Origin of the sequence: Oceanobacter sp. 5_MG-2023 (genome assembly GCF_030548165.1) — a bacterium.
In the GTDB taxonomy this organism is placed as follows: Bacteria; Pseudomonadota; Gammaproteobacteria; order Pseudomonadales; family Oceanobacteraceae; genus Oceanobacter.
Genome location: NZ_JAUORS010000001.1, coordinates 57,672 through 173,014 on the forward strand (window position 1 = coordinate 57,672; position 115,343 = coordinate 173,014).

Below are 115,343 nucleotides of genomic sequence, written 5' to 3' on the forward strand. Positions count from 1 at the left end.
CCAGCGCATTATTAAACTCGGTATCGAAAGTGCGATGGTCTTCGCTGATGTCTTGGTCGGTATTCACCCCACCGGCTTTATAACCACGCGCCAATGACGCATAAGCCAGCTGGTTGCTATTAAGCAGGTATTCCAGCGCCACTTTACCGCCCCACAAGCTTTCAGTGCGGTCATTGTTAATGGCGTTACTGTCGTCATAGTCGGTGTTCCACTGTTCACTGCGCACACCCGTCGTTACCACCAGGTCGTCGCTGGCTTGAACGGACAATTCACCATAGACCGCCGTGGAAGCGGTGTTGAGGTCACTGAAAAAGGTCTCCGTATTCCAGGTATAGAAGCGGGTCATATCTTCTGAGCGGGTCATACGATATACACCCACAACCCAGTCGGTCGAACCGGAGAACAATTGTCCTGCTTCGGTAGAGGTCAAGCGCACGTCCAGTTCACGGCGGCGGTGGTCGCGCAGATACTGGTCAGTAGAGCTATACCCTCCTTGATTGGCCAAACAAGTGCCCGGCGTTACACAGATGTTGTCGGTGGTGCCATCGTATTCGCCATAAGCCCAATCTTCGTCGTAGCTGTATTCGGTGTTGCCGTTGCTGCCAGAGGCATGCACGCGCAGATCAAACGCCTCGGCCATTTCCGATGTCCAGGTCAGGGCGGCGGCATGGGTATTCTGCCGATCAACACCCGGATTATCGGAATAGGTGGTGCGGTTATTATCGAGAGAAAAGGCATCAAAGCCGTTATCCACATCGATATACAACCAGGTCAGTGCCAGGGTATTACGCTCATCCAGCGCCAGATTGCCTTTCAGACGTACCAGCTGTTCATCGATATTGTTGGTGTCATCACGATCGAGGTAAGCGTTGTGAATATACCCATCCGAGCTGTTCTGATGCGCCGACAAGCGCATATTCAATCCCGGGCCGACTTCCCCTGACACCACGGCACCGAGGGCTTTGGTGTTGTAGTTACCCAGTTTGCCCGACACCATGCCTTCAAACTGTTCTGTTGGATCATTACTTTCGATATTGATCATACCGGCCAGGGCATTGGCACCAAAACGGGTGCCTTGTGGGCCGCGCAAGACCTCGACCTGCTGCACATCAAACAAACCTGCACCACCGCCCAGCCCGGTCATGTCGATGCCATCAACCCGCAAACCCACCGATGGGTTGACCGGGTCCACATACTGGCTGCGTTCACCAATACCGCGAATCTGGAAAAAACGCCCCCGGGAAGCACCGGAAGTAAAGTTGACGTTGGGAGCCAGCGCCAGCAGGCTTTCGAGATGATCCGCCGAGCGCTGTTCAATAGCAGCCGCACCAACAACGGTCGTTGCTTCCGGAATGGACTGGACATCGGTCTGGCGAAAATCCGCCGTCACGACCACTTCTTCCATGGCAGACTGGTCGGCATACGTTGACAGGGTGAATACAGCCGCGGATACGGCCAGGAATAAAGGTGTCTTGCGACATATCATTGGGTCTGTCCTCTTAAATAATTCAAAAAGGAGACCCGGTTTGGTGTACAGGATAACGCGTAGGTCGCTAATCCATTTAGCAACAAAAAGACTGTCGATATGCCAGGAATAACTCACAGCACTCGCCCATTCCTACGCCGGTACTAACCGGATCAGGTTCTAGGGGTTTATGCCATTTGGCAAGTCTCAGGCTGATCCAGCCACCCCCTGGGACGCGGCCATTATACGGATATTCCATCGGATACCAATCCTGCACCGGATTTCGTTCTTGCTGTCGCATTCTTTTACTTGAATTACGCCGTCATCGTCTCAATCTTGTGGTCATAATGAGAGTTCATATTTGCGCCTAATTCATTCCACAGGAGGAATATCATGTTGCGCATTATCCTGTTTTTGGCCACCAACCTGGCGGTGATTCTGGTCGCCAGTATTACCTTGTCGATTCTCGGCGTTGGCAGCTACTTTTCACAGCAAGGGCTGGATTTTGGCAACCTGCTGATATTCTGTCTGGTGTTTGGTATGGCGGGTTCTGCCGTGTCCTTGCTGCTGTCCAAGTGGATGGCCAAGCGCGGCATGAACGTCCAGGTAATCGAATCCCCCCATAACGCCAGCGAGCAATGGCTCGTCAGCACGGTGCAAGAGCTGGCCGACAAGGCTGGGATCGGCATGCCGGAAGTGGGGGTGTTCAACTCTCATCAACCCAATGCCTTTGCCACTGGCTGGAATCGTAACGATGCTCTGGTGGCGGTTTCAACCGGTCTGCTACAACGCATGAGCAAAGACGAAGTAAAAGCCGTGCTGGGCCATGAGATTGGTCACGTTGCCAACGGGGATATGGTGACGCTGGCCCTGATTCAGGGGGTAATCAACGCCTTTGTGATGTTCTTTGCCCGTATTATTGGTAATTTTGTCGACAAGGCTATTCTGAAAAACGAAAACGGTCCAGGCATCGGCTTTTTTATCGCCACATTTGTATCCGAAATTGTGCTTGGCATCCTGGCGTCGTTTATTGTCGCCTGGTTCAGTCGTCGTCGTGAGTATCGTGCCGATATTGCCGGAGCTGACCTGGTCAGCCCGGTCGCCATGATCAATGCGCTGGCACGGTTACAGGAAAGTTATGACCAACCCAGCGAGTTGAATGGCGAGCTGGTCGCCTTTGGTATTGCTGGTGAAGGCAAACTGGCAGCGCTGGCCGCGTCTCACCCGCCACTGACAGATCGTATCAACGCCTTGCGTCAGCGTTACAGCGTCTGATCACCAGATCACAACAATGGCTGGCCACAACGCCTGATAACCGTGTCATCAAAAACGCTGGCCACAAAAAAAACCGCCCCTCGCAAGAGGGGCGGTTTTTTTGTATCAAACAATCGCCAGATCAGATATCAGCAATCGTTTTTAACGGGTAGTTGGCAGGCATTGGGCCTGCTGCTACACCGGTTTCAATCGCAGCTTGTGCAACGGCAAAAGACACCGCGCCCAACAGACGGGAATCGACTGCTTTCGGAATGATGTATTCGCGACCAAAAGCCAGAGACTCCAGACCGTATGCATCCAGCACTTCCTGGCTCACTGGCTCTTTCGCCAGTCCCGCCAGCGCCTTGGCTGCTGCCAGTTTCATTTCTTCGTTGATGCGCTTGGCACGTACGTCCAGAGCACCACGGAAAATGAACGGGAAGCCCAGTACGTTGTTTACCTGGTTCGGATAGTCAGAACGACCGGTTGCCATGATGGCATCAGGACGCGCTTCCCATACGATTTCCGGCATGATTTCCGGTACCGGGTTGGCGCAAGCAAAGATAACCGGATCGGCTGCCATGGCCTTGATCTGTTCACCAGTCACCATATTAGGACCAGACAGACCAAGGAAGATGTCCGCGCCATCCAGTGCATCGTCAATGGTGCGTTTGTCGGTATCGACAGCAAACATGGCTTTGTACTGGTTCAGGTCATCACGACCGGAATGGATCACGCCCTTGCGGTCACACATAAAGATGTTTTCTGGTTTCATACCGGCCAGAATCATCAGCTTGGAGCATGAGATTGCTGCAGCACCGGCACCGACGACACACATTTTGGCGTCTTCGATTTTTTTACCAACAACTTCCAATGCGTTCATGGCACCGGCAACCGTAACGATTGCAGTACCGTGCTGGTCATCGTGGAATACCGGAATATCGCACTGTTCGATCAGGGTGCGTTCGATTTCAAAACACTCAGGTGCCTTGATGTCTTCCAGGTTGATGCCACCAAAAGTAATCGCTATGCGACGCACGGTATCGATAAAGGCTTGTGGGCTTTCGCTTTCCACTTCCAGATCGATAGAGTCAACGCCCGCAAAACGTTTGAATAGCAAAGATTTGCCTTCCATGACGGGTTTGGATGCCAGTGGCCCCAGATTTCCCAGCCCCAGAATGGCGGTACCGTCAGTAATCACGGCAACCAGATTCCCTTTGCCGGTATATTTGTAGGCATTTTCAGGGTCGGCAGCAATTTCCTTGACCGGCTCAGCCACACCTGGGCTGTACGCCAGCGACAAATCGCGTGAGGTGGCGGCAGGTTTGGTCAGTTCGACACTGATTTTGCCCGGTTTGGGAAATTGATGATAATCCAGAGCTGCTTGCTTGAGATCTTCTGACATAGTGCTCATCCAGTCGTTTTTTTTGTGGTGTTAATATCCCTGGGCTCGACGCATAACGCGTTGTCCAATTAGACAACAATTGCGAAAGGGGCACCCTTAATAGCAAAAAGCCCCGGGTATTTCCACTATATCCTTGAAATGTTCCAGGCGACTGCTGTTCTTTTGCGCTGATTTGAATTGCCCTGATCTACCGCAAGATTCGACCAGAGTATTCATACAAAAGTCGTAGGTACATTAACGACTGGTAGTTGTAGGGCAACACACAGACCAGGATGACGGTTTTCAGCGACCACTTTCCCGCCATGCAATTCCACCACTCGCCTGACCAATGCCAGGCCCAGACCATAGCCTATATCCCCGGCGCCGGGACTGCGGGCATGATCAACCTGGGTAAAGGGTGCAAAAATGGATTCCAGCATATCGTCGGGCACACCAGGCCCCTGATCCATGACCGAAATATCCACACGATCTCCCACTTCAGCCACTTCTACCAACAAACAGCCACCGTCCGGTGAATACCGAATGGCGTTACGCAGCAGGTTATCAACCGCCCGTTCAATCAGCACCCAATCCCAGGAACACTGGGCCGGTGCTTTGGAACAGTCGCAAGTTACCTTGATGTGCCGGGATTCCAGCTCCAGCTCAGCATCCTGCAACCAGCCATTCACTTGCTCACAAGGACTGCGTTCTTCCAGCTGCAGCTGGCCAGCCCGTAACTGGGACAAACGAGCCAGATCCAGAATCTGGCTGATAAGATTTTCCACCTGAAACGCGGCCCGTTCGATACGGTCATGTTCTGCCGCAACGAGCTGCTGCTGATCTTTTTTACGGGCGATACCCAGCGCAATTTGCAAGCGGGTTAACGGTGAGCGTAATTCGTGGGAGACATCACGTAATAATTGTTGATGGCTGGCCAATAACTGCTGGGTAGCGTCCGCCATGCTGGCCACTTCGGCCACCAATACGCCAATTTCATCCTTGCGACTGATATCAGCAGCCAGGTCGGTGACATCAAAATTGCCTTCGGCCATTTGCCGCACGACCCGTTGCAAACGGCGCATTGGCAGCGTCAGATTCCAGACCAGCAAGAAACACAGCAGCGTGACCACCACTACAATCACGACCGGCACCACCCAGCGGCGTTTATCGTCCAGAAAGTTCTGCCAAACCTGGCGGGAAACACCAATATAAAGATAGCCGTCACTCTGCACTGGCCCCAGCATCAACCAGCCATCGTTCTGGCCGTACAGAGACCGTCCAAGATAGCCGGCCCGATCGGCAAACTCTTCCAGGTCGTGGGGTAATTCCTCAACCCGGTCCACCGGTACCGATACCAGGTTCCAGCCCGGCCGCAGCTGCCGCCAGAGCATCCGGCCTTCTGCCACAATCGGCAATTGTTTCTCCATCAAATTCAGTAACAGGCGCGAGTCTGCCAGATCCGCAGGTCGCATAAAGTCATCATCAACCCAGTTCCTGGTAGCAACCGCCAGCCCCATGGCGAGAAAGATCACCAGCCAGAACCAGACAAACACCTTAAAAAACAGCGATCGGTACCAGCTGACCTTAACGCCCCTAAAGTGTCTGATCATCGGTCAGGACTTAACCAGCAAATAGCCGCGGCTACGCACCGTCTTGATCCAATCACTACCATCTTCACGGTGGCCGAGTTTTTTACGCAAGTTACTGACGTGCATATCAATCGAACGATCGTAAGCCATCAGTGAACGTCCCAATGCCGACATCGACAGGGTGTCTTTACTGACCAGCTCTCCGGCGTGCTCCATCATGCACTGCAAGACGCCAAACTCGGCACCGGTCAGCACCAGGTTCTCGCCATCCAGACACACTCCCCGATCACTGGGCGTCAGAACCAAAGACCCCACCTGTATCGCCCCTTCGGCTACCGGTGCGCTGGAATCACCCGTCATATCGATACGGCGAAACAGTGCCCGAATCCGCGCTACCAGTTCATGGTGGTGATACGGTTTGGCAATATAATCATCCGCGCCATGTTCCAGCCCTAATACCCGGTCGACACTCTCGCCTCGAGCAGTCAACATGATCACTGGCACCTGGGATTCAGCCCGAATGCGGCGTAACACCTCAAAGCCATGAATTTTAGGTAACATAACGTCCAGCAAGACCAGATCGTAATCCCCTTTTAATGCTTGCTCCAGGCCGCTTTCTCCATCGTGTACCGGAGTGAGTTCAAAGCCCTCCATCGCCAGGTATTCCTGCAATAATTCGCCCAGCTCGGTGTCGTCGTCGATCAGTAATATTGATTTCATTCGGTTCCTCCCAGCCCAAGTCTAATCAGGCGATGGACTGTTCTCTAACAGGTTTACGGTTTTTTGCAACTGACCGTGATTATTGACATAAACCGGTGTATCTAAAGACCGGGGTATTCCCAGCCGTTGCAAGACATCATCCAGCGACAGTCAATGGCCCGGCAGCAACTAATGACCAGCAACTAATGACCAGCAACTAATGACCAGCAACTAATGACCAGCAACTAATGACCAGCAACTAATGGTCCAGCAGCGTTGCCATCCAGCGAGTTGACTGGCGGGTTTCCAGCGCTATCTTGACCACCATGGTCAGCGGTATCGAAAGCAGCATACCCACCGGGCCAAGAATCCAGCCCCAAAAAATCAATGACAGGAACACCACCAGTGTCGACAACCCCAACGTACGCCCCATCATGCGGGGTTCCAGCACATTACCAAACGTCATATTGGCAACCACATAGGTGATAGCCGTTGCCAGTGCCGAACCTGGACCTAACTGGATCAAAGCAATCAGCACAGCCGGAACAGCCGCAATAATAGAGCCGATATTGGGAATATAATTCAGCAGAAAAGCAATCACCGCCCACACCGGCGCATAATCCACCCCAATTATCCACAATACCACGCCGATACAGACCCCGGTGCCAAGGCTCATCAAGGTCTTGATGGCCAGATAACGCTGTACCAAATTACTGAAACGCTCAAAATGCGCAAACGCACTGGTTTGCTCACCAAAAGCACGTTTCAGCTTCTCTGGCATGCCGGAGGCCTCCAGCAAGATAAACACCACGGTAAACAAAATCAGAAAAGCATTGGTCAAGACACCACCAAGGCCATTAAACACGCTGGTCACCATGTTCATGACCACACTCGGATCGACGTATTCCCGCAACAGGTTGGCAGGTACTTCGATACCCAGGTTATTCAGCCAGGCTACGATTCCCTGCATCAAATTCTGCAGCTTGGTTTCGTACAGCGGAATGTCTTTATAAAACGCATTCACGGTACCACCCAGAAATACGGTCAAACCGGTACCACTGACCAGAAAACCCAGCATCATCAGCAGTACCGCCAACACATCCGGCACACCACGACGCGACAGCCAATGCATCATTGGAGCACTGAGCACGGCAATAAAAACCGACAACAGAAAAGGCACCAGAATATCCGCCGCACTGCGCACACCGGCAATCACAATAATAGCGGCCGCCAACGTCACAAAGATGTTGCTGGTTACATGAGTATTAGTCGACATGATTTCTTCCCGAAACCCCTGAAGGCGAAAGGCTCAACTTACACCAGCCAGCGTTCGGACGCATCCAGTGAACAACCGCGATGATCATGGACTTGGCAGCAAGCAAAGAGTTCTGTATTATCCGCGCTCTGTTTGCGGAAGTGGCGAAATTGGTAGACGCACTGGATTTAGGTTCCAGCGCCGCAAGGTGTGAGAGTTCGAGTCTCTCCTTCCGCACCATCTTTTTTAGATCCTGGTCTTTCTCTCCTACATGGACACCCACTTAAGTCCATCCTAGTCCTTCTGGTCCCTTCTATATGGACACCCATCTGAATACGGCCTGGGTTCGCGGTCCTGCATAGACACCCACTTAAATCAGCACTTTTGCCTGATTCCATTGCATAACCCAAGCGCCATAATAATGCTTCGTTAACTTCAAGGACGGGGTACGATCATGCCAAAGCCACGGAAACAACAAGTCTCTGTTGAAGCAACACCCTTCTACCACTGCGTGTCCCGATGCGTTCGACGCGCCTTTTTGTGCGGCACCGATTCGGTGTCTGGCCAGTGCTATGAACATCGCCGCAGTTGGCTTGAAGAGCGGATTCTTGCCCTACCACAAATATTTGCTATTCAAGTTGCCGCCTATGCAGTGATGTCGAATCACTACCATGTCGTACTGTTTGTGGATATCAAGCAAGCACAAGCCTGGAGCGATATGGACGTTGTGCAGCGCTGGCACCAGCTCTTCAAAGGCAACGTATTATCACAACGTTTTGTTCAAGAAGAGCAGCTGGCCGAAGCCGAGCAGCAGCGGCTAAAAATACTGGTCGACGAGTGGCGTTCACGACTGTCAGATATCAGCTGGTTTATGCGGGTACTGAATGAAGCCATTGCCCGTGAGGCGAACAGTGAAGATGGTTGCTCGGGCCGCTTCTGGGAAGGTCGCTTTAAATCCCAGGCGCTGCTGGACGAAGCCGCGCTGCTCAGCTGCATGGCATATGTCGATTTAAACCCGGTTAGGGCTGGCATTGCCGAGACACCGGAAAAGGCCGATCACATCACACGTCGGTGAAACGTCGTATTAAGCAGGCTCAAACAACATCAACACCTGATCACATCACCCGGCAGTGCCCGCACTTGCTGCCATTCGTCGGAAACCCACGGCAAGATTCTCCAACAGGAATCCAGATGCCGTTAACCAGCTACCTGTCGTTAGTCGATGCAACCGGGCGCATACTTCGCTCCGATAAGCAGGGTGTAATCAGTGAAGGGTTATCGCCTGTTCTCCACCGTATAGGCCTGGACGAAAAACAATGGCTAGCCATGAGCCAGCAGTTCGAGCAGTGCTTTACGACCTTTGCAGGCAATGAAGCCAAGGTTCGATCAGCGTGTGAGCAACTGGGCTACAAACGACCGACAGGGATTGGTCGGGCCAGACTACTGGTGGCAAGCTAGATTCTGTGTCCAAACCAACAACAACAGCATTCTTCGGGTATATACCTGAAGCCCGATACGCTTGAGCCTGCGTATTTGCCAAACGACGATATTTTCAAGGCACTGTCATCGCCTACAGGCAAACCAGCTCGCTAAAATTGAAATTCATTGTGCAATGGCTGAGATACATCAGCCCTGATGGCTTCGCTCTGTTGCTGTTGATTGTCTGCACGCTTTTAAGAATGGGTGTCCTGTTTAAAAACGGGTGTCCTGTTTAAAAACGTTTAAGAATGGGTGTCCTATTTAAAAACGATCAAAAAAGCCGCCTGAATCAGGCGGCTTTTTTTGTCATGCCGTCACCGTCAGTCTTGCGTAATCGGCAGCAGCGTGATTTCAACACGACGGTTCAGTTCTTTGCCGGCTTCGGTACTGTTGCTGGCAATCGGCTGACTTTCACCAAAGCCAACCGGGTCCAGTCGTACGGAGTTGATGCCTTGGGTTTGCAGGTAGTTAGCCACGGATTTGGCACGCTGTTCCGACAATGCCTGGTTAAAGGTTTCAGAGCCGTCGCTGTCGGTATGGCCAGAAACCACCACCAATGTGGAGTCGTATTCTTCCAGTACCAGTACCACTGAGTTCAACACTTCATAAAAGCTGGAGGCGATCGCTGAACGACCCGAAGAGAAAGTAATATTACCTGGCATGATCAGGTTGATATTGTCGCCAACCCGCTCAACGCTGACGCCAGTGCCGCGCAGTTGTTTACGTAATTTGGCTTCTTGGGCATCCATGTAGTAGCCGATGCTGCCACCAACCAAACCACCACCTGCAGCCGCCGCCAGAATCCGGCGATTACGGGTGCCGCTGTCTTCATCCTTGTTGGTAGCATAAGCAACCACAGCCCCAACGCTGGCGCCAATGCCTGCGCCTATTGCAGTTTTGGATGTTTTTTCTTCACCGGTATAAGCGTCGAATGTGGTGCACCCACTGGCCAACATCACGATTGAAGCAACTGCTGCGATCCTTTTCATACTCTCTCCTGAATTTGTAGTTTTGTCATCAAGTTTAAAAACGGCTAGCGGACGGTATATTACTGTTTTTTACATGGAAGTTTCAGTCTTAATCTCGATTGACGACAGCAGGATTTATTTGTAGCTGATGCTGGCAACTCACCGATGGCACGGTATCTCTCGCAGTCTCAGCGGCGACCATTGGATGGACGCCGTGAAACAGGGGGCCGGACCAATAACTGGTAGATCTGCACCAAGACACTGCTGATTCCTACGGTAATCCCCAAAAACACCATGATCGCTAGCGGTGAGCTCAAATACTGCAATGAATACGTCTTGCCCTCATCGCACCCCGATATCAAACCAAGCCAGCGTCCGCCAGAATCCAGGCAGATGTCTTGAGCCGAAACATAAATAAAGCCAATCAGTCCGCAGACAGAGATCAGCATGGAGAGTGCGAGGCAAATCAGCCATATTTTCATAAGGATGTTGAACCTGGTTGACGATGTGGCCGAGAGTGTACACCAACCACCCTAGGAGACTGCTTGTGTGCTGTCTCAGGTAAACAGACTAGGCAAACACGGCAATGGCCTCAGCACATTCCCGTAATGCCAATATCCGTTCAAACAGCCCATTGGCATCCTCAAAGCGAGGGGTGGGGCCAACAATACCCAGCGCACCGATCAGAGCCGAGCCACGCATGACCGGTACTGCCAACGATGTCACCCCTTGTTCGAATTCGTTGGCCACCAGGGCGTAACCGTTGATTCGGGCCTTTTTCAGATCCAGACGAAGGTCTTCCAGGTCGATTTTGGTGTCTTCGGTATACGCTGTCCGAGGCGCATCCTGCAGTAGCTGCTCTTGCATCTCATCCGTGGAAAATGCCACCAGAACCCGACCGATCCCGGTGGCGTGCAGGGGTAGCCGGTAACCCACGGTAAACCCCTGGGTAATCATGCCCGGATCGCTGGGTGAATGGGCCACATAAATAGCTTCGGTGCCGTCCAGCATGGCGAAGGAAATCCCTTCTCCCAGCTTGAGTGAATACGACCGCAGAATCGGCGTGACATGCTTGCCAATGTCCCTGCCCTGCAGGAACTCCCCCGCCAGACCCAGTATTTTGGGCGTCAGTTTGTACACCCGGTTGCTGCATTCCAGATAACCCAGATATTGCAATGTCAGCACCAGTCTGCGAGCGACCGTTCGGTTCAGGCCGGTTTTCTCAGCTATATTGGGAATGGTCATGGATCGATCCGTGCCACTAAACGCCTCCAATACTTCCAGGCCTTTTGCAAAGGTCATGGATATATCTTTTTCATTATATTTTTCAAACACTTGGACTATTCCTTTCCGATTAATGAAGGCGCTTTCAACGGCGCTGTGCGCACGTTTGGTTTGTTGGCTTTGTAAAGCGATGGATTAAAAAAAATTTGACTCAGATCAAACTGACATTCTATAAGTAGTGATCGATATTGAAACATAAGTTCGATTATCGATCAAATTATTATAAGCCGCTGTGGAGCTATCGATGAAAGCCGTGAGAAAAAACCTGTCAACGCTTGCCTTTTCCAGCCTGCTGGCACTCAGTTCGGCCTCAACTCTGGCCGCCGAAGCCAACCTGCGTTTTGCTCATTTCATGCCGAAAAACAGCTGGCAGAGTGAACGCATGTTCGAGTCTTGGAAAAAAGCTGTCGAAGAACAATCCGAAGGTCGCCTCAAGGTGACGGTCTTCCCGGCCCAGACATTGGGCAAGGCCCCTGCCGGTTATGACAACGCCAAAAATGGCATTGCCGATATCGCCTGGACCGTACAGGGCTATACCGCCGGACGCTTCCCACTCAGTCAGATCATGGAACTGCCTGGCCTGTTCAAGACCGGTGCCGTTGGTTCCTGCGCCTTCCAGAAGCTGTATGACAGCGGCGTGCTCGACAAGGAATACGAAGAAACCAAGGTGCTTTACGTCCATACCCATAGCCCCGGTCACTTGCACACCAAGGATCAGGTCGTCACCTCTCTGGACGATCTGAAAGGCCTGAAAATCCGTCGCCCTACCGACCTGATTGGCGAACTGATCGGCGAACTGGGTGCCGAGCCAATTGGTATGCCCGCACCGTCTATTTACCAGAGCATGCAACGGGGCGTTATTGATGGCTACATGCTGCCATGGTCAGCGGTTAACAGCTTCCGTGCTTATGAAGTCTCTGATCAGCATCTCGACTTCGGCTTCTACTCGCTGGCCTTTGTGACCACCATGAACAAACGCGCTTACGACAAGCTGCCTGCCGATCTGAAAAAAGTCATCGACGACAACTCTGGCATGGACTGGGCCGTCAACGCCGGTCAGGGCTATGACGACGCCGATCTCGTCGGTATTGCCAAAATCAAGGAAGAAGGAGGCACCATCAATACCTTGTCTGCAGAAGAACGTGCGCAGTGGCAAACCATTGTTGACGGTGTAACGCAATCCTACATTACCCGCCTCGACGAGCAGGGTCTGCCCGGTACAACAACGTATAACAGCGTCAAAGGCTATGTCAGCGCCTGCGAAGCCGAACTGAACTGAGTGATCTGAGCAGGGAGAATCAAGGTGGAAACAATCATTCGATTTTTCGACAAAGTGGCCTTCGTGGCCCTGGTATGCATGTTGTTTGTGGTCGTTTCCAGCGTTCTGGGACGTCTGGTGTTCGACATCAGTGGCGGAGAACTGCAACTGGTCATGCCTGGCTCGGTCGAGCTGGCCAGTTATTCCCTGCTCATCATGGTGTTTGCCTCGCTGCCTCGGGCAGCCACCCATGGGCTGGTGAGTGTCGAGTTGTTACTCGATAAATTACCCGACCTTCTCAAGCGAGTGCTGGAGCGTATCTGGCATCTGTTGCTGGCCGCGTTTGCAGCCGTTATTGGCTGGCTGTTTTTCGGCACCATGGTTGAAATGATCGACCGTGGTGATCGTTCCCAGGACCTCGGCATTCCACTGTATCTGTTTTATGGCGCACTGACGGTGTGCTGCGTTGCCATTGTGCTGACGGGCCTGTGGCTGGCGCGGCATCCGCAACGCCCTGTTTCCCAAGACGACTAACCAAAAGGTAATACGATGGATCCTCTTGTAATTGGTCTGGGTGGCATGGTGGTCATTCTGATGTTGTTGGCACTGGGGTGCCCGGTTGGTCTGGCCATGATTCTGGTGGGTGCTTCAGGCTTTGCCCTGATCGTGGGCCCGGAGCCAGCACTCAACGTGCTGGAAACCGCGGCCTTCGAAACCGCATCCAACTACTCATTCACCCTGATTCCTTTATTTCTGTTAATGGGCAGTCTGGCCGCTCGGGCCGGATTCTCCAAAGACCTGTTTGAGTCTGCCCGTTATTTCACCAAGGGCTGGAATGGCAGTCTGGCACTGGCTGCGGTCAGTGGCAGCGCGGCATTTTCGGCCATTTCCGGTTCTTCCCTGGCAACAGCGTCGACCATGACCCGGGTGGCTTACCCGGAAATGATGAAACAGGGTTATCACCCTCGTCTGGCCGCTGGATCGCTGGCCGCCGGGGGCACCCTGGGCATCATGATTCCGCCGTCGGTCGCGCTGTTGCTGTACGCGCTGATTACCGAACAATCGGTCGGCGATATGTTTCTGGCCGGATTCCTGCCGGGCTTGCTAGCTTATGCGCTCTATCTGGCTACCGTCACCGTGATGGTGCGGAAGTGGAAACCCTCCGGTGAACAAGCACCCGACGAGAACAGTTCACTGCGCAAAGCCTTGCTGCAATTTGCTCCTGTAGGGCTGTTGTTTGGTCTGGTGATGGGCGGTTTGTACGGCGGTTTGTTTTCCCCCACCGAAGCCGGTGGCGTAGGCGCTGGACTGGCGCTGGTCTTTGCGCTGGTACGTGGCCTGGGCTGGGATGATTTCCGCGAGGCCGTTACCGAAGCCGTGGCCGTCACATCAACCATCTTTGTGATTCTGATTGGTGCCGAAGTCTTTGGCTTCTTGTTATCGGTCAGCCAGGTCTCGTTCGCCATGGTCGATATGATTGATGCCTATCAGCTCTCCCCCTGGATGGTGATGGCGCTGATTGTGGTGTTCTACATTGTGATGGGCTGCTTTCTCGAAAGTCTGGCCATGATTCTGCTTACCGTGCCGATTTTTTATCCGGTGATTGTTGCCAGCGGCTTTGATCCGATCTGGTTCGGCATTATTGCCGTGGTCACGGTCGAAACCGGGCTGATTTCGCCCCCCGTCGGCATGAATCTGTTTGTGGTACAGGGTGCCACCAAAAACCTCAAGATCAACGATGTCATGGTTGGAGTTATTCCCTTCGTCCTGGCCGACTTTTTACGGCTGGCCATCCTGATCGCTTTTCCTGCTATTTCACTGTTTTTACCAGAGCTTCTGGGCAACTGAACTGACACTCCGTTTTCAAGGGGATAATCATTATGAGCAACGCCACCATTCACATCGGATTCAAACTCCCGGACGGCAACATCCAGCATATTGACGCGCCGCTGGGACAGAACATCATGCAGGCGGCCATTGTCAATAACATCGACGGCATCGAAGCCGAATGTGGCGGCAGCTGTATGTGCGCTACCTGTCACCTTTACTTGCCCGACAGCCTGCTCGACAGCGTCACGCCCGCGAACGATGAAGAGCTGGAAATGCTCGAAGAAACCGCTGCCGAACGTCGACCGGGCAGCCGCTTGAGCTGCCAGCTGCTGGCCACCGAAGCCATGGCCGGTGTTATTTTTGAAGTACCGGAATGCCAGTCATGAGCCATGCAGCAGGCACCCTGATTATTGGTGCGTCTCATGCCGGTGTACAGGTCGCGGCTTCACTGCGGGATAACGGCTATCACTTGCCGATTACCCTGCTGGAAGCCGGTACCCATTTGCCGTACCAGCGGCCACCGCTGTCAAAGGCATACCTGAAAGAAGCCCTCGACAACCAGCGTCTGGCCTTGCGCGGGGAAGCCTTTTATCAACAAAAGGACATCACTCTGCTCCTGAATCACCGCGCCTTGCAGATTGATCGTCAGCACCAAAGCGTCAGTGCCTGGCACGATAACCGCGAAGTCACCTTTCACTACGACCAGCTGGTCATCGCCACCGGTGCCAGTGCCCGGACCTTACCGGCCGCCGCTGGTATGCCGGGGGTGCGGGTGTTACGGGATCTGGATGACGCCATTGCCCTCAAGGCGGATTTTGATGCGGCCCAGTCCATCGTGGTCATCGGTTCCGGCTTTATTGGTCTGGAAGTCGCGTCCACCGCTGTCAGCCTCGGCAAACAGGTGACGGTGGTCGAACACGGCAGCCGTATCCTGAGCCGCCTGTTTCCGGCACAGCTGTCGGCTTTTATGCAGCAGACCCATGAACAGAACGGCGTTGCATTCTGCTTTGACACCACCGTTGAGCGCCTGACCACACAGAACCGGACACAGAACCCGGACACCCACTCTTATCCACAAAACACGCAGAACCCGGACACCCATAAGAACAACACCAATAACCGCGCTCACCAGACCTGTTTGCAACTGAGCAATGGCCAGACACTCACCGCCGATCTGGTGGTGGTCGGTATTGGTGCCACCATCAATGACCAGCTCGCCCAGGACGCTGGACTAGCCTGTCAGAACGGCATTCTGGTCGACCCCGGCGGCTGCACCTCCGACCCGGCAGTGTACGCCTGTGGGGATTGCACCATCACGACCCGGGCCGATGGCCGCACCACGCATATTGAATCCATACAAAACGCTCTGGAACAGGCCAAAACGGTCGCCGCCAATATCACCGGCCAGCCAGCGCCGGAGCCAGTAGCACCCTGGTTCTGGTCTGACCAGAAAGACATCAAATTACAAATGGTGGGCGACGCCATGGATTACGACGACCTGATTGTTCGTGGCGACATCGCCAGCGGCAAATTCTCGCTGCTGTACTACCAGAATGAGCGGCTGATCCGCGTCGATTCCGTCAACGCCGCTGCCGACCACCTTGCCGCCCGCAAGCTGGTTAGCCAACGTTTCCCATTGCCCAAAGACGCCGCTGCCGATACCGCTGTGCGCCTGAAAAGCTTTACCTAATTCGCTGATGATTGCTTGATCGCAGGAGATACCCACTATGATGAGCCAGGAAAAAAACAACGAACTCAGCCTTGTAAAGGCATCCGATCCAGCCGGTAAACTGTTACGCCAATACTGGATGCCTGCCGCCCTGTCCGAAGAGCTGGACAGCGACCGCCCGGTCGTACCCGTCAACCTGCTGGGTGAAGAACTGGCCCTCTTCCGTAACGAAGACGATAAACTGGTGCTGATGGATCGTCATTGTCCGCACCGGGGTGCCGATATGTGTTTCGGCCGCAAGGAAGAAGGCGGTATCCGCTGCCCCTTCCATGGTTGGAAATTCGATGCCCAGGGTCAATGTGTTGACCAGCCCGCAGAGCCGGAAGGCTCAAAGATGCACGAAAAAATCCGCATCAACTCCTACCCGCTGCATGAAGTGAACGGCATTATTTTCGCCTTCCTGGGCACCGGCGAGCCACCCGCCTTCCCGGATTTCGACTGCTTCAAAGCCCCAGACACCCACGTCTTTGCTTTTAAAGGCCTGTGGGAATGCAATTGGCTGCAAGCACTGGAAGTCGGCATCGACCCGGCGCACGCCTCATTCCTGCACCGCTTCCTGCTCGATGAAGACCCGGAAGACAGCTACGGCAAGCAATTCCGCGACACCGCCGCCGATACCAATATTCCCATGACCCAGGTCTTGCGCGAGTTTGATCGCCCGGAAATCATCGTCAAGGACACCGATTACGGCATGCGCATCATCGCCCTGCGTGATCTGCAAAACGGCACCAGCCATGTGCGCCTGACCAACCAGGTATTCCCGTGCGCCATTACCATTCCGATGTCGAATGAAATGACCATCACCCAGTGGCATGTACCGATCGACGACGAAAACTGCTACTGGTTCTCGATGTTCACCAGTTTTGGCAACCCGGTCGACAAGGACACCATGCGTGCCCAGCGCCTGCAAGAACACACCCTGCCCGACTACGCCCCGATCCGGAACAAGCGCAACCACTATGGTTATAACAAGAAAGAACAGGAAACCCTGACCTGGACCGGTATGGGCATGGACATCAATGTCCACGACCAGTGGGCCTGTGAATCCATGGGCAATATCCAGGATCGTACCAACGAACACCTGGGCACCACCGACAAGGCCATCATCCAGCATCGCCGCAAACTGCGTAAAGCCATGAAGATCATCAGCGATGGCGGCGATTTAAGCGAACTGCCATTACAGCTTAGTGCCGCCCAGGCACGCGATATCAAAGGCCCTATCGCCATTGACGCCATCGCACCAACCCAGGACTGGGAAAGCGTTTGGCAGACCAGCGATCAGCAACGCCGTGCCGCCTGCGACTGGGACGCTGAACTGTAAGCCTAAACCAACATCAAGCGTCAGGGTGTGTTACTGCGGTAACAGGCCCTGCGAGGAGAAAACCATGACCGGTGTATTCGACGACGAAAACAGTTTTTCCGGTAAATACAATTTGTGGAGTCAGGAACAGATTTCTGCCTGCAAAACCCTGCTCGACACCATGCAAACCTGCAACCTCGAAGTCATTCGGGTGTCGTTTGTTGACCAGCACGGCGTACTGCGTGGCAAGACCATCGTTGCCAGCGGCCTGGCGTCTGCCTTGAACAAAGGCATCACCATGAGCTCGACCATGCTGCTGAAAGACACCTCGCATCGGACGGTGTTTTCAGTCTGGCAAGATGACGCAGGGTTTGGCGAAGGACAAATGACCGGCGCCAGCGACGTACTGATGCTGCCCGACCCAACCACATTTAAAATCCTGCCGTGGTCGCCCCATACCGGCTGGATACTGGCCGACCTGTATCAGACCGACGGTACGCCAGTTGAACTGTCGACCCGTGCCATGCTGAAAAAAGCCCAGCAACAACTGAATGATCAGGGTTATGAATTTATTGCCGGGCTGGAAGTGGAATTTCATGTTTTCCGCACCATCAACAAGCCTCGTGGCCTCGACGATGCCGGTCAACCAGGCCCACCGCCAACAACCGAGTTACTGAATCAGGGTTATCAGTACCTGACCGAAGACCGCTACGATGAGATGGAAGAGGTGTTCGACCTGATTCGCCGGAACGCCCAAGGTCTGGATTTGCCCGTACGCTCGTTAGAAGTGGAGTTTGGCCCCAGCCAGTTTGAAGTCACCTTTGACCCGGCTCCGGCGTTGCAACAAGCCGACAACATGATTCTGTTCCGTTCCATGGTCAAACAGGTGTGTCAGCGTAACGGCCTGCACGCCACCTTTATGTGTCGACCACGGTTTGAGGACTCCATGGCCAGCGGTTGGCATTTGCACCAGTCGATTGTATCGCTGGAGCACGGCAACAACTGTTTTGAACCGGCCGCTGGAGAACCGATTTCACGCCTCGGCCAGCACTGGATCGCCGGTATTCTGGCCCATGCCAAAGCCAGCTGTGTGCTGTCGACACCCACCATTAACGGCTACAAACGTTATCGTCCGTTTACGCTGGCCCCCGACCGGATCCAGTGGGGTAAAGACAACCGGGGTGCCATGGTGCGCTGTCTGGCCAACCCCGGTGACAACGCCAGCCGGATTGAAAACCGCGTCGGCGAACCCGCTGCCAACCCTTACCTGTATCTGGCCTCCCAGATCATTAGTGGTATGGATGGCGTCAACCGTGAACTGGAACCACCAGCACCGGTATCCAAACCCTACGATACCGGCGCAGAAACCCTGCCCCAGTGTCTGATGGACGCCGTACAGCTGTTCGAAAGCAGTGCGCTGTACCGCCAGCAGTTTGGCGACACCTTTGTCGACTATTATGCGCACTTGAAAAAAGCCGAGTGGAATCGTTACCTGACCACAGTTTCAGAGTGGGAAGAGCGGGAATACTTTAACCTGTTCTAGTACGGTGCCAGCCCAGAGCAGTGAGAGTCTGTGCATGCCCATGGTGTGCGCGGCTCTTTATCTTGTCTGCCGGCCCTTCAAGCGCACACACGACGGACCCTGATCCATAGCCGATTACCCAGTCGACCCAGCCATGCATCCCGTCATTTATCCGGATATCAGAGATTAATATGCCTCACCTGGTCATTGAATACGCTCGTGTGATCGAGCAAACAACCCCGTTGCGCCCCTTGATGCAACAGCTGTTCGAAGCCGCCTGCCAGGGCGGTATTATCCAACCGCAAGACATCAAGGTACGGGCCATGCCGTACGACCATTTTTTACTGCGCCGAGACGACGAAACCTTCCTTCATATTACCTTGTCGCTGCTCGAGGGTCGCACTGACCAGCAAAAAGAACAGCTGGCAATCAATCTGCGGCAGGTGCTGGCCGAGCAGTTACCCGATGTCGCCAGCCTCAGCATTGATATTCGGGATATGAACGCCACCGCCTACAAAAAGCGGCTGCTGCCCTTGGCGGATGCTGACTGATCGCCAGAGTCACAACGACCTCACACCGTTTCCTCACGCCGTTTATTGTGTCATGCGATATATCGAATCCAGCTCACTGATCCCCAAGCCGCTTTTTTTGATCACCTGCAGCTGGGTTGGAATCCGTTCTTTCATTGCCTCCACATGGCTGATAACGCCGATCATTTTGCCGGAGGCATTGAGGTTATCCAGCGCATCGAGGGCAATATCCAGTGTCTCGCTGTCCAGCGTGCCAAAACCCTCATCCAGAAACAGCGAGTCGATGCTGGTTTTGTGGCTGACCAGATCCGACAACGCCAGCGCCAGTGCCAGACTCACCAGAAAACTTTCACCTCCCGACAGAGTGGTGATATCCCGTTCGGCATCGCCCTGCCAGGTATCCAGCACACTAAGCTCCAGACCCGCATTCTGTTTGCGCTGCAACAAGTAACGGCCGTGTAATCGTTGCAGCTGCTGATTGGCCAGTACCACCAGATTGTCCAGCGTCAGGCCTTGGGCAAAGTTACGGAATTTGGCGCCGTCCCGTGAGCCAATCAGGCCATGCAGATAGCTGATATCGTCATAGTCTCGCTGGAACGCTGCGATTTGATCAAACAGCGCTTGCTGACTGTCGCGCCGGGTCTGGTCGGAGTGGAGCGCGTGACTGATTTCACCAGCCCGTTGGTTCAGTTGTTCCAGCCGGGTGGTTAACTCGGCTAACACCTGCTCTACGTCAGCCAGTGCCGTTTGTTGATAAATCGCCGCCTGCGGGTCTGCCAGGATCTGATGGCAGGCCTGTTCGGCCTGCTCCAGCAAGGCGCGACTGCGTTCCAGTTCGTTATCCAGCTGTTGTTTCTGTAGCTGCAGGCGTTGACGTTCGGCCTCCGGTAACAAGGCCTGCAGAAAATCGGCTTCGGTGGCGAAGGGGCTGGCCGCCAACTGTGACTGCCAGTCGGATTGCTGCTCATCCAGTCGGGCTTGCAAGCGGTCGAGGCCGTGCTGTTGTGTGGTTAACTCGGCCTGCAGAGCCTGATGCTGACTGGATACTGTGTGTTGCTGATGCTGGGCAGTCTGGTAGTCCGCTTCGGCCTGCCGCAGTGCGGTGATGCTGTTGTCCCGTTCTTGCCGCACACTTTTGTCGCCAAACAGCTGATAACGCTGGGCCTGCAGCGTCGTGACCGTCTGCTTCAGCCGGGTCTGTTTTTCGCGGGTATCGGTCAGCTGCTGCTTTACCTTATCCAGCTGTTGCTGGCAGTGCTGATAATCGGCATCCAGCCGGTTCAGGCTGGCCTTGAGCTGTTCTTGCTGACGGATATGGTCGTCCCACTTTTGGCTGTCTTGCTGTCGGGCGGCCAGCCATAAGGCCAATTCTGCCGGCGACGGCGCGGGATAACCTTGTTCGCTCAGTTGCGTGACAAAGGTTTGCCATAAGGTCTCGGCTTGTTGCGCCGTCAGGGCTTGTTGCTGCTGATGGTCGTCCAGCATCTGACGGCTGTTAGTGATGGCCTGATCGGCCAGGGCCAGCCCGGTCCGGGCGCTGGTCAGCTGCTGCAGCGCATGATCCCGTTGTTGCCGGGCCTGCTCACACTGTTTATTAAGAGCGTTGAGCTGCTGAATGGCCTCGCCATAACGCTGCTGCTCGGCCTGGTGCCGGGTTATCTGTCGCTCCAGCGCCAGGGTGTCGGCAATCGTCAGCAAAATGTCTTGCTCCGATTTGGCGATGCTGGACTGCCACTGTTGCTCCCATTGCTGTTGCCATTGTTGTTGCAAGTCGGCTTGCTCAACCTGGATATCCGTCAGACGCTGCGCCAGTTCTTGTTGATAACGTTGGCTGGATGCCAGTGTCTCTTTGGCTTCCTGCCCTTGTTCCCTGATGCGATCCAGTACCCGTTCGGCGTCCAGCTTCTCGGTAATATGTTGAGAGTCACGGCTCAAGCCGCCGTTGAGTGCCTCTTGATGTTTGTCGGCGTCCAGTTGCGGATGTTCCTGCGAACCACACAGTGGACACGGATCACCAGCCTGCAGGGCAGCCCGATAATGGGCCAGCTGTTCGTCCTGGGTCACCAGCTGGGTTAACGCCTGTACCAGTTGCTGCTGTTGCTGGTATTGGCCTTTCAACTGGCTGAGTGTCTGTTCGACGTGGGTGCATTGGCGCTGCCTATCCTCGGCTATGGCTTGTTTATCCCGTTGTTCTGCCGCCAGGGATTGCCATTGCTTGCTGATGGATAGCAAGCTCAGTAATACGGAATACTGCTCCAGCTGCCCGGTACGCTGCTGCTCCAATTGATCCAGAGTGCCCAGTTCACGGCTGGCACCAGCCAGCGCCTGAACCGCCTGTTGCCAGGCTTGCTCTTTGGTCGTCGCGGCGCTGTCAGCCTCTTGGTATTGCTGTTGAGCCTGTTGCTGCTGACCTTGCTGCCGGGTCAGTTGCTGTTGTAGCTCGACCTCTTTTTCACGCTGCTGTGCCAACTGCTGCTTGGCCGCCTGAATCTGCTGGGCCTGTTGCTGCCATTGCCCCAGATACCGCTTGAGTGACTGGTCGGCCGCCTGTTGCGCCAGGTAATGCTCAACCTTGGCTTGTTGTTGTGTCTGGCTCTGCCGCTGCTCGCTCAGATGTTCCAGGTGCTGCTGATGTCCGGTTTGTTGCCGCAGCTCATCATCGATGGCCTGCTGCAATTCTCTGAGTTTGTCTTGCTGGGCAAGCAGCTGTTGATCCAGTGGTACCACCTGGTCGTTCAGCAATTGCTCTTGCTGCTGGTGCCGGGTTTTGGCCGTTGCCAGTGCCTGGTTCTGCCCGGTCAAACGGGTCGTTGCACTGGCCAGCTCAGCGGCCAGCTGGTGTTGCTGTGCCTGTTTTTGCCGACAGTCCTGCTGATGCTGTTCGATTTCGCTGCGTATCGCCTGTAACAAGCGGTATGGGGTCTGCAGTTGCACCGCCGGTTCGCTGCGCTGCAAGCGTTGTATATCGGACCGGGCGCTGGCCAGATGATCTTCGGCCGCCTGCAGGCGTTCGGCCTGGGTGATCCGCTGCTTTCGGGCCAGGTCATATTGTTGCCACCAGTCACGATGGGCACTGGTGGTGGCTATCTCATGTTTGATCGCTGTTTGTTGCTGCTGTAATTGCCCGGCTTCCTCTTGCAGCTGTTGTTTTTGGGCATCATCCAGCAGTTGCACCCCTTGGGCCCGGGCGTGCAGTTCAGCCAGTTGTTGCTTGGCGCTGGCATGATGCTCATGCACCCGCATTGATATCTGGCCGTAGATTTCAGTGCCGGTCAGTTCCTCCAGTAACTCCGAACGGGCGGATGCATTGGCATTCAGAAAGGCGGCAAATTCTCCCTGCGACAGGAGAATGGACTTGGTAAAACGGGAGAAATCCAGTCCGGTGATGGCCTCGATCATTTCACTCTTGGCGCGTAACTGGGTCGCCAGAACCTTGCCGCTGGCGACTTCGGCCAGCTCGACACAGGCAGGCTGCAAATTGCCATCGACCTTGCCTCGGGAGCGACGCATGCTCCAGTGTGCCCGATAGGCCATGCCTTTAACGTCAAACTGCACTTCGGCGGCACAATCCGCGCAGCCGCGAGTCATGATCTGATTGGACGATGTGGTGATCTGACCCAGCCGGGGCGTCTGGTGATAAAGCGCCAGGCAGATGGCATCGAGCAAGGTGGTTTTGCCTGCCCCGGTCGGGCCGGTAATGGCAAACAGGCCGTTGTCGCTGAATGGCGCTTGGGTGAAGTCGATTTTCCACTCACCCTTGAGTGAGTTCAGGTTCTTGAACTGGAGGCTTAAAATCTTCATGCGTCGTGCTCCGGGTGCTCGATTTCTGCCAGAATCTGCTGGAACTGCACTTCAATCCGGGCCTGCCTGCCGGGCTGATCGTCAAGGTTTTCCAGCGCCAGACGTTTGCCAAAGACCTCCGCCGGGGTCAGCTCTGCCAATGTTTCCTGTGCTTGCCGGGTTAATACCTGACGGCCACGGAGCCGTGAACGGCGCAGTTGCAAGACCTCGACCGCCAGCCCTTCGGTCAGGGCCTGAATCCGTTGCGGCAAATCGGCCAGATAGTCTTGCTGTTCCACTTCGATACATAGCCAGACCGGTTGATCAGCAGGTATATGCTGATAGGCCAGCAACCCCTGTTCGATGGCTGCCAGATCTCCCTTGATAACGGCCATCGGTTGGAAAACCGGCACATCAACAGGGGTTATCGCAACGGTGTGTGAACCAGAAAATTCGACCATGACCACTTGTTTGGTCGTTTTTAATTCATCAAAGCTGAGTGGAATGGGCGATCCGCTGTAACGGATATGCTCGGATTTGGCCACCCGCTGTGGCCGATGAATATGCCCGAGAGCAATATAATCTGCCGGAGGGAAACCATCCGCAGCAAACCCGTCCAGCGAGCCGATATAGATGTCGCGAACGGAATCTGACTGGCTGACGCCCAGCGCCGTCAAATGTCCTGTCGCAATAATCGGTACGTCGAGTTGTTTGCTGGTCTTGAGTGCCAGTGCCGCCTGATAAACCCGCTGATAATGTTGTTGGATGGCCTCCCCCAGGGCCTGACGTTTTTCCAATCCCGACTCACCGGCCCGGCTTTGCAGCACGTCGCGCGGGCGGATAAAGGGAATAGCGCAGACGATGGCACCAACCGGGCCAGCCGCGTCACCATGCTCACGCTCGCTGCCATGGCGATATTCCAGCTCGATAAGCTGCTCATGGGGGTCCAGCGGGCTGATACTGGCCACTACTTGCGTATCCAGGCACGCCACCAGCTGCCTGGATTCATTCAGCGTCGAAACCGAATCGTGATTGCCCGCCAAAATAACCAGGCGGCAGTGGCACTGGCTGATCGCGACAATAAATCGATTGTACATTTCTCGTGCATAACTCGGAGGGGTACCGGTATCAAACACGTCCCCCGCTACGATCACGGCATCGATGTTATAACGTCGTACCTGCGTCAGCAGCCAATCAAGAAAAGCCTGATGTTCAGCCTTGCGGCTCTTGGTAAAAAAGCTCTGACCCAGATGCCAGTCAGACGTGTGCAGGATTTTCATAACCGTTATCCGTAAGGGGAGAATTTGAAAAGGACCCGTCATTTCGCTGCATTCGTCGCCTTGCCCTGAACAACGGCAACACTCGCGCAGAGCCGTGCAGGATTAAATAGATGTCCCCGTAAGTGATAGCTGAAAGGTTATCACAGCGACGGGGTTGGGTTGGCGGCAGAAACCAGCGGTGATTATATTCGATTAATGGGTGTCCCGGTGCCGTGGCAACAGGGATTTCCGTATTCTGGCGGCAGTGTTTAATGCGCTATTTTTTCTTTAACAAATCAATCGGTTAGATTGCCTTATCAACAAAATATAGCGTGCTTCTGGTGGTTAATGGTACTGTTTGCGCTCTGACATTATTGCCGAGAGCGTTATTTCTGCTCATGATTTTCTGCCTGATAATATCAATAAAAACCCGGTTTTTTATGCCGCTCCGTTCGGAAGACCGCTTATGACTGGACTGCTGATTCTGCTGGCCTTTTTAATGGCCGGGACGCTCGTTCAACACTGGACCTCGGCGCCTATTCCTCCTTCGATTATCGGTATGTTGCTGTTGCTGGTTTTTCTGATCAGCCAGCGCAAGGTGCCTGCAGCATTGACCAGCATTACCCAGTCACTTGCGCCGATTTTACCGTTGTTCCTGATTCCGGTGAGCGTGGGAGTGATCACCCATGAACAACTGGTGCGCGAGCATGGGCTGCTACTGCTGTTGATTCTGGCCATCAGTCTGATTCCCGGCACACTGGTATGTGGCTGGATTATGTCCAGAGGAAAACGTTCATGATGATATTGCTGCAAACCCCTCTGTTCTGGACGGCGCTGACCATCGGTGCTTTTTTGCTCGGTCAGCAGGTCTATCGGTTAACCGGTAATCTGGTACTGTTGCCACCGATTCTGACCGGTATCGGGCTGGTGGTGGTGACGCTGAAACTGACCGATACGCCGTACACAACGTATATGGAAGGCGGGCACTATCTGCACGATATGCTGCAACCGCTGATTGTGATGCTTGCAGTACCTCTGTTCCTGCAGTTAAGGGCATTACGTCAGGATGCCCTCCGTATTGCTCTGGCCGTCACACTGGGCAGTGCCACCACCGTCGCCTGCGCCTGGTGGCTGACCAGCTGGTGGATCGGTGATCCCATGCTGTCACAAACCATGCTGACCAAGTCCATTACCACACCGGTGGCGGTTGCCATTACTGGTCAACTCGGTGGTGATCCGTCACTGGCGGCGGCGTTTGTGATTTTGTCTGGCTTGTTGGGGGTCATCATGATTTTGCCGATTCTGACGCTGATGCGTATCCAGCGTCCAGAAACCGTTGGTATTACGCTGGGGGTCTGTGCTCATGCGATTGGTACCAGTCGGGCACTGGATCTGGGGGAGCGGGAAGCAGCCTATGCCATCACCGCAATGATACTGACGGCGACTCTGCATGCTGTGGTGTTACCCTTGCTCGTCAGTCTGTTTTAAGTGGTAGTCTATGTGCTTATCGCTACCGGCGGCGGGCAATAACTCCGTCATCAATGGACGCATAATGACCAACGTCATGATAACGACATCGGTGCACTATTCACTCTGTCAGCAAGGCCTGTCAGGATAGGAGATTACGCGGGCTGCTGAGGCAAATACGCCTATACTTGATACTCAGAGCCTCATCGATACAGTTAACCGCTTTTCACTGTTGTTGCTGTACCTGGTCGTATCACTTCAAGGAATCCAGATGTCGTTTAGTCCTGGCCAACAGTTACTACTGACCTCTACCGCTCTGGTAGCGGGCATCAGTGCCATTATGGGAGTAACGGCTTTTTTGCTCGCCCGAGGAGAGCCAGACGTCGTCACCCTGAAAATACTGGCAGGGGTGGCCATATTGGCCTTGCTTGTGGTGGGCTCGGGCATCGGCCTGATCAGTCATTATCTGACTCGCCCGGTGACCAATCATTATAAACAGCAGTTGCTGCAACAAGGGTTCACCTGGGAGCATGTCAGTGGCATCGTGCTGAGGGTGAATGCCCAACAGCTGATCCTGGATGCCAACCCGAACTTCCAGCAATTGTTTGACCTTTGCCCCGGCTCTTATCTGTCCAGTATCCAACGCCGTAATGAGCGCGAGTTGATTCAGCAAAAAATAGATCAGTCCTTGAGCACCCGCTCCATGGTCGATTTTGAAGCCAGTCTGCTCGACCGCTACGGCGAATGGGGCCGTTGGGCCATGCAAGTCCGCCTTTGGCAGCAGAATGATGGCGACCAGGTCTGGCTGCTGGTCACCGGAGACGACATTACCCAGCGCTATTTTATGGAAGCGCAGCTCCGCGAAGAGCAGCAGCGGTTATCGACGTATATCAATACCATGCAGACCCTGCTGATTATCTGTGATGAAAACGGCCATGTGACACGGGTTAACCTGCAGGCCCAGCAGCTGCTGCAAATACCGGAAGACCAGATCAACGGTTACCCGTTCAGCTATTTGATTCCGCAGCAGGCGACCTCCACCGTTGAGCGCGAATGGCAAAATCTGCTCAGTCGTCATAATGGCAACCTGTCGCTGGAATTTCCGGTGCTGTCATCGACCGGCAAAGAGCACATTATCAGCTGGCGCATGACACGACTGACCAGTGCCAATACCTCCCAGGGACAGGTGTTGCTGGCTGGACTGGATATCACCGAATCCGTAGCCAACCGGCAGGCACTCGAAACCGCCAACAGCCGCATCCGGGAAGCCTTGACCCAGGCGGAACAGGCCAACCATTCCAAATCCATATTCCTGGCCAATATGAGCCATGAGATCCGCACCCCCATGAACGGTATTCTGGGTGCCACGGAACTGATTCTGGATTCCAACCTGACAACCGAGCAGCGCCATTATCTCGATATTGTCCATACCTCATCGCAGTCACTGCTGGAGATCCTTAACGACATTCTGGACTTGTCGAAAATTGAATCCGGCAACCTGGAGCTGGAGCAGATCGATTTTGACCTCAACCAGCAACTCAGTGACCTCAAACGGCTGTTCGATGAACCGGTCAAACGCAAGGGTCTGACGTTTATTTATTATTACGACGGTGATATTCCACAATACTGGAATGGCGATCCCAAACGTATCCGTCAGATCATCACCAATCTGATCAGTAACGCCATCAAATTTACCGACTACGGCCAGATAGAAGTGCAGGTCACCGGCAAGCAGACCGAAGGGGCGCTGTACGATATCCGCATTGCCGTCACCGATACCGGCATTGGTATTTCCCAGAGCAAGAAAGAGCAGGTGTTCTCCGCCTTCCGCCAGGCTGATAGCAGCACCAGTCGTCGTTATGGCGGCACCGGTCTGGGCCTGACTATTTGTCGCCACCTGGCATCCGCCATGAATGGGGATGTGGAGCTGGAATCCAGCCCCGGGGTGGGCAGCACCTTCTCCCTGCAACTCCCCTTGCAGGCCGCCAAGCCACCGGCCGTGACCAAGCGGCCATCCCTGCAGCAATCACCCGCCTTGTCTGGCCGTATCCTGCTGGCGGAGGACAACGAGGTGAATCAGCGTGTTGCTTCGCGCATGCTGGAAAAACTCGGGCTTGAGTGTGTGGTGGTCAGTGATGGTCGCCAGGCGTTACAGGCACTGAAACAGGACGCCTTCGATCTGATTCTGATGGATATCAATATGCCGGTGCTGGATGGTATCCAGGCGACCCGGCATATACGCCAGCTCTCTGGCGATGAGAGCCAAATCCCTATTCTGGCACTCACCGCCAATGCCATGATGGAAGACCGCCAACGCTGCCTGAGCGCTGGCATGAACGGTTTTGTCAGTAAACCCATCCGCATGGCAACGTTACGTGCCGCGCTGGTGGAACTGCTGCCGGAACAGTTGGCCCCGGCAAGCACTCAGGCTGGCAGCACTTCGCCGTCGTAGTCACCGGCCAGGTAGGCTTGCGCCAGCGCCAGCGCTGCCACCGCCCGGCCTTCGGAAAAGTCGTCGCGCTGATACAACGACAGCAGGTCACTCAGTTTCCAGGGGATCAGCTCCAAAGGCTCCGGCTCGTCGCCTTCCAGCCGTGACGGGTACAAATCCCGCACCAGCACCACATCGATGCCACCACTCATGTAGCTGGGTGACAGGCTCAATCGTTTAAGGAAGACAAACTCGCGCGCGCCATAACCAATTTCTTCCTGCAGCTCGCGGTGACAGGCTTCCCGTATTGTTTCACCCAGGTCGACCGCACCTTTTGGCAAGGTCAGCGTGTAATCTTCAATACCACCGCCATACTCCCGGATCAGTGCCACGGTGTCGTTATCCAGCAACGCCACCATCATCACCGCACCCGGGCCACCGGGCATCAACCGTTCATAAGTGCGCTCCACACCGTTGCTGAAACGCAACGCCATCGATTCAACCCGGAACAGCCGACTCTGGGCGACCAGCGAGCGATGCAGGATCTGAGGTTTTTTATCCATGTCAGGCCTGTTTAAATAGCTGAAAATCTGTTGAGTATAACCCTATGCGCCCGATCGACTGGCAACAAATTGACACCGTACTACTGGATATGGACGGTACCCTGCTGGACTTGCACTTTGATAATTACTTCTGGCTGGAACATTTGCCCGAGCAGTATGCCCGCCACAAGGGCATCGACAAGGCCGCCGCTCTGACGGAACTGAGCAGCAGCTTTATCGGCCTGCGCGGTACCCTCAACTGGTATTGCCTCGATCACTGGAGCAATCTGACCGGATTACCGATCGCGGAGTTGAAAAAAGACGTCGCCAGCAAAATCGGCTTCCGGCCTTTTGTGCGCGAATTTCTCAACGCCCTGGCACAGCAAGGCAAACGCAAGGTCATTGTCACCAATGCTCACCGCGACAGTGTGGAACTCAAACTGCACCACACCGGGCTGGATCAATACGTTGACCGCATCATCAGCTCCCACGACTACCGGGAACCCAAAGAACAACAGGCCTTCTGGCAGCATTTGCAGCAAGACGAGCCGTTCGACCCGCAGCGTACCCTGCTGATTGATGACAGTATGGCTGTGCTAGAATCAGCCCAGCGTTGGGGCATTCATTATCTGTTGGCCATCCATCACCCTGACAGCCAGCGCGAGCCGGTGTTGCAAAACCGGTTTCCCGGCATTCTACATTTTGACGAACTGGTATTTGACGCACAGGACACTACCCACCGTGACTGACAACTCCACCAAAGTCCGCCTCGACAAATGGCTCTGGGCCGCCCGCTTTTTCAAAACACGGGCACTGGCCAAACACGCCATTGAAGGCGGCAAGGTTCACTACGACGGCCAACGCTGCAAGGTCAGCAAACTGGCCGATGCGGGTGCCAGGCTGACCATTCGCCAGGGCTTTGACGAAAAAGAGGTGATTATCACCACCTTGTCTGACCAGCGCCGGGGAGCCCCGGAAGCACGGCTGCTGTATGAAGAAACCCCGGCCAGCATCAAGCGACGTATGGACAACTCCGAACAACGCCGGGCGTTACGTGCCTCCATGCCCACCCCAGACCACAAACCCAACAAAAAAGAACGCCGCGACATGCGCCGTTTTGAGCAGGTCCATCAGGATCTTGGCTGAACGTTACAGGTACACCGATATGTCATACCCCAGTGCTGATCAATTGCAGCGATTTTCGTTTGATGCCGCCCCGATTCGTGGAGAGGTCGCCCATCTCAATGCCACTTACGAGGCAATCTTGAATCGCCACGACTACCCGCCCGTTATCCGGGTAGCCCTGGGCCAGTTACTCGCCGCCACCGCATTGATGAGTGCCAGCCTCAAGTTCAAAGGCCGGCTAACCCTGCAAATACGCCTGCCAGGGGCTATCTCCCTGTTGCAGGCAGAAACCAATGAACTGGGAGAGCTGCGGGCGATTGCCCGCTATGACAGCGATCAGCCAGAAGCAACCCTGACCTTTGCAACGGAAGGCCAGCTGGTTATCACCCTGGAGCCGGAGCAAGGCCAGCGTTATCAGGGTATTACCGCCATTCCCCAAGGCGATATAGCCACCGCACTGGAAGACTATTTCAGCCAGTCAGAACAACTGCCCACACGCTTCTGGCTCTGCAGTGATGGCACCCGGGCCGCTGGCTTTATGCTGCAAAAACTACCCGCCAGCCAGCAACACAGCGACGAGCAGCAAACCATTGACCAGGATGCCTGGGACCGGGTCTCTCACCTCGCCGCCACCATCAAGGATGAAGAACTCCTTGAGCTGGACAATGATCTGCTATTGCAACGCCTGTATCACGAAGAGGATGTCCGGGTGTATCCCGCCACGCCGCTGTCGTTTGCCTGTACCTGTTCCCGTGACCGGCTGGCCAACGCCCTGCATCAGGTTGGCTACCAGGCGTTAGCCGAAATGATGGAAGAATCCGGTAGCATTTCGGTCGACTGTGAATTTTGCCACCAACACTACGAATTCGGCCAACATGATATGGCAGAGCTGTTCCCTGAAAACAATTTGCATTAAATTACTGCCTGCCAGGTCGCTGTTACATTTGTTACAATGATCTGGAACCCCACAAATAATCCGAAGAATCAGCAAATATAGCCCCTGTTTATGCGGGTTATTAAGCTGACCCATAAAGAGGAGACTTAGCGCAAACGGCATTTTCTGGCATACTTGCGCAGTCTCATTGATCGAGTATCGTCTGCAGCACACACAGACGGGTGTACGAATTTTGGTAACGGCTACTATTGCCGACCACAACTGCGAGGACCCATCAGGGTATCGATATGACCACTGTATTCACGGATTTATCTACTCCATTTCTGGTAGAACAAGCCATTGCCCGCGGCGAAGGCCTATTGCAAGATAACGGCGCACTGGTAGTAGAAACCGGCGCTCGTACTGGCCGTTCTCCAATGGACAAATTCATTGTAGAAGAACCAAGCAGCAAGGATGCAATCGACTGGGGCAATATCAACCGCCCATTTGATGCCGATAAATTCGATGCCCTGTGGGACCGCGTAGAAGAATACCTGGCCCAGCAAGACAGCTTTGTTTCCCATGTTCATGTTGGTTCTGACCCGCAGCACTACCTGCCGGTCAAAATGTCGACCCAGACTGCCTGGCAGAACCTGTTTGGTCGCAACCTGTTTATCTTGCCGGAAAGCTACAACCCTTCAGACAAGGAAGAATGGCAAATCCTGAACGTTGCCAACTTCGAGTGCGTACCGGAACGTGATGGCACCAACTCCGATGGCTGCGTTATTGTCGACTTCTCCCAACGCAAAGTACTGATTGCAGGCATGCGTTACGCTGGCGAAATGAAAAAAGCCATGTTTGGTGTACAGAACTTCCTGTTGCCAGAAAAAGACGTGCTGCCAATGCACTGCTCTGCCAACGTTGGTGATGACGGCGATGTTTGCCTGTTCTTCGGCCTCTCCGGTACCGGTAAAACCACCCTGTCTGCTGACCCGGGTCGCTTCCTGATTGGTGATGACGAGCACGGTTGGGGCAAGGGCACTGTCTTCAATATCGAAGGTGGCTGCTACGCCAAGACCATTGACCTGTCACAGAAAAACGAACCCATTATCTGGGATGCCATCCGCTTTGGCGCCATCGTGGAAAACGTGGTGATCGACAAGCAAACCCGAGTGGCAGACTACAACGACACCAGCCTGACCGAAAACGGCCGCTGTGCTTACCCGCTGACCCACGTTGAGAAACGTGTTGTTGAGAACATGGCTGGCGAACCCAAAGCAGTTGTCTTCCTGACCTGTGATATGACCGGTGTATTGCCACCGGTATCTGTCCTGACCAAGGAACAAGCGGCTTACCACTTCCTGAGCGGTTACACAGCTCTGGTTGGTTCAACGGAAATGGGGGGCGTAAAAGGTCTGAAATCCACCTTTTCTACCTGTTTTGGTGCACCCTTCTTCCCACGTCCAGCAGGCGAATACGCGGAACTGCTGATGAAACGTGTGACGGAGTTCGACTCTCAGGTCTACCTGGTCAACACAGGTTGGACTGGCGGTTCAAACGGTGCCGGTGGTGAGCGCTTCAGCATTCCAACCACGCGTGCAGTGATCTCTGCTGTTCAGTCTGGTGTGCTGCGTGACGTTGAAACCGAAGAGCTGCCAGTCTTTGGCCTTCGTGTACCAACCGAACTGCCTGGTGTAGAAACCAAATTGCTGAATCCAACCAAAGCCTGGGCTGACCAGGACAAGTTTGATGCAGCGGCACGCCAGCTGGCGAGCCAGTTTATTGAAAACTTCAAGAAATACGATGTTTCCGACGCCATTCTGGCGGCGGGCCCTCAGCTGTAAGACTGCCTTGCTGCTGAATGCTCAATAACACAGTCCGATAAAATAAAAGGGGCGCTACCATTACTGGTAGCGCCCCTTTTTTATTTTATTGCTTATGGCGCCTGTTGCCGCTGCACTGTCAAACAACGCCAACGCCAACGTCCTCAGCCTATATCCAGAACGTCTCGCGCCAAAGGCTCTATTTCTTTCAGTCGGCTGGAGCGGTCACGGGCCATTCTGACACCACACGCTTGCAGGGTCGCCACGGGGTCGATGTCTTCCAGCCGATCAAAATCCAGCATTTGCCATTGCTCCCGCTGGATCAGCACGGACAAGACGTATTGATCCTCCACAACCCCGGTCGCAGGATTGGCTCGCTGGATATAACCAGAAATCAGACAGCGCTGAATACCCGGAAACAATGCAAACACTTCGCCAGTGACCCGAAACAGCGACCCGGCGCACAGTCGGATAAAATCACGCCGCCCCTGGGCATCGGTGCGTTTTTTGAATGATAACTTGCCGTTGCCCCGCGCCTCGGCCATCCGCTGGGGTACATCTCCTTCATCCGGCAAATCAACATCCAGGGCAATGCCGGTTACATCATGGTTAAATTCATACTCAATCAAGGTTTCTTTCGGCCAGGCAATGCCGCTGAGGACATAATCCAGCGCCGTTTCCATATGGGCACTGAATCCTTGGGCCGCCAGCCGAAAGGCTTTTTCAACTTCGGCACATTCCTGCTCATGATCATCACGCAGCTGCTGCCACTGCGCCAGTTCTTGCTGATAACTCGCCAGCGCCTGCTGATTACTCTGTTCAATGCTGTCTTGTCGAAATAACAGTTTATCCATCAAGCCCGGCTCTTCGATCACCGGCGGCAATGGTTCATCAATAGCAAAGGGGGCCGGTAAAGCTGGCGGAGTACCCGGTTTGGGCGTTAACAGATGTACCCCCAAACAAGCATTCAGCTCGGTATTGATACGTTCTGCGGCCTGCTCCAGTAATGTCTGGATGGTCTCGGCCTGGTAAGCCTTGACCTGTCTGGCTGCTTTGGCGGGCAAGGGTTGGTCATGCTCATCGGTCAGTCGTAACAAGCCATCACCATCAACCTGAATATTCACGGTATCAGGGTAGTCGACGGGGTTGGAACCAGCAGCGGCAGCGGAGGATTGTCTATTATCGATTCGGGTACGGTAATAGAGACCGGTACCCGGCAATCCGGCATTGATATAAGTACCTCGACGTCCCAGTGTCAGACTCAGCCCTCGAGGGCCAATGGATGTACTGACGCCGGAACCACTGAGATTCAGGCGCACGCCCGGCATGATGGTAATACGCTTTCTGAAACGGAGGCCCATACCTTTCCCTGGTTATATTCGATAGTTGATATGTCAAGCGGATGATCACGAATGGATCAAGCTCAGCCACCCGGCAGGGTGACTGAAGAAACAGAAGAAGGCCAGTAGCTGACCCGCTTCCAAACCTGGACAGGATGCTCCAGGCAACGGTCGATTAACCGATGTTAACGCCGTGTGCTTCCGCCAGAGGCTTCAGACCACCGGCAAAACCCTGACCAATGGCCTTGAACTTGAACTCGCTGCCATGGCGATACAGTTCGCCAAAGATCATGGCCGTTTCGGTAGATGCATCTTCAGACAGGTCGTAACGGGCAATTTCCTTGCCGTCGGCTTTGTTTACAACACGGATATACGCGTTGGAAACCTGACCGAAGTTTTGCTTGCGGCTTTCTGCTTCGTGAATTGTGACAGCAAACACCAGTTTTTTCACATCCGCCGCCAGAGAGGTCAGTTTAACGGTGACTTTTTCGTCGTCGCCATCACCTTCTCCTGAACGGTTGTCACCCATGTGTTCAACCGAACCATCCGTTGATACCTTGTTGTTGTAGAAAATAAAGCTGGTATCGCCCAGTACCTTGCCATTTTCACCGGTAATAAACACGGAGGCATCCAGATCGAATTCAGTACCGTCAGTAACACGAGGGTCCCAACCAAGACCAACCACCACCTCAGTCAGGCCTGGTGCTTCTTTTGACAGGGAAACGTTACCGCCTTTAGACAGACTTATAGCCATTTTTTTATTCCTTATTCAGTCAATTAACCAATCAAAATTTCATACCTGACCCTTGGCCAGGACATGCCGTCTTGCTGCATGCTCATGGCCAAGCGCATAAAATGTCCACTCGCCATTGTTACGATGCGATGCCGCAAAATTCATGGCAGTTTCCGTTAATGCATCGTTGGCCAGGTCATAACGCATACTTTCTGCGTCGCTGGTGTCATGGACAAGATGAATGAATAAATTACTCACTTGCCCATAATTTTTATTTACGGTTTATCAACCTCTCGGATGATACCGCACCACTCTTGCGTGATGGCAACAAAGACGGTGCCAGCAGGACTGTCTTCGTCGCAGCGCAGGTAAAGCCTAAAGCTCGAAATCAGCCGGATTCAGGCCCAGCTCCGAACAAATCAAACGACAAGCGGCTTTTTCCTGATCATCAAAACTGCCATCCGAGGCACCAATGGCACAGGCAACCCGCACCAGCAAACGTGCGGCACCATCGTCTTTCTTGATTTTGTTGATCGTTTTCAACGCTTCCGCCTGACCAATCTGATAGTCAAACTCAAACTTGCCACAAGCGTCGTTAAACACGTTGATAACGTCATTGAGATTGAAGGCCTTGAGCTCTGGCGAGTTGTTGATAAACCCGGTCATTTTCATTTTTTCAGCGGAAGAAATATCACCATCCGCGGCGGCAATCATGGCGCAGGCAGTGGCGGTTGCTTCCATAAAGTCCTTGTTCTTGAACTTCGAAACTTCGGTCGTCAGCTTGTCCCGTGCCATCGACACATTTGTTTTCAGCCATCCCAACATGTTGTATTCCTCATTGTGAAAAAACACAGCGTCGCTGCGATTATTTATTTTGATCCGGCCGACCAGCGCATTCCCCAGCCGTAGGCCTGATCCAGATCCCGGTGGCCTTTGTGAAAATCCACGCAACGGGTCACTTTGACCGCACCGTTATCGTTTTCCAGCATGGCAACAGCACACATGCCATGACGGCCGCCTTCTTCATTCATACGCACTTCAATATCCGGCTGGCCAGGGATATAGATGGTGATCACCCCGTCGGTTTTTTCCCAGTTGGGTGCGCCCTTGTAAATAAAGGCGAACACCAGAATACGCCGGATCAGGTGCCATTTCTGGCCGTTGATATGCAGCCATTCGCCACCATCCACCGAGCCAGTACGATCATCACCCATCAATTGGATATAGGGTTCACCCTGCAGATCTCCAAAGCCATTTCCCAGAGCCTGTACCGCACCCTTGAGGCCATCCTGAAGTTCAAACAGGCAACCCACATCCAGATCGATCGCTTTGCTGCTGGAGAAGAACCCCCCAGAGCTGCTTTTGTTCCAGTTCAGGTTGACCCGTATTTCGCCAAAACCCGCGGTGGATTTTTCCAGGCTGATACTGGAACGGGATTTATCCAGCGTCACCTTGCTCAGATTCACCGTGGATTTTGGTGCCGCTGGAGCCGGAGCCGGGGTTGGAGCCGGCTCAGGCTCTGGGGCCGCGACATCCACACCAAAGTGTTCTGCCAGCGGCTCCAGGCCACCGGCAAACCCCTGAGCCACGCAACGAAATTTCCAACTGCCCTGGCGACGGTAAAACTCCCCCAGAATCAGTGCTGTTTCCTGCATGCCGGATGTCGGAATATCGGAGCTGATACCACCACTGATTGCCAGCGTCAGTTGCGAGACGGCATCAAAACGCGCCTTGTTGGCGTGAATCGTGGCGGTAAAAGCCACTTTTTCAACTTCTGCCGGTAGCTGTCCCGGGTCCAGAAAAAACACGGCATGACCGGCATCAGCCTGGGTCATACGAACGGCCCCGGCCAGAATATCGGGCTGACCATAAAAGCACATATCGCCATCACCACGTACCTTGTGCGCGGCATTCAATACAAAGGCAGAAATATCAATGTCGGCTCCGGGTAATGGTGAATAGCGGATATCCACCCGTAACTCTCCCGTGGCGACTGGCGCATTGGCGCCTGGCACCAATACACTCATCCACGTACCGCCTGCATGGCCAGATTAACCAGATCGTCTGCAGTACGGCCATTGGTGACTTGTCCGATTGCCTTGAACTGCCAGCCACTGCTGTCGCGGCTCAGACACCCCATCACAATACCGGTGTGCTGACCTTTTTCGGAAAGGTTAAAACGGGCCAGCTCAGTGTTGTTGCTGCGATTCAGGATACGACAGTAGGCGTTTTCTACTTTTTCGAAGTTCTGGCCGGTAAAACTGTTAACGGTAAACACCAGGTGTTTGGCAGCCGCTGGCAGGCTCTTCAAATCAACAGAGATGCTTTCGTCGTCACCATCCCCTTCACCGGTACGGTTGTCGCCAGAATGCTGGATTGAGCCATCTTTTGATTTCAGCTGGCGGAACCACACCAGATCGATGGATTGCAACTGGTCATCCAGCACGATGCAGGAGGCATCCAGGTCAATGGCACCGCCGCCCATTAACTTGCCGAAGAAACCGGTTGCTTTGACCGGGTCCCATCCCAGCCCAAGCGAGATATTGCTCAGGCCACTCCCGGCTGTTTTTTCCAGGGAGATGCTTTGGTTTTTCGTTAGAGTCAGTGCCATTATTTTGCTCCTTGCTCATCATCTGAGTGGGTATCTGTGCCACCGGCATCCTGTTGGATGCTTGCTGTGGCAGTGGCCGACCATGCTGCCATACAAGATAGTGATAAGATAATTAATCTCATGTGTCATTTCTGGCACAGACATGTGATGTTGTTATTACCATTCAACCATACGGGTAGCAACAAAACTGTGACCGGTGAAAGCTACAACAGTTCTCAGCGCTCTCGACCCAATACTGAGGTTAACCACGCGACCTAAGCATGCGGCTAGCAGCGCGATTCGGTCAGACCGAGCGGCCCATCCTGACTGATGGTTTCCTGCGGTTTTACCCCATACCACTTGGCACGCTCCAGAATACCACGCGCCCATTTCTGGTGAGTGGCAGGCTCACACATGGCATCGTTATGGCGAAAGACCGCTGGCGCCTGGTCTTGCACTATCATCCTGGCGGCATTCAGATCTTCAAGATTGACCCGGAAACGGTCGTGAATCAAAGTGATCTGACAGGGGTGAATAGCGGTTTTACCGACCATGCCATGGGCGATATCCAGATCCAGTTCCTGCTGCAATAACTGCGGGGAAGCCAGCTGCTCGAATACGGGCGCGGAGAGAGAGAAACCCAATGAGCCCATCACGCCGGACACCATCGGGATCAGATAACTCATGGGCGTGCTGTACAGGGTTGTGGTCGAGTTGCGGCGCAGCCCCAAACAACCCATCAGGTCGTTGCCGCCGATACGCAGCACCACAATCCGCTCCCCCAGCCGGACTTTCAAGGCTTCACCCAGTTCCACCATGGCGGCAGGATTAAAGGTTTCTGGTGTTTCCAGTGTTGGCATCAGCAATAAATCCGGGTGAGCCAGTGCTTGCTCCCAAACCGGTAAATTATCAAGCGTCAGCTTCGGAATCACAAAACCGTCGATTTCGGATATCAATGGCCATTCACTCAAGCGTGCTGCCATCTCGGCATTACGCGGGCGCACAAACAGCAATGGCTGCCTGCTCGGCTGGCCCGGCGGATAAAACGGCTGCTTTTGTTGATGTAATTGCAGCAGCAACTGTTCCAGGTTTCGCAGCGCAATATCCACATCGCTGTCGGCCACAGCATCTTCCAGACAAATCACCAACGACCGCAGTTCAGGCACTTTGCAGTGGCAGATAACATCGGCGAGGTCCGCACGAGTGGCGGGCATATAAAGAGTCGCCCCCAGGGCATAGGGTGACACTCGTGTCATTGATTCACGCTCCGGATAATGGTTACAGCCCGATAGGGACCAAGGGCATCACCCACTTCCTCGACGGTGACACCGGCACGTTCGGTCAGATGCATTAACAAGCGGACGTCGCTGTCGTTCTTGTCCCGTACCAGTACATGTTCGGGCACGCGTCGCAGTACCGCCCGAGTGGCTTCGGCAATACCCGGTTTGATGCGGTTCATATTGGTGATGCCAAAGCGGTTAGCCAGTGTACTGACAACACCAGTGGCGGCAGTTTGCAGCTGTTGTCGTTGCGTATCACTCCAGGGAACTGCGGCCGTCACAGGCCCCAGTTGCTGACGCTCAGCCTCAATCCGGTCAACAAACGCACGGGTAACATCAAAGGCCTGTAAATGATCACAGCGCATACAACCGTGCAAGCCACCATCCGCCGGCCAGATGGAACGGGACACCAGACCCGACACAGTGGCACCCAGAATACCGGACGGGATCACCCAATCTTCCGCCGATGCCGCCAGCCAGGCATGACCGCAAGGGTCGGCCAATACCACCATACGTGGCCCACCAACAAAACGTGGATCATCCCCAAGGCTGCGCTGCAGCTCACCGGCGATGGCTCCTTTTCCTGTCCAGCCATCTACAAAGATCAGGTTGTCGGCACCGTGCGCGGTAATAATGGCTTCCAGCGCCACACGGTCTATATCACGATCACGCACAATGCTGATGCCGTAGTGATAAGCCTCGCGCCCCAGCGCCAGCAGTGCCCGACGTAATAACACGCCCAGCGGCAAACCGGCCCGAACAAACGATACCAGCACCACCGCGCCGCCTGGACAGCCGGTGTTCAAAGCCTCGGCCAATGCCTGAACATCGGCAGCCATACGGGCGCCATTCTGTTTCAGCGCTCGCTCATACAGGGTGATATGAATGTCGGTTGGTGCGTCTTCCCGACTGATCATTTCTGAATAATGCTTCTGATTGGTCTGAATCAGACGCTCTTTCTCAGCCACGTCGGTTGGCTCAATTTGACAGGGCTGCAATAAAAAATGCACATCGTCAGCGAGATAACTGCCACTGCCAACGGTGTGAAGTGCATTAAACACATCACTCATGAATCTGGTCCTCCACCACCCGTGCCAACTGCCCTCGGGCCGGGGTGGCCCACCAGTGGCATTCGCTCATAAAACCCAAATCGGTCAGGCTGTCACCAAACCCCAATACCGGACGGTCGCCGTTGATGGCCCGGTCCCGCTGCAGCCATTCCTGCACCGCCAGCTGTTTGGCCAGCCCCTGGGGCAAGAAAGCCAGATTATTGCCATTGGCATGTACGTGCATACCTTCCAGCAAACCGCGGCGCTGCACTTCGGCTAACACCTGCGCAAGTACCGCATCGTCCTGTTCGTTATGCTTGGTGACGACGTAATGTTGCAAGCCTTCTTCTTCGACCACCCAGCCTCTGAGTGAGAAACCCAGCGCCTCGCCAATAGACAATGTGGCGGCGCTCAGCTGCTGCAGCCGTGACTGAAAGGCTGACAGACGATCGGTCATCTGTGCCTGCCATTGTGGCTCCAGCTGATGATCCGGCGTCAGGATCACGCCGCCATGGGCACACACGGCACCATGGACAAACGGAATCTGCACCCGGCGGTAGGCCTCTACGCTGCGCGCCGTCACCGGCACGACGTCGGCGGTGGCCAGCAGCCATTGCACAAAAGTCTGCTGTACCGGCGTCATATAACCATTGGGCTGGCCGTGCACATCCAGGGTGGCAGGGTGGCGCGGGCTGTCGGGTGGCATTTTGCGAGCGGTTTGGAACAGGGTGTCATCAAGATCGACAAAAACCAGCGGACGCGTATTACTCATTGACCACTACCTCGGCTTGCAGAGTATCTATCAACAGAGCGGGAACAGCCTCTGCCGGAGTCTCGGTACAAATCAGCACCCGGTCAAACTGGCCCGGACGGACGTTATAGATAAAATTGGGAATACCCAGACCGTAGTTGTCCGGAAAGGATAACGCGTGTTCGATGGCATGACCGATAGCAATGGGCGAACGGGTAGTCGAGCCAAAATGCACATCGGCACCGGCTTGTTCCAGTCGTTCCGCCAGTAAAAACGGTTTCCAGACAAATTCTCCGGTGCCAACCACCAGCACCCGTTCTCCGGCCTTGATTTGCAGCCCAGGCGCCAGCGTGTCGTCGACATGGCGTACACCCAAACGGCCAAAGTCATGCTCCGGCGACAAGAGCCATTCTCCGGCCTCTACCGTTTCAACATCCGGCATCTCTGGCAACGGGGCAGTAATATCTTCAATAAAGCGGTAAGAGCCCTGCAACAGCGAGACCTGATCGGTCGGGGCTGCAATCCTGTTTTGCACGGCGCCTTCGGACCAATCCGTCAAGACACAGGTCACCACCCGCTCAATATGCGACAGCCCGGATGCCATCAGCGCTTCATAAAGGTTGATAAAGGTTTTGCCGGTTGAGGCTTCATCGTCGACCAATATCAGCGAACGGGCCTGCAACATGGCATCCCGAATATCAGCATCCACCGGCCGATGAATCAGATGGGCACTGGCATGGCTGTGCTCTTCTTCAAAGCGGGTAAAAATGTCATCCCCGACCGGATGGCGGGTCGTCACCAGATAAATTGCATCCGATCGTGTTGCGCTGTAGGCACGATGGACACCGGCTCCCAGACCAACGGCGGTTTCAGCCATGCCGATCACCAGCACCGGGCCGGGCAAGTCATCCGGAATCTGCGCCGCCAATTTGGTAAAAGCGGCTTCCATCTGCGCCGGACGTACCGGAATATGACGACCTAACACCCGAGAGACAAACAGAAATGCCCGCTTCGGGTTGCGCCGCTCGGCAAAACCGAATAACTCGTCGGGATCGATACGTGCATCGTCCACATTAACTTCGAGCAACCCGCGCATTAATTGGGCACTCAAAGCGTGTTTTACTGCGGTACTTTCCATGATTTTATTCCCAGAGTACCAACCACAGCACACACAACACGGTGGCCGGGGTCAGCAAGATGTATTTAGCTGCCGCGTGCTTCAATCTTCCATAAGGAAGGTTGTGTCACTCGTGCCATATCGGCCGTGGTCAGTGTGGTGGCGCTTGTCATGGTGGACACCTCGACCCGGCAAGCGTGCAAAAAGGCCTGTAACAAAGCGGCCTTGACGGCAAAATTCATATTTTGTGCATCACTGATACTTGAAGTCACCATACCCACGACGGCTCCGTTGCTATCGAATAACGGGCTGCCGCTGGAGCCTGGCTGAATCGGTGCGGTGAACTGCAGGATGCTGGCATCGTTATGGACACCAAACAGCGCCGAAATGCCCCCTTGTGTAACATGAACATCGCCACCAGCAAAACCGGCCAGAGGAAAACCCAGTGCGACAACCGTTTCACCAAGATGGCAGCGCACATCGTCACGGAAGCACACGGGCTGCAACCCGGGCTCCTGCTGGATACGTAATAACGCGATATCATTACGGCGATCGACCATCACTGGCTCAGCACGATAACGCCCGTCAAAGGACGTTATATGAATATCCTGGCGATCTTCAATCACATGAGCACAGGTCAGGATATGTCGGGAGGAAACCGCAAAACCAGTGCCTGTTGCCACACCGGCAGCGGCCCTGCCCGCTTCCGCCCCAGCGGCTTCATGCGACCGGTCCGGATGGCGATCATCAATGGTTAACCCGAGACGACGCCCGAACGCTGCGAGGCCATAAGCAGAACCTTCCGCCAGCGCCCGGAATTTCCACTGCGCACCACGGCGGTAACATTCGCCAATGACCATGGCAGCATCACCCGAATCCTGCAGCTCCAGTTTATAAGAGATGATATCCGCAATCCGCAAGTGTACACGCTCCAGCTCAGCCACTGGCCCCACTGCCGCAAAGGTGTACACCACCAGCAACAGCCGGTCACTTCGGGCAGGTAATTGCGCCAGATCGACCTCACACCGCAGTGAGTCACCCTCGTCGTGCCACTGCATCCAGGGCTGGGTGAGCCGGTACAAGGAAGGTGCACCGGTCGGCAGGTGTTTTGCGTCAAGCGGTAATAACGCCAACCCGGCGTTACGTCCCAGCGCGCCACCTTGTTTGCTGTCCAGGGTTAGCCGAATGTCTGTGACTGGCAGCCCTTCATTGGCACCAACGACCAATTCCCGCATCAATACTCACTCCCTGATCCTGTTTGCCGGATTGAAGCATGGAGACAAACCCCGGCCAATTGCAACCCCGGCGGTGATTCCAACTCAGCCTGCCGTCAATGGTAAAGCCACACTGACGACTTTTACCTTGAGATTCGGAAGCCAATCACTCACAGGCTCTGGCAAACCCAGGCGGCGACAGGCCCAGATACCGGGTAAATTGACCCCGGTGAGCCGGGTGTAACCGATACCACCGGAATAACGCGGGTTGATTTCCAGCAGATGCGGCTGGCCGTTGTCATCGTCACGAGTCTGCACATTCACCAGACCATCGCAGCCAAAATGAGCAGCGGCCTTGAGTGCCAGCTCAACCGCTGCCGACTCACGCTCAAAGGTCTGGTACAAGCCCTGTTTGCGACGGCCAACATAGGCTACCGCCACCCCTGCTTCACACACCATATCAACCGAACACTCGCTGCCCGCCATATACGGCATCACCAACATCGGGGCACGTTGGGTATCCAGACCATAGGCCTGTAAATAGGCCTCAAAATTGACTTCACGGGCATCCGGATTCGCAAAACAGCGAAAGGCATCCACACCTTCCCGAAAACGCCAGAAGCCCTGACCATAAATACCGATGGCAGGCTTGATACAGACTTCACCGTAAACCGACATGTCAGCATACGCCTGCGCCAATTCCTCTGCCGTCGTCACCGTCACCGCAGGCACACAGGCCAAACCGGCACGCTCAGCAGCAGCGGTAAACAGGCTTTTGTTATCGACCAGACGGAAGGTCTCCAACGACATGCCACCGGTAATCAGCTGCAAGCCATGTGCTTCAAAGCGATCGCGAGCCGTCTCAAACAGCTGCCAATTACGTCCGGCCAGCAATACCTGGACGCCATGCTCCAGAGCGGTGTCAATTACCCAATCAATTTTGTCTGGACTATCCTTCGGCTCACGTAACGACACATCCGCCAGACCGGTGATTTCCGGACGATCACCACGATGAGAAGCCAAGAGAGTGACATCCGCAGGCAAGGCGTCGCGAGCGCCGGTAATGATATCGCGCTGACTCGATTGACCTTCAAGAAACCAGATCAAGAACTTCACCTCGGTTATTCAATATTCAGACAACATGGCCCAGCGGCGTATCCGATACGACACCGGAACAGAGCAGAGAGCGCACAGATGGAATGGGACGGGTTTTACCTAACTCGTTGAATCTATCATCAAAAACCCGCCATCACTATGCAAGGCGGGTGATGGAATACGAGGCACAAAGCAGTCAGAGGTAAGAGGCATACCAGTCGCAGCGATAGACCGGCACTCGGGCTGGTTGATTGATCAGTAATTGATCAATTGTTTGGCTCTGATTTTTTTTGCCTTCTCCTGGCCATACTCTTTTGCTGAAAGGCAGGAGTCATGCCATTCCAAAACACCAGCCAAGTAACACACCTCCAGCAGACCAGGTTTCAAACCCAGCAATGGTCGACTGGTAATAGCGCGTTCCAATTCGGCTTCCGCTTTCTGCAAGTTCCCCTGTTGACGCCAGTATCCGGACTTCCAGGCAATCACTCTATAGGCTTTTTTTTCTATTCTTGGCTCAAGCCAATTTGCCAATTCGAATGCTTCAGCTTCTGAATAACGCTCTGTACGACTCAACAGTGTCCATACTCCCGACAACAAATAGGGGTGATTCTTGACCCAGTCCACCTCCTGATCCGTCACAGATGCAGATGACAAAACACGCTGATTAAACGCCACAACCCGAAGGTATTGCTGATTAACCCCAAGAGTAATCACCAGAAACACAACAATAACCGCGCTCAGTGTGAAGCGATAAGCATAGTCCTTAGCAATTAGGGGTCGAGAGGACAAAATCATCGCCAACGCAGCCACTAATAGCAACATACTGGGTGGTTCATGAAAGGTCGTAGAAACCAGTCCCTGCAGGAATAAAACACCATAAGCAATGGTCCAATAAACGGTTAGCGGTAACACAGGCTTTTTATCTGAATGACAGATATGTACCAGTCCGCGTATTCCCATCCAACATAACCAGGCCAAAGCAATCACGGCCGCAGGCCAGCCCCAGTTCAGGGCAAATTCCAGCAAGGTATTGTGTGGTGCCTGGCCAAAAGGAAACGGATTCATATAATGATAGGAATCGGGCCCACCACCCAACCAGGGCTGACCGGCCATCTGAGTGAGTACCGCTTCCCAGATGATGGTGCGGCCGCTGCTGAAACTTCTTTCCTCTACTCCCAGAGTGCCAAAAGCCCCTATCATTCGCCAGATACCGCTCCACCCGACATCAAGCCCGTGCTCCGGTGTCAATAATATCGCCGTGTATACAGCCAACCCACTGAACAGGGCCAGTACCGACAGAGCACCTCGTTGGCGACGGTGTAACCAGGCAATCATTACCACAGCCAACAAGGTTGCCGCACAAGCCGCACGCCCGGCAGAAAACAAGACCGCAACGGCTGACAGATAAAACGCCAGCGCCCCAAGCATCCTGTTCCATACGTTTCCACGTGTTAAAAAATAACAACTGAGTACAACACCAACCGCCGCCACATCCCCCCAATGACGAATATGAGCGTACGCAGGCCCACCCCAACCCCATGAATACTGAAAAGGATATTCCAGACTGAGAAACAAAGAGAGATTGATCAACCAGGTCAGGCAAACCGTCAGTAATACTACCGTCGTAACCCAGTAGCTCAATGAGTTGAACCGTTGCAAACAAAGCCCTAATAACCAGATATTCAGCAGCGACAGCATCAGTTCCAACTGCCGATAAGTCCCGATATGGATATGGTCCGACACTCCCGTCGCGGTCAAAGACAACACCAGCCAGACGCTACCGGCCCACAACCAGAACCTGCCTGTCACTACCAGCTTGCCCTGTAACATAATCAACAGAAGAGCAGCCAAGCTCACTTGTACCGTTAATAATGCCGAGCGATAGTCAGCAAAAGCGCCTCCTCCAGACAAATATTTCGCCAATAGGCCCACAGCAAACAACACGGCCACCAAAATGGGGAATAACCCCAATAAATCTTTCCAGGAGCCTACCCCAAAGATTGTGGCTGGCCTCTGATTATCTGTGGCCGATGTTGTTTCCAGCACTATACCTCTCCATATGAATAACAATCGGTGCAACGCCAGTATCTGACCAATGAGACCTGAGGTTACATGCTGGAGGATGATATTGTTTATACTGCTGCTCTGCTATCGGAAATCAATCATTCTCTTGTCCAACCTGACCGAGGTCCGACCACCACATGCTGCTCGAATCCATAGGCCAACGCCTTGCCGAAGAACTCAATATCCGTCCGCAACAGGTATCGGCTGCCGTTGCCTTGCTGGATGAAGGTGCCACCGTACCGTTTATTTCCCGCTACCGGAAAGAAGTCACCGGAGCACTGGATGACACCCAGCTGCGTAATCTGGAAGAGCGATTGCGTTATCTGCGCGAGATGGAAGATCGTCGCGACAGCATCCTGAAAAGCATTGGTGAGCAGGGCAAGCTGACCCCGGAACTACAGCGGGAGCTGCTGACTGCCGATACCAAAACCCGGCTCGAAGACCTGTACTTGCCCTACAAGAAAAAACGCCGCACCAAAGGCCAGATCGCCATCGAAGCCGGACTGGCACCACTGGCCGAACGTCTGTTGGATAATCCGAACCTGACCCCCGAGTCTGAAGCCACTGCGTTTGTCTCCGCCGACAAGGGCATCGCCGACACCAAGGCCGCACTGGATGGTGCCAGGTATATCCTGATGGAACGCTTCGCCGAAGATGCCGACCTGCTGGCCAAGCTCCGCCAGTTTCTGCAACAGGAAGCTATCCTGTCGGTCCGGGTGATTGCTGGTAAAGAAGCCGAAGGCAGCAAGTTCGCCGACTATTTTGAACACGATGAAGCGTTAAAAAACGTGCCGAGTCACCGTGCGCTGGCGATTCTGCGCGGCCGTAACGAAGGCATACTGGGTTTCTCGCTGGTCACCCAAGCAGAGCTGGAAGACAAGCTGGCTGGTAGCCCGTGTGAAGCCATGATTACCGGTCATTTCCAGCTCAAGAACGCAGGCCGGGCCGCCGATCGCTGGCTGGCCGAAGTCGTCAAGTGGACCTGGCGCATCAAGCTGTTGACCCACCTTGAAACCGAACTGGTCGGGCAATTGCGCGAAAAGGCCGAAGAAGGCGCCATCAAGGTCTTTGCCGACAACCTCAAGGATTTGCTGCTTTCTGCGCCCGCTGGTGCCAAAAACACCATGGGCCTCGACCCGGGTTTGCGCACCGGCGTGAAGGTTGCGGTGGTTGACGCCACAGGCAAGGTGGTCGATTACAGCACGATTTACTGCACGCCTCCGCAAAACAGATTTGCCGAATCTGAAGCCATCCTGATGGCCATGATTGCAAAACACGGCGTGCAGTTAATTGCGATTGGCAACGGTACAGGCAGCCGGGAAACCGACAAGTTTGTTGGCGATATGCTGAAAAAGATCAACCCGGCGCTGGATGCCAGCCAGAAAGTGCAAAAAATCATGGTCAACGAAGCCGGTGCCTCGGTGTACTCCGCCTCCGAGCTGGCTGCCAAGGAATTCCCGAACCTCGATGTCACCATTCGTGGCGCTGTCTCCATTGCCCGACGCTTGCAGGACCCTCTGGCCGAGCTGGTCAAAATCGAACCCAAATCCATCGGCGTTGGCCAGTACCAGCACGATGTTAACCAAAGTCATCTGGCCCGCTCGCTGGATGCCGTTGTGGAAGACTGTGTGAACTCGGTCGGCGTCGACCTGAACACAGCATCAGCACCACTGCTCAGCCGGATTTCCGGCCTGAACACCACCCTCGCCAATAATATCGTTGCCTTCCGGGACGAAAACGGTGCCTTTAACAGCCGTAAGGAATTGGCCAAGGTGCCGCGACTGGGAGCCAAAACCTTCGAACAGGCGGCAGGCTTTCTGCGCATCATGAACGGCAGCAACCCCCTCGATGCCTCGGCGGTTCACCCTGAGTCCTACCCGCTGGTGAACAATATCGCCAAGCACTTTGGCAAGGATATCGGCAGCCTGGTCGGAGACCACTCCTTCCTCAAATCGGTCAATGCCGAGCAGTTTGTCAGTGCTGACGCCGGGCTGCTGACGGTGAAAGATATTCTTGCAGAGCTGGAGAAACCGGGACGTGACCCGCGCCCGGAATTCCGCTTTGCCGAATTCCAGGAAGGTGTCGAAAAAATCTCCGACCTGAAACCCAATATGGTGCTCGAAGGTGTCATTACCAACGTTGCCGCCTTTGGTGCCTTTGTGGATATCGGCGTCCATCAGGATGGCCTGGTACATATCTCGGCACTGGCTGACCACTATGTCAAAGACCCTCGGGATGTCGTCAAGGCCGGGGACATCGTCAAGGTCAAGGTAATGGAAGTGGACCCTGAGCGTAAACGTATTGGCCTGTCGATGCGCCTGGGTGACGATGCCAATGAAAAAGCCGCTGAACAAGCCAATCGCGGTGGCCAACGCAACAACAGCCCCAAACGAGGCGGCCAAAACCGGACCTCGTTTGGCGACAAACAGCCGCAAGGCCAGGGCGCCATGGCCGGGGCACTGGCAGCGGCGCTGTCCAACGCGCGCAAGAAAAAATAACCGCCCGACTCACCCGAATGACCAATAGCCAGCAACAGACAGCCTCCTGTCGCTGGCTATTGTTGCGCTCCTGCACAGCTCTTTTACTTGTCAGTCCTGCGCCCGGACTTACTTACCCGACCAGCTTTCTTTTATACTCCGCCGACATTTGTTCTGAATCGAGACGACCTTGGCAACCACCACCCTTCCCCGCGCTTTCCAAGATACTGCCTATCGCGACGCATTGGCGCTACTGCAAAATCCGCAACATGCGGCTCTATTGACGCGGTTGCAGCGCGGTATCGAGAAGGAAGGTCTGCGTTGTAACAACGATGGCATTATCAGCCAGAAGCCCCACCCCACAGGGCTTGGCTCGACCCTGACCCACCCCAGCATCACCACGGATTATTCCGAAGCCTTGCTGGAATTTATCACGCCGGTCTACCGCAGCGGCCATGAAGCCATTGCCTGTCTCGATGTGGCTCACCGTTTTGCCTTCAGCCAAATGGACGCCGAACTGATCTGGCCCAGCTCCATGCCCTGTATTCTGGAAGGCGAGATGAGCATCCCGATTGCGACCTATGGCAGCTCCAATCTGGGCCAGCTCAAGCATGTTTATCGTCATGGTTTGTGGCACCGCTATGGTCGTACCATGCAATGTATTGCGGGTATTCATTATAATTTTTCACTGCCCGACGAACTGTGGCCAATACTCAAAGCCCTGGATAACCAGCCAGACGAATCCTTGCAGGACTTTATCTCACGTCGCTATTTTGGCCTGATCCGTAACTTCCGGCGCTATTCCTGGTTATTGCTGTACCTGTTCGGCGCCTCCCCGGCCGTTTGCAGCAGCTTTCTCGCCGGCCGTGAGCACAACCTTGATACCTTGCACAAACACACCCTGTATCTGCCATACGCCACATCACTGCGCATGAGTGACCTGGGCTATCAGAACAATGCCCAGTCCAGCCTGCGAGTGTGCTACAACAGCGTTGAGAATTACGTCGAGACTCTGGGGGATGCCATTAATGTCCAGGTCGACGATTACGAAAAACTGGGCGTCCAGGATCAGCACGGCGTTTACCAGCAGCTGAACACCCACCTGCTGCAAATCGAAAACGAGTTCTACAGCGACATCCGCCCCAAACGTATCGCCAAAAACGATGAAAAACCGCTGGAAGCCCTGAATACCTTTGGCGTCGAATACATCGAGGTCCGCAACACCGACCTGAACCCCTTTATGCCGGTTGGCATCGATGTACCACAAACGACGTTTATGGATCTGTTTTTGTGTTACTGCCTGCTGCAGTCCAGCGACACCATTGAAGATGATGAATATCTGCAGATACAGACCAATCAACAGCGCACGGTCATGCGCGGCCGGGAGCCGGGCCTGACGCTGCTCAGTCAAGGGCAAGAGCGCAACCTGCAGCAATGGGGCCTGGCCTTGCTGGATGACATGCAGGCACTGGCGCAACAAATGGACAGCGCCAACCAGCACAGCTTCCATATCGACAGCCTGGGCCAGCAACGCCTGAAACTGGCCGATGCGGCTCATACGCCATCCGCCAAAGTACTGGCGGCGCTGCAAGAGCAAAAGCTGGAGTTCAGCGAATTTACCCTGCAACAAGCCAGACAGCACCGCAAGGCCCTGTCACAACCACTGGCACCGGAGGTTCATCGCCACTGGCAAGCCCTGGCCCGCCAGTCACTGCAAGAGCAAGCCCAAATCGAAGCCAGCGATACACTGTCATTCGAAGACTTTCTTGCCGATTACCTGCAACGTTAACAAGACTCTCGTCCGGTCTGGCCAATATGGCAGAGAAAACGGGCGAGAATGCTTGCATCCGGCGGAACATTTTCGACTTCTGGCGGACTGACATCCGCCACCACAGCCACTTGGCACGTAAAGAACCATGACTCAAATCTGACGCCGCCATAACGGGTGTCAGATTTGCGCAATGACAACCCGGTTCCCGTACAAAGTGCTGTGATACACTCGCCCATCATCACGATTTCGCATAAGGCAACCCCATGAGCCCGAGATTATTGCGTTTTGGCTATCTGGCCGGATTTTTGATCTGTGCTGCCCTGCTTGGTGCAGCCTATTACTTCGAGATTGTGCTTTATATGGAGCCATGTCCGCTCTGTATTGTGCAACGCTTGGCGACCCTGCTGATCGGTATTGGCTGCCTGTTGGCCTTTATTTTTGACGGCTTTCGCTGGATGTCACGGCTGGCACTGGCCCTGACCACCGGCGCCTCTGTTTTTGGAGCCGTGGTAGCCAACCACCACATCTGGATTCAAGGCTTGCCGCCAGAAGAAGTCCCTGCCTGCGGTCCCAGCTTTGACTACCTGCTCGAAACCCTGCCCATGAATGAGCTGATCAACATCATGCTGCACGGCAACGGCAACTGCGCGGATATTTCCTGGATGTTCTGGGGCATGAGCATGCCGGAGTGGACGCGGCTGTTCTTTATTGTGTTTGCGATCATCAGCCTGATCACCCTGATCGCCAAATGGCGCAGTAATGGGCGGAAAGCCTGAGCGGCCTGAGCGATAAGCAGAACCATGGCGGATAGCAAGTGGCAATTGTTGAAAAAGCCACTTGCACAGAGCTTTTAACCTTGCCTATATTGGTCGCGCCAGAGCTGGCTTTTGATGCCAGCGGAGGCTGTTCCCTGTTCCGTTACAAGCACCGGGGACAGACTCACGATCACAGACAGGAGTGCCGTATGTTAGAACGAGTCAACACTGCCAAAGAACGCTGGGGTGGCGTCCACAAGATGATCGACAGCTGGCTGAACGGGAGACAGGCGTTAATTGTCAAATTTTGCCACCTTTCCAGTGTCAAACCGCTGTCTCACGAAGAAACCCCATTGGCCGAGCTGGTACAGAATTTTTGTCAGGCGATGATGGATTACTGCTCCGCTGGCCATTTTGAAATTTACGAGCGCCTGATGGTCGAAGCGCGGGAATATGCCGATGGCAGCCTCGAATTTGCCCAGCAACTGGTTCCTCGTCTCGACCAATTGACGACCCAGTGTGTGGACTTCAACGATCGTTATGATCATTCCTGCAATCTGGAGCAGCTGACCAAGCTGTCGGAAGATCTGTCTCACCTGGGAGAAATACTGGAAGAACGCTTTCAACTGGAAGATCAGCTGATCGAACGCCTGCACACTGCTCATCGCGAATCGGTTACTGAATAACAACATAGCGCGTCGAATCCACTGACCGGGTTCGACGCCCTGTCGCTTGTTTCTTGCAACCGTCAAGAGTCGGCCACCCGTCGTTACACTGTTCCAGGTTCCATCCCCGTACCACTTCCCATCCCACTTTTCGACCCACTTCGCAGGCTAACGCGTCATGCTTTCTATCTGGGCATTATGGGCATCCAGCAGTCCTTGCACAGCCTTGGCATCATTCAGGGCCTGTTCAGCGGCCTTGGGATTAAACAACGCCTCAAGCCCCGGCTGTACCCGATCAACGTCATCTGCAGCGGTCGACGCCCGTGCCTCGCTGTGGATCTCCGGCTCCGTCCCTATATCAAAATGTTGCAGAATATTGGCCGCCGTATCCACCGTCACCGGAATCACAGCCACTCCTTCGGGTACCTCGTCACCAAAATGCCAGATACCTTCGGCGTCTTGCCATTTATAGTAGGTTTTCCGAGTGGTCATCGTCGATAAGGTTGAATCAACACTCTCCCCCATCGATACCAAAGGCTTGCCGTCAGAACGGTTAAGAAAGTAAGGTGTCATAAACACGCTCACCAGTATGATCGCCAGTGGAATCAGTATTCTGGCTTTTAGCATTTGACCATCCTTTGATGTTCGTTTTGTCCGTTAACTATTGTAACCGATACTTGAATGTATAAGTGCCTTGCAGGGAAACTCCGAGTGACTGATATCCAGTCCCGGAAGCACTGGCACAACGATCAGCAGAAGGAGAACCAACTGTGTTACAGACCTCTCCCGCAACCGCTTCCTCCTCAAGTGACCGCACGGCATCAGGCCAGGGTAGCGATGTACGAATCACTCGTCATGAAAAACCCTTTCGCGTACTGATTGCCAATGCCAAAGGCGGCTGTGGCAAAACCACGCTCGCCACCAACCTCGCCAGTTTTTTTGCTGCCCGACAGCTTCACACCGCCCTGATCGACTATGACCCACAAGCCTCCGCCAGTGACTGGCTCAAGGCACGGGGTCATCACTTGCCCACGATTACCGGCGTCTGTGCCACCCGCCGCAGCCAGACGACCGCCACTCGCAGTTGGGAAATGCGGGTACCGAGCAATACCGCCATGATGATCATCGATACACCAGCCGGGCTGACCGGCCATGCCCTTGGCGATCGCATCCGCCAAAGTGACGCGGTGATTATTCCAGTCTTGCCGTCCGCCATTGATATTCGGGCGGCCACCACGTTTATTCGGGACGTTATGCTGTCACCGGTGTTCCGCCAATCCCCCCGGGCGATTGCCGTCGTCGCCAATCGCACCCGGCAAAATACCCTGATCTATACCAAGCTGAATCTGTTTCTGAAAAGCCTTGGCATTCCCTTTATCACCACCCTGCGGGACACCCAGCGTTATGTCAGAACCAGCGAACTGGGCCAAGGCATCATTGATGACCCGCTGGCGGATGCCAGAGACCTGGCTCACTGGGAAGTCCTGCTGCAATGGCTGGAAAGTACCCGCACCAAGTCTTCTCCCGGCAGCCATTACCAGGCTGACAAGCCATCGCCATGACACACACTCCCGGCATCATCACAGAAACCATGTCATGATTGCTGCTCAAGATAAGCCTCCAGAGCGTCGATCAAGGGTTCTGGCGAATCGTCATCCCGATCCGGTTGCGGCCAATCTGGCAGCAATGCCAGGTTTTCCATCACACAATCAACCAGGCTTTCTTCCTCAGGACACGCCCCGGCGAACTCCTCCAGCAACTGATACAAACCAGCCAGGCCAAACTGCTCGGCCTCCAGCTCCAGTGCCTTGACCCGTTGGCGGAACTCGCCAGCAAAGCGATCGTTTGTTGGCGCTGTGGATAACGAACCTTTGGGTAGCAGGGTCCGTATGCCCCGTAACGGCCGGATGACGCTGTCCCTCCACCCCAGATAACCGGCCAGACGCTGAGCAAACGGCTCATCCTCAGGCCAGGCACGCCACTCACTGGCCAGCCATAATGCCGCCAAAACCAGCAGTACATCTCCGCCATCTTCTTGTATCTCAAGCAATCGCTGCTCAACATTATTCATCTGGTAAAACCGCTGGGCGAATTGCCACAGTGGGTTGTCCAGAGATTCTGTGGCACACTGCGCCGCCATTGCCGCTACCTTTAGTCACTGTCGAATATGATTGAATTTAATCAGGTTTCCCTGCAAAGGGGTACGCAAACCCTGTTGAAAGATGCCAGCCTGCGCATCCATGATGGCCAGAAACTGGCCCTGATCGGTCCCAACGGCGCGGGAAAATCCACTCTGTTTGCACTGCTGAACGGCGAATTGACCGTCGATGGCGGTGATCTGGAAATTCCCGGCAAGTGGCGAATTTCCCATATGGCACAAGAAGTCGTCGCCAGCGAACGCAGCGCCCTCGACTACGCCATCGATGGTGACAAGCCCTATCGCACCATAGAAGCCGGCATTGCCAACGCCGCCGATGACCATCAGCTGACCCATTGGCTCGACCGCATGGACCAGCACAAGGGCTACGAAGTGCCCGTCAAGGCTGAGCAGTTGCTCCATGGTCTTGGTTTTAACCAGGCCGACCTGCAACGGGCAGTGAAAGATTTTTCCGGGGGCTGGCGTATCCGTCTGAATCTGGCTCAGGCACTGATGATGCCCTCCGACCTGCTGTTACTGGATGAACCAACCAACCACCTGGATCTCGAGGCTACCCTGTGGCTGGAAGGTTATCTGCGCAAATATCCCGGCACCCTGCTGTTTATCTCTCACGATCGCGATTTTATCGACGGCGTGGCCGATCATATTGTCCACTTGCATGAGCAGAAGCTGACGCTTTACCCTGGCAATTACAGCGCTTACGAACGGATCCGGGCAGAAAAGCTGGCCCAGCAGCAACTGCTGTTCGAAAAACAGCAAACCCGTGTTGAAGAAATCGAAAAGTTTGTTACCCGCTTTCGCGCCAAGGCATCCAAGGCCAAGCAGGCCCAGAGCCGCCTGAAAGAATTACAGCGCATGGAGCTGATCGCACCGGCCCATGTTGACTCGCCATTCCGGTTTGAATTTCCCTGTCATGAACAAATGTCCAGCCCGTTGCTGACGCTGAAACAGGCCGACCTCGGTTATCAGCAAGCCAATGACACCAAAACGCTGCTTCCTGGCGTCAACCTTTCCATTGTGCCCGGTGACCGCATCGGCTTGCTTGGCCCCAATGGCGCGGGCAAATCCACCCTGTTAAAAACCCTCTGTGAAGAGATTCCCTTACTCGCCGGTGAACGTACCCGGGGCGAGCATTTGCACATCGGTTATTTTGCCCAGCACCAGCTCGAATCCCTCGACACCTCAGCGTCGGGGATGTTGATCCTGCAACGGCTGAAACCCAAGGCCAGCGAGCAGTCAATTCGTAACTTCCTGGGTGGGTTCGGTTTTCATGGCGACCGTGCCCTGGAAGTGATTGAACCTTTCTCCGGCGGTGAAAAAGCCCGTATGGCGCTGGCCTGCGTCGCCTGGATGAAACCCAACCTGCTGATTCTCGACGAACCGACCAACCACCTGGATATCGAGATGCGCGAGGCACTGACGCTGGCGCTGCAGAACTTCCCCGGTGCCATTCTGATCGTCAGCCACGATCGTCATTTGCTCAAAGCCAGTGTCGATGAATATTGGCTGGTTGATCACGGCAAGGTGCAGGAGTTTGATGGCGATCTCGACGACTACCACCAGTACCTCAACACCCGGGGACAGTGGGACACCAGCAGTCCGGCCACCGCACCGGACAGTGCCAGCCCGGCCACAACGGTTGATCGCAAGGAGCAGAAACGTCTGGATGCCGCCCGCCGCCAGCGTCTGGCACCACTACGCAAACAGCAGCAAGCCGCAGAAAAACAGATGGAAAAACTGCAGCAACAGCTCACCGCAATCGAAACAACGCTGGCAGACAGCAGCCTGTACGAAGATGCTCGCAAACAGGAACTCAAACAGCGATTGGCCGAACAGGCAGAGACCAAAAGCAAGCTGGAAGATGTCGAAATGGAATGGATGGATTTGACGGAGCAGCTGGAAAACAGCGACTGACCCGGGTCAGCCGCTTATATCCGTCAGACACTGCGTATTTAATGCGCATTGTCTGACAGCAACGTTGCGACATTCGCAACAAGCCGGGCTACCGCTCCCTGATTCTGTTGCACCTGGTTGTACCCCGCCAGGCCCATTTGTTGGCGCTGCTCCGGGTGATCGAGCAGCAACGCAACATCGCCAGCCAGGGTGACAGCGGTCGTCAGCTGTACCGCCCCAATATCCACCAGCTCATCCACCACCGTCTGAAAATTGAAATAATGCGGCCCCATCAGTACCGGCTTGCCCAGCACCGCCGGTTCGATCGGGTTATGGCCGCCGCGCGGCACCAGACTGCCACCCATGACCACCACATCGGCGGCCGCCAGCAACAGCAGCATTTCGCCCATACTGTCAGCCAGATAAACCTGTGCATCGTTGCCAGGAGCCTGGGTGCTGCGCTGCGCCAGCGTAAAACCCTGCTCCAGACACGCTTGCGCCACCGGCCCAAAGCGCTCCGGATGGCGCGGCACCAGCACCAACAACAGTTCTGGCCAGCGCCGCAACCAGGATGTCATGGCAGCCAACATCAGGCTTTCTTCACCATCGTGGCTGGACGCCAGCAACACCACTGGCCGTTGCTTGCCCCAGCCCTGCTTCAAGGCCGCGGCCTGCTCATCCAGCCCGGCCGGCACCACCACATCGTATTTGATACTGCCGCAGACACTCAGCCGGGATGGCGGCAAACCGAGATCCAGCAACCGCTGGCCATCTACCTGATGCTGCACCGCTACGTGTGTCAGGCGCTGCAACATCGGCCGGGTCAGTGCAGACAAGCGGGCATATCCGCGGGCCGAGCGCTCAGACAGACGGGCGTTGGCCAGCAGCACCGGTACGCCCCGTTGCTGACAACAGGCCAACAGGTTGGGCCATAATTCAGTTTCCATCACCACCAGACAGTCAGGCTTTGTCCGTCGCAAAAACAGCCACCAGCACAACGGCAAGTCGTACGGCATAAAACTGCGCCGGACCCGATCACCGAACAGACGTTCGACCTGCGCTGCCCCGGTTGGGGTGGTACTGGTGATCCAGATCGTGCGCTGCGGATACTGCCGCAACAGTTGTTCGATCAGCGGGGCAGCAGCCAGCGTCTCCCCCACCGATACCGCATGCACCCAAATGGCTCCACGGTGAGGCAAGGGAGTGACGGCGCCAAAACGTTCAACAATACGCTGGCGATAACCTGGATTCTTGCGGCCACGCCACCAGAGGCGGGCCAGCAAAATCGGCGTTATCAGGGTCAGAAAAACAGTATAGCCAAGCCGTGCCACAAGTGAGTTCTCTAGCGGGAACAGGGGCAGGAATGGTAGCACAACAAGCCATTGTGCTAGACTCAGCGCTCTTTTTTTAGTGCGCAAATTACAATGAATACCAACGTTCCGGACTACCATCAAGCCCAGGTGCTTGTCTTTGGTGACGTCATGCTGGACCGCTACTGGCAAGGTCCAACTTCCCGTATTTCTCCGGAAGCGCCGGTGCCTGTGGTTAAAATCCAGGACATCGAAAACCGTGCCGGTGGTGCCGGTAACGTAGCCCTCAATATCGCCACCCTGGGTGCCAATGCCGTGCTGCTGGGCGTTACCGGCAACGATGAGAATGGCCGTCAGCTGTCGGGCCTGCTGCAACAGTCCGGGGTCGCCTGTCACTTTCTCGAGCACCCCTGCCACCCCACCATTACCAAGCTGCGCATTATCAGTCGCCAGCAACAGTTGATCCGGCTCGATTTTGAAGAGGCTTTTCACAGCACCGATATGTCGACGCTGTGTGCAACCTACGACCAGCAGCTCAGCCAGGCGCAAGTCGTGATACTGTCAGATTACGGCAAAGGCGCCTTGAGCAACCCGCAACGACTGATTCGTGCCGCTCGCCAGGCCAATGTCCCGGTGCTGGTCGACCCCAAAGGCACTGATTTTGAACGTTATCGCGGCGCCAGCCTGATCACCCCCAACCTGAGTGAATTTGAAGCGGTGGTCGGCCCCTGCCCGGACGACGACACACTGGTCGCCAAAGGGCGAGCGCTGATCGAGGCCCATGACCTCGATGCCATCCTGATCACCCGTAGTGAAAAAGGCATGACCCTGATTGTCAAACATCAGGAGCCGTTCCATTTACCCACCCGGGCCAGAGAAGTATTTGATGTTACCGGAGCCGGGGACACGGTGATTTCGGTGCTGGCCTCCTCTCTGGCCGCAGGCTGTGACCTGCGCCAGGCAACACTGATGGCCAACACCGCCGCCGGTATTGTCGTCGGCAAACTCGGCACCGCGACCGCAACCACCGAAGAACTGCGTATCGAATTGCGCAGCGAAAATCATCAGGGTGCCGGGATGTTCGACGAAGACAGCCTCGCCATTCAGGTAGAAGAAGCGCGCTCACGGGGTGAAACCCTGGTGATGACCAATGGCTGCTTCGATATCCTGCATCCGGGTCACGTACAATACCTGAAAGAAGCCAAGGCCCTGGGAGACCGGCTGCTGGTCGCCGTCAATGCCGATGAATCCGTCAGCCGCCTGAAAGGCCCGACCCGGCCGATCAATCCAATCGATCACCGCATGGCGGTGTTGGCTGGCCTGGAAAGCGTTGACTGGGTAGTGCCGTTCAGCGAAGACACACCAGAGCGTCTGATTTGCCGCTTGCTACCGGATATTCTGGTCAAGGGTGGCGATTACACCGTTGATCAGATTGCTGGCGGTCGCTGTGTGCAGGACAACGGCGGTGACGTCATTATTCTTAGCTTCAAAGACAACTGTTCCACCAGTGCCATTGTCAAACGTATTCAGAATTCTGAGGAGAGCAAGTCATGATCATTGTTACCGGCGCGGCTGGTTTTATCGGTGCCAACATTGTCAAAACCCTGAACGCACAGGGCCGCAGCGACATTATCGTGGTCGACGACCTGACCGACGGCAAGAAATTCTACAACCTCGCTGACTGCGATATTGCTGATTACCTCGACAAGGATGACTTTATCCAGCGGGTACAGCTGGATGACGGCCTGCTCGACGACGTTGACGTGATTTTCCACGAGGGCGCCTGCTCCGAAACCACCGAGTGGAACGGCAAGTTCATGATGGAGAACAACTACGAATACTCCAAAATCCTGTTACACGCCTGCCTCGAACAACGTATTCCTTTTCTGTATGCCTCCAGTGCGGCAGTCTATGGTGGCAGTGCCGTTTTCAAGGAAGAGCGCAGCTTCGAGCAGCCACTGAACGTGTATGGCTATTCCAAGTGGCAATTCGACCAGTATGTCCGTCAGCTACGGGCAACATCGCCGGAACAGTTCCAAAGTCAGGTGGTGGGTTTCCGTTACTTCAATGTTTATGGCCCCCGTGAACATCACAAAGGCAGCATGGCATCGGTCGCCTTTCACTTTAATAACCAGATTCAAGCCAATGGCGTGTGCAAACTGTTTGCCGGTTGTGACGGTTATGCCGATGGTGAACAACGCCGTGATTTTGTGTTTGTCGAAGACGTCGTCAAGGTTAACCTGTGGTTCTGGGCCAACCCGGATCAAAGCGGTATTTTCAACCTCGGTACCGGCCAGTGCCAGAGCTTTAATGACGTCGCTGATGCCGTGATCGACTGGCACCAGGAACAAGGCAACCCGGCCCGTAAAGAATACATGGCGTTTCCAGATCACCTTAAAGGCGCTTACCAAAGCTTTACCGAGGCTGATATCAGTGCCTTGCGGGCAGCCGGGTATGACCTGGCCTTCGCCGATGTCAAAACCGGTGTCCATGCGTATATGAACTGGCTCAACCAGCGCTGATACAGCGTCTACACTGATCCTTGGGTCCGGCAGCCCTTGCCGGACTTTCCGTACGTCGAAAGAGAATATCCATGCCTCCCAAGCACCTGTTACATCCTCGCTACTGGCCAGTCTGGTGTGGCGTTGGCCTGCTGGTCGCCATGACTTATCTGCCCTACCGTCTCCAGCTGATGATTGGTAAAACGCTGGGGCTGTTACTGTACAAGGTGGGCAAAAGTCGCCGCCACATCACCAGGGTCAATATCGGTCTCTGCTTTCCGGAGAAAACCCCACAGCAACAGGCGCAACTGGTGCGACAGGTGTTTATCGACAACGGCATTGGCTTGATGGAAACCCTGATCGGTTGGTTTCGGCGGCCGGACTATTTGCTGAGCCGAACCCACTTTCATGGCTTTGATCAGCTCAAGGCAGAACTGGCCGCCGGGAAAGGGGTGTTATTGCTGGGAGCGCACTACTCCATGCTCGACCTTGCCGGGGCTCTGTTTGTCACCCAGGTACCGGTCAATGTCAGTTACCGGCCCCAAGACAATCCAGTGATGAACTGGTTGATGGAACAGCGCCGCCAGAAACTCTACAGCGGCTGCTACACCCGCAAGGATATCCGCGCCTTTATTCGTTGCCTCAAACAAGGTGAGGCGCTGTGGTACGCGCAAGACCAGGACTTTGGCCGCAAGAACAGTGTTTTTGTGGATTTTTTCGGGATTCCGACGGCCACGATTACCGCCACTTCCCGCATTGCCAGAGCCGGCAAGGCGACCGTGATGCCAGTCACCTACTTTCGCCGCCATGACAACTCCGGCTACGATATCACCGTACACCCGCCACTGCCGATTCCCAGCGGGGATGATATCGAAGACGCACGGGTTGCCAATGCCTTTATCGAGCAGCAACTGCGTCAACATCCGTCGCAGTATCTGTGGTTGCACAAACGCTTTAAAACCCGACCAGACAAGGCGGTAAAAAAAGGCGAAGTCTACCGCTGAAAACAGCGCCAGACCTCTTTGGGGAAATGCCAGCCAGTACGACTGGTTCAGGCTGGTTAGCCCGTTAATTCAAACAGCAAGAATAACGGCACTGGCCTTGAAGAAAGCACAGACAGGGGTACCGACCTGGATGCCCAGCTTGTTGATACTGCCTTCGGTAACAATGGCAACGAGTTCACCACCGCCCTGCAACGTCACGTCCACTTCACAGTTCACCGCCCCATGACGCACTGCCGATACTTCGCCCTTGAGCAAGTTACGGGCACTGATGGATAAATCCAGATCGGTACTGAGCATCACATGGCTGGATTTGATCAAGGCCGTTACTTCCTTGCCCGCCGTTAATCCAAGCTTGTTGGTGCTTTCACTGGTGACGATCGCCACCACCACATCCTGATCATTCAGGGCGATATCCACTTCATCATTAACGGCTCCACCACGAACCTGGAGGACTTTCCCAACTAATTGATTTCTGGCACTGGTCAACATAAGAGTTGTCTCCTACAACAATGGTATTGTCTGGTTTTCATGCGTTCTGACCATAAAAAGGAACAGCAACCTGCAGTGATGATCTCCAACACGGGCACTGGCGGTTATCCTGAATCCACGGAACAGGACTACCCGGCATATCCAGATGTATTGGAAACTGAAACGGCGTGATGCCGCGACCAGGCACCTGCCTGTATGGCAACGACATGCAGATCAAACAGCATACATACAGCGGATATGGATAAGAGGAGGCAGAACCTGATCAGTAAGACCGGCCAATGATTATTACAAAACCATGTCAAACACAACGTGAGACAGATCAGGTTATTCGACGACCACAGAGGGTTGAACCTGATGTAATGCCGTTGCGGCATAAGGCTCGGAAAGGGATTCCAGCCAAGGTTGCATCATAACGGACAGTTCAGCCAACTCCTGGCTGAGAGCCGTATAGCGGCGCTCGAAAGTGGTGGCTTCCAGCTGATTACGCTGCAGGTTGTTCAGCACGGCAGCGGCCACACTGCCATTCTCGCCCAAGTCATCCAGCTGCTGGCGTTGCAGCTGCAAGGAGTGATTAAGATCGGTCAGTATGGTCATCTCCGCATCGATAATTTCCCGCTGTCGGAGCTGCTGCTCGCGTACCAGGTTCAGTAGCGTCAGCTGCTGTTGTTGCTGTGCCGACAGCGGTTCCAGCATCTGATCAGCCTTGCGCTGGATATTAAGCATCGCTGCCACCGCTTTCTTGAGCGTCGCCACTTCCTTGCTCATTTCATTAAAATGCGCACTTGTGCTACTCAGCATACGCTGGGAAGAATCACTCAATTTGAGCAAGGCCTTATCCTGTGCTGCAAATGCTTGCTGAACATCGGAGTGCGTCTGCGCGCTGGCATTACGGAATGCGTTAATGGATGTCCGGGCCATCTCTTCAGCCAGTTTTTTCTGATTGCGAAGATTGGCGGACAACAGGTCCTTGATATGCGCATGGCCACCGGATATCTCGCTGAACACCAGCTCCTGTAACTCCAGGGCGCGCTGGCTCTGCTCGCCATTGACTCTCAGGCTGTGATTGATATCACCGGTATCTCGTAGCAGATTGTTCAGACTGATCTCAAAATGATCCTTGATTTCATTAACGACACTGTCCAGGGTTTCCGCACTGAACTGATGGTGCTCGGACTGCTCGGCAGTCTGTGCAGCCAGGTTGGTCTCAATACGATCAAGGCGTTTTTTTAGCGGGGCAACGACCAGAAACAGAGCAATCAGAATCACAAGTTGCGCTGCCAGAGGGAGTAACTGGCTGATATCCATTTTTATTCTCCAGTGCTCTTCGGAGCCTGTCAGGGTCCAATGAGGGTATGCCGGGAAACATACCGGATCTGCCGGGCAAGCTCCAGCATTGAGCCATATTGCATATAGACGGCACGGCCGAGGGTACAGATCATCGGCGCATAAGGATAAACCCCGGCTCAATGGGGTCAAGATAATCGAACAATCCGCCGGTCTCAGACCCGGCCAGTGACCCGTAAAAACGTTTCCTGTAACACGCGAACATCATTGGCAGCGCGATGGCGCTCGATCTTCAGCTCATCCCACAGGCTGTTCTTGGTGTCATGCCAGGCTTCCATCTGCTCCTGGCTCAGCAGGCGGTTGATCGTATCAATACGAAAGCGCTGCACCAGATCAGCTTCATCGAACAGCCGTCCAAGCCATGAGCTGTCGTAACTCCAGGCATCCGAGTACAGGGTTTTCCCTCGCAAGGCGTCGTTCATACGTAATGCCACTTCACGCGGGCCAAGGCCGTCGGACTCAAGCATCGAACGGGAGATACCGTGAATCTTTTCTGCTTCTTCACTCCAGTGACACCATGATGGAGCCGGACGTATCAGGCAGCAAGTCACCATGCGATCCTCCAGCGCGTACCCGACCTCGATGGGATAGCTGCCGGAACCGAAACCGGAGGCTTCGAGATCGATAATGGGAGGAACGAGTTTTTGCACCGGGATATCCTGTTGCCTGGGTGAGCTTTGACGCATTGTAACGTTTGAAGCCCAGACTCTCCATGACGATTCGTGTTACTGGGCGTCCGTCAACAATATCAACTTGAATGTCGTGCCAGCGGTGCGACACGCATCACTTCTTCCATTGTTGTCAAACCAGCCGCCACTTTGTGGGCACCACTGAGTCGCAAGCTGTGCATGCCTTCTTTCATCGCCGCCTGACGCAGTTTTTGCTGATCCGTCTGTTCGTTAATCAAAAGCTCCAGGGTTTCGGTCATGGGCATGACTTCATAAATACCCAGACGCCCCATATAACCGGTACCCCGACACTCAAGACACCCGACAGCGCTGTACACATGTTCGGGAGTTTTGACCAACCAGGGAGCCGTCAGCTGCTTCCATGCGGCTTCGTCGGTCGGCTGTTTTTGTTTGCAATGCGGACACAGCGACCGGATCAACCGCTGCGCCATCACCCCCAGCACACTGGAACGAATCAGATAGGCAGGCAGCCCCAGTTCCTGCAATCGGGTAAACGCTGAAGGTGCATCGTTGGTATGCAGGGTCGATAACACCAAATGCCCGGTAAGCGCCGCCTGTACGGCAATTTCTGCGGTTTCCAGATCACGTACCTCCCCGACCATAATGATGTCCGGGTCCTGACGCAGCAGCGCCCGCACACCGCTGGCGAACGTCAGCTCGATGCCCGGATGTACCTGCATCTGGTTAAAGGCTGGTTCGACCATCTCGATCGGGTCTTCGATACTGCAGACATTTACGTCCTCGGTCGCCAGCTGTTTCAGGGTCGAGTACAGCGTGGTGGTTTTACCCGATCCGGTCGGCCCGGTGACAAACACGATTCCGTGGTTGTTGCTGACCATTTTCTGCCAGCGGCGCTGATCTTCCTTGCCAAAACCCATCTCGACAAAACTGCGAACCAGCACCTGCGGATCAAAAATCCGCATCACCAGTTTTTCGCCAAACGCCGTGGGCAGGGTCGACAACCGCAACTCAACTTCCTGTCCAGAGGGGGTCTTGGACTTCAGACGGCTGTCTTGAGGTTTGCGTTTTTCCGCAATATTCATACGGCCAAGGGATTTAAGCCGTGCCACCACCGCCATACCCACCTGGGCAGGCAGCTCGTAGACATTGTGCAACACGCCATCAATCCGGAAGCGCACATGAGCCACCTCCCGCCGTGGCTCCAGATGAATATCACTGGCGCGCTGGTCAAACGCATACTGGAGCAGCCAGTCAACAATATTGACGATGTGCTCATCATTGGCGTCCGGCGCTCTGGCCTTGCCCAGTTCCAGCATGGTTTCCAGATTCTGTACCGCACCACTGCTGGAATGATCGCCACGCGCCCGGCTGACCGAGTTGGCCAGCTGGTAAAACTCTACCCGGTAACGCTCAATGGCCGACGGCGACGCCAATACACGCTGAATCCGCCGCCGGGATACATGTTCGAGATCGACCACCCAGCTGGTGACATCCGGCTCTGCCGTCGCCACCACCACTTCCTCGGCGCTCACCCGCACCGCCAGAATACAATGACGCTCCGCAAACGCGTACGACATCACCTCCGTCACAGAAGGCACATCAATTTCCAGCGGATCGATCTGGCAGGTGGTCATATTTACCCGCTGCGCCAACCACTCGCAGAGCACATCTTCGGTCAGGGTTTTGCCATGGGGGCGAGCATCCTGAAAGTTCTGCCGCGCCAGCAAGGTCAGCGGATGCAAACTCGCCTCTCCCGCCTGGCGACGTATACCCAGAGCCTGTTCGTAATCGCTGGAACTGAGCAACCTGTCTCTGCGCATATCCTCCAGCAGACCAGTAAGACTCAGTTGACGATCAGCACTAGACTGCATGGAAAAACTCCAGAGAAGAAAAAGAATACGATAGAAACAAGGCGACGACTGGCGTCAGTGCATCCACTGCGCCACTAATCCAGACAACCGCCGGGAATGCTGCTGCACTGCCATGTCCCGGCTGTCAGAACCCAACGCTACCTGGTGCAACTGCAGACCCAGCAACTCATGGGCCAGACGAGCAATTTCCGCCCGGTTCGCCGATGTGAGCGACCCGTTATCCCTTGCCAGTAACATCAGCGCCACCAGCTGCGATGGCGACCAGTCGGCCCCTCGTGACGGGGCATTGACGGACCGCGACAACAGATACCGGGACAGTGACGAGACGGCCTCCGGCGACGAAACACCACTGGGCTGCCATTGCCATAAACCGTGGCCCAGTTGCAACAAGGCACCCGCCAGCGAAGGCTGCTCACGCCATTGGTTAATCTCAGCCTCGGCTTGCCCAAAGCATGATGACTGCTCATCACATCCGGTCTGCACCAGACAGGCATAAGTCAACGCCAGCGCCGAGTCTACCAGAGTCCCGGCGGGCAAATATTGCTGCAGCGCCGGTTCCTGCCGTGCCAGCTCAAAAAAAGCTAACAGCTGTGCGGCAAAATCGATCGCCAGATCGGCGCTACGCGGAGGCTCCCAAAGTAATGCTTCCAGCGCCCGTTTGATCCACTCAAGGCTTTCATTCAGTTGCGTTGGCAAGAGGGCCGGATCGACATCACAGGCAAACAGATTACCCCGCTGACGCCAGTCCCGACCCATGCCCAGGAGGCGGTAACCGCGCTCGGCTTTACTGATGTCGCTCATCCACAGCGGCACCTCGGCACCCAGTGTCTCGGCCATCCACCAGATATCGGCGGGGTCCCCTTGCAGCAGCTCCAGCTCCAGTTCACACAGGGGCACCTCCGTACCTCCGCCCCGGATCAGGCCACGATCCAGTACCACCTCGACCTGGCTTGGCCCTCGCTGCCAGACCCAGCGCTGGCGCGCAAAGTTGGTGCTGAACAAGGGCAGCAGTGAGTCAGCACACACGACGTCAGGCCAGTGCGCCCGTACCACATCGCTGGCCAGCAAGGTGGTATCCAGCTGGTGATGATCGAGAGACCAGTTCCATTCATGACGAACACTCAGCCCCCCTTGATTGCTACCCCGGGTTTTCAGGGTTTGCTCAAACGATGACTCACCGTTTTGACGAATACGCAGGGCACACGCCTGGCGCGACAAGTCCCCTTGCTCAGTGTCAAAGTAGGTGTTGTTCAGCGTAGAATGTCCGCCACGCGTTGCCCGCACATCCAGCGCCTGCTGCAAGGCAATGGCGTGCTCCGGGGCAAAACGCAGTTTAAGCTCAATTTCATAGGTCATGGCGCTATTGTCATGACGCTCGTCAGGTTGCGCAAGCACAAGGTCATTGCTTTATGTCTGTTTCTGCCCGGAAAGTCCCTACGCTCATCGAAAGCCTGAGCACCTTGATCAGCCATAACAGCATCAGCTCGGTGTTACCCCAGTACGACCAGAGCAACCTGGCGGTGATTCACTGCCTTGCCCATTGGCTTGAGGCGCTGGGGTTTGCCTGCGAGATCCTGCCCGTCACGAATCACCCCGACAAAGCGAACCTGATCGCAACACTGGGCAGTGGCGATGGCGGTCTGGTGCTCAGTGGTCACACCGACACCGTGCCCTGCAACCCGCAGCTGTGGCAGTCCGATCCTTTCACCCTCACCGAACGTGACGGCCGCCTGTACGGTCTCGGCAGCTGTGATATGAAAGGCTTTTTTGCACTGATACTGGAAGCCGTACAGGTGTTTCAGGCCAGCGATTTCCAGCAGCCACTGATTGTTCTGGCCACCGCCGATGAAGAAAGCGCCATGACCGGCGCTCGCGATCTCGCTCACCAGGGTCGCCTCAAGGGCCGTTATGCCGTGATTGGTGAACCCACCAGCCTGCGTCCTATCCGCATGCACAAGGGCATTATTATGGAAAGCGTGCGCCTCACCGGCCGCGCCGGGCATTCATCCAACCCGGAGCTGGGCGTCAACAGCATCGATGCCATGCACGATGTCATCGGCGAACTCAGAACCCTGCGCCGCGAGCTGGCGACGCAATATAACAATGCCCATTTTGCCGTCACGGTACCAACGCTGAACCTCGGTTGTATCCACGGTGGCGACAACCCCAACCGCATCTGTGGCAGCTGCGAGCTGGCCTTTGATCTGCGCGCCTTGCCGGGCATGAGTAATGACGATTTGCGTAACGAGATTCGCCAGCGACTCAGCCCCATCGCCGCCCAGAACCAGGTAACGTTCGAGCTGGAAAGCCACTTTCCCGGTGTCGAGCCGTTTGAAACCCCCGCCAGCAGTGCTCTGGTACAGGCTGCCGAGCGACTGACCGGCCACCCAAGCGAAGCCGTCGCTTTCGCCACCGAAGCGCCCTTCCTGCAAGCGCTTGGGTTTGAAACCATTGTAATGGGGCCGGGCAGTATTGATCAGGCCCATCAGGTGGATGAATTCCTCGCCATCGACCAGATCGCACCGGGCGTCAAACTGCTGCAATCCCTGATCCAGCAATTTTGCCTCACTTCCCAAAGCTGATCGGCACCCTGAATATCAGCCCGACACGATTGGCCTGACAGGCATTTCCGCTGCCGGCAGTAGTGCCCAGCGGATGAGCATGGTTAAATCGTCCGACTACCTTCTACTTGCATGAATGAGACACTGCAGTGACCCCTGATACCACCGCTTATGTGCACTGGTTTCGTCAGTCTTCCCCCTACATCAATGCGCACCGGGGCAAAACCTTTGTGCTGATGTTCGAAGGCGACGCCATCGCCGACGCCAACTTTACCCATATTGTCCAGGATATCGCCCTGCTGACCAGCCTGGGCGTACGCCTGGTACTGGTCCATGGCGCACGACCGCAGATCGATACCGCACTGGAACGTCTGGGCGTACAAAGTACTTTTTACAAAGACTTCCGCATCACCGACCGCCAGGCGTTAACCGCGGTCAAAGCCGCGGTTGGTTACGTCAAGGCAGACATTGAATCCCGCATGTCCGTCGGCTTGCCCAATTCCCCCATGCACGGTGCCCGCATGCGAGTAGTCAGCGGCAATTTTGTCACCGCCCGCCCAATGGGCGTGATTGATGGCATTGATTTCCAGCACACCGGCGAAGTACGCCGGATCGACCATAGCGCCATTACCGACCTGCTCGCGGCGGGCAATATTGTGCTGTTGTCCTGCCTTGGTTACTCGCCCTCTGGCGAAGTGTTCAACCTGGCCGTCGAAGATGTTGCCCGTCAGGCGGCCATCAGCCTGCGCGCCGACAAACTGATTCTGATGGGACAGGATGACGGCTTGCTCGAAGACAACGGCGAGACCTTGCAGCAACTGACCTGCCGCAGCCTCGAAGAACGCCTGACCCACTTTCACGGCGAAGCCCGCCATCACGCCGAAGCGGCCCTCAAAGCCGTCAGCCAGGGAGTGCCACGGGCACATCTGATCAGCTTTCAGCACGATGGCGCCCTGCTGCAGGAGCTGTTCACCCGCGAGGGCAAGGGCACCATGATCAGCCAGGACCCGTACGACCAGCTGCGACCGGCCAGAATCGATGACGTTGGCGGCATCCTCTCCTTGCTGAAACCGCTGGAAGACGCCGGCATTCTGGTACGCCGCTCACGGGAGTTGCTGGAAACCGAGCTGAACCGTTTTTATGTTATCGAACGGGACGGCATGATCACCGCCTGCGCCGCGCTTTACCCCTACTCTGACGACCGCGCCGAGCTCGGCTGTGTGGCGGTTCACCCCGACTATCGTGGCGGCCACCGCGGCCAGCTGCTGCTGGATCAAATTGAACAGGAAGCCCGCAAGCGCCAGTTCCAGCAGCTGTTTGTACTGACCACCCGGACTGCCCACTGGTTTATTGAACAGGGGTTTGTGCCTGGCCAGGTCTCCGACCTGCCCGAAGAACGCCAGAAGCTTTATAACTTCCAGCGTAACTCCAAGGTCTTCCTGAAAACCCTCTGAGCACAGGCATCAAGACAATGAGTGAGTGGTTTATTGCCGCCAATGAAATACACCGCCGCTACGACGACCATGGCGTCATACAGGTGTTCGATGACGGCAACAAACGCTACCTCAGTTTTGGTACTGCCGATGAACAGAGCTGCCTGCTCAAGCACCAGCCCAGACAGCTGCAGCACGAATACAGCCGCGCCATGCTGGCCTCGCTGTTATTGTTTGCCGAGCAAGCACCACAACGCATCTGTTTGTTGGGTCTGGGAGGAGGGCTGCTGGCCAATACGATTCATAGCCTGCTGCCCGAGTCCCAGATTAATGTAGTGGAACTGCGAGCAGCGGTATTACAGGTGGCGCGGCAATATTTTGCCCTGCCCCGTGACAGCCATCTGAACGTCCAGATTGCCGATGCCGGAGCCTGGCTGGCCGAGGCGCCCCCCAACGCCGCAGACTGGTTACTCAGCGACCTGTTTCTGGCCGACGGTCTGGATCAGCAACAGTTGCAAGAAAGCTTTCTCGACCACTGCCATCAGCACCTGTCTCCCGGTGGCTGGCTGGTACTCAACCTGTGGCGCGAACACCGCGACCAGGCACTCTGGTTGTGGAAACTCAAACAACGTTTTCCCATTACCCAGCACGCTACCACCAAGGATGGCAACTGGATTCTGTGGGCGCAAAAACCGCCACTCACTCCCACGCCGATACCGGATGCCAAGCAGGCACAACGACAAGCCAAGCACTGGTCGGCAGCATTGGGCTTCAACTTGTGGCGTGCCGGTCGGCCTTTCTTTCGCGACAAAGGCGGCTGCCACCTGCTGCTGGGCAATCTGATTCCCGGCAATCATTAATGGTTTAACTGTCAACCATCCACTTATTCGGCCTGCTCCCCGCTCATACTCAACCCGCGCCCACACCATTCGCATCAAATTCACATTGATTGCCTCTTTCTGCTGCTTTTTATACGGCTTTGTTACGTTTTGTTAACCCGCTCTTAACTTCCTCCCGGCGACAATGGCGGCAACTCCCAATACCTGATGTTTTCCTGGCACTACGGTCGCGCAACAAACCGGGGTTTGCGCCTGGTTTCTGAACAATCCGGGAAGCTAATCATTCATGTTTCACCAGAGGACTCTCCGCGATGAAATCCTTCATCCATTTATTCACAAGCCTGACCTTGATCGCTCTGCTGTCTGGTTGTTTGTCCGACTCCAGCGAGGCGCCACCGGCGCCACCGACCCCGGAAGTCAGCTATATTGAAGTGCAGCCACAGACCGTCAGCCTCACCAGTGAATTAAAAGGCCGCACAGTGGCATCACAAAGCTCGGATATCCGCCCCCAGGTAGGCGGCATTATCCAGCAACGCCTGTTTGAAGAAGGCTCACAGGTGAATGCCGGAGATGTGCTCTACCAGATAGATCCAGCCAGTTACCAGGCGGCGCTGCAACAGGCCAAAGCCAATCTCAAAAGTACCAAAGCGGCATTGGAATCAGCCCGATTGACCGACAAGCGCTACGCTGGTCTGGTCACCATTCAGGGCATCTCCCAACAGGATGCTGACGATGCCCATACCACCTGGCTGGAAGCCGAAGCCGCCCTCGCCAGCGCCAGGGCCGCGCTGGTCACCGCCAACATCAACCTCGGCTATACCAGAATCACCGCCCCGATCAGTGGCCGTATCGGCTTGTCCAGTGTGACCCCCGGAGCGCTGGTGGATGCCTCACAAAGTACCGCGCTGGCCAGCATCAATACCCTCGACCCGATGTATGTGGATATGACCCAGTCGTCCAAGGATCAGTTACTGCTGCGTAAACTGCTGCAACAGTCCGGCATCAAAACCGGCAATACCAGAGTCAGCCTGATTCTGGAAGACGGCTCTCGCTATGAGCACCAAGGCACCCTGAAAGTCCGCGAAGTCGCGGTGAACGAAGATACCGGCTCAGTCACCCTGCGGGCCGAATTTGCCAACCCCGATGGCCTCCTGTTGCCCGGCATGTTTGTCCGCGCCGTGGTCGAAGATGCCGTTAACCACAACGCCATCCTGCTGCCACAACAAGGGATATCCCACGACAGCCAGGGTCATGCCGTGGCCTTGCTGCTCAATGACAAGAATCAGGTTGAAAAACGCATCGTCACAACAGAACGCGCCATCGGCAATCAGTGGCTGGTATCTGCAGGTGTGGAGCCCGGTGACAAACTGATAGTGGAAGGAACCAGCAAGATACAGGCAGGTAATGACGTCATTGCCGTCAAGGCGCAGGTCAACGACGACGGCTCGATCAAATTGAGCCGTACCGATACCAACCCCGATGACCACACACCGCAGCTTGCCAGCGAATAACCCGGAGTCTTTCCTGCCATGATCGCCAAGTTTTTTATCAATCGCCCGGTATTTGCCTGGGTGATTTCCATCATCATCATGCTATTCGGGCTGCAATCGATCTTGTCGTTACCCGTAGCCCAATACCCCAGCGTGTCGCCACCGACCGTTAAAATCGATGCCACCTATACCGGCGCATCGGCCGAAACCGTCGAAAACAGCGTGACCCAGATTATCGAACAGCAACTGACCGGGCTGGATGGCTTGCTGTATTTCAGCTCCTCCAGCTCCTCCGATGGTGATGCCAGTATCGACGTGACCTTTGAGCAGGGGACCGACCCGGACATGGCCCAGGTTCAGGTACAAAACAAGGTATCCCAGATCACCAGCAGCTTGCCGGATGCGGTGCAAGACAATGGCGTTACGGTAAAATCCTCACAGTCTTCCTTTTTGCTGATTGCCTCGGTATACGACACCACCGACAGCGTCTCGGGCTACGATATTTCCGACTACATAGCCTCGAACATGCAGGATTCCATTGCCCGTATCGAAGGGGTCGGCAGCACCCGGGTATTTGGTGCCCAATACGCCATGCGGATCTGGCTCGACCCGATCAAACTGGCCAACTATGAGTTGATGACCTCTGATGTTACCAGTGCCATCAGTGCCCAGAATGTACAGATTGCCGCCGGTAATATCGGTGCCCAACCCGCACCGGCCGGGCAGGAATTAAACGCCACCGTCACCGCCCAATCGATGCTGCAGACCGCCGAGCAGTTCCGCAATATCATTATCAAAAGTGATAGCTCAGGTGCCCTGGTCACGCTTGGCGATGTCGCCAGGGTAGAACGCGGCAGTGAAAGCTACAGCTACGAAGGCCGCCTGGACCGTCACCCATCATCCGGCATGGCGGTACTGTTATCCCCCGGTGCCAACGCACTCGATACCGCCGTCGCCGTCAAGGAAGCCCTGGCGAAGCTGGCAACCAACTTCCCAACCGGCTGGGATATCGCCTACCCGAAAGACTCAACCGACTTCATCACGGTTTCCATCGCCGAAGTTGAACACACCCTGTTCGAAGCCATTATCCTGGTTATCGCCGTTATCTATCTGTTTTTGGGCAGCTGGCGCGCCACCCTGATTCCTGCGGTAGCCGTGCCCGTCGTATTGCTGGGTACTTTTGGTGTGATGGCCGTGTTTGGTTATTCCATCAATACCCTGACCATGCTGGCACTGGTGTTATCGATTGGCTTGCTGGTGGACGATGCCATTGTCGTGGTCGAAAACGTCGAACGCCTGATGGCCGAAAAAGGCCTGTCGCCGCGCCAGGCGACCATCGAATCCATGAAAGAAATCAGCACCGCCCTGATCGGTATTGCCGTGGTGTTGTCGGCGGTCTTCCTGCCCATGGCATTTTTTGGCGGCTCCACCGGAGTGATTTACCGGCAGTTCTCCGTCACCATTGTCTCCTCGATGATCCTGTCGGTGATTGTGGCACTGACACTGACGCCAACCCTGTGCGCCACCTTGCTGAAACCCACCGACCACGGCGCCAGCCAGCGCGGTTTTTTTGGCTGGTTCAATCGCAAGTTCGACGCCATGAACCAACGCTACCGGGGCAACGTTGCCGGTGTTATACGCCGACCCCTGCGCTGGATGCTGGGCTACTGTGCCATTATTGCGGTGCTGGCCTTCTCGCTGATGCGCTTGCCAACCGGCTTTTTGCCATCGGAAGACCAGGCCGAAATCATGGTGATGTTCAACCTGCCCACCGGCGCATCCTTGCCGCGCACGGCCGCAGTCGCCCGCGAGATCGAGGATTATTTCCTCGACAATGAAGCCAACAACGTCAAACACATCTTCGCCATTTCCGGCTTCAGCTTCGCCGGCTCCGGGCAGAATACCGGCATGGCCTTTGTGGCGTTGAAACACTGGGATGAACGCACCAGCGCAGACACCTCCGCCAACGCCATTATCCAACGTGCCCGAGCGAGCCTGTCGACCATTCGTGACGCCAACTTCTTTATCTTGTCCCCTCCATCCATTCGAGGCCTGGGGCAGAGCAACGGCTTTACCTACGAATTACTCGCCGCTCCCGGCACCAGCCGAGAAGAGCTGATCACGCTCAAGGACCAGCTGATACAAGCCGCCAGCGCCAGCGACCAGATTACCGGGATACGGCTGAGCGCCCTGAGCGATACGCCGCAACTGCAACTCGAGATTGACCAGGCCAAAGCGGTATCCCTGGGGGTCTCGCTGTCGGACGTTTCTTCCACCCTGTCGACGGCCTGGGCCGGTTCCTACGTCAACGACTTTATTGATAACGGCCGGGTGAAAAAAGTCTACGTCCAGGGAGACAGTGAATACCGCGCCAAACCCGATGACCTGCAATACTGGTTTGTCCGTGGCAGCGACAACGAAATGACGCCATTTTCTGCCTTTACCAGCAGCTACTGGTCATCCGGGCCGCAGACATTGAGCCGCTATAACGGCTTTGCCTCCTACGAAATCGAAGGGGCCGCCGCCAGCGGTGCCAGCTCCGGTGATGCCATGGACGAAATGGAAGCCCTGACCAGCGCCCTCGGTGGCGGTGCCAACGGCTCCTGGAGCGGCTTGTCCTATCAGGAACGGCTGTCCAGTGGCCAGTCCACCATGCTGTATGCCATCTCGATTCTGGTGGTCTTTCTGGCGCTGGCCGCCTTGTATGAAAGCTGGTCGGTCCCCATCGCCGTGATTATGGTTGTGCCATTGGGGGTTCTGGGTTCAGTGCTGGCGGCAACATTCCGGGGCCTGGAAAACGACATTTATTTTCAGGTCGCCTTGCTGACAACCATTGGTCTGGCATCCAAAAACGCCATTCTAATCGTCGAGTTTGCCGAAGACGCCTATATGAAAGGCAAGGGGCTGGTTGAGTCTGCCGTCGAAGGGGCATTCCTGCGCTTGCGCCCCATTCTGATGACCTCGCTGGCGTTTATCTTCGGCACCTTACCACTGGCCTTGTCCAGCGGTGCCGGTGGCAACAGTCGTAACTCCATCGGTACCGGCATTGTTGGGGGTACTTTCAGTGCCACCGTACTGGCGTTGTTTTTTGTACCGCTGTTCTTTGTGCTGGTGCGCGGCCTGTTTCCGGGCCGCAAACGTTACGATGATGATGACGATGACGCCGCCATGACCACCACCAGCCTGGATAAAAAACCGTCACCAAACCACACAGGAGCCTCCGTATGAAGCCGATCATTCACTGCTGTCGCCCGCTGTTGTGGCCCATCACCGCCGTTGTACTGATGTCCGGCTGTGCCAGCATGGCCCCGGACTACCAGCGCCCGGATGCTCCCATCCCGGCACAGCTGCCGGATGCTGACAGCCAGAGCCAGAATAACCTCAGTGCCGCCCAGCAGCTGCCGTGGCAGGATTTTATCCAGGACCAACGCCTCGAACAGGTGATCGAACAGGCACTGGCCAATAACCGTGACCTGCGTGCCACCATCGCCGATGTCGCCGCTGCCCGGGCCACTTATCGCGGCCAAAGTGCCGACCAATACCCGGCACTCGACGCCAGCATCGAAGGCTCCCGCGTCAACACCGACGGCAGCGTCAGCAGTGACTGGCAAGCCACCGGCGGTTTAAGCGCCTACGAGATCGATCTGTTTGGCAAAAACAGCAGCCTTACCGACGCCGAGCGGGAAAGCTATTACGCCAGTGCCGAAACCGCCCGCGCCGCCCATATCAGCCTGATAGCGGAAACCGCCAACGCCTGGCTGACGCTGGCCTCGGATCAGAACCGGCTGGCACTGGCCCGGCAGACTGCCGACAGTGCCCAGAAAGCCATGGAAATTACCGCCAAACGGCTGGAGCTGGGAGTCGACTCACGGATTGATCTGGTCTCGGCAGAAACCACCTACCACAGCGCCCGAGCCGATATCGCCAGCTATCGCAACCAGGTCGCACAAGACCAAAACGCCCTGCAACTGCTGGTCGGCTCCGACCTGGATAATGCCCTGCTGCCAACCAGCTTGCCCACCACGCAACAGCTGGTGACCGACATTCCCGTCGGGCTGTCGTCGGCGGTACTCTTGCAAAGACCGGATGTGCTGGCGGCCGAACACACGCTGAAATCCGCCAACGCCAACATTGGCGCAGCCCGGGCGGCGTATTTTCCATCCTTGAGCCTGACCGCAACCGGTGGTGTCGCCAGCGCGGCGTTATCGAGCCTGTTCAGCGGAGGTGCTTCCACGATCTGGACGCTGGCCCCCAGCCTGAGCATGAATATCTTCGACTGGGGCAGCAAGGAAGCCGATCTGGAAGCCGCCAAGGCCGAGCAACAGAAGTATCTGGCCGACTACGAATACACCATTCAGAGCGCCTTTGCGGAAGTTGCTAACGCCCTTGCCCGCCGTGCCACCATTCAGGATCAGTTGGATGCAGAAAGCGCCTATGTCGATGCCGCCGGACGCAGCCATGAACTGGCCATGAAGCGTTACCAGGCCGGTGTTGACAGTTTTCAGGACACTCTGCTCAGTGAGCGCACCTACTACTCAGCCCAGCAGGAACTGATCAGCTCGCAGCTGGAAGAGCTGTCCAACCGTATCACGCTGTATCGGGTGTTAGGGGGAGGGTTGGCAGAGCCAGAACCGGCAACCACGGCAGCGCCAGTCGCCGAGATAACTCCGGCCACTGCAACAGAGTCCTGACGTCTTCCCACTCACATAGCATCACAAACAACAAACAGTCCAACCGAGGCCGGGATTACCCGGCCTCTTGTTCGGTTATCAAAAACCCAGCACCCAACCACCCAACGCCCCTACGATCACCACCAGCCAGGACGGTGCTTTCCAGCTGGTCAGCAAAACAAAACACAGCAACGCCAAAGCCATTTCCGCCGATGAATGAATGGCACTGGTAAACACCGGTTGATACAAGGCCGCCGCCAGAATCCCGACCACCGCCGCATTGGCTCCCGCCATCAGCGCCCGTAATCCGGCCCATTGCCCCGCCAGCTGCCAGAACGGCAAGACCGCCACCAGCAACAAAAAACCGGGCAGAAACACCGCCACCAGCGCCAGCCCGGCCAGACTCCAGGTCATCAGCCCGGAAGCCCCCAGACCTTGCGCCCACTCGGCCCCCAGAAATCCACTGAAAGTAAACAACGGCCCTGGCACCGCCTGAGTTGCGCCGTAACCGGCCAGAAAAGCCTCAGCCCCAACACGCCCGGCCTGCACGGTTTCTGCCTCCAGCAGTGGCAACACCACATGACCGCCACCAAACACCAGTGCCCCGGCCCGATAAAAGCTGTCGAACAGCTGCCAGCCCGGCTCCGCCGTTGCCAGCGCCAGCCAGGGTAATCCCCCCAGCAACACCACAAACAGCCCCAGAGCCACCAGACCAGCACGACGGGACACACCAAACAAGGGAACCTCCGGCACAGCCCCAGCCAAATGACGACAGCAGATCATGCCGCCCAGCATGCCCACTGCGATCGCCCATAACTGACCACTCAAACCACCCAGTAACAGTACCAGGGCCGCCGCCAGCAACGCCATCGATGCCCTGGCCCGATCGGGGCACAAGGTACGCGCCATGCCCAGCACCGCGTGAGCAACAATGGCCACCGCCACAATTTTCAGCCCCTGTAACAGCGGCGCCAACGCTGCCACCGTAGTCGCCATGGTGGCCAACGCCACCAGCGCCAGTGCTGACGGCAACGTAAACGCCAGCCAGGCCGCCAAGGCTCCGCCCCAGCCCGCCCGCATCAACCCCAGACCAAAACCAACCTGAGAGCTGGCCGGGCCAGGCAAAAACTGACACAGGGCCACCAGATCGGCATACGCGGCATCGCTCAACCAGCCACGCTTTTCTACCAGCTCGCTACGGAAATACCCCAAATGGGCAACCGGGCCACCAAAAGACGTTAACCCCAGCCATAAAAAAACCCGGAATACTTCAATCACTCGTGCCATATACCGTCGCCCTGTATTGATTCAAAAACCCCTCGTACACACTCGGCCCGAGCCGGGCGATCTACCAGGGTAAAGGCTCGGCAATCTCCGCCCAGCGCTGCTGACTGTGAATATGATCCAGCGCATCCGCCAGCCCTTCGCAAGCCGCCAGTACCTGCTCCCAGCGCAGCCGCCGCTGTGAGTAATCAAAATCGTAAAAATCATCCAGATCCGGGATGCGGCCGCCCGGCAAGGTCGCCGCAAACTCCCACGACGGCGCAATAATGATGGTGCGACGGTAATACTCCCGTGATGCGGTACGCCAGCGTAACTTCTTGTCGAACCAGCCACCCTTGGGAGCCTGGGCAAAATAATGGGGATACAGCACAAACCCTTTGTTCGGCAACACCGGCAAATCAAACTGGTAGTCGGTAATACCGCCATCCCGGTACGTGCCTTTTGGCGCTCCGGCAATATCACGCACCCCGTCGATCACCAACGGAATCGCCCCCGTCGCCAAAATAGCCGGGCGCAGATTATCGGCAGTTAATGTGACATGTTGTGCGGGCAAATGAGGAAAATGGTCGATGGGTGGCTTGTCGGGATGATGGAACAGCACCCGGTCAACCCAGGGGCGCATCCCCTTGCGTGACAACAGGTTGGCCCCAATCGCCCCGAGCCAGCCCGCCGTTTGTAGCCAGTGGGTATCACTGGCGGTCAAGCCACGACAGCGCGTCACCAGAGTGTGATAACGCATAAAAGGATGGGCCAGAATCTCCGCCAACCCCTGCTCACCCAGGGTGAGATCAAGAATATGACGACACTCGGTTGCCACTTCCTGCGGCGTTGGCTTGGCCGAATAACGCTGACTGACATACGCCTCAAGAAAACGCTGATGCGCCGCCAGGGCATCCTGCTGGGCAAAACAACTGAGCCGCCAGGCACCGGCCGACGTTCCCAACAAATGCAATGGCTGGCTGCGCTGGGCAAACCACTCCCGGAGCAAATAACGATCCATGGCCGCCAATACCAGCCACTTCGGCCCACCGGAAGCCCCCAGCACCACCTCAATATCATCCGCGTGCAAACCATGCTCACGAATATGCTGTAACGCCTCCGCGCCAGCGAACACCTTTAACGGCAAATGGGACACAGCCAGAATCCTGCTCAATACGATGAGCCGCTATGATGAGAGGATTAGGGGTCGGACTCAAGCCAGACAGCCTGAGCCGTTATAGTGCGTCGCAACCGTTGCCGATTGGCGGCCCGGCTGCCAGCAAAACTACTCGCCGCACACGATACGGTCGTACACCACAAAGCGATAAGGATAGGGATTGGTATCACTGGGGCCGTAGGCTTCGCTGCTCAACTCATGCCACTCGGAACGGTCAAAATCCGGGAAAAACGCATCGCCCTCGATATCGGCATCCACTTCCGTCAGATACATACGCTCAACCAGCGGTAACACCTGACGATAGATTTCCGCGCCCCCCATGATCATGGCTTCATCGGCATCGGTCTGTAACGCCAACCGCGCCGCCAGCTCGATGGCACACTCCAGACTGTCGACCACCGCCACACCATCCGCCTGATAATCCGGCTGACGACTGATCACAATATTGGCGCGACCAGGCAAGGCCCGGCCAATACTTTCATGGGTTTTACGCCCCATCACCACCGGCTTGCCCATGGTACTGTCGCGGAAATACTTCAAATCACCCGGCAAATGCCAGGGCAATTGATTATCGAGACCAATCGTATGGTTACGTGACAGAGCAACAATCAGAGACAGCTTCATGGGCAAGAACCGCGTCAAACCGGGAGAACATCACCGCTGTTACCAGCAAATGACACCAAACGACCGATGATAACGCCCGTATTGCAGCAGAACCAGCCCCCAAACGTGCCGGATGGACGCCACTGGTGTCCGCCCGACTCCGCACCTGATCAATTCCATGCAGGGGCCAGCTCTCCGTGTCTGATAAATTCCATCCGTATCCTTACCGGGGGTTTGCTACGATACAAACACTTGGATTGTTTCAGAACAGCAGCCCTGCATTCGCCAGGATGCCCTTGTAAACGATATTCTGGATGTAATTAGTAGAGGGAATGAGCAAGGAGAGCGACATGGACAACAGCATTGAAATTTACCAGTCACATGATGCCAAGTGCAGATTGAGATCAAACTGGAACAGGAAACGCTGTGGCTAACACAAGCGCAAATGGCGGAGCTTTTTGATACTAAGCGGCCCGCTATTACCAAGCATTTAAGCAATATTTTTAAAGTAGGCGAACTGGATGAAAAGAGCACGTGTTCCATTTTGGAACATGTGGCCGCGCATGGTCAGACCTACAAAACCAAACACTATAACCTTGACGCCATAATCTCGGGGGTAAGCGTCCGGTAATCCCATCTTGAGCCTGTCTCTGCCTGCCCGCCTATTTCAGCTGCACCTTGAATTACGGCCCTTTAAATCGCTACCGGTGCCTTGATATGCGGGTGGTGCTGATAGCCTTCGATTTCAAAATCTTCAAAGCAGTAGTCAAACAAGGATGCCGGTTTGCGTTTGATATTCAGGCGCGGCAGCACTTTTGGCTCTCGTGACAATTGCTCATCGGTTTGTTCCAGATGGTTGGCGTAGAGGTGCACATCGCCACCGGTCCAGACGAAGTCGCCCACTGCCAGATCGCACTGCTGCGCCACCATATGCACCAACAGGGCATAACTGGCAATGTTGAAGGGGACGCCCAGGAAGATGTCTGCGCTGCGCTGGTAGAGCTGGCAGGAGAGCTTGCCTTCGGCAACGTAGAACTGGAAAAACGCATGACACGGCGGCAAGGCCATGTTGTGAATTTCCCCTACGTTCCAGGCACTGACAATCAGCCGACGGGAATCCGGGTTATTGCGAATCTGTTCAACCAGCTGGCTGAGCTGGTCGATCTGCTCACCACTGGCGGTGGGCCAGGAGCGCCACTGGGCACCGTAAACCGGCCCGAGGTTGCCTTCGGCATCGGCCCATTCATCCCAGATGGTTACCTTGTTGTCTTGCAGGTAACGGATGTTGGTATCGCCACTGAGAAACCATAACAGCTCATGAATGATCGAGCGCAGATGCAGTTTTTTGGTGGTCACCAGCGGGAAACCATCCTGGAGATCAAATCGCATCTGATAACCAAAACAGCTGTAGGTGCCGGTGCCGGTACGGTCTTGCTTGAACACACCCTGTTCACGTACGTGTTTCATCAGTTGCAGATACGCTTTCATACATTACCTTTTATTATCAAACAAACGCTCAACTGACCGGCGCAAAACGATTACGCCGATAAGCCACCAGCAACAGAACCAGCCCAGCCAGAATCATCGGCATGCTGAGTAATTGTCCGCGGCTCATCCAGCCAAACAGGTCGAAGCCGATATGGGCATCCGGCTCGCGGTAAAACTCGGCGATGCTGCGGAATACCCCATAACCAAACAGGAACGCAGCCCCTACCGCCATGCGCGGACGCGGGCGGTTGGAATACCACAACAACAGAATAAACAGCAAGAAGCCTTCCAGCCCGGCCTGATACAGCTGTGACGGGTGACGAGGCAGGTTATCGGCGCGGGGGAATACCATGGCCCAGTGCACTACCGCAGGGTCAGCAACGCGGCCCCAGAGTTCGCCACCAATAAAGTTGCCAATACGTCCGAACATCAAACCGATCGGAACCAGTGGTGCTACAAAGTCACCGACATCAAAGTAGTTCTTTTTGTACTTGAAGCTGAACCAGCCCAGCGCGACCAGCACTCCGAGCAAGCCACCATGAAAGGACATGCCGCCTTCCCAGACCCGGAACAGCCACAGCGGATCTTCCAGAAACTGATCGAAGTTATAGAACAAAACGTAGCCAAAGCGGCCGCCGAGAATAACGCCCATGGCCCCAAAAAACACCAGATCAGACACCTGCTGATCGTTCCAGCCAGACTGGGGACGACGGGCACGCCAGATTGCCAGGCTGTAGGCGGCACCAAAGGCCAGCAGGTACATCAGGCCATACCAGTGAATTTTTAATGGCCCGATCGCCAGGGCAATCGGGTCGATCTCGGGATAAGTCATCATGGTGACGTCCTTACAATAAGTGTTACCCCGACCAGACGCGAGGACAAGACAGGCTGTGACAAGAGCCTAACGCCGGCGTTCGACACCATCATGACAGCGTCAGGAATTTGATGGATACGCCGATCAGCAAGACCGCAAATGCCTTTTTCAACTTGCGCTGATCCAGTCGATGCGCCAAATGGGCACCCAGGCGGGCAAAGGGCACGCTGGTGATGACAATACCGGCCACCGCAGGCCAATAAACAAAGCCGGTGCTCCAGGCGGGCAAGGCCGGGTTGCCCCAGCCGGACCAGATATTGGTTAATGCACCGGTCAAGGCAATCGGCAAGCCACACGCGGCGGAGGTTGCCACTGCCTGACGCATTTCGATCTGACGCCAGCTCAGGTATGGCACGGAAAACGTGCCGCCGCCAATACCAAACCAGGAAGAGCCAAAACCGATAACGGCTCCGGCCAATCCCAGCTCCTTGTGCCCCGGGGCACTTTTACCCGGACGGGGTTGCAGCCCAAAAAACATCTGGATACCCAGCAAGGCAGCAAACACGCCGATGATTTTCAGCAGCAGCGGCCCGGGGACTTCGGCAATCAGTACCACGCCCAGACTGGTGCCAACGATAATGCCCATCGTCATCAGCGACACCATTTGCCAATTGATGGCACCTTTCAGGTGGTGGGCGCGGATCGAACTGAGTGAGGTGAAAACAATGGTTGCCAGCGACGTGGCGACGGCCATATGGGTCATCACATCCACGCCAACGCCTTCTGCCGCCAAGGCAAACAGCACGGCCGGTACAATGATCATGCCGCCACCAATGCCAAACAACCCGGCCAGCGTTCCGGCAAAGGCACCTACCGCGAGATACATCAACAGAGTGGTCACAGACCACCTCCCGTGCAGAAGAGAAGAAAAGGCGCGCATTATACCCGGCATGGCCTGAATCGCGAGCGCAGCGGCAGGATGCGTACCAGCCAGCAACACTCGGCAACCGCCCAGGTCGCCAAGCCACAGGCATCAGGGTAACCTTGAAGACACCGGTATCCGAGACTTTTACCATGTGCCTGATTGTATTTGACTGGCAGCCAGATGCGACCGATTGGCTGACGCTGACTGCCAATCGTGACGAATTTCATCAACGCCCCACCGCGCCGTTACACCGCTGGCCCGAGTCTCCCGACCTGGTTGCCGGGCAGGATTTGCAGCAAGGCGGCAGCTGGCTGGGAGTAACCAATGACCTGCGTTTTGCGGCAGTCACCAATATTCGTTTACCTGAGCCGCCAGAGCATGTGCGCTCTCGTGGTGAACTGGTGACCCGTTATCTGCGCAGCACACAAACACCCGCGGACTTTGCCGATGCCTTGTTGCCGGAGGCAGGCCGTTATGGCCGCTTTAATTTGCTGTGTGGTACAGCGCATCAGCTTTGGTACATCACCAATACACCGGAACCCGCGGCGGTGGCGGTCTCTCCCGGCATACATGCGCTCAGTAATGCCTGGCTCGACAGTGACTGGCCCAAAGCACAGCTGGCGAAAGAGCAACTGCTGCAAGCCCAACGACGCCAGCAGCACCGGCCCACCTGGCAGCAGGATCAGTCCGAATTAACCCGCTTATTGAAGCGCCGTCAGCCCTGGCCGGACGACAGGCTGCCCGACACAGGCGTTGCGCTGGAAACAGAGCGTTTGTTATCGGCGCAGTTTATTATCTCTGCCCGTTATGGCACCCGCAGTAGCAGCAGCCTGCTGGGCCGGGGGCAACGGCTCAGCATTGAAGAACAGCGCTGGCAAGAGAATGGCGCTGCAGGCGCCCGGTGCCGGTTTCAGCTACCCTTGATATAAAACAATCAGCAAGCGCCCCGCGCAATCAGAGCAGCCGGGGCAATGAGTCGTTCCAACCCTGGTTAGCCGCGACCGGAAGCCGGGCCGATAATCCGGCCAAAGCCTTCTTTCTCCAGTGCCAGCTGTACCATGGCGGCAATCACATGGGCACTTTCGATCTGCATCACCTGATCGAGCAAGCGTTCTGCCCACTCCAGGCTGACACCACGGATAACCGATTTTACTTTTGGCAGGTTGGTAGCGTTCATCGACAGCATCTCGTAACCCATGGCCATCAGCAGCACACTGCCAAGTGGATTACCCGCCAGCTCACCACAGACACTGACCGGCTTGCCTACTTCACGAGCGGTCTCGGCAATGATTTTAAGGGCCGACAAGACCGCCGGATGAAACGCCTGATAGAGGTCAGCCACCCGCGGGTTGTTACGATCCACCGCCAACAGATACTGGGTCAGGTCGTTACTGCCGACCGACAGGAAATCAACTCGCAAGCCCAGATCACGGATCTGGAACACGGCGGAAGGTACCTCGATCATGACCCCGACTTTGGGCATGTCGATATCACAGCCTTCTTCGATCACTTCGGCATGGGCACGGTAAATCAAGTGCAGCGCTTCGTCGACTTCATGGACGCTGCTGATCATCGGCAGCATGATACGCAGGTTGTTCAGGCCTTCGCTGGCTTTCAGCATGGCCCGCACTTGCACCAGAAAAATCTCGGGATGATCCAGCGTTACCCGGATACCACGCCAGCCCAGAAAAGGATTGGCTTCGTTGATGGGGAAATAAGTCAGCGACTTGTCGCCACCGATATCCAGCGTTCTCATGGTCACCGGTGCCGGAGCAAACATCTCCAGCTGCTGGCGATAGATTTTTTGCTGCTCACTTTCACTGGGGAAACGATCCCGCATCATAAAGGGCACTTCGGTGCGGTATAAACCCACGCCTTCAGCACCCCGATCGAGACTGCGCAAGGCATCCGTCAGCAGGCCAGTATTGACCCATAAGGGAATACGATGGCCATCCAGGGTTTCGGCTGGTTCATCCCGCAGTACTTCCAGGTCTTCCTGCAGGGCCAGCTCTTCTTCGTAGATTTCCTGATACTCCGCGCGGATATCCTCATTCGGGTTGGACACCAAGACGCCACGATATCCATCCACCACCAGATCCTTGCCGTGCAACTGGGCGTAGGGTAAATCCACCACCCCCATTACGGTTGGAATCCCCATCGCCCGGGCCAGAATCGCCACGTGGGAGTTGGAGGAGCCTTTTACCGATACCAGTCCGCGTAACTTGCTGGTCGGTACTTCGCCCAGCATGGCAGGGGTCAGTTCTTCACTGACCAGAATGCAGTCGTCCGGAAATATTTTTTCCTCCGGCGCTTTATCCGCCGTGCCCTGCAGGTGGGCCAGAATACGGGTACCCAGATCCAGAATGTCCGTCGCCCGCTCACGCAGGTAAACGTCTTCCATCAGTTGGAAATGACCCACATACTGCATCACGACCTGGCGCAAGGCCCCTTGTGCCCACTGGCCTTCACGAATGCGGCTGGTGACTTCTGCCCCCAGGGCATTGTCGTCGAGCATATTGATATAAACATCAAACAGCGCCATTTCTTCCGGGCGCAGATCATGGCTGAGCTGGGCACCCAGATGACGGATTTCACTGCGGGCAGCAATCAGCGCCTTGTCAAAATTCTCCAGCTCCTGCTCAATGTCTTCGACCGTTTGGTCGACCACCACAATCAGGTCTGCCGCCGGGGTAATCACGTAACCGGTGCCCAGGCCGACACCCGCCGCCCCCGGTGCACCGTTAAAACGGGTACTTTTACGTTCGGTGCTGGCAGGTGACAGCTCCAGAATATTTCCGGTCGCTTCAGCGTGGGCAATCACTCCGGCCAACTGGGCCGACATGGTGCCCAGAAAGGCTTCTTCACTTTCATCAAATTGCCGGCTGTCACGCTGCTGTACAACCAGCACCCCCATCAGGCGCTTGTTATGAATAATCGGTACGCCAAGGAACGACAGAAACGGATCTTCTCCGGTCTCGGACAGGAAATGGAATTTGGGGTGTGACGGAGCATTGTCGATGTTGATCGGTTCGGCGCGGGCACCGACCAGACCAACCAGACCCTGGGATGATGACAGGCTGACCCGCCCAACGGCTTCTTGCTTCAGGCCTTCGGTCGCCATCAGTACATAACGCTTGCTGTCTGCATCAAACAGGTACACAGAACATACCTCGGTGTGCATAGCCTCGCGGATACGCACGACCACCACTTTTAATGCATCCTTAAGATCGCTGGCGCTGCTGACCTCCTGGACAATTCGGCGAAGTATGTCGAGCATAAGACCTCAACTGGTGCTTTTACGTTGCAAGCGAGCGATTTTCGGCGCCAGCTCAGTCATTGCGCGACGATAGACATCGCGCTTGAAAGCGACTACTTCACCCAACGGAAACCAGTAACTAACCCAGTCCCAGCCATCAAACTCCGGCTTGGGTGATGCAGCCACATCGATTCGTGCTTCTTCGGTGGTCAACTTTAACAGATACCACTTTTGCTTTTGGCCAACGCACACCGGTTGACGCCCCTGACGGATCATACGTTTTGGCAGGCGATAACGCAGCCAGCCACGAGTACAGCCCAGAATCTGGACATCGTTCGCTGTCAGGCCAACTTCTTCGGTCAACTCCCGATAAAGCGCATTTTCCGGGGACTCCCCCTGTTTGATCCCACCCTGAGGAAACTGCCAGGCATCCTGTCCTATGCGTCTGGCCCAGAGCACCTGGCCCTGGTCATTACACAGAATGATACCGACATTCGGGCGGTAACCCTGATCATCAATCACAATGCCATCCGAGAATTATTACAGAGTTGCAAAACTTGCCCATTTCAACGCAAAGGTCAAGCAACATGCATCGACTCGCAGGTATTGATTGTTATTCTTTATCTTCTCCCGAACCACAGGATCTGACAAGCGGCGGAACAGGACGTTTATGCCAATGAGTGTCAGTCCGTGCCTGTTTTTAACGTGTGACCCGGGCTGCCCATTCATCATAGAATATGGCTCTTTGTGCAATTTTCGGCAATCCGTTCGGGAGAATCGTTTGGCTCTGGCAATTTTTGACCTCGACCACACCCTGTTATCCGATGACAGTGACCACGCATGGGGCCAGTATCTGGCCGACCGGGAACTCGTCGACCCGGCGGTGCATCAGCATCGCAACGACCACTTCTATGAACAATACAAAGCCGGCACGCTGGATATTCACGCTTACCTGCGTTTTGCCTTACAGCCGTTACTCGATTATCCACTGCAACATATGCTGGCCGAACGCGAGCGTTTTCTGGCTGAACGTATTGAACCACTGATCAGCCAAAAAAGCCGTGACCTGATCCAGAAGCATCGGGACCAGGGGGATCATTTACTGATCATTACCGCCACCAACGGTTTCATTACCTATCCGATTGCCGAGCGTCTGGGTATTGCCGACATTATTGCACCACACCCGGAAGTCATCGACGGCCAATACACTGGCGAAATAGTTGGCGTACCCAGCTTTCAGGATGGCAAGGTAACCCGGCTCAACGCCTGGCTGGAAGAGCATCAGCAGTCCATGGACGGTGCCTGGTTCTACAGCGACTCCCGCAACGATCTGCCACTGTTACGACTGGTCGATCATCCTGTGGCGGTCAACCCGGACAGCACCCTGGAAGCCGAGGCTCGCCAATATGGCTGGCCAATCATCTCACTGCGTGACGATTGATCCTGGCGCTGGCGCCAGTAACCATAGACCATCAGGAGGCAGGCACCAATGAAACGACTCATGATCGGACTGAGCAGTGCCCTGGCACTCGGCATGGTGGGCTGTGAACAATCGCAACCACCAGCGCAACCTCTCCCGACGGCGGCTGAGCTGAGCACCAGTCCGGGGGGATCTTTCCCGGCAACGATCAATGACCATTTGACTCATTCGGCCTTCGATAGCTACCTGCAGGCCTACGCCAGTAGCGAAGCGCTGCAAGGCGCTGTCTCGGCCCTGATCGGTCAACCCGATAGCGCCACGCTGGCCGCTGCCCGTAGCGCCTGGCGCGACAGCTACAGCGCGTTTTTACGTACTCGCCTGTATGGTTTTCTGCCGATATCGGACCCGGTTGAATGGCAGCGTCAGGGCGTTAATTTCCACCAGATAGTCAATCAGATTGACAGCTGGCCGATTGAAGGCGGCTACCTCGACTATCTGCCGGGCTACCCCTTTACCGGCATTGTGAACGATCTGGCCTTGCCGTTGACCCCGGAAGCACTCAGGCAGCAGCATGGGTTTTCTGACCCGGCCTCGGTCAGCCTGGGGTTTCATGCGATTGAATTCTTGCTGTGGGGCAGTGACGGGCAACGCGACGCCTCTGACTATGTGCTGCCAGCCAATAACAGTAGCAGTAGCAGTAGCTCCAGCGAACCGGCTCCTGATGCCGTCACCAACCAGAAACGCCGCCGCCAATACCTGCAACTGGTGACGGCGCAGTTACTGGATCACCAACACCTGTTACAAAGCCGCTGGCAGCAAGTTGACGGCTACTATGCCCAGCTGGTAACCAGCAGTACCCCGTCGGCAGCCCTGCAAGCCGGCATGAGTGCCTGTGCCTGGCTGATCCGAACGGAATTATTGGCAAAACGTCTGCCGGGTAACAGCAGTGAATTCAGCGATACCAGCCAGCAGGATATTCAGGCTCTGTTGCAAGGAATGCAGCTCTGGTTACTCGGTAACGAATCCCAGGAAGGGGCTTTAATATCGCTGCTAGGCGACAAGCATCCAGAATTATTGGCGCAATGGCAGGCGGCGCTGACCCAGGCTCTGACGCCTGTTAGTGAAACGGCCAGGGCCGAACCCACCGATACCTCAGCAACCCCGGCAGAAGCAGCGGCAGAGATACCGGCAGCCACCTCGCAGGTTGATCACATCAAGCAGCTGGATAGTCTGTTGCAACAAACCGCCAGCCTGTTGCGCCTGACCTTGCCCAATACATAACGGCCACGGACAAGGCCGGGCCGAACTTCTGCAACAACCGTGGTTAGCGGGTAGGTAATACGCGAGCGAACACGGCTTTGAGGTAACGGGTTTCCGGAATGGCCGGAACCACTGGATGGTCTGCGCCCTGGCTACCGACGTGTTGAATCAGCACATCACGATCCAGCTCCCGACCCAGTGTCCGGATAATGCTCGGCAAGCGGGTTTCGCCCAGGTGCATGGAGCAAGAACCAGCCACCAGCAGGCCATCACGATTCAGCAGACGCATCGCCAGCTGATTGAGACGATGATAAGCCTGCTCACCAGCCTTGATGTCTTTGCGGCGCGGAATCAGCGCTGGCGGATCAACCACCACCACATCAAAACGCTCGCCACTGTCTTTCAGCTGCCGCAGTGCTTCAAAGGCATCGCCTTCCCAGCAGGTCATCCGTTCTGCCACGCCGTTCAGCTCCGCATTCTGGGCAACCCAATCCAGGGCCTTGGCAGAGGAATCCACACAGTGAACTTCTGCAGCACCATGGCGGGCCGCCTGCACGCCCCAGCCGCCGATATAACTGAAAACATCCAGTACCCGTTTGCCCGTCACCAACCGGTTCAGCACCGCCCGGTTTTCACGGTGATCGTAGAACCAGCCGGTTTTTTGGCCATCGATCACAGGCACCATAAAGCGGGTACCGTTTTCGATCATGGGGGCGCAGTTGTCTTCCAGCTCGCCGTACACAACGTCGACGTATTCTGGCAAACCTTCAACGGCCCGCAGCTTGCCGGTATTTTTCAGTACCACGGCGTCCGGCTTGATCACCTTGACGATGGCATCCACGATTTCCTGCCGCAGGGTTTCCATCAGGACACTGGAAATTTGCACTACTGCGACATCACCAAAACGGTCAACAACCAGCCCCGGCAGGCCGTCACTGTCGCCATACACCCAGCGGTAGCAGCCATCCGGATACCAAAGTTCACGGCTACTCAGGGCAACCTTGAGGCGATGTACAATCAGCGAGCTGTCGAGAAACTGCTTGCTGTCACGGCTGATCAGACGCGCACAAATCAATTGATCCGGGCTGACCACCGCACTGCCCAGCGCCTTGCCGTTGGCCATTTCGATCACCACCTGGCTACCGGACTCCAGACCTTGAATCGGCGTTTTTTTGGTGTCCACCTCGTTACTGTAAACCCACAAATGACCGGATTTAAGACGGCGTTCCGCTTGTGGGTTCAAGCGCAGACAGGAAACAGCTTCAGACATGGAGACCTCAACAGGGTGGAGCAAAAAGAACCGGGCATTATATCGGTTTGCGGCACATGCAGCGAAACATTCCTGCTGTCATCACCGTTTATTCGCTGCGGTCTGTGCCAGCACTGATCATAAGCAACTTGCACTTGTACGTAATACATACTGACGTCGTGTTGAGCACGAACCGGCCAGCACACCAAATGGAGCTACAGGCCCATTGCCTGCATCATGGCGTGCTGCTTGACGGGTAACAGCCGGTCAAACCGGTTCATTCCGACGTTACGCAGTAATCGCACCAGTGGCGCATCAGCAGCAAACAGACGCTTGAAGCCCTCCATCGCCGCCATGGTCGCGAGGTTATCGGCCTGACGTCGACGCTGATAACGGGCCAGCACCTGATCGTGTCCGGGAGAGATGCCACGTGCAACAGCCGTCAGTACTTCAGCGGCCAGCACTTCCACGTCCTTGAAACCGAGGTTGACGCCCTGTCCGGCCAACGGATGAATGGTGTGTGCGGCATCCCCCGCCAGCACTACACCGTCTTGCCAGTAACGGCGGGCATGGCGCTGGCGCAAAGGAATCGCGGCCCGTTGAGAACACCCGGTAACGGTTCCCAACCGCTGCTCGAAGGCTTCGGCCAGGGCGTGACCAAAAGCCTCGTCCGACAGCGCCATCAGCGCATTGGCCTCATCATCACTGGTAGACCAGACGATCGAAGCCAGATGCGGATTGGTTGGCATAGGCAACAAGGCCAGTGGTCCCTGTGGCCGAAAGCGCTGCCAGGCGGTGGCCGCCAACGGTTTCTCCATGGCGACGGTCGCCACCAGCGCCTGATGCTGGTAATCCCATTCCCGCGTTGGTAATCCAACCCACTGTCGCACCCGGGAATGCGCGCCATCGGCTCCGACCACCAGTGCCGCCAGCAAGGTATCCCCCTGCGCCAGCACTACGGGCGTCAGGCCGTCGGACTGGCGGCTGTCGAGATATTGCACCGGCTGCGCGATCTGGGTCACCGCCGGGCACGAGGCCAGCTGCTGCCGCAACCCGGCCAGGGTTTCGCGATTTTCAACGATGTGGCCAAGGCAGGGAACGTGCAAATCGGCAGCATCAAAATTCACTTCACCGGTGCCTTCTGCATCCCACACCGTCATATGCGTGTAAGGCTGACACCGTTGTGAGCGAATCCATTGCCAGGCGCCAATATCGGTCAGAAAATTCTGGCTGCGCGCGGTCAAGGCACTCACCCGCAGGTCAAATCCATCCAGCCCCTCCGTGGGCAATACCGCCGGAAGCTCCGCTGCGGACGCCAACGCCGGATCAACCAGAGCAATAGCCAGCTGCGGATTACCCTGTGCCAAAGCGGCCGCCAGGGATTGTCCGACCAGCCCGGCACCAATAATTACCACGTCATAACGCATCAGCAGACTCCGACCGGGAAGATAAATTGTCAGGTTTTGGGGTTGGCGGCAAACCAAACCGGGGCGCAGGCTGGCCCAGCCCCATGGCGTGACGTGCCAATAACCGTCGCGGCACCGTCAGGCTGGCCAGCGCCAGCAGTCCGGCACCACGACCCAGCGCCGTCAAGGTGCCGGGGTGGGAAAACACTCTGGGCAACAGGTCACTGGCCAGAATGGTATTGGCTTGATCCTGCTGTTGCTGCTGGGCGTATTCCAGCAATACGGTGAGATCACCTAACGGTCGCTTCATTGACCAGCTTTCCAGCACACGGGCCGCCAGCGCGGCGGTATCTCTTAATGCCAGGTTAAAGCCTTGTCCGGCCACAGGATGCAGGCTGTGAGCAGCATTCCCCAGCAACACCAGGCCCCGGCGTACCTGTTCGCCACTGCGCACCAGTGCCAGCGGGTAACTGAAGCGTTCGCCAACCCGCAGAATACGGCCGCTGCGATAGCCGACCTGCTGTTGTAACTGCTCGGCAAACAAGGCATCTGGCAACGCCATAATACGTTCACAATCATCGGGGGGCAGAGTCCAGACCACCGCAAAGTGGCGCTGCTGTAACGGCAGCAAGGCCACCGGGCCATGGTCACTGAAGCGTTCATAAGCCCAGTGCTGATGCTCGCGATCCATTTCAACCTGGGTTACCAGTGCCATGCGGCCATAGTCTTCGCGCTGATGCCGAATTCCCAGCTGTTGCGCCAGACCGGAGCGGCCACCATCGGCCATGACCAAAAGCGCCGTGGTGAGGGTCTTGCCATCGGCCAGGGTCAGCTGGCTACCGGTGGCGGTCATGGTAACTTGCGTTACCTCGGTATCGGACAACAGGGTGACATTCGGGCAGGAATCCAGCCCTTGCAGCAGCGCCCGCCCCAATACCGCGTTTTCAACGATATAGCCCAATGCTTCGGTGCCCTGCTCGCTGGCGTGTAGATGGGTTTGCCCAAAGCGGCCACGGTCCGATGCCTGAATATGTTCAATCGCACAGGCCCGGTCCGCCACCGCCGACCAGCACCCCATACGTTCCAATAACTGCCGTGATCCCCAGGCCAGCGCCGTGGCACGACCATCAAAACTGGGCGGTCGCTCCAGTATGTCGGCAGTCCAGCGAATCTGCTGGCGATCGATCAACGCAATGCGCAGACCGTCATCCAGCGCAGGCTGCAGCAGGTGCACCAGGCTGGCGCCGGTCATGCCAGCACCGAGAATCACCAGGTCAAAGGCAGGGGAAGATAAGGCAGGTTCGGTCATGGATAACGCTCTTTGTTCAGCAGGTGACACTCTGACGGGTGGCTCGCGGCAGGGTCAAGAGCCTGTCACGATTAGCGCCCGCCAAGGCAAGAAAAACACACCGGGCATTGCCCTCAGTCAGTCAACCCGCCCTGAACCAGTGCTTCTATTTCCTCAACGGTTTTTGGCACTCCAGCCGTCAGTACATCACAGCCATCGGCACGTACAACCACGTCGTCCTCGATGCGGATACCGATGCCGCGCCAGCGCGCCTCGACGGTTTCATCGTCTGGTGCCACATACAATCCTGGCTCGACGGTCATCACCATGCCGTTTTCCAGTCGTCTTGGCTCGCCGTCGATGCGGTATTCCCCCACATCGTGTACGTCCATGCCGAGCCAGTGTCCGGTTTTGTGCATATAGAAACGGCGGTATTCACCAGAGGCCAGAATCTCATCCGGATCACCGGACAATAAGCCGAGTGCCAGCAATCCTTCGACCAGCACGGTTACTGCGGCATCGTGTGGATCATTCCAGCGATTGCCAGCCTTGATCCAGTCCATGGCGGCGTATTGGGAATCCAGCACCAGGTTATACAGGGCTTTTTGTTCTGCACTGAAATGGCCATTGGCCGGGAAGGTACGGGTAATATCGGAGGCGTAATAGTCCAGTTCACAACCGGCATCAATCAGAATCAGATCGCCGTCCTGAATCTGCGCATCGTTACGGGTGTAGTGCAGGATGCAGGCGTTTTCACCACTGCCGACAATCGAAGGATAGGCCGGCCAACGACTGCCAGCAGCCATAAAGGTACGCATGATTTCGGCATCCAGCTGATATTCATACATCCCCGGCTCAACCATTTGCATGGCCCGACAGTGGGCATTGGCGCTGATTGCTGCTGCTTGTCGCATCAGGTCGATTTCGGCCTCGGATTTGATCAGCCGCATTTCGTGCAGGATATGATCCAGGCCGCTGAATTCCCGTGGTGGCCGTGAGCCGTTACGCACCTGGGATTTGATATGGTTGACCCATCCCATTAGCTGGTTGTCGAAGTCCGGGCTGACGCCCAGGTTGGCGTAAATCTTGTCCCGGCCTTCAATCAGGCCAGGCAGGATGTCGTCGATATCGGTGATCGGAAAGGCATCATCGGCTCCCAGTCGCTCCAGCGCGGCTTCTGGCCCTACCCGGCGACCCGTCCAGATTTCCTGTTCCTTGATTTTTTCCTGGCAGAACAAAACGTATTCGCCATATTCCCGCCCCGGAATCAGCACCAGCACGGCGTGTTCTTCGTCAAAGCCGCTGAGGTAATAAAAATCGCTGTCCTGGCGAAACAGGTATTCCACGTCCCGGTTGCGCACATGCACCGGAGACGATGGAATAATCGCGATGCTGTTATCACTCATTTGCGCCATCAGTTGCTGACGACGACGAGCGTATTCGGATGCTTCCAGTTTCATATCACCTCCGGATCAATGCAGGGTTGTGGATGACGAACCGGCCGAGCGGTTCATGTTGTAAAACACCGTCAGGGCCGCCACCCGGGCGTGCTCGGACAGATCAAGGTACATGCCTTCGTTGGCGGCATCGTCCAGGTCGTCAACCTCGGCCTGGGAAAAGGCATCCAGATCACGCAAGACTTCCACGACATCTTCCGGTAACTGCCCGGCAGAGCGCTCGGAAGCCCCAAAGCCATCGAGGAAACCTTTGCTCCATTCCGCCAGACATTCGACCTGCTCGGCGACATCAGCATCTTCGTCACTGGGTAATAACGGGCTGTAGGCCATTTCTTCCGCACCAATCACAGCCAGCACCCAGTCATAGAATTCTGGCAACATATCGGACAGTGGCGGCTCTGGAGCCATTTCCAGTTCCAGGTAATCCATGGCTTCTGCCAGCCATTGTTTCGGTGTCAGGCGGGAACCACTGGCCAGATAACCACTCAACCAGCCGTGCAAAGCCGACGGGGATTGGTAACAACGGGCTTCAAGCCAGATATCCGCTGCACTGGCAAAGTCAAATTTCATAACAACCTCTATATAATCAATCTATTTATTCTAACATTGCCATCGTGCAGGTTGCCCGCTTTCACTGGAGTCGACAGTCGGATTGACCAGCCACTTGGACGGCTCTTATAGTAGTAGCCCCAGTCCAGCCCTGAACCAGAAGAATGTTATGCCAGCAAATGACTTGCACAGCCTGCAGCAGCGTATCCTGAAACTGCTCGACATCCATCAGGAACTGTACGAAGAAAACCAGCGCATGCGTGCTGAAGAAGCGAACTGGCAGTCTGAACGGACCAGACTGGTACAGCAAAACGAAGCGGCACGCCGCAAGGTTCATGAAATGATACAAAAATTGCAAGTGCTGGAGCGCAACTGTGGCCAATGACCCCAGAACCCTGAGTCTCACGATTCTGGACCGGGAATACCGGATCAACTGCCCTGCCGGGGCCGAACAGCAGCTGCGTGATGCCGCGCACCTGCTCGACCAGAAGATGGCTGAAATCAAGAATTCGACGTCGTCCTCCGGTACCTTGCCGGGTACCGACCGGATTGCGGTGATCGCGGCGCTGAACATTGCCCATCAGTTACTTGAAACACAACACGAGCTGCAGCAACAGGCGACTATTTTTGATGACCTGAATAATCGGCTGGACACTGCGCTGAATCTCTCCGCACAACGTGAAAACGAGCATTCTGCCGCAGACTTTTCGCAGAACTCCTGATCTCTGATATACTCGCCAGCTCCTGCCGCATTGGCCAGTCGACAAAGACCTCGAGCCGATGTCCACAACCCCGGAGGGTTCCAGTCGCTGTTGTGCGCATGTCCGGTTTCCGGAAAGCCTGATTCAGTGAAGAACCCACCACCTTGAACCATTGGGTTCAAGGCCTTTTTCCGACAGCGGTGCGGCGGGCCTCCTTTCTGATTTGCTTACATCCTGTATTCCTGTCCCTATGAACAAACCTCAAATTCGCAAGGCCATGCGCTTGCAGCGTCGCTCCCTGACAGCGCAACAGCAACGCCAGGCAGCACGAGGCCTGCAACGCTCGTTATTACAGCCGGGTGCCCTGCTGGCTGCCCGGAGAATCGCGCTGTATCTGGTGAATGATGGTGAAATCAACCCGGAGCAGATCATCAAACAGCTGATCCGAATGGGCAAGGAAGTCTATCTGCCCAGCTTGCACCCGCTACGTCGCGGCGAACTGGCGTTTATCCGTTATCAGCCAGGCACACGCATGAGCAACAACCGCTTTGGTATCGCAGAGCCGGATTTTCGCTACGGCAAACGCTGCCAGGCAAGATTCTTGTCTGTTATCTGCTTGCCATTGGTCGCGTTTGACCTGCTTGGCAATCGTATGGGGATGGGTGGCGGCTTTTACGACCGCTCGCTGGCCTTTACTCAGCGCGCAGGCAAGCACCCAAAGCTCATAGGCTGCGCCCATGAGTTTCAGTGTCTTGCTACGCTTCCTGCTGAAGCCTGGGATATTCCTTTATCTGCTATTGCTACCGATACCGCACTACGATGGGTGCCAGCCAGTTAGCGAATAGTATGTTCCGATGCCAGGACGGCAGACGGACGTTGATTCTCATCGATTGTCATGCCAGTAATGGCAGCACCCAAAATAACAACCAATCCTACAAAGACCAGTAAATCTGGCTTCTTCATTGAAAGTGACTCCAGCAAAAATCTACTTTTATACGTATGGCCTACCAAGATGACACCAGGCAGACATATAGCTACTTTGTCTGTCTTTGAGCAACATTTCTGCCACTTTAGTCACAAGTAGTGACCAAAGTATGAATTGCACCAGAATTGCCCTTCTGTTTTGAGCAATGACGCCAAAATCAGTGCGCTCATTTTCTGAAAGACCGACCCACCAGGCAAGAAAAGCTGTTATTGCACCATTTGAGGTCGAAAATCAGATCTATCATCCGTCAGATAATCTGCGTATGGCAGGCTGTTCCCCGATATATTTCGCCAGCCTGCTTCTTTTTATGGCACTGCTCTTAAAAAAGAGCAGCTCATTGCCCTGTTTTGGAAGCCGTCTCCTGAGCAGCCAACACAGCACTCAAATCTGACCGCATCACCTCGTATACGTTCCCCAATCGTTCCGGAGATTCATTCACCAGGTGGTGATGAGCACCGACGATGCGGCTCAACATTAACGCCGGGAACAACCGCTGATAGGCCGGAATATTGTAACGCCAGTCAACAGTCTGATCCGCCGTCCCCTGAATCATGCGTACCGGATAATCAAACGGTGATCGCCGCTCGATCCAGCCGAGCCAACGCTTGAGTGCTGTCACCCAATGGACACTCAAATAACGGGATTGCAGGGGGTCACTACTGGCGACAAATTCAGCAAATACCCGATTATTGCCGTTCAACACAAAACGTCTCGGCACCCGGGCGACAAAACGGTGTACCAGCGTATGTATCCATCGGCCGCTGCGCCATCCCGCTGGCCGTAACAACGGGGCCAGCAGCCAGACCAACAACGGCCCTGACTGACCGGCTACCGGGTGGCGCTTGAGCAGATAGCTGGCCAGAATCGCTCCCCCGGTACTCTGACCGGCAGCCAGCCAGGGCAACGCCGGCAGCTGCTGTTCAGCCTGCTGGAACACATCGGCAAACACGGTTTCATACTGATCAAAATCGTCGATTCTGGCTGCCTCACCACTCGACAAGCCATGCCCCGGCAAGTCGAATGCCACCAGGTTCAGGCGCTGGGCCCGGCAAAATCCAATCAGGCTGCCATACAGCCCGACATGGTCATAATAGCCGTGCACCAGAATAAGATTGGCCACCGCGTCAGGACAAACCCAGTACTGCAGCGCAATATCAAAACCGGCACTTTCCAGCTTGCCCATGCGGTGCTGTCCGGCTTCAACATCGGGTAACCGATAATACTGCCGATACGCCTGTGTCAATGCCTCAGGAGCCGACGGCTGCCAACGGATACGCCAGTCAGGCAGGGCATTCCGGAGCGGATATGAATTCCATAATTCTTTGGTTGTTTTCACCACGCCGATCCTCTTGCGTCTAACACCATAGTCCTCAGCAGCCATAGCGCCATGTCTTTATTTGGTGGCGGCTGCAAACAACAATAGTAAGCCACAAAAAAAGGCCGCCGAAGCGACCTTTCCTTATGACAACCCGTTCATCCGAAGATTAAACGGAGTAGTACATATCGAACTCAACCGGGTGAGTGGTATGTTCAACGCGGTAAACATCTTCCATTTTCAGGTCGACGTAAGCTTCGATCATATCTTCAGTGAATACACCACCAGCTGTCAGGAAGTCGCTGTCAGCTTTCAGGCTGTCCAGGGCTTCACGCAGGCTGCCACACACTTGTGGGATAGCTGCGGCTTCTTCAGCAGGCAGGTCGTACAGATCCTTGTCTGCTGCATCGCCAGGGTGCAGTTTGTTTTTGATGCCGTCCAGGCCAGCCATCAGCATGGCTGCGAATGCCAGGTATGGGTTGGCAGTCGGATCAGGGAAACGGGCTTCGATACGCTTGCCTTTAGGAGACGCAACGTAAGGAATACGGATAGAAGCAGAACGGTTACGGGCAGAGTATGCCAGCATGACCGGGGCTTCGAATCCAGGAATCAGACGCTTGTAGGAGTTGGTTGACGGGTTGGTGAACGCGTTCAACGCTTTGGCGTGCTTGATGATACCGCCAATGTAGTACAGAGCTGTTTCGCTCAGTCCTGCATAAACGTCACCGGCAAACTGGTTTTCACCATCTTTCCAGAAAGACTGGTGCACGTGCATACCGGAACCGTTGTCACCAACGATTGGCTTCGGCATGAAAGTAGCTGTTTTGCCATAAGCAGCGGCAACGTTGTGCACGATGTATTTCATCATTTGCACTTCGTCGGCTTTTTTCACCAGCGTGTTGAATTTAACACCGATTTCGTTCTGGCCGGCGTTTGCTACTTCGTGGTGATGTACTTCAACGTCCAGACCAATAGCCATCATGGTGTTACACATGGCAGCACGGATGTCGTGGTGGCTGTCGACTGGAGGAACAGGGAAGTAACCGCCCTTGACGCGTGGACGGTGACCCAGGTTGCCGCCTTCGGTAACGGCTTCAGTTGCCCAGGCACCTTCGTCAGAATTGATTTTGTAGAAGTTGCCGGTCATGTCCTGACCCCAGCGAACATCATCAAACATGAAGAATTCTGGCTCTGGACCAAAGAAGGCAGTATCGCCCAGACCAGTAGACTTCAGGTATTCTTCAGCGCGCTTGGCCACAGAACGGGGATCGCGCTCATAGCCTTGCATGGTGCTAGGCTCAATAATGTCGCAACGCAGAACCAGCGTTGCATCTTCAGTGAAGGGGTCCATGAAAGGCGTGGTGTCATCCGGCATCAGGATCATGTCGGATTCGTTGATGCCTTTCCAGCCGGAGATGGATGAGCCATCAAACATCTGGCCATTTTCGAAGAATTCTTCGTCGACATAGCTGGCAGGAATGGTTACATGCTGCTCTTTACCTTTGGAATCGGTAAAACGCAGGTCAACCCACTTAACGTCATTTTCTTTGATCAGATTCAGAGTGTTCTCTGACATTTACTTATCTCCAGATGCTGTTTCATATCCGATAATGGGGTCCAGCCCCTGCTACCATGCCCGAAAAAGGAGCAATTCGCGTGCCATTTAGAGGCATGCAGAAAACCTCACGGTATTCAGGGTATATCCGATCCCATAATCGTCTTTTTTGCACACTTCAGGTGCCTGACAAACAAAATAGATCCATATTGGTGCATTTTGCTTGATTTTATATGACCCCAGTCAGACTGCGTGCCCGTTAGAGGTTCATACAACCAGTTTCCAATATCCACGCCTACATTAATAGCGCTTTTCTTATAATGAAATTGACATCACGCATCGATCCGAAGTCAGGTATAATCGGCCGCCAATTTTGCACAAACTTTAACCAAGGCTTTTGTTGTGATCGACAATCTCAGAAACATCGCCATTATTGCTCACGTTGACCACGGTAAAACTACCCTGGTCGATAAACTGCTGGAGCAATCCGGCACCCTGGATCGTAAAGACCAAGGTGGCGAGCGAGTCATGGACTCGAATGATCAGGAAAAAGAACGCGGTATTACCATTCTGGCGAAAAACACTGCTATTCGCTGGAACGACTACCGAATCAACATCGTCGACACACCAGGACACGCCGACTTCGGTGGCGAGGTTGAGCGTGTGATGTCCATGGTAGATTCCGTCTGCCTGCTCGTCGATGCCGTCGACGGCCCGATGCCACAAACCCGTTTTGTTACCCAAAAAGCGTTTGAGCGTGGCCTGCGTCCTATCGTGGTGATCAACAAGATCGACCGCCCTGGCGCTCGCCCTGACTGGGTAATGGACGAGATCTTTGATCTGTTCGACCGTCTCGGTGCCACCGATGAACAGCTCGACTTCCCGGTTATCTACGCCTCCGCCCTGAACGGTATCGCCGGTACAGATCCGGATGATATGGCCGAAGACATGACGCCACTGTTCCAGATGATCGTCGACCATGTAACCCCGCCACCTGTCGATCTTGATGGCCCGTTCCAGATGCAAATCTCGGCACTGGACTACGACAGCTTCGTCGGTGTTATCGGTGTTGGCCGTATCTCCCGCGGCAAGCTCAAGCCAGGTACTGACATTCAGCTGATTTCTGCTGAAGGCAAGATCCGCAAGGGCCGCTTGCTGGAAGTAAAAGGTTTCCACGGTCTGAACCGGGTTGCCGTTGAAGAAGCCTCCGCTGGTGACATCGTCTGTGTTTCCGGTATTGAAGGCCTGAACATTTCCGATACCCTGTGTGCGGTCGGTCATGTTGAAGCCCTGCCTGCCCTGACCGTCGACGAACCAACAGTCAGCATGACCTTCCAGGTCAATGACTCACCGTTCGCCGGTAAAGAAGGCAAGTACGTTACTTCACGTAATATCAAGGACCGTCTCGACAAAGAGCTGATCCACAACGTGGCATTACGTGTTGAGCCAGGCGACAGCCCTGAGAAGTTCAAGGTTTCTGGTCGTGGCGAACTGCATTTGTCGGTACTGATTGAAACCATGCGTCGCGAAGGCTTCGAAATGGCCATCGGCAAGCCCGAAGTGGTCCAGAAAATCGTCGACGGCGAGCTGCAAGAACCATACGAACAAGTGGTTATCGACGTTGAAGACGAGCACCAGGGTTCCATCATGGAAGAGATGGGCAACCGTCGCGCCGAGATGACCAATATGGTACCGGATGGCAAGGGTCGCACCCGTCTTGAGTTCATCATGCCAGCACGGGGCCTGATCGGCTTCCGTTCGCAGTTCATGACCATGACCTCTGGCTCCGGCATCCTGACCAACGTGTTTGATCACTACGGTCCTGTGCTCAGCAGCCTGGGTTCTACTCGCCACAACGGCGTACTGGTCTCCATGGTACCGGGCAAGGTACTGGGCTATGCCCTGTTCACCCTGCAAGAGCGTGGTCGCCTGTTTGTAGCCCCAAGCCTGGAAGTCTACGAAGGCATGATCATTGGTCTGCACAGCCGCGACAACGACCTGGTGGTTAACCCGACCAAGGCCAAGCAGCTGACCAACGTCCGTGCTTCCGGTACTGATGAAGCCATTAACCTGACCCCTCCAGTCCGTCACACGCTGGAACAGGCTCTGGAATTCATCGAAGAAGATGAACTGGTCGAAGTGACTCCTACCAGCATTCGTCTGCGCAAGAAATTGCTGACTGAAAATGAACGCAAGCGCTCCAAGCCGAAAAAAACAGCCTGATCTCATAACCGGCCTTCAAATGCCGGTTTATGCGCCAGACTGAACGATAAAAAGCCCGTTTGAGGAAACTCAAACGGGCTTTTTTGTGGCTACTGTTCTATATCTATAACGTGCTGGCTTTCCTTTGCCGCTTGTTCTCGCCGTTAACGTCCGGCTTTGATATTGGCCCAGCTGCGGTTACGGATACGTGCCACTTTAGGGTCTTCTTCGTTACTGACAAACAGCTTCTCCAACACATCGGGAGTCGGATAAATTGCCGGATCAGCGGCAATCTCAGGGTCAATCAGTGTCGTTGCAGCGGTATTCGGATTGGCGTACCAGACATAATCGGTTACTTCCGCAATCACTTCCGGGCGCAACAGATAGTTGATGAATTTGTGGGCATTCTCGGCGTTTTTGGCATCCGCCGGAATCAACAGCATATCAAACCAGACTTCCGAGCCTTCTTTCGGAATGCTGTAGACCACTTCAACACCGTTGTCTGCTTCTTCAGCGTTATAGGCTGCCTGAAACACATCACCGGAGTAACCGACAGCGACACAGCTGTCACCATTTGCCAGATCGCTGATGTACTGGGATGACGTGAACTGTTTGACGTAGGGCCGTACCGCTTTCAGGGTTTGGGTCGCTCTGGCATCGTCGCTGAAGTATTTCTTGTCGGTGCTGTTTGGATCATCGCCGTTATACAACATCACAAACGGATACATTTCGTCGGAGGAATCCATAAAGGAAACGCCGCAGTCAGCCAGTTTTTCCATGTATTTGGGGTTGAATACCAGCTCCCAGCTATCGACGGGAGCCTCTTCGCCCAACACTTCAGCAACCATCGCCGGGTTGTAACCAATCCCGGTGGTACCCCATAAATACGGCACGCCATATTGGTTGCCCGGATCTTTTTTCTGCAATGACGTTAACAAGGAAGCATCCAGGTTTTTCAGATTCGGCAGCTGGCTTTTATCCAGTTTGCGAAAAATACCCGCCTTGATTTGCAATGCCATAAAGTTCGACGTCGGTACCACCAGGTCATAACCGGTATTACCCGCCAGCAACTTGCCCTCCAGGGTTTCGTTGCTGTCGTACACATCGTAGTTCACCTTGATACCGGTTTCCTGCTCAAAATTGGCGATGGTTTCTTCACCAATATAGTCAGACCAGTTATAAAAGTTCAGTACGCCTTCTGCCTGGGCAAGCGGTGTCAAACCAGAAAGCCCTATCAGCATAGTGGCTGACAATAGTGGCAGGCGTGACCGGGTTACGTACGTCATATCGTGATCTCCCTTGTATGAATAAGGGACAGAACCTGATGGCCCTGCCTTGGTTTACGGATACTTCATCCAGCGTTAATGCATCGAGAACTACATTTTCGAGCGTTACGTCGTCGCTCTATCTATTATCGAACAACACCGATGAAACGTTCGTTAGACCGTCATCAGCAGAAACTCTCTCTCCCAGGAGCTGATTACCTTGTTGAAGGTTTCAAATTCAGCACGCTTGACGCCGATATATCCCTTAACAAAGTGCTCTCCGATCACTTCTTGCAATTCTGGACATTCTTCCAGCAAGCGCAAGGCTTCTTCCAGTGTACGTGAGACCGCCACCAGATCCCCTTCATGAGCCGCCAGCGCCTCGACCGGAGCTTCCGCCTTGATACCCAGTTTCATCCCCAGATAACCACACGCCAGACTGGCCGCGATGGCCAGATACGGGTTGCAGTCTGACCCGGCAAAGCGGTTTTCAATTCGGGTGGCATCCTTGGGAGCCTTGGGGGCACGTAATCCTGCCGTGCGGTTATCGATTCCCCATTTGAAATTAACCGGCGCAGCGATTTCCGGCACAAAACGGCGGTAGGAATTCACATTAGGGGCATAAAAAGGAATCGCCGCCGGGGTAAATTTCTGCAAACCGCCAACATAGTGATAAAAGGTTGCTGAGAACAGCTCATCCCCTTCTCCGGCAAAGATATTCTTGCCCGTATTGGCGTCGAGCAGGCTTTGATGGATATGCATCGAGCTGCCTGGCTCACTTTGCATCGGCTTGGCCATAAAAGTGGCGTACATATCGTGTTTCAGGGCCGCTTCACGTAATGCACGTTTAAAGATATACACCTGGTCTGCCAGGCTCATGGCATCACCATGCAGGAAGTTGATTTCCATTTGTGCGGCCCCTGATTCATGAATCAGGGTATCCACATCCAGACCCAACTCGTCGCAGTAGGCGTACAGGGTGTCGATCACCGGGTTAAACTCGTTTACCGCATCAATACTGTAAGACTGGCGCGCGTTTTCACGACGGCCGGAACGGCCCATGGCTGGTTTCAGTTCGTAATCCGGATCACTGTTTTTCTGTACCAGGTAAAACTCGACCTCTGGCGCAATAATCGGTCGCAAGCCTTCTTTTTCATACAGTGCCAAGACCCGGCGCAGTACCGAGCGACTTGATAGCGGGTGGTGTTTACCATCGGAGGTATAACAGTCGTTAATCACCAGAGCGGTGGGTTCATCGGCCCAGGGCACAATACGCAACGTCGATGGGTCCGGCACCAGCAGCATGTCTTTATCCGCCGGATCGACCAGATCATAGTGATTGTCGGCCCACTCTCCGTTCACCGTTTGTACCAGTAAACATTCCGGAATATGACCGCCATTTTCGGTCAGGAATTTGCGCGTAGGATAAAACTTGCCTCTGGCATTACCCGTCATATCGGGAAAAGTAGACTCAACTTCAGTAATGCCATTTTCTTTCAGAAAGCGTTCGACGGCTTCCATAATTCACCTGTCCTGCAGTAGGTTCTGGTTGTGCTGGCCAATTAACCAGCGTCGGTAGGATAGCGATTCGTGTTTGATCTTCATCTTCAAACCGAACAATAATTCGGTTTAAGGCTATGTCAAAAAGCCCGCAAGAGCAACGCAACCTGCTCGATAATTGCTCAATTTGGCGATTTTGTCAGCACAATAAAAACCGAATTATCATTCGGATTTTATTGTGCTACGGTAGCGCCAGACAGATCATCCGACAGCTGGAGCAAGACCATGCACACACAATCAGATCGCGGCAGCTACTATCGCGCCAGTGCCAATCGTGTCAGCGCCTACCCCTCACTGAAAGGGGACATCAAGGCCGATGTGTGTGTCATTGGTGGTGGTTACACTGGCTTGTCGGCAGCACTGCAGCTGCGCGAACACGGCTTGTCGGTCGCCTTGCTGGAGGCGGAATCAATCGGCTGGGGTGCTTCTGGCCGCAACGGTGGCCAGGTTTGCCAAGGCCTGAATATGGCGCATGAGGATCTGGCCGCAAAAGTCGGCCGCCCCACAGCGGACGCCTTGTGGCAGATGTCGCTGGATTCGGTCGAGCTGGTCAGAACACTCATCAACAAGCATCAGATTGACTGTGATCTTAAACATGGCGTGTTACATGTCGCCGCCAAACCGGGTCACAGCGCCGACATTGAAGCCGCAGTAGCCTATAAACAGGAGGTCCTGGGTTATCAGGACGTGGCTTACATCAAGCCCGCCGATGTACAGGAGATGCTGGGTACCGAGCGTTATTACGGTGGAGAACATTTCACCAATGCCCTGCACCTGCACCCGCTGAATTACGCGCTGGGGCTGGCGACTGCCGCCGAGCAAGCCGGTGTCCAACTGTATGAACACAGCCGGGTAACAGACTATCAATCGGGCCGAACAACCCAGGTAAGTACCAGCGTGGGTAACGTCTCCTGCCAATATATATTGCTGGCGTGCAATGGCTATCTCGGGCCTCTGGAAAAACGCATTGCGGGCAAGATCATGCCCATCAACAATTTTATTCTCGCCACCGAGCCGCTCCCGGACCACCTCGTCCAACGGATTAATCGCGCCGATGTAGCGGTGGCAGACTCCCGCTTTGTCATCAATTATTTTCGTTTATCGGGTGACAACCGTTTGCTGTGGGGGGGTGGCGAAACCTATACCTCACGCTTCCCCAGCGATATTCGCGCCTTTGTGCAGCAGCATATGCTGGCCTTGTACCCTGAGCTGGCACAGTACCGTATCGACTACGGCTGGGGTGGTACCCTCGCCATTACCCTGAACCGTATGCCACACTTTGAGCGCGTGGATCAAAGTCTGTTTGTTGCCCATGGTTATTCCGGTCACGGCGTTGCTCTTGCCACCCTGGGTGGCAAGCTGATGGCCGATGCCCTCGCCGGGTCAGCCCAGGGTTTTGATCAGTTTGCCGCGGTGCCGACGCCAAGCTTTCCCGGTGGTACCCTGTTGCGCTGGCCCGGACTGGTGGCTGGAATGCTGTATTATTCCCTGCGCGACCGCTTTTTCTGATCCATATTGAGCCTGTTGCCCGGATCACTATCGACGAGGAACCCCTGCACCAATGAGTGATGAACCAGCCCCTGCCAACCCCCGTTCACAGCGTCAGCAAAACCTGCAACCTCGCAGCGAGCCGATGCAACGGCGCTCACGCAAACGCTCACGGGAGATCATTGATATCACGGCTGAACTGCTGGAAACAGTGGGACTGGATGACCTTAGCACCATTCTGATTGCCAAAGCGGTGGGGATTTCGGTAGGTTCGCTGTATCACTACTTTCCCAACAAGCACGCCATTCTGTATGCCATGGGCCAACGCTGGCTCGAAGATGTCGAGCAAGCCTTGCTCGGTATTGCCCAGCTACCGGTTGAAACCCTGCCGCTGGAACAGTTACTCAACAAGGTGCTGGAGCGCCATTTAAAAGTCTACAAACGCCAGAAGGCCGTACTGACACTGGTGCAAGCCATGTTTTCGGTCCCCGAATTACGCCAGTTGGATGAACAACACGACGACCTGGTGATCCATCATATGGCGGTGATATTCAAACGTATGGGAATCCAGAGCCATATTCGCGAACGTGAACGGCTGGGGCGGTTTTATCTGGAGGTCAGCCACAGCGTATTTCTGGTGGTCGTACACCAGAACCCACAGCGGGCGCGGCGGACACTGGATGATTTACACCTGTGTCTGCATGCCTTGTTACAGCATCACTTGCCCGTTGGGCACCCGACGTTGTAGCCGCAGGTGTTGGCATTGTTCCACGTGAAAACAAACAGGGTCGACTGGTAATGGCTGTCGAAACGGCAACAGCAGTGTATCGGTTGCTCCGCGGTTAAGCCGTTCAGGGGCGTCTTAATTATCAGCCTGGCCACTTTCGATCAGCCATCTACCATCAATCAGCCATCAGCCATCAGCCATCAGCCATCGCGGCAGGCTACCGACCAGACACAACGGGATCACAGGCAATAACCGCCATCCACCTGCAACTTCAGCCCTCTGACCGCACTACTGCCACCCAACGCCAGATATTCCAGTGCTGCCACCATATCGTCTGGCTGCAGGATGCGTCCGGCCAGTGTGGATTTCATATTTTCTGTCAGCTGTGCCAACGCTTCCTCATTCATCCCGGCCTTGGACTGGATTTCGGTTAATGTAATGCCCGGTCGCAAACAGTTAACCCGTATACCACGGCTGGCCAACTCCAGATTTAATGGGCCCATGGCCCCTTCCAGTGCAGCCTTGCTGGCGGCATAGGCCGTACAATTGGCAAAGGCCTTGTCCGCCACAATGCTCGAGACCAGCACCACACTCGCCGGGTTGTTCAATACCGGCAGCAATTCATACAAGGTCTGTAATGGCCCCAGCAGGTTGCTGTTTAATTGCTGCTGCAGGTTTGTTGTTGTAAAGGACTCAAAGGCTTGTGGCAAAAAGATACCGGCATTCAGGATCAGGGCATCCAGCTGGTACCGTTCTGCCAACAGCAATTCCGACAGTTGTGTGATCGCCGTTACGTCTGTCTGGTCACAGCAATAACCACGAGCCGCAGGTGTATCCTGCTGCTTGTGATCTTGATCTGTCCCGTTAAGAGCCGTCAGTGCAACCTCCAGACGCTCCGGCCTCCTGCCGGTGATCAGCACTCGATGGCCCTGCTGCCTGATGTGCTGTGCCGCAGCCAGTCCAATACCCGATGTGGCACCTGTTATCAGTATCGTTTTCATGCATTCACATCCGTTTTATGTCATCTATAGAGAGCATTAGTATCTACTGGAGACTCCGTGCTGAGAAGTATCCAAATGGCACCAATTACGCGTCTGTTTTGGGGGGTGTGGTGCTGCGACAGGTTCAATTATCTTTTACCTAACTTCACTACTTAACTACTACGCTACCTCGCTACCTCATCGGTACAGCCTGACCACTGAAGTTGAGCAAGCATGTACGGTATACAGCCATTAGTGCCGATAACGTCCGTTATCTGGACGGTCTGGTGCCGATGTAGTGACAAACAGAAAGCGAGAACAAGAGCGAGAGCAGACACCAGACAATCAACCGCGATATCCGGCGATAACAAGCACCCGGGGATGGGGGAAAATAACAGTGGGAACACTACCGACGACGCTGACATCCAGCTAACGGCCGATAGTTTAATACAATCCATTCAGACCTGAGTGACCGAACCCGCCGACAGCCAATCAGCCGCCAGCTGGCACATCGTTCACTCAGGTTGATCACCATGATCAGACAGCTCCGGCATCCTTCAGGATCTCGGCGTATTCTGCGCCTTGTTTATGCTGGCTGATGGTCGCCAGAATGGTTTCACCGGCAGCATTGGTGGCATTCAGGTCGTGACCTTTGGCCTTGAACAACTCGATATACTGGGCAAAGGTACCAGGCACCATGTAACGATAGGCGCGGATGGCACCGATATAATCGGCGCTGTCACCATCGTAGCTGGGAACGTCAAGAAAGGTGCTCAACTGGTCTTCGCTCCAGTCACCACCAAATACTTTTTCTTTATCTTTCTTTTGCATCGGTATGCTCCGTCGGACGTCGGCAATCAGCGGCCAGACGTTATCAAATAGTAAGTCGGGGGCGGCATTATTGGTGCCGCCGGATTATCGACCTGAGTGATGATCGTGGGCGATCAACGATCAGTCAATCTTGCGGTATTTCATATCCCAGACACCATGGCCTTTACCCTGACCGCGTTTTTCAAACCGCGTCAGTGGTCGGTCATCCGGGCGCTCAACACACTGGCCAGGGCCGGCGATATTGTCATAACCCGCCTGTGCATCCATCACCTCAATCATGTGCTCCATGTAGTTTTCCCAGTCGGTAGCCATATGGAAGATGCCACCGGGCTTGAGAATACGGCGCAGGGTCTGGGCAAATCCGGTTTGTACGATCCGGCGTTTGTGGTGTTTTTTCTTGTGCCAGGGATCAGGGAAAAACAGCTGCACCGTATCAATGCTGTTATCCGGAATCAGCTTCAGAACCTCGATGGCATCGTCCTTGTAACTGCGCACATTGGTGACACCGGCTTCTTCTGCCAGGTTGAGCAGCGAGCCGACACCGGGCAAATGCACTTCAACACCGATAAAGTTCTTCTCTGGTGCCGCAGCGGCCATAGCCACCAGTGACTGACCCATGCCGTAGCCGATTTCCAGCACGGTGTGGGCATCACGGCCAAACACATCCGCCGGAACAATCGGGCCATCGGCCAGTTCCAGCCCCCACTCGGCCCACTTGCGCTCCAGTGCCAGCTCTTGCCCTTTGGTCAGGCGGCCAGCGCGGATCACAAAGCTTTTGATACCCCGGCGATAAACGGGTTTGTCGTCCGCCGTTGCTTGTTCCGCCGCGACTTCATCCTCTTCAGGCAAGGCAGTGGCGGCATCGGCCGGAAGATGGTCGTTCAGGTTGTTGGACTCGTGTTCTGTCACTCAGGAATGCCTAACGTTAATCAATGGAAGTAGAAGTCGTCATCGAACGGGCCGCGATAAACAACAAGCCCCAGCCAATCAGCCAGCTAACGCCGCCAATCGGGGTAATCATGCCCAGCATGCGTAAATCCAGCAGCACCATGGCGTACAGGCTGCCGCAAAACAGCAGCAGTCCGGCCACCATAAACAGCGCCGCCCGATTGAGCCAGACCTGCGGCTGGTGCAGTTGCCAAACCCCCAGGCCCAGCAACACCGCGGCGTGCAGCAGATGGTAGTCAACGGCGGTCTGATACACCGTCATCATTGGTGCCGACAGCAGGGGTTTCAGGCCATGGGCACCAAAAGCACCGAGCGCTACGCCCAGGAATCCGGCAATAGCGGCCAGCATCAGGGTGGTTCGTGCCTGCATGGTTCGGCTCCGTCGGAAAAACAATGGCGCATTATAGAGGAGGCATGGCGTTACGTCACAGGGTAGCTTCCCGGGCTGGCAATGAGTTGGCCAGTTCAAAACGGAAGCAGGTGCCCGTTCCTGGTACCGATTCCACATCGATACGGCTTTGATGCAATTCCAGAATGCGTTTGACGATCGCCAGCCCGAGGCCACTGCCTTGTCGCTTGGCCTGCCCTGTGGGGGTTGAGGCCATGGTTTGCGAGCGGCTGGCCTGATAATAGCGCTCAAAAATATGTGGAATATCGTGCTGCTGGATGCCGATACCGGTATCGCGGATTTCAATCCGGGTGGCACCCTCAAGCGCCTGGATCTGCAACACCACCGAGCCGCCGGATGACGTGTGGCGCAAGGCATTGTCGATCAGGTTTTGCAGTACCCGTTGTATCATGGCGATATCCGCCACCACATAACTGTCGTGCTGCTGGCCTTGCAAATCCAGTTCGACGCCTTGCTGTTGCGCTTTCAGGCGAAATTCCTGCAAACAGTCATGGGCCAGCTCCAGCAAGGAAAACGGTTCGCTATTGGGCTCGGCGTTGTCGGCCTGTAACAGCGACAGTTCAAACAACTCGTTAATCAGTTGCGACAACCGCTGACTCTGCTGGCTGGCAATGTCCAGGTAGCCTCGCAACTCCGCTTGCTGCGGGCCGTCGTGCAACCTGAGCAAGGCCGTTTCGATATACCCCTGAATACTGGCCAGCGGGGTGCGTAAATCGTGGGACACATTGGCAATCAGTTCCCGCCGGTTGCTGTCGAGTGCCTGCACCCGGCTGAACTGCTGTTGAATATGTGCCGCCATCTGCTGGAAAGCGAGAGTCAACTGGCCAATTTCATCCGACGGCTGCGGTGTTTTTTGCAGCAATGGCTGCATCACCGACATATCCGGGTAGAGCAGGTTGTAACGCAAGACAGCTTGCCGCAAGCGGGTCAGCCGCCGGGTCAGCACAAAAAATATCCACAACCCCACCAGCACGGCGGTGACAATACTGCCGACCATCAGCCAGCTGCCCAGCGTAAAGGTGTAGCTGGAAAAAACCGACTCATGCAACTGCCGGTAGTGCTGGCCCCCAATAACGGCGTAAACATAACCGAGTGGTCTGGCTCCGCTGGCGTCAGCATCGCCGCTGCTGGCGGTCAGTATGGAGGCTGGAGATGCCGGAATAGCGGCCACGGAGAAGATGTTGCGCTGCTGCGGATTACTGGGGTCATCGCCCAGCACAGGGTAACGGGCGTTCGGTTGCAGATACTGTTGAATCGGAGCCAGCGCCACGCGCTGCAAATGCACCTGGTCAGGCGGCAGACGATGACCAAGGATCTGGCCGTTGGCGTCCAGCAAGTAGATTTCCAGGGCCGGGTTCAGCACCATGGCATGCCCGGCCAACTGGTCGAGGGCTTGCTCGTCCACCACGCCGGCTGCATCCAGCAGCGGCTGTTGTCGCGTCACATAACCGGCGACCGGCTGATTCAGCTGTTGCAACACATTCAGACTGTGGTTCTGGCTCATATAGCCCGACAGTCCCAGCAGCAAGGTGCCCAGCATCACCAGAATCAGCAGCAACGCCAATGCCAGCCGGGTAAACAGACGGCCCCCGAGTGCCATCACCCGGCTGGAGGGTTTCGGGTTCAGCGGATGGCGGTACGTATGATCCGGCTTATCCAAGGCGATACCCCACCCCCCAAACAGTCACAATAATGCGGGGCCGGGTCGGGTCGTCTTCGATTTTGGCACGCAGGCGATTGATGTGAGTGTTGACCGTGTGTTCGTAGCCTTCTTGCCCTTGCCCCCAGATGCGGTTTAACAAATGGGCGCGGGAGAAGGCATCTTCCGGATGCTGCATAAAATAGCTGAGCAGATCGAATTCCTTGCCCGTCAGGTCGAGCACCTTGCCCGCCTTGCTGATGCGATGCTGGCGCAGGTTCAGCACCAGACGGTGCGACTGGCTGACCAGTTCATCCACTGACGCGGTCGGCTCCCGACCGGCCCGCTCGGTTTGTACCCGGCGCAAGATGGCTTTGATGCGGGCCATCAGCTCAATCACACTGAAGGGTTTTAGCAAGTAGTCGTCGGCTCCCATTTCCAGCCCCAGCACCCGGTCCATTTCACTGGAACGGCTGGTCAGCATCAGCACAGGTACGGTGTGACCCCGACCGCGCAGGTCACGACAGATTTCCAGGCCGTCTTTTCCCGGCAAATGTAAATCCAGCACAATCAGGCTCCAGTCCTGTTGGCAGGCCAGTTCAAACCCGGCTTGACCATCGTGAGTTACCTGGACATGGTGGTACTGCTGGCGTAAATGCAAGGCCAGTAAATTGGCAATATCGGGCTCATCCTCAATCACCAGAATACGATGGGCCAGCGCCGCAGAGGCCGAGACCAGGCCACGTTCAGTGGCTCCGGCGGGCGTCGTCGGGTCAGTGGCGGAAGTGAGTGGCGCAGGCATGGCGGGTCTCCGGGCGGTGGCTGTTTTCCTTGTTTCCTTGGTCGCACGCAGCCTCGGGTTCTTACAAAACCTGTCAGCGGCGGCCCGGACATGCGTCACACCGAGGTATCCGGATTCACTCTGTCCGGGTCACGGTGATCAAGGCCACAGGGTTATCCCAACGATGGACGTGCGTCAGTGCCGAGCTGGCCAGGCCATCGTCCTGCGTGACCACACCGGCATGCAGCGTCACCCGGTCTTGCCGATCATCTCGACTGGCATTAAACCCTTCGCCACCGGCAGCCGGGCCAGGAATGGTCGTCGACGATTCGGTATTGGCTTCGGTGCCAGCGTCGTAGCTGTTGGCCGTTACCTGAAGCGATGACCCCACTGCCAGCTGCGTCACGTCCAGCGCAGAGGCGGCAATCACCCCATCGTTGGTATTCACCAGCATGCTGGTAATACTCAGCAAGATGCTCTCATCCGTGGCGCCCATGCTGTCTACACTTATGCCATCCAGCGTTATGGTCAGCGTTGCCGTACCGCCCGGCACAACGACCCCCTCGCCGCTCTGGCTGCTGTACACCGCCGGGTTGCTGTTGGCAGCGGCCAGCAAGGCGCTGTTATCGCCGCCTTCGGCCAATTGCTCCAGCTCAATACTGGCGGCCGTGCCGGTCACCAAGGTGTGATAACCGGCCCCATGTGCCACCACTGCCAGTGGCGACAGGGGTTGCCCGGCCGTGGCATTGGTCACGGTGACGGCAAAGGTTTTGTTGCTGGTTTGTTCAGCGTCGCTCGCGCTGTTACTGCTGTTGTTATCGTCATCAGCCAAACAACCGCTCAAGAGCACCGCGCTGGCCAAGACCGGCACCAGGCCGACATGCTTGCGTATCAGAATCATCTTAATCACCTCACTTGACCGTCAAGGTCACACGGGCCACCGGGTTCAACCAGCGGTGTACTGTTGAATCGATATCACTGACACCGCCACTGAGATCGCTGTCGCCCAGCACATTGCGGTGAATATGAACAAATTCTTCCGCTACTGCAGCAATGCCTGTTGCCGATATGCCAATGCTGGCATCCAGAGGTTCAGGAACCGGGAATCCGGCTTCGCCCGGTGCTCCGCTGCCCCGCATTTCATCATTGGCTTCGGTACCGGCGTCATAGCCGTTGAGGTCGTAGTAATAGGTCCCCGCCAGTGTTGGAATCTCAAGGCTGTTGAGAGCAACAAAGCCGTCGTTAGTGGGCAGCATCATGGCCACAATCGACAGTTGGGTATTCATACCGGTGTCGATATCTGTGCTGGCTGACTGTCCTGCCAGCAACAACCCGGCGGCTGGATTGTCGACGATGACACCACCGGCACCGGTTACATCCGCCGACAAGCCGCTGATATCACCACCTTCAGCCATTTTTTGCAGGTTGGCACTGGCCGCTTCACCCGGCATAAACAGCGCCGTATCGGCATCGTGACCAGCTACCAGCAACGGCGTAAAGGCAATTCCACGCGTCAGGTTGGTGATTTCTACGGTCAAGTCGGCTGCCATTGCCGGGATCGCCAGAGTGCTTATGGCGGCGGCCAGCAGCGTTGTACGTAAATTCATCATCATGCTCTCCATCATTGGGTTAGGGTTCGCAGCCTGCCAACAGCCTGCTGAACAACCCGTTCAGAATGATGCCTGGAGCCGGTTGCAGTCCTCCCGGAAGTGTTACGGAGTCGTCCGGGTTATCACAGAAGTATCACAGCCTATTGGCTCATTAACCCGCCCCGTTGCTATCATGCCTCTTCCTGAAAGTGAGGCAGCCGCGTGAAATACAACGACCTTCGTGACTTTATTGACCAACTCGAAAAGCAGGGTGAGCTCAAGCGCATCCGCTACCCCGTCGATCCCCATCTGGAAATGACCGAAATCGCCGACCGGGTATTACGGGCAGAAGGCCCGGCACTGCTGTTTGAAAACCCCAAAGGTTACGAAATGCCAGTGCTGGCCAATCTGTTTGGTACCCCCAAGCGGGTCGCCATGGGTATGGGCGAGAACTCAGTTGCAGCACTGCGGGAGGTCGGCAAGCTGCTGGCTTTTCTGAAGGAGCCGGAGCCACCCAAGGGCATGAAGGACGCCTGGGAAAAGCTGCCGATCTTCAAGAAAGTATTAACCATGGGCCCAAGCGTGATTAAAAAGGCCCCTTGTCAGCAGGTGGTCATCGAAGGTGAAGACGTGGATCTGGGCAAGATTCCGGTGATGCATTGCTGGCCCGGAGACGCCGCACCGCTGATTACCTGGCCCCTGGTGATCACCAAAGGCCCACACAAGGAACGCCATAATCTTGGTATTTATCGCCAGCAGGTTATCGGCAAGAACAGGGTCATTATGCGCTGGCTCAGTCATCGAGGTGGGGCGCTGGATTTTCTGGAATGGCAAAAAGCCCATCCCGGCGAGCCGTTTCCCGTCACTGTCGCACTGGGGGCCGACCCGGCCACGATTCTGGGTGCAGTCACTCCGGTGCCCGATACCCTGAGTGAATACGCATTTGCCGGACTGCTGCGCGACAGCAAAACCGAGCTGGTGAAGAGTATTGGGAATGAGCTATTGGTGCCCGCCAGTGCCGAGATTGTGCTGGAAGGCGTGATCCATGCTGGTGACATGGCCCCGGAAGGGCCGTACGGTGACCACACCGGTTACTACAACGAGGTGGATCAGTTCCCGGTATTCACTGTCGAGCGTATTACCCACCGCCGCGATCCGATTTATCACAGCACCTACACCGGTCGGCCACCGGATGAACCCGCCATTCTGGGTGTTGCCCTGAACGAGGTGTTTGTGCCGATTCTGCAAAAGCAGTTTCCGGAAATCGTTGATTTCTATTTGCCTCCGGAAGGCTGCTCCTACCGTATGGCCATTGTCAGCATGAAAAAGCAGTACCCGGGTCACGCCAAGCGCGTAATGATGGGGGTATGGTCGTTTTTGCGGCAATTCATGTACACCAAGTTTGTCATCGTGGTGGATGACGACGTCAATACCCGCGACTGGCAAGACGTGATCTGGGCGATTACCACCCGTATGGACCCGGCACGGGATACCACCCTGATCGAGAACACGCCTATCGATTACCTCGACTTTGCTTCGCCGGTCTCTGGTCTGGGGTCCAAAATGGGAATGGACGCCACCAACAAGTGGCCCGGTGAAACCACCCGGGAATGGGGCACACCGATCGTCAAAGACCCAGAGGTGGTTGCCCATATTGATGAAATCTGGTCGGAACTCGGTCTTGACCCCATGGACGACAGCCAGTGAACAGTGTGCAACCCGTCACCACGGTAACGGTTACCTTTTTACCAAATCAGGTGACCATGCCTTGCCGCACTGATCAGACCCTGATGGATGCGGCTCATGAACATGGCATCAAGATGAAAACCGCCTGCAAAAACGGCGTCTGTGAAGTCTGTGCTGGTCGTTGGCTGGCCGGCTCTCTAAAATTCAATAATCTCATTGGCCAGCAAATACTTGATCAAAGCAATCGGGTATTATGTTGTATAGCGATGCCCCAAACGGATACCCAGATTGTTATGGCTAATATTCAGCACCCGGATTGCAAAGACCAGGTTATCCTGGCCATGCAAGTCCAAGCCGTCACCCCCTTGACGGAGGAAGTATATGTCGTTGAGCTGCTGGCTCCGGCAGGCAAGGCACTGGATTTCTGGCCTGGCCAGTATCTGCTGTTACATATCACCGGCACCGACGGCAGCGAACGGAAAATCCCCTACTCTATTGCCAGCGCCCCGGGCAGCCTCACCGGCTCCGAGCCACGGGCCTTGCAGCTGCATATTGCCAACACCAGC

General features: G+C 55.3%; 101 protein-coding genes, 1 tRNA gene, 1 other RNA gene, 1 pseudogene and 1 riboswitch (2 of these 105 cut by a window edge). Of the genes and pseudogenes, 46 read left to right on the forward strand and 58 right to left on the reverse strand.

The genetic code is table 11. From position 1 onward, the window contains the following. On the reverse strand, nucleotides 1-1,486 hold the 5' portion of the coding sequence (locus tag Q4551_RS00280; RefSeq protein WP_303431095.1) for a TonB-dependent receptor. It extends 644 nt beyond the left edge of the window; 1,486 of the gene's 2,130 nt are visible here — the first part of the coding sequence; it begins with the start codon at nucleotides 1,484-1,486; the stop codon falls past the left edge of the window. Between the two features lie 112 nt (nucleotides 1,487-1,598). After that, a riboswitch (TPP riboswitch) is annotated at nucleotides 1,599-1,704 on the reverse strand. Nucleotides 1,705-1,858: 154 nt separating this feature from the next. Between Q4551_RS00280 and htpX the strand changes: the two genes are divergently transcribed. Then, complete coding sequence (htpX, locus tag Q4551_RS00285; RefSeq protein ID WP_303431096.1) at nucleotides 1,859-2,740, forward strand: protease HtpX; 882 nt, start codon at nucleotides 1,859-1,861, stop codon at nucleotides 2,738-2,740. Between the two features lie 121 nt (nucleotides 2,741-2,861). Here htpX and Q4551_RS00290 read toward each other — a convergent pair whose 3' ends face one another. The 4 genes from Q4551_RS00290 to Q4551_RS00305 form a co-directional block, all read right to left on the reverse strand. Further along, nucleotides 2,862-4,124: a malic enzyme-like NAD(P)-binding protein gene (locus Q4551_RS00290; protein ID WP_303431097.1), complete on the reverse strand. Its 1,263-nt coding sequence runs from the start codon at nucleotides 4,122-4,124 to the stop codon at nucleotides 2,862-2,864. A gap of 212 nt (nucleotides 4,125-4,336) precedes the next feature. Beyond that, nucleotides 4,337-5,713 (reverse strand): ATP-binding protein, encoded by a 1,377-nt coding sequence (locus tag Q4551_RS00295; protein ID WP_303431098.1) that lies wholly within the window; start codon nucleotides 5,711-5,713, stop codon nucleotides 4,337-4,339. A 3-nt stretch (nucleotides 5,714-5,716) separates the two neighbouring features. After that, nucleotides 5,717-6,412, reverse strand: a complete 696-nt coding sequence (locus Q4551_RS00300; RefSeq protein WP_303431099.1) for a response regulator — start codon at nucleotides 6,410-6,412, stop codon at nucleotides 5,717-5,719. Nucleotides 6,413-6,650: 238 nt separating this feature from the next. Beyond that, nucleotides 6,651-7,667, reverse strand: coding sequence for an AI-2E family transporter (locus tag Q4551_RS00305; protein ID WP_303431100.1), 1,017 nt, complete (start codon nucleotides 7,665-7,667; stop codon nucleotides 6,651-6,653). Nucleotides 7,668-7,801: 134 nt separating this feature from the next. On the opposite strand from Q4551_RS00305, the gene Q4551_RS00310 reads away from it, so the two are divergent. The 3 genes from Q4551_RS00310 (at nucleotide 7,802) to Q4551_RS00320 (ending at nucleotide 9,104) form a co-directional block, all read left to right on the forward strand. Then, nucleotides 7,802-7,886: transfer RNA gene (locus Q4551_RS00310), tRNA-Leu, on the forward strand. A 214-nt stretch (nucleotides 7,887-8,100) separates the two neighbouring features. Continuing rightward, nucleotides 8,101-8,721, forward strand: a complete 621-nt coding sequence (locus Q4551_RS00315) for a transposase (RefSeq protein WP_303431101.1) — start codon at nucleotides 8,101-8,103, stop codon at nucleotides 8,719-8,721. 116 nt (nucleotides 8,722-8,837) lie between these two features. Further along, on the forward strand, nucleotides 8,838-9,104 hold the full coding sequence (locus Q4551_RS00320) for a hypothetical protein (protein WP_303431102.1): 267 nt from the start codon (nucleotides 8,838-8,840) through the stop codon (nucleotides 9,102-9,104). Nucleotides 9,105-9,445: 341 nt separating this feature from the next. Here Q4551_RS00320 and Q4551_RS00325 read toward each other — a convergent pair whose 3' ends face one another. The 3 genes from Q4551_RS00325 to Q4551_RS00335 form a co-directional block, all read right to left on the reverse strand. Beyond that, nucleotides 9,446-10,114, reverse strand: coding sequence for an OmpA family protein (locus Q4551_RS00325; protein ID WP_303431103.1), 669 nt, complete (start codon nucleotides 10,112-10,114; stop codon nucleotides 9,446-9,448). Between the two features lie 167 nt (nucleotides 10,115-10,281). Beyond that, nucleotides 10,282-10,575: a hypothetical protein gene (locus Q4551_RS00330; RefSeq protein ID WP_303431104.1), complete on the reverse strand. Its 294-nt coding sequence runs from the start codon at nucleotides 10,573-10,575 to the stop codon at nucleotides 10,282-10,284. A gap of 88 nt (nucleotides 10,576-10,663) precedes the next feature. After that, a complete protein-coding gene (locus Q4551_RS00335) occupies nucleotides 10,664-11,395 on the reverse strand; it encodes an IclR family transcriptional regulator (protein ID WP_303431105.1) in 732 nt (243 codons plus the stop codon). Nucleotides 11,396-11,621: 226 nt separating this feature from the next. Between Q4551_RS00335 and Q4551_RS00340 the strand changes: the two genes are divergently transcribed. From Q4551_RS00340 to Q4551_RS00375, 8 genes are all read left to right on the forward strand, one after another. Continuing rightward, on the forward strand, nucleotides 11,622-12,656 hold the full coding sequence (locus tag Q4551_RS00340; protein WP_303431106.1) for a TRAP transporter substrate-binding protein: 1,035 nt from the start codon (nucleotides 11,622-11,624) through the stop codon (nucleotides 12,654-12,656). A 24-nt stretch (nucleotides 12,657-12,680) separates the two neighbouring features. After that, nucleotides 12,681-13,169, forward strand: a complete 489-nt coding sequence (locus Q4551_RS00345; RefSeq protein ID WP_303431107.1) for a TRAP transporter small permease — start codon at nucleotides 12,681-12,683, stop codon at nucleotides 13,167-13,169. 15 nt (nucleotides 13,170-13,184) lie between these two features. After that, entirely contained in the window at nucleotides 13,185-14,483 is a 1,299-nt protein-coding gene (locus Q4551_RS00350) for a TRAP transporter large permease (protein ID WP_303431108.1), read from the forward strand. A 32-nt stretch (nucleotides 14,484-14,515) separates the two neighbouring features. Beyond that, entirely contained in the window at nucleotides 14,516-14,851 is a 336-nt protein-coding gene (locus Q4551_RS00355) for a 2Fe-2S iron-sulfur cluster-binding protein (RefSeq protein ID WP_303431109.1), read from the forward strand. Further along, entirely contained in the window at nucleotides 14,848-16,155 is a 1,308-nt protein-coding gene (locus Q4551_RS00360) for an NAD(P)/FAD-dependent oxidoreductase (protein WP_303431110.1), read from the forward strand. The genes Q4551_RS00355 and Q4551_RS00360 overlap by 4 nt, the downstream gene beginning before the upstream one ends. Nucleotides 16,156-16,192: 37 nt before the next feature. Further along, nucleotides 16,193-17,515: an aromatic ring-hydroxylating dioxygenase subunit alpha gene (locus tag Q4551_RS00365; RefSeq protein WP_303431111.1), complete on the forward strand. Its 1,323-nt coding sequence runs from the start codon at nucleotides 16,193-16,195 to the stop codon at nucleotides 17,513-17,515. 64 nt (nucleotides 17,516-17,579) lie between these two features. After that, the gene (locus tag Q4551_RS00370) at nucleotides 17,580-19,037 is read left to right on the forward strand and encodes a glutamine synthetase family protein (protein ID WP_303431112.1); all 1,458 of its coding nucleotides are present in this window, start codon (nucleotides 17,580-17,582) and stop codon (nucleotides 19,035-19,037) included. Between the two features lie 170 nt (nucleotides 19,038-19,207). Continuing rightward, nucleotides 19,208-19,567: a 5-carboxymethyl-2-hydroxymuconate Delta-isomerase gene (locus Q4551_RS00375; protein WP_303431113.1), complete on the forward strand. Its 360-nt coding sequence runs from the start codon at nucleotides 19,208-19,210 to the stop codon at nucleotides 19,565-19,567. Nucleotides 19,568-19,609: 42 nt separating this feature from the next. Here Q4551_RS00375 and Q4551_RS00380 read toward each other — a convergent pair whose 3' ends face one another. Both Q4551_RS00380 and sbcD read right to left on the reverse strand, forming a co-directional pair. After that, the gene (locus Q4551_RS00380) at nucleotides 19,610-23,347 is read right to left on the reverse strand and encodes an SbcC/MukB-like Walker B domain-containing protein (protein ID WP_303431114.1); all 3,738 of its coding nucleotides are present in this window, start codon (nucleotides 23,345-23,347) and stop codon (nucleotides 19,610-19,612) included. Beyond that, on the reverse strand, nucleotides 23,344-24,606 hold the full coding sequence (gene sbcD, locus Q4551_RS00385) for an exonuclease subunit SbcD (protein ID WP_303431115.1): 1,263 nt from the start codon (nucleotides 24,604-24,606) through the stop codon (nucleotides 23,344-23,346). Before sbcD ends, Q4551_RS00380 begins: the two co-directional genes overlap by 4 nt. A 445-nt stretch (nucleotides 24,607-25,051) precedes the next feature. Between sbcD and Q4551_RS00390 the strand changes: the two genes are divergently transcribed. From Q4551_RS00390 to Q4551_RS00400, 3 genes are all read left to right on the forward strand, one after another. Then, a complete protein-coding gene (locus Q4551_RS00390; RefSeq protein WP_303431116.1) occupies nucleotides 25,052-25,384 on the forward strand; it encodes a CidA/LrgA family protein in 333 nt (110 codons plus the stop codon). Continuing rightward, nucleotides 25,381-26,073 carry an LrgB family protein gene (locus Q4551_RS00395; RefSeq protein ID WP_303431117.1) on the forward strand — a complete coding sequence of 231 codons (693 nt, stop codon included), beginning with the start codon at nucleotides 25,381-25,383 and terminating at the stop codon, nucleotides 26,071-26,073. Before Q4551_RS00390 ends, Q4551_RS00395 begins: the two co-directional genes overlap by 4 nt. A gap of 250 nt (nucleotides 26,074-26,323) precedes the next feature. Beyond that, nucleotides 26,324-28,504: a PAS domain-containing hybrid sensor histidine kinase/response regulator gene (locus Q4551_RS00400; RefSeq protein ID WP_303431118.1), complete on the forward strand. Its 2,181-nt coding sequence runs from the start codon at nucleotides 26,324-26,326 to the stop codon at nucleotides 28,502-28,504. Here the strand turns inward: Q4551_RS00400 and nudE are convergent. Further along, nucleotides 28,477-29,046, reverse strand: a complete 570-nt coding sequence (gene nudE, locus Q4551_RS00405; protein WP_303431119.1) for an ADP compounds hydrolase NudE — start codon at nucleotides 29,044-29,046, stop codon at nucleotides 28,477-28,479. The genes Q4551_RS00400 and nudE overlap by 28 nt on opposite strands. A 44-nt stretch (nucleotides 29,047-29,090) precedes the next feature. Between nudE and yrfG the strand changes: the two genes are divergently transcribed. From yrfG to Q4551_RS00425, 4 genes are all read left to right on the forward strand, one after another. Then, nucleotides 29,091-29,774 carry a GMP/IMP nucleotidase gene (gene yrfG / locus Q4551_RS00410; RefSeq protein ID WP_303431120.1) on the forward strand — a complete coding sequence of 228 codons (684 nt, stop codon included), beginning with the start codon at nucleotides 29,091-29,093 and terminating at the stop codon, nucleotides 29,772-29,774. After that, nucleotides 29,767-30,171, forward strand: coding sequence for a ribosome-associated heat shock protein Hsp15 (gene hslR / locus Q4551_RS00415; protein WP_303431121.1), 405 nt, complete (start codon nucleotides 29,767-29,769; stop codon nucleotides 30,169-30,171). The genes yrfG and hslR overlap by 8 nt, the downstream gene beginning before the upstream one ends. Before the next feature lie 19 nt (nucleotides 30,172-30,190). Continuing rightward, nucleotides 30,191-31,066, forward strand: a complete 876-nt coding sequence (hslO, locus tag Q4551_RS00420) for an Hsp33 family molecular chaperone HslO (RefSeq protein WP_303431122.1) — start codon at nucleotides 30,191-30,193, stop codon at nucleotides 31,064-31,066. 260 nt (nucleotides 31,067-31,326) lie between these two features. Continuing rightward, nucleotides 31,327-32,868 (forward strand): phosphoenolpyruvate carboxykinase, encoded by a 1,542-nt coding sequence (locus Q4551_RS00425; RefSeq protein WP_303431390.1) that lies wholly within the window; start codon nucleotides 31,327-31,329, stop codon nucleotides 32,866-32,868. 143 nt (nucleotides 32,869-33,011) lie between these two features. On the opposite strand, the gene Q4551_RS00430 is transcribed toward Q4551_RS00425, so the two are convergent. The 13 genes and pseudogenes from Q4551_RS00430 to Q4551_RS00490 form a co-directional block, all read right to left on the reverse strand. After that, nucleotides 33,012-34,208 (reverse strand): DUF4236 domain-containing protein, encoded by a 1,197-nt coding sequence (locus Q4551_RS00430; protein ID WP_303431123.1) that lies wholly within the window; start codon nucleotides 34,206-34,208, stop codon nucleotides 33,012-33,014. A 154-nt stretch (nucleotides 34,209-34,362) separates the two neighbouring features. Then, complete coding sequence (locus Q4551_RS00435) at nucleotides 34,363-34,941, reverse strand: TerD family protein (RefSeq protein ID WP_303431124.1); 579 nt, start codon at nucleotides 34,939-34,941, stop codon at nucleotides 34,363-34,365. A 39-nt stretch (nucleotides 34,942-34,980) separates the two neighbouring features. Next, a pseudogene (locus Q4551_RS00440) lies at nucleotides 34,981-35,184 on the reverse strand (TerD family protein); the annotation flags it as partial. A 111-nt stretch (nucleotides 35,185-35,295) separates the two neighbouring features. Continuing rightward, nucleotides 35,296-35,745: a tellurite resistance TerB family protein gene (locus Q4551_RS00445; RefSeq protein ID WP_303431125.1), complete on the reverse strand. Its 450-nt coding sequence runs from the start codon at nucleotides 35,743-35,745 to the stop codon at nucleotides 35,296-35,298. 44 nt (nucleotides 35,746-35,789) lie between these two features. Further along, on the reverse strand, nucleotides 35,790-36,947 hold the full coding sequence (locus Q4551_RS00450; RefSeq protein ID WP_303431126.1) for a TerD family protein: 1,158 nt from the start codon (nucleotides 36,945-36,947) through the stop codon (nucleotides 35,790-35,792). Further along, nucleotides 36,944-37,531 (reverse strand): TerD family protein, encoded by a 588-nt coding sequence (locus Q4551_RS00455; protein ID WP_303431127.1) that lies wholly within the window; start codon nucleotides 37,529-37,531, stop codon nucleotides 36,944-36,946. The genes Q4551_RS00450 and Q4551_RS00455 overlap by 4 nt, the downstream gene beginning before the upstream one ends. 266 nt (nucleotides 37,532-37,797) lie before the next feature. Then, on the reverse strand, nucleotides 37,798-38,766 hold the full coding sequence (locus Q4551_RS00460; RefSeq protein ID WP_303431129.1) for an HpcH/HpaI aldolase/citrate lyase family protein: 969 nt from the start codon (nucleotides 38,764-38,766) through the stop codon (nucleotides 37,798-37,800). Further along, complete coding sequence (locus tag Q4551_RS00465) at nucleotides 38,763-39,860, reverse strand: cysteine protease StiP family protein (protein WP_303431130.1); 1,098 nt, start codon at nucleotides 39,858-39,860, stop codon at nucleotides 38,763-38,765. Before Q4551_RS00465 ends, Q4551_RS00460 begins: the two co-directional genes overlap by 4 nt. Next, on the reverse strand, nucleotides 39,853-40,611 hold the full coding sequence (locus Q4551_RS00470; protein ID WP_303431131.1) for a hypothetical protein: 759 nt from the start codon (nucleotides 40,609-40,611) through the stop codon (nucleotides 39,853-39,855). Before Q4551_RS00470 ends, Q4551_RS00465 begins: the two co-directional genes overlap by 8 nt. Beyond that, nucleotides 40,604-41,728, reverse strand: a complete 1,125-nt coding sequence (locus Q4551_RS00475; protein WP_303431132.1) for a phosphoribosyltransferase domain-containing protein — start codon at nucleotides 41,726-41,728, stop codon at nucleotides 40,604-40,606. Before Q4551_RS00475 ends, Q4551_RS00470 begins: the two co-directional genes overlap by 8 nt. 65 nt (nucleotides 41,729-41,793) lie before the next feature. Then, nucleotides 41,794-42,942 (reverse strand): trypsin-like peptidase domain-containing protein, encoded by a 1,149-nt coding sequence (locus Q4551_RS00480; protein WP_303431133.1) that lies wholly within the window; start codon nucleotides 42,940-42,942, stop codon nucleotides 41,794-41,796. Nucleotides 42,943-43,026: 84 nt separating this feature from the next. Beyond that, complete coding sequence (locus Q4551_RS00485; protein WP_303431134.1) at nucleotides 43,027-44,028, reverse strand: ATP-grasp domain-containing protein; 1,002 nt, start codon at nucleotides 44,026-44,028, stop codon at nucleotides 43,027-43,029. A gap of 243 nt (nucleotides 44,029-44,271) precedes the next feature. Beyond that, nucleotides 44,272-45,867, reverse strand: coding sequence for an O-antigen ligase (locus Q4551_RS00490; RefSeq protein WP_303431135.1), 1,596 nt, complete (start codon nucleotides 45,865-45,867; stop codon nucleotides 44,272-44,274). 350 nt (nucleotides 45,868-46,217) lie between these two features. Here Q4551_RS00490 and Q4551_RS00495 point away from each other — a divergent pair, with 350 nt between their 5' ends. The 4 genes from Q4551_RS00495 (at nucleotide 46,218) to rsd (ending at nucleotide 51,769) form a co-directional block, all read left to right on the forward strand. Next, nucleotides 46,218-48,578 (forward strand): Tex family protein, encoded by a 2,361-nt coding sequence (locus Q4551_RS00495; RefSeq protein WP_303431136.1) that lies wholly within the window; start codon nucleotides 46,218-46,220, stop codon nucleotides 48,576-48,578. A gap of 169 nt (nucleotides 48,579-48,747) precedes the next feature. Further along, complete coding sequence (gene gshA / locus Q4551_RS00500; RefSeq protein ID WP_303431137.1) at nucleotides 48,748-50,346, forward strand: glutamate--cysteine ligase; 1,599 nt, start codon at nucleotides 48,748-48,750, stop codon at nucleotides 50,344-50,346. 245 nt (nucleotides 50,347-50,591) lie between these two features. Continuing rightward, entirely contained in the window at nucleotides 50,592-51,104 is a 513-nt protein-coding gene (locus Q4551_RS00505) for a disulfide bond formation protein B (protein WP_303431138.1), read from the forward strand. A gap of 188 nt (nucleotides 51,105-51,292) precedes the next feature. Continuing rightward, the gene (gene rsd, locus Q4551_RS00510) at nucleotides 51,293-51,769 is read left to right on the forward strand and encodes a sigma D regulator (protein WP_303431139.1); all 477 of its coding nucleotides are present in this window, start codon (nucleotides 51,293-51,295) and stop codon (nucleotides 51,767-51,769) included. Between the two features lie 147 nt (nucleotides 51,770-51,916). Here rsd and Q4551_RS00515 read toward each other — a convergent pair whose 3' ends face one another. Continuing rightward, entirely contained in the window at nucleotides 51,917-52,375 is a 459-nt protein-coding gene (locus Q4551_RS00515) for a DUF4124 domain-containing protein (RefSeq protein ID WP_303431140.1), read from the reverse strand. Between the two features lie 143 nt (nucleotides 52,376-52,518). On the opposite strand from Q4551_RS00515, the gene Q4551_RS00520 reads away from it, so the two are divergent. Continuing rightward, complete coding sequence (locus Q4551_RS00520) at nucleotides 52,519-53,310, forward strand: ParA family protein (RefSeq protein ID WP_303431141.1); 792 nt, start codon at nucleotides 52,519-52,521, stop codon at nucleotides 53,308-53,310. A 32-nt stretch (nucleotides 53,311-53,342) separates the two neighbouring features. On the opposite strand, the gene Q4551_RS00525 is transcribed toward Q4551_RS00520, so the two are convergent. Continuing rightward, complete coding sequence (locus Q4551_RS00525) at nucleotides 53,343-53,888, reverse strand: TIGR02444 family protein (RefSeq protein ID WP_303431142.1); 546 nt, start codon at nucleotides 53,886-53,888, stop codon at nucleotides 53,343-53,345. Between the two features lie 27 nt (nucleotides 53,889-53,915). Here Q4551_RS00525 and Q4551_RS00530 point away from each other — a divergent pair, with 27 nt between their 5' ends. Continuing rightward, nucleotides 53,916-55,820 (forward strand): ATP-binding cassette domain-containing protein, encoded by a 1,905-nt coding sequence (locus Q4551_RS00530; protein WP_303431143.1) that lies wholly within the window; start codon nucleotides 53,916-53,918, stop codon nucleotides 55,818-55,820. A 38-nt stretch (nucleotides 55,821-55,858) separates the two neighbouring features. On the opposite strand, the gene waaA is transcribed toward Q4551_RS00530, so the two are convergent. Then, on the reverse strand, nucleotides 55,859-57,130 hold the full coding sequence (gene waaA, locus Q4551_RS00535; protein ID WP_303431144.1) for a lipid IV(A) 3-deoxy-D-manno-octulosonic acid transferase: 1,272 nt from the start codon (nucleotides 57,128-57,130) through the stop codon (nucleotides 55,859-55,861). Nucleotides 57,131-57,223: 93 nt separating this feature from the next. On the opposite strand from waaA, the gene hldE reads away from it, so the two are divergent. From hldE to lpxL, 3 genes are all read left to right on the forward strand, one after another. Further along, nucleotides 57,224-58,663, forward strand: a complete 1,440-nt coding sequence (gene hldE, locus Q4551_RS00540; RefSeq protein ID WP_303431145.1) for a bifunctional D-glycero-beta-D-manno-heptose-7-phosphate kinase/D-glycero-beta-D-manno-heptose 1-phosphate adenylyltransferase HldE — start codon at nucleotides 57,224-57,226, stop codon at nucleotides 58,661-58,663. Next, nucleotides 58,660-59,631: an ADP-glyceromanno-heptose 6-epimerase gene (rfaD, locus tag Q4551_RS00545; protein WP_303431146.1), complete on the forward strand. Its 972-nt coding sequence runs from the start codon at nucleotides 58,660-58,662 to the stop codon at nucleotides 59,629-59,631. Before hldE ends, rfaD begins: the two co-directional genes overlap by 4 nt. Nucleotides 59,632-59,702: 71 nt before the next feature. Continuing rightward, on the forward strand, nucleotides 59,703-60,614 hold the full coding sequence (gene lpxL, locus Q4551_RS00550; protein ID WP_303431148.1) for an LpxL/LpxP family Kdo(2)-lipid IV(A) lauroyl/palmitoleoyl acyltransferase: 912 nt from the start codon (nucleotides 59,703-59,705) through the stop codon (nucleotides 60,612-60,614). A 69-nt stretch (nucleotides 60,615-60,683) separates the two neighbouring features. On the opposite strand, the gene Q4551_RS00555 is transcribed toward lpxL, so the two are convergent. From Q4551_RS00555 to Q4551_RS00575, 5 genes are all read right to left on the reverse strand, one after another. Beyond that, a complete protein-coding gene (locus tag Q4551_RS00555; RefSeq protein WP_303431149.1) occupies nucleotides 60,684-61,103 on the reverse strand; it encodes a molybdopterin-binding protein in 420 nt (139 codons plus the stop codon). 324 nt (nucleotides 61,104-61,427) lie between these two features. Further along, entirely contained in the window at nucleotides 61,428-62,408 is a 981-nt protein-coding gene (locus Q4551_RS00560) for a hypothetical protein (protein ID WP_303431150.1), read from the reverse strand. Between the two features lie 194 nt (nucleotides 62,409-62,602). Further along, nucleotides 62,603-63,097 carry a hypothetical protein gene (locus Q4551_RS00565; protein WP_303431151.1) on the reverse strand — a complete coding sequence of 165 codons (495 nt, stop codon included), beginning with the start codon at nucleotides 63,095-63,097 and terminating at the stop codon, nucleotides 62,603-62,605. Between the two features lie 98 nt (nucleotides 63,098-63,195). Beyond that, nucleotides 63,196-64,968, reverse strand: a complete 1,773-nt coding sequence (locus Q4551_RS00570; protein WP_303431152.1) for a GspE/PulE family protein — start codon at nucleotides 64,966-64,968, stop codon at nucleotides 63,196-63,198. A gap of 54 nt (nucleotides 64,969-65,022) precedes the next feature. Beyond that, nucleotides 65,023-66,363, reverse strand: coding sequence for an inorganic triphosphatase (locus tag Q4551_RS00575; protein ID WP_303431153.1), 1,341 nt, complete (start codon nucleotides 66,361-66,363; stop codon nucleotides 65,023-65,025). 14 nt (nucleotides 66,364-66,377) lie between these two features. On the opposite strand from Q4551_RS00575, the gene argE reads away from it, so the two are divergent. The 6 genes from argE to Q4551_RS00605 all read left to right on the forward strand — a co-directional run bounded on the left by argE (nucleotide 66,378) and on the right by Q4551_RS00605 (nucleotide 75,982). After that, nucleotides 66,378-67,550: an acetylornithine deacetylase gene (gene argE, locus Q4551_RS00580; protein ID WP_303431154.1), complete on the forward strand. Its 1,173-nt coding sequence runs from the start codon at nucleotides 66,378-66,380 to the stop codon at nucleotides 67,548-67,550. 128 nt (nucleotides 67,551-67,678) lie between these two features. Then, a complete protein-coding gene (gene argA / locus Q4551_RS00585) occupies nucleotides 67,679-68,983 on the forward strand; it encodes an amino-acid N-acetyltransferase (protein ID WP_303431156.1) in 1,305 nt (434 codons plus the stop codon). Nucleotides 68,984-69,000: 17 nt separating this feature from the next. Beyond that, nucleotides 69,001-69,822 (forward strand): spermidine synthase, encoded by an 822-nt coding sequence (locus Q4551_RS00590; protein WP_303431157.1) that lies wholly within the window; start codon nucleotides 69,001-69,003, stop codon nucleotides 69,820-69,822. A gap of 290 nt (nucleotides 69,823-70,112) precedes the next feature. Next, nucleotides 70,113-71,312, forward strand: a complete 1,200-nt coding sequence (locus tag Q4551_RS00595; protein WP_303431158.1) for an efflux RND transporter periplasmic adaptor subunit — start codon at nucleotides 70,113-70,115, stop codon at nucleotides 71,310-71,312. Nucleotides 71,313-71,330: 18 nt separating this feature from the next. Further along, a complete protein-coding gene (locus tag Q4551_RS00600) occupies nucleotides 71,331-74,519 on the forward strand; it encodes an efflux RND transporter permease subunit (protein ID WP_303431159.1) in 3,189 nt (1,062 codons plus the stop codon). Continuing rightward, nucleotides 74,516-75,982: an efflux transporter outer membrane subunit gene (locus Q4551_RS00605; protein ID WP_303431160.1), complete on the forward strand. Its 1,467-nt coding sequence runs from the start codon at nucleotides 74,516-74,518 to the stop codon at nucleotides 75,980-75,982. Before Q4551_RS00600 ends, Q4551_RS00605 begins: the two co-directional genes overlap by 4 nt. A 78-nt stretch (nucleotides 75,983-76,060) precedes the next feature. On the opposite strand, the gene chrA is transcribed toward Q4551_RS00605, so the two are convergent. The 6 genes from chrA to Q4551_RS00635 all read right to left on the reverse strand — a co-directional run bounded on the left by chrA (nucleotide 76,061) and on the right by Q4551_RS00635 (nucleotide 82,207). Next, on the reverse strand, nucleotides 76,061-77,248 hold the full coding sequence (gene chrA, locus Q4551_RS00610; RefSeq protein ID WP_303431162.1) for a chromate efflux transporter: 1,188 nt from the start codon (nucleotides 77,246-77,248) through the stop codon (nucleotides 76,061-76,063). A 61-nt stretch (nucleotides 77,249-77,309) separates the two neighbouring features. Next, nucleotides 77,310-78,380, reverse strand: coding sequence for a patatin-like phospholipase family protein (locus Q4551_RS00615; RefSeq protein ID WP_303431163.1), 1,071 nt, complete (start codon nucleotides 78,378-78,380; stop codon nucleotides 77,310-77,312). A gap of 129 nt (nucleotides 78,381-78,509) precedes the next feature. Continuing rightward, the gene (locus Q4551_RS00620) at nucleotides 78,510-79,025 is read right to left on the reverse strand and encodes a dihydrofolate reductase (protein WP_303431164.1); all 516 of its coding nucleotides are present in this window, start codon (nucleotides 79,023-79,025) and stop codon (nucleotides 78,510-78,512) included. A 672-nt stretch (nucleotides 79,026-79,697) separates the two neighbouring features. Then, a complete protein-coding gene (gene thyA, locus Q4551_RS00625; protein ID WP_303431166.1) occupies nucleotides 79,698-80,492 on the reverse strand; it encodes a thymidylate synthase in 795 nt (264 codons plus the stop codon). Nucleotides 80,493-80,520: 28 nt separating this feature from the next. Beyond that, nucleotides 80,521-81,327: a prolipoprotein diacylglyceryl transferase gene (lgt, locus tag Q4551_RS00630; RefSeq protein ID WP_303431167.1), complete on the reverse strand. Its 807-nt coding sequence runs from the start codon at nucleotides 81,325-81,327 to the stop codon at nucleotides 80,521-80,523. Between the two features lie 88 nt (nucleotides 81,328-81,415). Continuing rightward, nucleotides 81,416-82,207: a sulfite exporter TauE/SafE family protein gene (locus Q4551_RS00635; RefSeq protein ID WP_368501340.1), complete on the reverse strand. Its 792-nt coding sequence runs from the start codon at nucleotides 82,205-82,207 to the stop codon at nucleotides 81,416-81,418. A gap of 173 nt (nucleotides 82,208-82,380) precedes the next feature. Between Q4551_RS00635 and Q4551_RS00640 the strand changes: the two genes are divergently transcribed. Beyond that, complete coding sequence (locus Q4551_RS00640) at nucleotides 82,381-83,160, forward strand: NRDE family protein (protein ID WP_303431168.1); 780 nt, start codon at nucleotides 82,381-82,383, stop codon at nucleotides 83,158-83,160. 62 nt (nucleotides 83,161-83,222) lie between these two features. On the opposite strand, the gene ptsP is transcribed toward Q4551_RS00640, so the two are convergent. Then, nucleotides 83,223-85,508 carry a phosphoenolpyruvate--protein phosphotransferase gene (gene ptsP / locus Q4551_RS00645; protein ID WP_303431169.1) on the reverse strand — a complete coding sequence of 762 codons (2,286 nt, stop codon included), beginning with the start codon at nucleotides 85,506-85,508 and terminating at the stop codon, nucleotides 83,223-83,225. Between the two features lie 6 nt (nucleotides 85,509-85,514). Continuing rightward, on the reverse strand, nucleotides 85,515-86,009 hold the full coding sequence (rppH, locus tag Q4551_RS00650; RefSeq protein WP_303431170.1) for an RNA pyrophosphohydrolase: 495 nt from the start codon (nucleotides 86,007-86,009) through the stop codon (nucleotides 85,515-85,517). A gap of 259 nt (nucleotides 86,010-86,268) precedes the next feature. Between rppH and Q4551_RS00655 the strand changes: the two genes are divergently transcribed. Both Q4551_RS00655 and Q4551_RS00660 read left to right on the forward strand, forming a co-directional pair. Beyond that, nucleotides 86,269-86,928, forward strand: coding sequence for an HAD family phosphatase (locus Q4551_RS00655; protein ID WP_303431171.1), 660 nt, complete (start codon nucleotides 86,269-86,271; stop codon nucleotides 86,926-86,928). Nucleotides 86,929-86,976: 48 nt separating this feature from the next. Further along, nucleotides 86,977-88,188 (forward strand): imelysin family protein, encoded by a 1,212-nt coding sequence (locus Q4551_RS00660; protein ID WP_303431172.1) that lies wholly within the window; start codon nucleotides 86,977-86,979, stop codon nucleotides 88,186-88,188. A 43-nt stretch (nucleotides 88,189-88,231) separates the two neighbouring features. Here Q4551_RS00660 and Q4551_RS00665 read toward each other — a convergent pair whose 3' ends face one another. The 5 genes from Q4551_RS00665 to Q4551_RS00685 all read right to left on the reverse strand — a co-directional run bounded on the left by Q4551_RS00665 (nucleotide 88,232) and on the right by Q4551_RS00685 (nucleotide 94,137). Further along, nucleotides 88,232-89,437: a class I SAM-dependent rRNA methyltransferase gene (locus Q4551_RS00665; RefSeq protein WP_303431173.1), complete on the reverse strand. Its 1,206-nt coding sequence runs from the start codon at nucleotides 89,435-89,437 to the stop codon at nucleotides 88,232-88,234. Between the two features lie 194 nt (nucleotides 89,438-89,631). Next, nucleotides 89,632-90,843: a UbiH/UbiF/VisC/COQ6 family ubiquinone biosynthesis hydroxylase gene (locus Q4551_RS00670; protein WP_303431174.1), complete on the reverse strand. Its 1,212-nt coding sequence runs from the start codon at nucleotides 90,841-90,843 to the stop codon at nucleotides 89,632-89,634. After that, complete coding sequence (ubiH, locus tag Q4551_RS00675) at nucleotides 90,833-92,131, reverse strand: 2-octaprenyl-6-methoxyphenyl hydroxylase (protein WP_303431176.1); 1,299 nt, start codon at nucleotides 92,129-92,131, stop codon at nucleotides 90,833-90,835. The genes Q4551_RS00670 and ubiH overlap by 11 nt, the downstream gene beginning before the upstream one ends. Nucleotides 92,132-92,244: 113 nt before the next feature. Beyond that, nucleotides 92,245-93,570: a Xaa-Pro aminopeptidase gene (gene pepP, locus Q4551_RS00680; protein ID WP_303431177.1), complete on the reverse strand. Its 1,326-nt coding sequence runs from the start codon at nucleotides 93,568-93,570 to the stop codon at nucleotides 92,245-92,247. Nucleotides 93,571-93,582: 12 nt separating this feature from the next. Next, complete coding sequence (locus Q4551_RS00685; RefSeq protein WP_303431179.1) at nucleotides 93,583-94,137, reverse strand: UPF0149 family protein; 555 nt, start codon at nucleotides 94,135-94,137, stop codon at nucleotides 93,583-93,585. A 148-nt stretch (nucleotides 94,138-94,285) separates the two neighbouring features. On the opposite strand from Q4551_RS00685, the gene Q4551_RS00690 reads away from it, so the two are divergent. The 4 genes from Q4551_RS00690 to Q4551_RS00705 all read left to right on the forward strand — a co-directional run bounded on the left by Q4551_RS00690 (nucleotide 94,286) and on the right by Q4551_RS00705 (nucleotide 95,655). Further along, entirely contained in the window at nucleotides 94,286-94,501 is a 216-nt protein-coding gene (locus Q4551_RS00690; protein WP_303431180.1) for a DUF904 domain-containing protein, read from the forward strand. Beyond that, nucleotides 94,491-94,838 carry a cell division protein ZapA gene (locus Q4551_RS00695; RefSeq protein WP_303431182.1) on the forward strand — a complete coding sequence of 116 codons (348 nt, stop codon included), beginning with the start codon at nucleotides 94,491-94,493 and terminating at the stop codon, nucleotides 94,836-94,838. Before Q4551_RS00690 ends, Q4551_RS00695 begins: the two co-directional genes overlap by 11 nt. Nucleotides 94,839-94,854: 16 nt before the next feature. After that, nucleotides 94,855-95,032, forward strand: a non-coding RNA gene (ssrS, locus tag Q4551_RS00700) — 6S RNA. 35 nt (nucleotides 95,033-95,067) lie between these two features. Then, entirely contained in the window at nucleotides 95,068-95,655 is a 588-nt protein-coding gene (locus Q4551_RS00705; RefSeq protein ID WP_303431183.1) for a 5-formyltetrahydrofolate cyclo-ligase, read from the forward strand. Here Q4551_RS00705 and Q4551_RS00710 read toward each other — a convergent pair. The 3 genes from Q4551_RS00710 to glnA all read right to left on the reverse strand — a co-directional run bounded on the left by Q4551_RS00710 (nucleotide 95,652) and on the right by glnA (nucleotide 98,693). After that, a complete protein-coding gene (locus tag Q4551_RS00710) occupies nucleotides 95,652-95,780 on the reverse strand; it encodes a hypothetical protein (protein ID WP_303431185.1) in 129 nt (42 codons plus the stop codon). The two genes, Q4551_RS00705 and Q4551_RS00710, sit on opposite strands and share 4 nt — an antisense overlap. Before the next feature lie 356 nt (nucleotides 95,781-96,136). Further along, complete coding sequence (locus Q4551_RS00715) at nucleotides 96,137-97,138, reverse strand: alpha/beta hydrolase (RefSeq protein ID WP_303431186.1); 1,002 nt, start codon at nucleotides 97,136-97,138, stop codon at nucleotides 96,137-96,139. Nucleotides 97,139-97,286: 148 nt separating this feature from the next. Beyond that, on the reverse strand, nucleotides 97,287-98,693 hold the full coding sequence (gene glnA, locus Q4551_RS00720) for a glutamate--ammonia ligase (protein ID WP_303431187.1): 1,407 nt from the start codon (nucleotides 98,691-98,693) through the stop codon (nucleotides 97,287-97,289). A gap of 381 nt (nucleotides 98,694-99,074) precedes the next feature. On the opposite strand from glnA, the gene typA reads away from it, so the two are divergent. Beyond that, complete coding sequence (gene typA, locus Q4551_RS00725) at nucleotides 99,075-100,895, forward strand: translational GTPase TypA (protein WP_303431188.1); 1,821 nt, start codon at nucleotides 99,075-99,077, stop codon at nucleotides 100,893-100,895. Between the two features lie 143 nt (nucleotides 100,896-101,038). Here the strand turns inward: typA and Q4551_RS00730 are convergent, their stop codons facing one another. Further along, complete coding sequence (locus tag Q4551_RS00730) at nucleotides 101,039-102,160, reverse strand: polyamine ABC transporter substrate-binding protein (protein ID WP_303431189.1); 1,122 nt, start codon at nucleotides 102,158-102,160, stop codon at nucleotides 101,039-101,041. Nucleotides 102,161-102,313: 153 nt separating this feature from the next. Beyond that, a complete protein-coding gene (locus Q4551_RS00735) occupies nucleotides 102,314-103,660 on the reverse strand; it encodes a glutamine synthetase family protein (RefSeq protein WP_303431190.1) in 1,347 nt (448 codons plus the stop codon). 264 nt (nucleotides 103,661-103,924) lie between these two features. Here Q4551_RS00735 and Q4551_RS00740 point away from each other — a divergent pair, with 264 nt between their 5' ends. Continuing rightward, nucleotides 103,925-105,208 carry an FAD-binding oxidoreductase gene (locus Q4551_RS00740; RefSeq protein WP_303431191.1) on the forward strand — a complete coding sequence of 428 codons (1,284 nt, stop codon included), beginning with the start codon at nucleotides 103,925-103,927 and terminating at the stop codon, nucleotides 105,206-105,208. Nucleotides 105,209-105,260: 52 nt separating this feature from the next. Continuing rightward, complete coding sequence (locus Q4551_RS00745; protein ID WP_303431192.1) at nucleotides 105,261-105,935, forward strand: TetR/AcrR family transcriptional regulator; 675 nt, start codon at nucleotides 105,261-105,263, stop codon at nucleotides 105,933-105,935. A gap of 218 nt (nucleotides 105,936-106,153) precedes the next feature. On the opposite strand, the gene Q4551_RS00750 is transcribed toward Q4551_RS00745, so the two are convergent. The 8 genes from Q4551_RS00750 to Q4551_RS00785 all read right to left on the reverse strand — a co-directional run bounded on the left by Q4551_RS00750 (nucleotide 106,154) and on the right by Q4551_RS00785 (nucleotide 113,109). After that, nucleotides 106,154-106,915, reverse strand: a complete 762-nt coding sequence (locus Q4551_RS00750; RefSeq protein WP_303431193.1) for an SDR family NAD(P)-dependent oxidoreductase — start codon at nucleotides 106,913-106,915, stop codon at nucleotides 106,154-106,156. Nucleotides 106,916-107,431: 516 nt separating this feature from the next. Then, nucleotides 107,432-107,725, reverse strand: a complete 294-nt coding sequence (locus tag Q4551_RS00755; RefSeq protein WP_303431194.1) for a PA4642 family protein — start codon at nucleotides 107,723-107,725, stop codon at nucleotides 107,432-107,434. Between the two features lie 120 nt (nucleotides 107,726-107,845). Beyond that, nucleotides 107,846-108,574, reverse strand: a complete 729-nt coding sequence (trmB, locus tag Q4551_RS00760) for a tRNA (guanosine(46)-N7)-methyltransferase TrmB (protein WP_303431392.1) — start codon at nucleotides 108,572-108,574, stop codon at nucleotides 107,846-107,848. Between the two features lie 76 nt (nucleotides 108,575-108,650). Then, the gene (locus tag Q4551_RS00765; protein ID WP_303431195.1) at nucleotides 108,651-109,043 is read right to left on the reverse strand and encodes a DUF423 domain-containing protein; all 393 of its coding nucleotides are present in this window, start codon (nucleotides 109,041-109,043) and stop codon (nucleotides 108,651-108,653) included. A gap of 55 nt (nucleotides 109,044-109,098) precedes the next feature. Further along, entirely contained in the window at nucleotides 109,099-110,742 is a 1,644-nt protein-coding gene (locus tag Q4551_RS00770; protein ID WP_303431196.1) for a cell wall metabolism sensor histidine kinase WalK, read from the reverse strand. Further along, nucleotides 110,735-111,523 (reverse strand): response regulator transcription factor, encoded by a 789-nt coding sequence (locus Q4551_RS00775; RefSeq protein ID WP_303431197.1) that lies wholly within the window; start codon nucleotides 111,521-111,523, stop codon nucleotides 110,735-110,737. The genes Q4551_RS00770 and Q4551_RS00775 overlap by 8 nt, the downstream gene beginning before the upstream one ends. Nucleotides 111,524-111,638: 115 nt before the next feature. Further along, nucleotides 111,639-112,403 (reverse strand): spondin domain-containing protein, encoded by a 765-nt coding sequence (locus Q4551_RS00780; protein WP_303431198.1) that lies wholly within the window; start codon nucleotides 112,401-112,403, stop codon nucleotides 111,639-111,641. 10 nt (nucleotides 112,404-112,413) lie between these two features. Further along, entirely contained in the window at nucleotides 112,414-113,109 is a 696-nt protein-coding gene (locus tag Q4551_RS00785) for a spondin domain-containing protein (protein ID WP_303431199.1), read from the reverse strand. A gap of 204 nt (nucleotides 113,110-113,313) precedes the next feature. Here Q4551_RS00785 and ubiD point away from each other — a divergent pair, with 204 nt between their 5' ends. Further along, the gene (gene ubiD, locus Q4551_RS00790; RefSeq protein ID WP_303431200.1) at nucleotides 113,314-114,798 is read left to right on the forward strand and encodes a 4-hydroxy-3-polyprenylbenzoate decarboxylase; all 1,485 of its coding nucleotides are present in this window, start codon (nucleotides 113,314-113,316) and stop codon (nucleotides 114,796-114,798) included. Next, nucleotides 114,795-115,343, forward strand: partial view of a 2Fe-2S iron-sulfur cluster-binding protein gene (locus Q4551_RS00795; protein WP_303431201.1) — the 5' portion only. 519 nt of this gene lie beyond the right edge of the window; 549 of the gene's 1,068 nt are visible here — the first part of the coding sequence; its start codon is at nucleotides 114,795-114,797; its stop codon lies beyond the right edge, outside the window. Before ubiD ends, Q4551_RS00795 begins: the two co-directional genes overlap by 4 nt.

What these genes read in the sequence shown, in the direction of transcription:
- htpX (WP_303431096.1), top strand. Translation starts at nt 1,859, where the DNA reads ATGTTGCGCATTATCCTGTTTTTGGCCACCAACCTGGCGGTGATTCTG.
- Q4551_RS00290 (WP_303431097.1), bottom strand. Translation starts at nt 4,124, where the DNA reads ATGTCAGAAGATCTCAAGCAAGCAGCTCTGGATTATCATCAATTTCCC.
- Q4551_RS00295 (WP_303431098.1), bottom strand. Translation starts at nt 5,713, where the DNA reads ATGATCAGACACTTTAGGGGCGTTAAGGTCAGCTGGTACCGATCGCTG.
- Q4551_RS00300 (WP_303431099.1), bottom strand. Translation starts at nt 6,412, where the DNA reads ATGAAATCAATATTACTGATCGACGACGACACCGAGCTGGGCGAATTA.
- Q4551_RS00305 (WP_303431100.1), bottom strand. Translation starts at nt 7,667, where the DNA reads ATGTCGACTAATACTCATGTAACCAGCAACATCTTTGTGACGTTGGCG.
- Q4551_RS00315 (WP_303431101.1), top strand. Translation starts at nt 8,101, where the DNA reads ATGCCAAAGCCACGGAAACAACAAGTCTCTGTTGAAGCAACACCCTTC.
- Q4551_RS00320 (WP_303431102.1), top strand. Translation starts at nt 8,838, where the DNA reads ATGCCGTTAACCAGCTACCTGTCGTTAGTCGATGCAACCGGGCGCATA.
- Q4551_RS00325 (WP_303431103.1), bottom strand. Translation starts at nt 10,114, where the DNA reads ATGAAAAGGATCGCAGCAGTTGCTTCAATCGTGATGTTGGCCAGTGGG.
- Q4551_RS00330 (WP_303431104.1), bottom strand. Translation starts at nt 10,575, where the DNA reads ATGAAAATATGGCTGATTTGCCTCGCACTCTCCATGCTGATCTCTGTC.
- Q4551_RS00335 (WP_303431105.1), bottom strand. Translation starts at nt 11,395, where the DNA reads ATGACCTTTGCAAAAGGCCTGGAAGTATTGGAGGCGTTTAGTGGCACG.
- Q4551_RS00340 (WP_303431106.1), top strand. Translation starts at nt 11,622, where the DNA reads ATGAAAGCCGTGAGAAAAAACCTGTCAACGCTTGCCTTTTCCAGCCTG.
- Q4551_RS00350 (WP_303431108.1), top strand. Translation starts at nt 13,185, where the DNA reads ATGGATCCTCTTGTAATTGGTCTGGGTGGCATGGTGGTCATTCTGATG.
- Q4551_RS00355 (WP_303431109.1), top strand. Translation starts at nt 14,516, where the DNA reads ATGAGCAACGCCACCATTCACATCGGATTCAAACTCCCGGACGGCAAC.
- Q4551_RS00360 (WP_303431110.1), top strand. Translation starts at nt 14,848, where the DNA reads ATGAGCCATGCAGCAGGCACCCTGATTATTGGTGCGTCTCATGCCGGT.
- Q4551_RS00365 (WP_303431111.1), top strand. Translation starts at nt 16,193, where the DNA reads ATGATGAGCCAGGAAAAAAACAACGAACTCAGCCTTGTAAAGGCATCC.
- Q4551_RS00370 (WP_303431112.1), top strand. Translation starts at nt 17,580, where the DNA reads ATGACCGGTGTATTCGACGACGAAAACAGTTTTTCCGGTAAATACAAT.
- Q4551_RS00375 (WP_303431113.1), top strand. Translation starts at nt 19,208, where the DNA reads ATGCCTCACCTGGTCATTGAATACGCTCGTGTGATCGAGCAAACAACC.
- Q4551_RS00380 (WP_303431114.1), bottom strand. Translation starts at nt 23,347, where the DNA reads ATGAAGATTTTAAGCCTCCAGTTCAAGAACCTGAACTCACTCAAGGGT.
- sbcD (WP_303431115.1), bottom strand. Translation starts at nt 24,606, where the DNA reads ATGAAAATCCTGCACACGTCTGACTGGCATCTGGGTCAGAGCTTTTTT.
- Q4551_RS00390 (WP_303431116.1), top strand. Translation starts at nt 25,052, where the DNA reads ATGACTGGACTGCTGATTCTGCTGGCCTTTTTAATGGCCGGGACGCTC.
- Q4551_RS00395 (WP_303431117.1), top strand. Translation starts at nt 25,381, where the DNA reads ATGATGATATTGCTGCAAACCCCTCTGTTCTGGACGGCGCTGACCATC.
- Q4551_RS00400 (WP_303431118.1), top strand. Translation starts at nt 26,324, where the DNA reads ATGTCGTTTAGTCCTGGCCAACAGTTACTACTGACCTCTACCGCTCTG.
- nudE (WP_303431119.1), bottom strand. Translation starts at nt 29,046, where the DNA reads ATGGATAAAAAACCTCAGATCCTGCATCGCTCGCTGGTCGCCCAGAGT.
- yrfG (WP_303431120.1), top strand. Translation starts at nt 29,091, where the DNA reads ATGCGCCCGATCGACTGGCAACAAATTGACACCGTACTACTGGATATG.
- hslO (WP_303431122.1), top strand. Translation starts at nt 30,191, where the DNA reads ATGTCATACCCCAGTGCTGATCAATTGCAGCGATTTTCGTTTGATGCC.
- Q4551_RS00430 (WP_303431123.1), bottom strand. Translation starts at nt 34,208, where the DNA reads ATGGGCCTCCGTTTCAGAAAGCGTATTACCATCATGCCGGGCGTGCGC.
- Q4551_RS00435 (WP_303431124.1), bottom strand. Translation starts at nt 34,941, where the DNA reads ATGGCTATAAGTCTGTCTAAAGGCGGTAACGTTTCCCTGTCAAAAGAA.
- Q4551_RS00445 (WP_303431125.1), bottom strand. Translation starts at nt 35,745, where the DNA reads ATGTTGGGATGGCTGAAAACAAATGTGTCGATGGCACGGGACAAGCTG.
- Q4551_RS00450 (WP_303431126.1), bottom strand. Translation starts at nt 36,947, where the DNA reads ATGAGTGTATTGGTGCCAGGCGCCAATGCGCCAGTCGCCACGGGAGAG.
- Q4551_RS00455 (WP_303431127.1), bottom strand. Translation starts at nt 37,531, where the DNA reads ATGGCACTGACTCTAACGAAAAACCAAAGCATCTCCCTGGAAAAAACA.
- Q4551_RS00460 (WP_303431129.1), bottom strand. Translation starts at nt 38,766, where the DNA reads ATGACACGAGTGTCACCCTATGCCCTGGGGGCGACTCTTTATATGCCC.
- Q4551_RS00465 (WP_303431130.1), bottom strand. Translation starts at nt 39,860, where the DNA reads ATGAGTGATGTGTTTAATGCACTTCACACCGTTGGCAGTGGCAGTTAT.
- Q4551_RS00470 (WP_303431131.1), bottom strand. Translation starts at nt 40,611, where the DNA reads ATGAGTAATACGCGTCCGCTGGTTTTTGTCGATCTTGATGACACCCTG.
- Q4551_RS00475 (WP_303431132.1), bottom strand. Translation starts at nt 41,728, where the DNA reads ATGGAAAGTACCGCAGTAAAACACGCTTTGAGTGCCCAATTAATGCGC.
- Q4551_RS00480 (WP_303431133.1), bottom strand. Translation starts at nt 42,942, where the DNA reads ATGCGGGAATTGGTCGTTGGTGCCAATGAAGGGCTGCCAGTCACAGAC.
- Q4551_RS00495 (WP_303431136.1), top strand. Translation starts at nt 46,218, where the DNA reads ATGCTGCTCGAATCCATAGGCCAACGCCTTGCCGAAGAACTCAATATC.
- Q4551_RS00505 (WP_303431138.1), top strand. Translation starts at nt 50,592, where the DNA reads ATGAGCCCGAGATTATTGCGTTTTGGCTATCTGGCCGGATTTTTGATC.
- rsd (WP_303431139.1), top strand. Translation starts at nt 51,293, where the DNA reads ATGTTAGAACGAGTCAACACTGCCAAAGAACGCTGGGGTGGCGTCCAC.
- Q4551_RS00515 (WP_303431140.1), bottom strand. Translation starts at nt 52,375, where the DNA reads ATGCTAAAAGCCAGAATACTGATTCCACTGGCGATCATACTGGTGAGC.
- Q4551_RS00525 (WP_303431142.1), bottom strand. Translation starts at nt 53,888, where the DNA reads ATGGCGGCGCAGTGTGCCACAGAATCTCTGGACAACCCACTGTGGCAA.
- Q4551_RS00530 (WP_303431143.1), top strand. Translation starts at nt 53,916, where the DNA reads ATGATTGAATTTAATCAGGTTTCCCTGCAAAGGGGTACGCAAACCCTG.
- hldE (WP_303431145.1), top strand. Translation starts at nt 57,224, where the DNA reads ATGAATACCAACGTTCCGGACTACCATCAAGCCCAGGTGCTTGTCTTT.
- rfaD (WP_303431146.1), top strand. Translation starts at nt 58,660, where the DNA reads ATGATCATTGTTACCGGCGCGGCTGGTTTTATCGGTGCCAACATTGTC.
- lpxL (WP_303431148.1), top strand. Translation starts at nt 59,703, where the DNA reads ATGCCTCCCAAGCACCTGTTACATCCTCGCTACTGGCCAGTCTGGTGT.
- Q4551_RS00555 (WP_303431149.1), bottom strand. Translation starts at nt 61,103, where the DNA reads ATGTTGACCAGTGCCAGAAATCAATTAGTTGGGAAAGTCCTCCAGGTT.
- Q4551_RS00560 (WP_303431150.1), bottom strand. Translation starts at nt 62,408, where the DNA reads ATGGATATCAGCCAGTTACTCCCTCTGGCAGCGCAACTTGTGATTCTG.
- Q4551_RS00570 (WP_303431152.1), bottom strand. Translation starts at nt 64,968, where the DNA reads ATGCAGTCTAGTGCTGATCGTCAACTGAGTCTTACTGGTCTGCTGGAG.
- argE (WP_303431154.1), top strand. Translation starts at nt 66,378, where the DNA reads ATGTCTGTTTCTGCCCGGAAAGTCCCTACGCTCATCGAAAGCCTGAGC.
- Q4551_RS00590 (WP_303431157.1), top strand. Translation starts at nt 69,001, where the DNA reads ATGAGTGAGTGGTTTATTGCCGCCAATGAAATACACCGCCGCTACGAC.
- Q4551_RS00595 (WP_303431158.1), top strand. Translation starts at nt 70,113, where the DNA reads ATGAAATCCTTCATCCATTTATTCACAAGCCTGACCTTGATCGCTCTG.
- Q4551_RS00600 (WP_303431159.1), top strand. Translation starts at nt 71,331, where the DNA reads ATGATCGCCAAGTTTTTTATCAATCGCCCGGTATTTGCCTGGGTGATT.
- Q4551_RS00605 (WP_303431160.1), top strand. Translation starts at nt 74,516, where the DNA reads ATGAAGCCGATCATTCACTGCTGTCGCCCGCTGTTGTGGCCCATCACC.
- chrA (WP_303431162.1), bottom strand. Translation starts at nt 77,248, where the DNA reads ATGGCACGAGTGATTGAAGTATTCCGGGTTTTTTTATGGCTGGGGTTA.
- Q4551_RS00620 (WP_303431164.1), bottom strand. Translation starts at nt 79,025, where the DNA reads ATGAAGCTGTCTCTGATTGTTGCTCTGTCACGTAACCATACGATTGGT.
- thyA (WP_303431166.1), bottom strand. Translation starts at nt 80,492, where the DNA reads ATGAAAGCGTATCTGCAACTGATGAAACACGTACGTGAACAGGGTGTG.
- lgt (WP_303431167.1), bottom strand. Translation starts at nt 81,327, where the DNA reads ATGATGACTTATCCCGAGATCGACCCGATTGCCCTGGCGATCGGGCCA.
- Q4551_RS00640 (WP_303431168.1), top strand. Translation starts at nt 82,381, where the DNA reads ATGTGCCTGATTGTATTTGACTGGCAGCCAGATGCGACCGATTGGCTG.
- ptsP (WP_303431169.1), bottom strand. Translation starts at nt 85,508, where the DNA reads ATGCTCGACATACTTCGCCGAATTGTCCAGGAGGTCAGCAGCGCCAGC.
- Q4551_RS00660 (WP_303431172.1), top strand. Translation starts at nt 86,977, where the DNA reads ATGAAACGACTCATGATCGGACTGAGCAGTGCCCTGGCACTCGGCATG.
- Q4551_RS00665 (WP_303431173.1), bottom strand. Translation starts at nt 89,437, where the DNA reads ATGTCTGAAGCTGTTTCCTGTCTGCGCTTGAACCCACAAGCGGAACGC.
- Q4551_RS00670 (WP_303431174.1), bottom strand. Translation starts at nt 90,843, where the DNA reads ATGCGTTATGACGTGGTAATTATTGGTGCCGGGCTGGTCGGACAATCC.
- ubiH (WP_303431176.1), bottom strand. Translation starts at nt 92,131, where the DNA reads ATGACCGAACCTGCCTTATCTTCCCCTGCCTTTGACCTGGTGATTCTC.
- pepP (WP_303431177.1), bottom strand. Translation starts at nt 93,570, where the DNA reads ATGAAACTGGAAGCATCCGAATACGCTCGTCGTCGTCAGCAACTGATG.
- Q4551_RS00685 (WP_303431179.1), bottom strand. Translation starts at nt 94,137, where the DNA reads ATGAAATTTGACTTTGCCAGTGCAGCGGATATCTGGCTTGAAGCCCGT.
- Q4551_RS00690 (WP_303431180.1), top strand. Translation starts at nt 94,286, where the DNA reads ATGCCAGCAAATGACTTGCACAGCCTGCAGCAGCGTATCCTGAAACTG.
- Q4551_RS00705 (WP_303431183.1), top strand. Translation starts at nt 95,068, where the DNA reads ATGAACAAACCTCAAATTCGCAAGGCCATGCGCTTGCAGCGTCGCTCC.
- Q4551_RS00710 (WP_303431185.1), bottom strand. Translation starts at nt 95,780, where the DNA reads ATGAAGAAGCCAGATTTACTGGTCTTTGTAGGATTGGTTGTTATTTTG.
- glnA (WP_303431187.1), bottom strand. Translation starts at nt 98,693, where the DNA reads ATGTCAGAGAACACTCTGAATCTGATCAAAGAAAATGACGTTAAGTGG.
- Q4551_RS00730 (WP_303431189.1), bottom strand. Translation starts at nt 102,160, where the DNA reads ATGACGTACGTAACCCGGTCACGCCTGCCACTATTGTCAGCCACTATG.
- Q4551_RS00735 (WP_303431190.1), bottom strand. Translation starts at nt 103,660, where the DNA reads ATGGAAGCCGTCGAACGCTTTCTGAAAGAAAATGGCATTACTGAAGTT.
- Q4551_RS00740 (WP_303431191.1), top strand. Translation starts at nt 103,925, where the DNA reads ATGCACACACAATCAGATCGCGGCAGCTACTATCGCGCCAGTGCCAAT.
- Q4551_RS00745 (WP_303431192.1), top strand. Translation starts at nt 105,261, where the DNA reads ATGAGTGATGAACCAGCCCCTGCCAACCCCCGTTCACAGCGTCAGCAA.
- Q4551_RS00750 (WP_303431193.1), bottom strand. Translation starts at nt 106,915, where the DNA reads ATGAAAACGATACTGATAACAGGTGCCACATCGGGTATTGGACTGGCT.
- Q4551_RS00755 (WP_303431194.1), bottom strand. Translation starts at nt 107,725, where the DNA reads ATGCAAAAGAAAGATAAAGAAAAAGTATTTGGTGGTGACTGGAGCGAA.
- Q4551_RS00765 (WP_303431195.1), bottom strand. Translation starts at nt 109,043, where the DNA reads ATGCAGGCACGAACCACCCTGATGCTGGCCGCTATTGCCGGATTCCTG.
- Q4551_RS00775 (WP_303431197.1), bottom strand. Translation starts at nt 111,523, where the DNA reads ATGCCTGCGCCACTCACTTCCGCCACTGACCCGACGACGCCCGCCGGA.
- Q4551_RS00780 (WP_303431198.1), bottom strand. Translation starts at nt 112,403, where the DNA reads ATGATTCTGATACGCAAGCATGTCGGCCTGGTGCCGGTCTTGGCCAGC.
- Q4551_RS00785 (WP_303431199.1), bottom strand. Translation starts at nt 113,109, where the DNA reads ATGAATTTACGTACAACGCTGCTGGCCGCCGCCATAAGCACTCTGGCG.